This is a genomic window from Flavobacterium sp. KMS (assembly GCF_000813005.1).
In the GTDB taxonomy this organism is placed as follows: domain Bacteria; phylum Bacteroidota; class Bacteroidia; order Flavobacteriales; family Flavobacteriaceae; genus Flavobacterium.
Genome location: NZ_JSYP01000002.1, coordinates 57,672 through 173,014 on the forward strand (window position 1 = coordinate 57,672; position 115,343 = coordinate 173,014).

Sequence of the window (115,343 nt, forward strand, 5' to 3'; positions counted from 1 at the left end):
ATCTTCTTGAACCTTTGGAGTAGCAGTTGCGGTAAGACCAATAATTGGCACATCGCCCAACTGTTTAATAATATGTTTTAGATTTCTGTATTCAGGTCTAAAATCATGTCCCCACTCTGAAATGCAATGCGCTTCGTCGATAGCGACAAATGAAATGGTTACATTTTGAAGAAACTGAACATATTCATCTTTGGTTAACGATTCGGGAGCAACATATAATAATTTTGTCAAACCAGAAGTAATGTCTTTTTTTACTTGAGCAATTTCTGTTTTGGTAAGTGAAGAATTCAGAACGTGAGCAATTCCGTTTTCTGAGGAGAGACTCCGAATGGCGTCTACCTGGTTTTTCATCAAAGCAATCAAAGGAGATACAACTATCGCTGTTCCTTCCTGAATTAAAGCGGGTAATTGGTAACAGAGTGATTTCCCTCCACCGGTGGGCATTATTACAAAAGTATTTTTTTTATCGAGTATACTTTTTATAACCTCCTCTTGCAATCCCTTAAATTGGCTAAAGCCGAAATACTTCTTTAATTCTTTATGTATTTCAATTTCGTTTGAATTCATTCTTTATTTTATGGTATTTTGTATAAATTTGCATCAATAAAGATACAACTTTCTTTTACACATACAAATTTTAACTATCCTGTTTTGATAACAAAAGAAAATATATTAGCTATCGCTAAAAAAACGATACTCTCTGAAAGCGAAGCAGTTGCAAAATTAATTAATTTTTTAGATGAAAATTTCACTCAAGCTGTTCAACAGATATACGAATCGAAAGGTCGATTAGTAGTCACAGGAATAGGAAAAAGTGCAATTATTGCGCAAAAAATGGTTGCAACTTTCAACTCTACAGGAACACCTTCATTATTCCTTCATGCATCTGAAGCAATTCATGGAGATTTAGGAATGATTCAAAACGAAGATGTTATTATTTGCATTTCAAAAAGTGGCAACAGCCCCGAAATCAAAGTTTTAGTTCCGTTATTAAAACGTTTTGGCAATACATTAATTGCTATTACAGGAAACATGACTTCATTCTTAGCCAAAGGCAGTGATCATGTTTTAAATACAACTGTTGACATGGAAGCTTGCCCAATAAACCTGGCACCAACCAACAGCACTACGGCACAACTTGTAATGGGAGACGCTCTTGCGGTTTGTTTAATGGAAATGCGCGATTTTAAACCTGAAGATTTTGCTGTATATCATCCAGGAGGTGCATTAGGAAAAAAACTTTTACTTCGCGTGAAAGACATGATTGAACATTCGTTAAAACCAACTGTTAGCCCAGATTCTTCAATCAAAAAAGTTATATTTGAAATATCAGAAAAACGACTAGGTGTAACTGCTGTTGTAGAAAATGATAAAATTATCGGAATTATCACTGATGGAGATATCCGACGAATGCTAAACGACAGAGATACTTTTGCCGATTTAACCGCAATAGACATTATGACTAAAAATCCAAAAATGGTATCATCAGACACAATGGCTGTAGATGCTTTGAATATATTAGAAGACTTTTCGATTACCCAATTAATTGTTTCTGACAATGGAGAATATAAAGGGGTATTACATTTACATGACATTTTAAAAGAAGGAATCGTATAATGGCAAATAAAAAGAACCTAGGCGAAATGTCGTTTTTAGATCATCTTGAAGAACTAAGATGGTTATTAGTCAGAAGTACAACTGCCATAATCATAATGGCTTTTTTAACCTACTTTATAAGTGATTACCTGTTTGATGTAATCATTTTTGGCCCTACAAGACCAACTTTTTTTACGTATCAGTTTTTTTGTGAATTATCTCATAAATTAGGTTTTGCCGAAAATATCTGTATCACCGAAATGCCATTTATCATCCAGAATACTCAAATGGAAGGACAGGTAAATGTTTTTGTATGGATGTGTATCTTAGCAGGATTCATCTTGAGTTTTCCTTATATTTTATGGGAAATATGGAAATTTATTAGCCCTGCATTATATGTAAAAGAACGTAAAAATGCTAAAGTATTCATCTTTGTTTCCTCTTTACTTTTCTTCTTAGGAGTAACATTCGGGTACTTTGTAGTAATCCCAATGTCTGTAAACTTCGTAGCTACTTTTACAGTAAGTGATATTGTAAAAAATCAATTTACTCTAGAGTCTTATATGGGAATGGTAAAAACTAGTATTTTGGCTGGCGGACTATTCTTTGAACTACCAATCGTTATTTATTTCCTTACCAAATTAGGATTAGTAACTCCACGTTTTTTACGAAAATACTGGAAATATGCTGTAATTATAATCCTAATCGTAGCGGCAATTGTAACTCCTCCTGATGTTGTGAGTCAAACAATTGTAGCAATACCAATGTTACTGATTTATGAATTGAGTATCTTTATTTCGGTACTTGTATATAAAAAACAAAACAACCTAGAAAATGTCTGATATCATACAAGAGTTTAACGACTATCGTTCTAAAATGAACGAGAAATTACTAGCTGATAATAACAAAATTGTAAAGCGAATTTTTAATCTGGATACCAATGCTTATGCTGCGGGCGCTCTTGATGTTAAAACAAAAGAGCTTTTAGGCTTAGTTGCCTCAGCTGTTTTACGTTGTGATGATTGCGTAAAATACCATCTTGAAACTAGTTTTAAAGAAGGGGTTACCAAAGAAGAAATGATGGAAGCAATGGGAATTGCAACCTTAGTTGGCGGTACAATCGTAGTTCCTCATTTGCGCAGAGCATATGAATTTTGGGAAGCTTTAGAAGAAACTGAAACTAAATAATTGTTAAAGAGGTTTATTTGTTGAATCGTTTATTCGTTAATTTGTACCGAATAAACGATTCGAACGTTTAAACGATTAAACTTAAAAAATGAAATTAAGAGCCGATAATTTAATCAAAACTTACAAAGGCCGTAGTGTAGTAAAAGGTATTTCTGTTGAGGTAAACCAAGGAGAAATAGTTGGTCTTTTAGGTCCAAATGGAGCAGGTAAAACCACTTCATTTTACATGATTGTAGGATTGGTAAAACCAAATTCGGGCAATATTTATCTTGATGATTTAAATATTACCGATTTCCCTATGTACAAAAGAGCTCAACACGGAATTGGATATTTAGCTCAAGAAGCATCTGTTTTTAGAAAACTAAGCATCGAAGACAATATCTTAAGCGTATTACAACTAACCACTTTATCTAAAGCGGAGCAGGAAGCCAAAATGGAAAGTTTAATCGAAGAATTTAGCTTGGAGCATATTCGTACCAACCGAGGAGATTTACTTTCGGGAGGTGAGCGCCGTCGTACCGAAATTGCACGTGCTCTTGCTACCGACCCTAAGTTTATTTTACTAGATGAACCTTTTGCAGGAGTTGACCCTGTTGCAGTAGAAGACATCCAACGAATCGTAGCGCAATTAAAAAATAAAAATATCGGAATCTTAATTACCGACCACAACGTACAAGAAACTCTTGCTATTACTGATAAAACATATCTTATGTTTGAAGGAGGAATCCTAAAAGCTGGTGTACCTGAAGAATTGGTAGAAGACGAAATGGTGCGTCGTGTATATCTAGGTCAGAATTTTGAACTTCGTAAAAAGAAACTGGAATTCTAAAAAGAGTATTCAGTCGCAGCTTTAAGTATTCAGTCGCAGTACTCAGTTTTTTTTGGAACTGAGTACTGCGACTTTTTTTACTGCGACTGTAAACTGCGACTGTAAACTGCGACTATAAACTAAAACTTAATCGACTGTTATAAATTGTAATTGCTGTAAATCGCCGTTATAGATATTCACATCGACAGTATGCTTTATTCCTGGCATTGTTGCTTTCTCTGTAAATTGCCAAAACAACCAATCATCCTCAATCTTTTCTCGATAAAAATTATAATTGGCTATCCAAAAAAGATAATCACTAAATTCTTCTTTCAGGAAATCATCATAATATCTTTCTCCGCTGTATATAATTGGTCGTACTTTATAATGTTCTTCTACTTTATTCAACCATCTTTTTAATCCTTTTTTCAAACTATCTAAAGACTGGTTTTTAGGTAACTTTTCAATATCCAAAACAGGAGGCAAATCACCTTTATGTAATTTAACCGTTTTAATAAAAAGATTGGCTTGCTCTATCGAGTTTTCGTTCGGACGATAATAATGGTATGCTCCACGGATAATCTTTTGCTCTTTGGCCCCTAGCCAATTATTCAAAAATTGATTATCAACACGATCATTTCCAGCAGTAGCACGTATAAAAACAAATGAGATTGGGAATTTCTGCTCCAGACTATCTACTTTACTCCAACGAATTTTTCCTTGAAATTCGGATACATCCAAACCAATTGCCATTCCTTGGTGATTAGCCAAAACCTGGTAATTCCTAACATCCGAAAGACGTTTATCTTCGGCTTCTTTTTCTGAAACTTTATCTGTTTTAAAACTAAAGTAATACGCTAAACCATTTCGGTAATGATAAACGACTCCTAGAAAAAGAGCAATTAAAACCGAAAAAACAATGAAACGAAAAAACTTCCCTATAGAACTGGTTGATTTAGATTTCCGATTTGAGGTCTGTTTTCTTTTGGTAACTTTTCTTTTCATTCAATAAAAAAACTACTTTTTCAGAAACTTATTGTTTATAACTGACAATATTATATAAGTAATGATTACCAATGGAATCCCTAGATATTGAAAGAAAACCAATAGCAAAACCGACAATGATAAAAAACCAACTTGTAGTCCATTATCTTTTAAATTGAATTTTTTAAATTTTAATGAAAATAAAGGAATTTCGGCATTCAGGATATAAGCACTAAATAATGCTATCACTAACAAAATCCATTGGTTTGTTAAGATTTCAAGAATCATTAACGAATCTGAATATTTTAAAACCAAGGGTAAACTCAAAATAAACAATGCGTTTGCAGGCGTTGGTAATCCAATAAATGAATCCGTTTGGCGCGTATCTATATTAAAATTTGCCAAACGATAACAAGAACCCAGAGTTACAATGAATCCTAAAAATGGAGTAAACTCAGAACCTATTATGTTGTGTGCACTTGAACTACTAACAAATAAACTATACATTACATAACCTGGTACTACACCACTAGTTACCATATCTGCCAATGAATCTAACTGTAAACCTAATGGACTGGATACTTTAAATAATCGAGCAAAAAAACCATCGAAAAAATCAAAAAAGATTCCTAAACAAACAAAATAGAAAGCCATTTCATAATCTAATTTAGAAACAAAGACAACAGCTATGCATCCACAAAAAAGATTGATTAATGTAATAGCATTAGGTACATGTTTTTTAATATTCATTGCAAATAAAATTTAAGTATGATAAGCAACAAATTTACTATAATAACTGAATGGAATGTACGTTTTTATTAGAGTTTTTTACACAAAAGTTAGACTTTAGCATTATTTACAAAAAGGAATAAATAAGCTCAGTAAAAAATTATATTTTTGGTAAAAATTAAACAGACTTCGGTTTATAAAAATTAGCTCTTGAAGAAAATTTTATTGTTTTTACTATTTTGTGTTCACACAGCAAATTACTGCCAAACGGTTCGTAAATACTCTAACGAGTTTATGAACATTGGTGTCGATGCTGCAGCTCTTGCCATGTCGAGTGCAGTGGTTGCATCTACGACAGATGTAAACTCAGTTTACTGGAATCCAGCAGGGTTAACCAATCTTCAAGACCATCAAGTTGCTTTGATGCATGCTAATTATTTTGCCAATATCGCACAATATGATTATATTGGCTACGCAAGTCCGATAGATGACCGAAGTGCTTGGGGAATTTCATTAATTCGTTTTGGAGTAGATGACATTTTAGATACTACAGAATTAATAGACAATCAAGGAAATATTGATTACAATCGAATCAGTCTTTTCTCGACTGCTGATTATGGCTTTACGTTTTCGTATGCTAGAAAATTACCCGTTCCTGGATTTCAATATGGTGTTAATGCCAAGGTCATCCGACGTATTATTGGTAAATTTGCTAATTCTTGGGGCTTTGGATTTGATTTAGGATTACAATTTGAGAAAAATGACTGGCGTTTTGGTTTGATGGTGCGTGATATTACAACCACTTATAATGTTTGGAATATAGATGAGAAGGAATACAAAAAAATCTCTGATGCCATTCCGGGAGAAAATCAGGAGTTACCCGAAAGTACAGAAATTACGTTACCTAAAGCGCAATTAGGTATTGCCAAGAAATTTATAATCAGATATGATTATAGTGTTTTAGTAGCTACAAATATGAATATGCGTTTTGAAAGAACGAAAGATATAATCTCTAGTAATGTGGTAAGTATTGATCCTGCATTAGGATTAGAGTTTGGATATACCGATTTAGTTTTCTTGAGAGCTGGAGTAGGAAATTTTCAGAACGTAACACAATTAGATAATTCTGAGAAAGTAGGTTTTCAACCTAATATCGGTCTCGGTTTTAAATATAAAGGTATCCAGGTTGATTATGCTTTAACAGATTTAGGAAATCAAAGCGTTGCTTTATATTCTAATATTTTCTCGCTTAAAGTAGACTTAGGTCTCTTTAGAAAATAAATAATTGCATACCGAAGAAACATTGATAATTCATTTAAAAAAATATCTATGAAAACATATTCATCAAAAAAAATATTCTTACTACTATTGTTTTTTGTGTTTATCAACAACAGTTTTGGACAAAGCATTTTATTATCCAAAGATTCTAAAGTTAGCGTTTTAACTTGCGGAACCGGAAATGAACCTTATTCTCTTTTTGGCCACACAGCTATTAGAATAAAGGATTCTATTAACGCTCTTGATATAGTATATAATTATGGTACTTTCGATTTCAGAACTCCTAATTTTGTTGCTAAATTCACAAAAGGTGACTTACAATATTACGCTACAGCAAATTCCTATCTCGATTTTATTAATGAATACAACTATACAAAACGTAGTGTTTACGAACAAGAATTAAATATTTCTGATAATCTTAAACAAAAACTATTTGATAATTTAAACACAACGCTACTTTCTGAAGATAGATTTTACACCTATAAATTTATTGACAAAAATTGTACTTCTATGGTTGTTGATATCATCAATAAATCTTTAAACGGTACTGTAATTACAAAAAAAGGAGATACTGATAAAACATACAGAACTATACTATACCCTTATTTTGACGGACACTTTTATGAAAAACTAGGTATCAGTATTATTTTTGGAAAGAAAGTAGATGAACTTGGAACAAAAATATTCTTGCCTTTTGAATTAAAAAACAGTCTAGACAAAACAAGTTTTCAAAATCATCCTTTAGTAAAAGAGAATAAAACAATTCTATCTTTTGATAAAGAACCAACTCATTCTTGGTGGAACAACTGGTATACTTACATTATTATACTGGCATTTATCATCTTTATAAGTAAAAGAAGTATTGATAAAGCCTATCTTTTAATAATGGGTTTGTTAGGGGTGTTTTTTGTTTTTATAGGTTTTTATTCCTTACACAAGGAACTAGAATTCAACTATAACATTTTGTTGTTTAGCCCTTTTTTACTTATTCTTTTGATTTTTAATCTTATGAAAAACAAAAAATGGACTTATAGATTATCACTTATCCATATCATTTTACTAATTGTATATGGATTGTTTATGATTAATAAAGCTTCATTCCTGATTGTTTTACCTCTAATTATAACTAGTGGAGTTGTGCTTGTGCGTGTGGCAATTAAGAATAAAAAACCAATTCCTATTATTATATAATTATTGTCCTCTGTAAAATAAAACTGTAGTAATGGTTTTAAAAGTAATACTTAGATCCAGAAAAATACTTCTGTGTTTTATGTAATACAAGTCATATTGTAGTTTTATTAAACTTTCTTCTATCGATTCTCCGTAAGAATAATTTACTTGTGCCCAACCAGTAAGTCCTGGCTTAATAATGTGTCTTGTTTCATAAAATGGCATAACCTGAGCAATTTCTTTTACAAAAAAAGGACGTTCTGGTCTAGGACCAATAACTGCCATATCTCCTTTTATAACATTAATGAATTGCGGTAATTCATCTATTCTGGATTTACGCATCATCTTCCCAAAAGGTGTAACCCGTACATCATTTGCAGCCGCAAAAGCAACTCCTTTAGATTCAGAGTTTTTTACCATTGTACGGAATTTATATATTTTAAAAACCGCTCCATCTTTTCCTATTCTGTCCTGGGTATAGAAAAGACTGCCTCGATTACCGATACAATTTCCTATAACTATAAATGGTATTAAAATAATCCCAATTAATAATCCGAACAAAGAAAAAACGAATTCAAAAAAACGTACTACCAACAAATATAACTTGTTACTATTACTACGACTAAAAGGAAAAAAACGATAAAAATCCCTTGCTATATATTGCACCGGAATACGTTGTGTTTTGCTCTCGTATACTTGAGTATATTCTCTAATTATTTTACCAGACTCTAGTAAATGTAATAATTGCTGGTATAAATCGGCAGTAATACCGTCTGTCTTTTGCGAGGCTATAACAATCTCAGAAACATTATTATTTGTTACAAATTCTTCTAACTCATTCTTTTGAATTTCTTTTACATAATGATATTCAGAAGGGTTATTATTTAAAGAATCTGAATTTACAAATCCAATTATTTTATAATGAGGATCTACATTTTCTAATCCCAATACCAATTCTTCTACTTGATCTTGATCACAGATTAAAACTACATTTTGAAAAAAACGATGTGACGCGAGAAAATAAACATAAAATAAGCGCCAAAATAGAATGGCAAAAAGTACCGCAAAGTAAAAGATGACTATTGATATTCTCTGTTTAGGTAATTCTGGTGATAAAATTGGAGTTAACAAATACACTAAAACTGTTGTCGAAACTGCAATAACTGTACTTTTAATAATTTGAAATTGATTACTGGCTACTTGCAGGTTATACATTTCAAAAATAGATCCAAAAAGGTTAAAATATATCACCAATACTAATACTCCATAATAATTAGTACTTGTAATATTAAAATAACGATAATCAAATATCTGGCTTAATAAATATAATGTAGCTAAGATAAAAAAAGAATCAAAAAACCTAAGAATGACTTTACGTTCTGATATTTCAAAATGAATCTTATTTTTTTGTGGCATTTTGGTTATAGTGGTTAAGTTGCATAATTAAATTTGGGGAAATTTAAAATTATGGAAGCAAATGTATCATAAAATTAGTAATCAATCATTATTAATATCAATAGTATTTTCATTTGTATTATTACCTGATTTAACTTTAATTATGTTAATCAAAGTTAGTGCATATACAAAAGCGGGAGCAGCTGTTCGCATAGCAGCATGATTAATTGTTAAGAACCAAAAAACATAAAATGATAGAAAGTATAAATTCCCTTTATTGGTATAATACACAACAAAAGGCATTATAAAAAGTATCAAAAGCCCTGATATCCCGAACAGACCATGCTCGCTCAACATACGTGTTATTTCGTTATGTGAAGCTACCTCTACTCCAAAAACCTTTTTCCTATACTCTTTACCAGCCCCAGCCCCAATTCCTAATATTGGATTATCAAAAAAAACTTTAAGTTCGATATCTATAATAACTTCTCTTCCTCCTAATTTATCTTTTTTTATTCTTCCCGCTGCATCTTGATTAGCATAACGTTTACCAATTAATCCTGAAGTCTGTACAGAGCTATATGTCCAAATTCCTAAACCCATAACAATTGTAATGATAAACACCAAAGCCAGTTTTCCTTTTACTTTGGCACTAGAATAGCAATACAACACTAATAATAATAAAGCAATCATAACAACTCCTGTGATAACTCCTCCTCTCGAGAAAGTTACTATGGCTCTATAACTAATAACTAATAACAGTATTCCGTTTAGAATCAGTAGTTTTTTTGATTTGGAAAAAAGAATCAATTGTGTAAAAAACACAAACATCCCTAATCCCAAAACTGTGGAAACCTGATTAGGTCCAAATCCTCCGGAAGTTTCAAAATTAGATTGCGTACCTGTAACAACACTCTGTACACTAGGATTATATAAAAACAAATACGCGGTTGTTGTTAGTATTGGTAATCCCATTGCTAAAACTATATTTTGCAACTCAGGAAAAGAGATTTTTCGATTAAAAGTATATATAGCACAAATCCCCAAACATAAGGCTCCTGATAAATTAAAAACCAAAACTTTTTTTATATCTGTCGAAAAATCATCTGAAATCGAGGTTACTAAAACACCAGGAACCAGCAATAATATAAAAAGACCATATACTAATGCATTAGTAGAAAAACTACTATACAGCATTCCTATAAATATAAAAAAGATGACACTCAGTTTAATATATTCATTATTTAGATTCCCTCCTGTCATTCTTAAAAACACCTCAACACCAACCATATATGCAGCAACTAAGAGTACTTCATTATTTCTGTTTTTTGTTTTCAGAACAAAAAGCAATCCAACAATTGGAATAATAAGCGCATAAATTTTAGACAAAAAAGGCATCAAAAAAACAACCAATGCAATTACCAGATGCATTAAAATTAAGTAAGTATAAGACAAATATTTTGTTTTCATTTTTAGAATAATCTATTATCTAAGTCAATTATTGAACCATCCAAGATAAATACTGACTTATTATATAATCTCCACTATAGAATTTTTCAATTTTATTTTTCAATTTAAGACTCAATTCTTCTCTATATTTTTCATCTCTAATCAGCTTTTCTATTGCATCTACAAATTCATTTAGATTATTAGACTCAACTATTACCCCATCAGTTCCTGAAATAATCACTTTTGAAATTTCACCAACATCAGTTGCTACAACAGCCAAATTATATAATCCGTATTCTAGAATTGCCAAAGGCAAACCTTCTGATCTTGATGTCAAAATCCCTATGTCGCACTGTTTTAATGAAGAAGAAATAGTATTAGTAGATCCGTAAAAAAAAACTTGTTCTTTTAGGTTGAGATGTTCAATACTATGTTTTATTTCCTTTGAATAGTCATCCTCAAAATCTTTTCCAAATAAATGAAAAGTCCACTCTGGATAATTCTTCTTTATTATTCTTGCAACATCAATAAGCAGTTTATGATTCTTTTGCGGTCTTAAATTGGCTACACAAATGATTCTTTTTCCTTCTATACCTTTTAAAGCTAAATCTTCATCCTCCCTCGATGAACTCTCAATAAAATTTGATAAATATATTACATTCGAACATAATAAATATGATCGTGCCCATTCCTTTAAAGCTGAATTTACTGACACAATACCAGTAAAAAAAAAGGAACCAAACTTTAAGCTCCAATTTTTTCTTTGAGATAAATCTTGAGAAATACCATAATGATCATGCCAAATTATTTTAATTTTAGGCAACGTTAACTTTAACAACATAGCTATAAAGAAAGAAGAACTATGAGCATGAATAATAGTTACACTATTCTTTACAACATAATTCCTCAGTAAAAAAATAGCTTTAAAATCTATCACTAACCTTTTATTTAAAAAAAGATAAGAAACGGCAGGGGCAATCTGTCTCAAAAGAAGTCCTTCTTTACGAGTCGCAATCAAACCTGAAAATTCAATTTTTTCGGCAAGTTTGTTTGCATAATTTACTGCCATACGTTCTGCACCACCAGTTTCAAGCGAATCAATAATTTGTAAAATTCTCATGGTTGCAATAACTTTTTAATTTCAGTTTCAAAGACATCTGTAGTGAATTTTTGAGACCATTCTGATCCTTTTTCACTTTTATCTACAAAGCCCATTTTATCTTTCAAGATTATTTCCAACTGAAGTAAATCATCTAGTAAATTCATTTTAAGTAAAACTCCTCGATTACCATAATCTAACATAAAAGGAACACATGAAACCGATGTTGCTACAGGAATACATCCCCAAAACATCCCCTCAGCAATAGCTTTTGGCCACCCCTCACTTTTAGATGGTAAAATTACGAATCCACTATTCTGATATGCTGATTTAATTATTTGCTGATCTTGATTTCCATGCAAAAAGACATAATTTTTCAAATCATTTTCCAAAATATATTTTTCCAAAATAATTCGTTCAACACCTTCTCCATAAAGACTTAATGATACATCATAACCTTTTTTATATAAACCTTCAACTAATTGAATCGCATATAAAGGATTTTTTCCCGAAACTAAAGTACCTACAAAAACGAAATCCATTTGTTTCTTCGTCTCTAATGCTTTAAAATTCACCTTCTCCTTTTCAGCATATGTAGCAGTAAAAAAATGTTTTATATTTTTAGTACTTCCCTCCCATTCTCCATAAACTAAAACCTGCATATTCCTAGTTAGAAATGTATTACTTAAAATCCATTTTTGTAATTTATAACTTAATGGTTGCTTTGCTTGAAGATCCCAATTACCTGCATATTTTGCTGTTTTCTGTTTATTCGGAAAAAACATCTGAACCAGACAGCCTAATAAACCAATATTACCTGGACAACGCAAGTGAATATGATCAACTGTCTTCATTGCTTTAAACAAAACAATCACATTATAAATACTATAAAAAACAGACAGAAAAGCGTTTTTAAGAGTATTTAAATTTGAATCAATTAATTTAAAATTCTTAGTAAAATCAAATGGGATTTTTGATATTAAAAGCCCACGGTCATTTTCCCATACAGGACAACAAAAAAATAGTTCATCACTAAATTTTCTCAAAATAGTTAATTCGTTTACATAAGGTCCATAAGCATAACTGTACTTATCCTTATAAATCAATGGTGCATTTGAAACAATTAGTAATTTCATTAAATATATCCTTCTGAGCCTCTATCAGAGATTATTACTGCTGGCACTCCTGAGACAACTACATTATCAGGAAAAGAATCTTTTACCATTGAACAGGCTCCAATTAAAACACTATTTCCTATATTAATTTTACCTGCAATAATTGCATTAGCACCTATATATACCTCATCTCCTAAAACAGGTGTCCCTCTTTTTTCATCAATACCAGAAACGCCGATGGTGACTCCTTGTGATATGTTACAATTATTTCCAATTATACTATTTGAATTTACAATTATTCCTCCAAAATGTCCTACATAAAAGGAATGTCCAATTTTTGCTGAATATGGGATTGAAATTCCTGTGATTATTTCAATCCATTTTTGCCATAATAAAGCCAAAAGCAATAAGGGAAACCTGAAAATTTTCCATTTAATTCTGATATGAATATAATGTGCTACCCTATATTGAAAAGTCGCCCAAAAACCTTGCGTAAAAAATACGATACCAAAAAAATTACCTCCGTATTTTTGATATTTATTGTAATCTGATTTTATGAGTTGAAATAAATTCATTGGAATTATATTTTTTTCTTCATCAACATCGTAACATGCATACAACTAAATAAAACTGAGTCTGAAGTTGTTGAATTATCCCAGTCTTCTTTGTGCCATTTTTGCCCAATTGTTTTCTTTTTTTCATCTGAAATTGGTAACATATTGATCAATACAATCCATTTAGATTTCCCTAAAACCCCTCTTCTTTCGATTATATTAAAAGAGTTTTGAAATTTATAAAAAACTTTTCTTGTGAATGGCCATTCCCAAGCAGCATCAGATTGAAATGGTCTATATAATGTTCTCAATATTTTTATTGGCAAACTTGTTTCAAGCGGATCATAACTTATAATTTCTCCTCCTGAACTTAATTTTTCATTTAACCTATCAATTAAAATTGTGGTGTTTTCAAAATGATGTAAAACTCCATAAGCATAAATCAAATCAAAATTATCAGTCGCAAATTCATCGGAAAGAAAGTCAACTGTTTTGGCTCCGGCATTAGGAAATTGCTGAAGTTTTTCGTTTAGCTTCTCAATAGCAACATCACTTAAATCAATTCCTAAATACTCTTTTGCATTTTCGGCTAAATGCATCGACCAATAATTACCCGAAAAACAACCTAAATCTAAAACCTTTTTATCAGACAAGTGTCCAAACCATTGTTTGTGTAAAACATAAGCCTGATCCTGAACACCAACATTTTTTTTAATTTTATTTAAAATCCCATTTCTAAATTTTGACCATAGCCTAGTGGCAGAATTCTTTTTCTTGGTATTATAAAATTCTTTTTGTTTTATGTTAATCTCTAAAATTGTATGTTTTGATTTCATTTTTCTAATTTAGGTTTATTCAATAATAGACTCCACCAGCCAATCGTTCTTCCAATTGCTTCTGTCAAAGCTTCTTTTTTCTTATTAGAAGTAAAAACATTACTAAATCTAATTATCGCAAGTAAAACAGTGATTACATGCCATTTAAAACTTTCTTTAAATGTTGGACTTGGGTTTTTAACCCGCCAAACATACCATCCATTTCTCACAACCATTTTACCATATTGATATTGATTTGGTCTTCCGGACGGAGCATGAAAATGTGATAATTGAACATTTGTATTCATAACATTTTTCCCAAACCGTAAAGCTCTCAAACTAAAATCGGCATCTTCATATAAACCATAACCTTCAAAATATCTTGAAAATATAATTTTATCTAAAATAATTTTTCGAAACGCCATTGACATCCCAATTAGTAAATCAACTTCATATGTTTTTCCTGTAATCGGAAATCCTGAAGTTCTTCCATGAGAGAAATTCGGCATTTTTCCTGAATCTAAATTAGATGCAAGTCCAAGGTAATTACGAGCAATATTTCGTAAACCTTCTTTATAAAAATAGCCTTCAAACAAATAATATTTCTTTTTATTATAAGAAACATTCATTTCTTGAGGTTTCCATTTAGACTCATTAATTGCAACTCCACCAACCCCAATAACTTCAGGTCTTATCTGAAATGTTTTTATAATTTCTACAAAATACTTTGGTTCAAGAACTGTATCGTCATCAAGAAAACAAACAACATCAATAGTATTGTCTACTTTTGATATCCCAAAGTTTCTTTGTTTTGTTAATCCTCGATCTTCTTTAGAAACTAAAAAGTATTTTAAATTTTTAAATTGATTTTCCTCTAAAACATTTTTTGTAGCATTATCTAAAGAACCATCAACAATTAAAATCTCATCAGGATAAGGAATTTGTTCCTGAACCGATTGTAACAAATTCAACAGCGATTCAGCTCGCATATAAGTACAAATAATTAAAGAGAAATTCATGATTTATCTATTATTCTATTAGCCCAATATAAACTCTGTTTCCATTGTTCCTTAAAGTTGAAAAAATATTTTAATGGATTTTTGACATTTTGAATCTTATAGTATTTAAAAAACAAAATAGTTTTAAAGCCATTAATTTGCTCTAAATTGTAATTGTTCAGTTTTAAAAACATAATTGTAGGTGAGGGTTTTGGCTGTATAGATTCTCCATCCCAAGCAAAAGTTGGTTTTATCCTAAACCCACCCATTGGAGCTTTAAGATGTAGTATCGAGATTTCAGGAAAATACAACACATCTGCGCCTTTATTGCGCAGCTGCAAACCAAAATCAGTATCTTCTCCATAACCAAATTCTAAGCTTTTGCTAAAACTCACTTCCTCTAGCAATTCTGACTTTAAAAAACTATTACCTGAACCAAAGTTCCCAGATTGGCTAATTATCTTATTTACTAATTTCTCGTTAGGCTGTAAATATGATGCTGACAAAACTAAAATCCCATATTGTTCAATACTATTAAATACATTTTCTATTAAATTAATATCAAATCGATTATCATCATCATTCAGAAATACCCACTCACTTTCTACCTGATTAAGAGCAACATTTCGGGCATTGCAAGCTCCTGCCTGATGTGTAAAAGTATGCTTAATAACAAATGGCCAGTCTTCTGAGGTTAAATACTCTAACTCTGAAACACTTCCTTTTAAAGGATTTTGCTCTACAATTATTACATTTTTAGGTAAATGTGTTTGTTGGGATAAATCCTTTAGAACATCATACAAATATTCTTTTCTTCCAATAGTTGGGATAATAACATCAATAGTTCCTGTATTAATTACCTTTAATGAAGAAGTAACTTTGATAGGATCTAGATTAATGCTATTATTATTTCTGTTCTTAAAAGTTATGCTATATAGAAAAGCTAATAGAGGAAATTTAAATTCATAAATTATTAAATTCAGGAATAACAAAAATATCCATCTGGTTCTATAATGCTGTTTCACAAATCTGAAAAGAACCAGATTAGAAGACTTTGAGGTCAAATGAATTTCGTTTTCCAGCAATAATTTTGGCTCTGAATAGCATAATAATCCTAAGGGCATACATACCTTAGCTATTGAATTCAAATAATAATTAAAATTAGAATCTAGTTTTATTTTTTTGTTAATCTCCAAAAGCACCGTAGAATGAACCACTCCTACTAAACTACTCATTTGCCAAGTTGGATAGCTTACATCTTTATTAATTTTAATAAAAGGAGATTCATCAATGTAGCCAATTTTTCGACCTAAAAAATCAACTTCATTTGGACTATAAGACATCATCAATTTATTATGATGAAAAAAATTAGCTATAAATTCTAAATTAAGATACTGTGCATAATTCTGATTGCACCAAACTATTTTTGAAAGCGGAAATTGAAAAGCCAACTCCAATAAACCTAATGCAATAGTATTTTTTCTATTAAAAGGCAAAGCCTCATTTCTTTCCGAAACAACACTTGTAATTTTATTATTTAAATGATATACTACTATCAAGATTTAAAAATTAATGTTTTATAAAACTCAATATTATCTTTCGCTACTTTATCGATATCAAAAAACTTTTTGACTCTAGTTCTTGCATTTTTTCCCATTTCACTTCCTAGGCTGGTATCCTCCAAAAGTTGTACAATTCTAGATGCAAATAAATCATGATTCATTGGACTGACCAGAAAACCGCTTTCACCATCAATAATCATTTCATTCGCCCAACCAATATCTGATGCAACAATAAGCCTTTGCATAGCCATGGCTTCTAACCAAGATACAGGAAGTGCTTCTGCAAAAGAAGGAAATACGCAAACCATTGCCTCTTCAATTTTTATTTTTATTTCTGAATAAGGTACACTTCCTAAATAATCTACATTCTTTTTAGCATCTTCTGAAAATAGTTCTTGCATCATTTGCCAGGTAGAAGAATTTCCAGAAATAATATCTGGGACGTCTTTACCTATTAAAATCAATTTAGCATTAGGACTATTTTCTATTACTTTATTAAAAATCAATGGCAGTTCTAGAAGACCTTTTTTACGAATTAAACTCCCAAAATACAATATGGTTTTCTCTTTCCGAGAATTCTCATTATTGATTTGAAATAAATTAGTTTCGATAGGATTTGGAATAATTGTAAATTCTTTATTTAAACCAAAAATTTCATTTGTTTTATCTGCAGTAAACTGACTTACAGATAATAATTTATCCGCATTTTGTAATGCTCTTTTTTCATGAAACTTATTTATCCATTTTACAGGTCGATTATCTAAATGGCAAAAATATGCATCAGATCCATGTAATCGTATTACAATCGGACAATTATCAGGCATAATAAATGAAGTAATACCTGTCCAATCTGCTGCTTCTACTAAATCAATTTCTTTATTCTTATATAAATTATTAATTATTTTTTCTAACTTTTTTCTCGTCAAAAACCATGATAATCCTTTTAACTTCACATTTTTTATTTGCTGAATAAAAATTCCATTATCATCAAAAGTTGCATCTTCCTTCTGACCATATACAAGCACCCTAACAGAAACATCTTGTTCTAAAAGCCCTATTGCTAAATTTTTAATACTGGTACCAATACCTCCCGAATTACCTGTTTTAGGATGTGGGTATTCTGGAGTCAAAAAAGCAATATGCATCATTTTGAATTAAATTTCATGGCATTACCATTAACATATACATATCTTTCTTTATAAACTGAATAAGTTGAATCGGCTATGCTTTGATTCTTCTTAAAATCTGTGTATTTGATGCTAGCCAAATCCGCTAATGTATAAAACAAATCATTATTTGTTGTAAGATATTTTTTGTGTTTTTTTAAATTATCAAACTTTTCTGCATTCTCTTCAATATATTTTGATGAGCCCCATATAAAAAGAGGAATATGTGTCTCCTTTTCTGTAGGATTTTGAGAACCATATCCAAAAAGAGCTTGACTATCATCGAATAAGTTACAGCCATGATCTGCTGTAAACATGAATACGGAAGACTTATTCTCTTTTTGGACTAGATTTATAATCTTACCTAAAACAAAATCTTGCAGTCTTATCATATTATCATAATTATTGATAAATATAGGCGCGTTCTCAATTGTGACTGGATAGTTCTCTTTAGAATTATTCGGTTTGTATAAATTGAAATTTTCAGGTATTTTACCATGACCACCAATCATATTGATAACAATTAACCTTTTTTTAGATTCTTTTTTATTCAATACTTCATTAAAAACAGGAATAATGTCTAAATCAGTACTCTTTTTTCTATACAACTCAAACAACTTGTCAGCTTCGTCTTTATTATTTATATAATCAAAAATATTTTGATTAGAAATCCAAACCGTTTCATATCCTGCTTCTTTAAATAATGAAACAATAGTTTTTTCTGAATATGCAATTTCTGGTTTTTGAGGGGTTGCTTGTGTAATTAAAAGGGGGATTGAAGCTACCGTAGAATTCCCATTTGAGTAATGTCTATCAAATGAAATTAAATTACTTAGGTTATCTAAATTCGTGCTTGTAGATCGTTTATATCCATTTATACCCCAATTGCTATACCTGATTCTTTCTCCAATAACCAAAACAACTAATTCAGGTTTTCCTACTTCCTTTTTATTTATAACTCCAAAACTAAATGCTTTTTTTTCTTTATTATATTTACCAAATTTGTTCATTATTATTCCAAATTCATAAACTCGATAATACAAACTCAAAGGATGCTCCTTTAAAAAATGCTGTCTTAAAGTAATATTCATTAAATTTTTTCCTGAATAATAGGCCGATGAATTATATACTTTCAGATACGATAAAGCAAAAGAAATTAATAAACAGAAAATCGCTATAAAATTACAATATGGTATTCGTTTATATTTAAAACCTCTAAATTTTAATAAAATAAATACATAAACAACTACAAGTATAATAGGTAATAATATGTAAACATAGAAGCCATTTATAAATTCTTCCATTTCAGAAGATGAAGTATAAAACAAAGCTTTTATATTATCTACTGTCGTATAGTTTCCTAAAATAATCACATTAATCACCTCTATGCAAGATGATAACAGATAAAAAAAACCAAGAATAAAATAAGTCCAAAAATATGATTTAAGTAAATTTAATATTATTAAATATAAAAATAAATAAAAACAACATTTTGAAAATATTGTTAAACCAAAAGTTAATAAACCTTCTCCTCTATTAATTATAATATCAGGGACAATTAAGATTAGAATAGAAAATAGAATCAGGATTATCTTTAAATTAATTTGTTTAAGCATATTTATTTATTAAAAAAATCTTTCAAAATTCTAGTCGTAAATATTCTTGCACCACTATCATTCATATGCCCGCAAGATGAGAAATATTTATCTTCTTTTACAACATTTTCATAATTATGAATCTCAGGATATGCCTTTTTTACTTTCTCGAAATAATTCATCCCTACAACATTTTCACACATGGGGGTCATTACAGCAATAAAATTGATATCATTCGCCTTACAGATATTTTTAATTTCTTCGTAATACTTATTGTGTGACAAAGGATTTAAATTGACAATATTATTTTTCATATTTCCGTTTTTATGTTTTACCAACGGATAATATCCTAAATTGTCCAAAGCATTTGTTTTTTCACCTATTACAGTTTTATAAACTTCTCTAAATCCAATTTCAGAATCATACTTCACATATCTATAAAATGGGATATAAAATAATTTATTAAAATTTTCTTCAGTAGAAAAATGATTTTTTATAACTGTTGAATTATGAATATATGGTAAAAACTTTGTCGAAACTCCCTCAGACTCTTGATCATTAGAAAGGTTCAAATCGGCTTCAAGAATTACATTTTTGATTTCATATTTTCTCTCAATCATTAATTTTAAAAGCAATGATGCTTCAAATAAATGCCCTCCACTCATCCCATAATTAAACGTTTTAAATCCTTTATCTTCAAACATCTGCGAAACAAAATGATTATTAGCACGTGAAGATCCTAAAATCACTACATCATACTTTATATCTTTTGAATTTATAACCGTTTCGATTTTTCCGCGGTTTTTAGACTGCATGAAAATTCCTGTGTATACTCCATCTAGCACAACTGCTATCAAAATGTTAATAGCAATAATTATCCCTGAATAAATTAAAAAACGCTTCATTAAAATTGAAAATATATAAATTCTTTATAATCAGAAAATGTTCCAAATGCCATTATTGCAGTAATAGCTAAAGCTATCTTAAGCAAGTTTTTTTTACCAGAAAGTGGTTCAACTTTGGTACGATTGTTCCATTCGACTAGAACAAATATTCCAATCATAAGAAGTAATTCATAATTGTAACGTTCATTATCTAAATACTGGAAAGTAAAATTTTTATTTGTTACCATACGTTTTAAATATTCTACTGCATCGGTTATTGTTCTGGCTCTAAAAAATACCCAAGCTACACAAGTCAATAAAAAAGTATAAAGAATACTCATTATTACTTTTGCAGAACCAAAATTCCACTTTAGTACAATTGCATCCATGTTATTTCTGTTGCTATTTGATAAAAGTAGAGGCAGAAAGTAAACTGCATTTATAAATCCCCAAACAATATATGTCCAGTTGGCACCATGCCAAAATCCGCTAACTACAAAAATGATAAAGGTATTTCTGATTTTCATCCAAATACCTCCTTTGCTCCCACCTAAAGGAATGTAAAGGTAATCTCGGAACCAAGACGACAGCGAAATGTGCCAACGACGCCAGAACTCGGCTATGTCTCGTGAGAAATATGGATAATTAAAATTTCGTAATAAATCTAAACCAAATAACTTAGAAACTCCTAGTGCAATATCTGAATATCCTGAAAAGTCCCCATAAATTTGGAATGCAAAATATATTGCGCCCAAAATAAGAGAGAAAGAATTCATTGAAGTATAATTATCAAAAATAGCATTGGCATAGGTAGCACAAGTATCTGCAATTACAACTTTTTTAACTAATCCCCAAATAATTTGGTAAATACCTTCTTTCGCCATTTGAAAATTAAACTCGCGTTTTACTTTTACTTGTGGCAATAAATGTGTGGCTCTTTCTATTGGTCCTGCAACTAGAAGTGGAAAATAACTAACAAACAGAGAATAATCTACAAAGTTATATTCGGCTTTTATTCGTTTAAGATAGATATCAATTACATATGATAATCCATGAAAGGTATAAAATGAGATTCCGACAGGAAGTATGACTTTTAATAAAATAGGACTTGCCTGAATTCCAACAGAATTTAATAGTTCTGCAAAAGACGCTGCAAAAAAATTATAGTATTTAAAAACTCCTAAGAATCCTAAATTGACTGAAATACTAAGCCAGAACCAAAATTTCCGACTTCTTTCTGTCTTTCCTTTTTCAATTTGAATTCCAGTGTAATAATCCAAAAATGTAGAAAAAACTAATAAAAAAAGAAATCTCCAATCCCAACAAGAATAGAAATAATAGCTAGCAATAATTAATAAAGCATTTTGAGTGCTTTTTGTTTTATTAAAGACAAACCAATACAGAAAAAAAACGATTGGTAAAAAAATGGCAAAAGCCAAGGAATTAAAAAACATTTATGGGATTTATGAAATTTTAAATTTAATGAATATACTACATAAGTAGTTTAAAATGATTTTCTACCATTTTCGGCAAAGAAAAGAAATTGGAAATTAATTCCCTTGTATTAACTGATATCTTTTTGTTTCCTAAATAAATATCTTCTAGAATTGTAGCTAAAGCATTTATATTTTTTGCTTCAAAAATATATCCGTTTTCACCAGAAATAATTACTTCAGTATTTCCTCCTACATTTGTTGTAATTACAGGAACATTTGCTGCAAGACTTTCTAAAATAGATAAACTAAAACATTCCATATGTGTAGGCTGCAGCATATAATCGTATTGCGAAAAAATTTCATTTAAATTGGATTTACTTCCCTTAAAAACAAAACACTTTTCTAGACTATATTTTTCAATTTTATTAATTAGTACTTTTCTATATGGCCCATCTCCATAAATAGTTATTACAATTTGATCTTTTATTTTAATAGGAAGAAGATTTATTGCTTCAATTAAATCTTGAATTCCTTTAGACTCTCTAAGATGCGAAGCCACCAAGAAACTTGGCTTTATGATTTCTCTTTTATCTCTCGTTAAAATTGCATCTAAAATAACACCATTGTAAATGGTTACAGTTTTAGGTTTTAAATGAGAACCAAAATCTCTCAAAATTTCATTTACAGTATAATTTGATACTCCGACAAAAACATCAATATATCTCGAAAATAAAATTCCTTTTAGTGTTTTATTTATTTTCTTCTTGAATGCATATCCGCTTAATGGTCTCGGGTTATGATCTACCGCAATTATTTTAGCTTTTGATATTTTTTTTATTTTATAGAATAAAGGGGTACATAATTCTACAAAATGTGTAATAATATGTGTGTACTCTTCTCTATTTTGATTATAAAAAGACAGGAAATAATTTTCAACATTTTCTGTTTTACTACTGTAAATAGACAAATCCGAATAACTTCCGTGACTAGATTTGTTAGGAAAAAACCAATCAACTTCAATATTATCCTCTTTACACTTTTTATCAAACTCCCAGAAAAAATAATCCATACCTCCAACTCTTTCAGGAAGTAATTCATAATTGCAGAGAACTGCTATTTTTGTCTTAATCATTGAATGATAATAACGTTGTGGCAATGCGTTTACTAGTATTTTTTAATTCTCTTCCTATTTGTAGTCGAAGAAAGCTTACTCTTTGTTCTTGTTTATTATCTTTTCCTTCAAGAATAAAATTAACTGCATCTAAATATTCATTTTCATTTTTGACAATATTAGTTGAATCGGAATCAACTAATTTTGATAAATGTTTATATTTCAAAAATTTTTGATCATCGAACCAACCGTTTTTATCCGTTCCAAAAACAGGATTTATAACTGGTTTATCAAAAATAAAAGCATCTAAAGTGATTGTTGACAGGACATTTATACACAAATCACAATATTTTAATAACGCTTTTAAATCATTCAAATCCTCAACAGTTGGCACTCTTTGCGTCCAAGCTTCCTGATGTCCTTCTCTGCTAATATTCCAGTCAGGAAAGTTCCAAATAATAAAAGGGAACTTTTTAATTAAATTCTCAAATCTTATAGGTTCTTCAGCTGGGGATGTTCTAACTATTAGATTAACTTTTTTCACAAGTCTTTCTTCTGAAATAAATTTTGCTAGTAACTCTAAATAGATTGGGTCATTTTCACTACTTGTATCATTACAAGTAAAAAATATAATTGGATAATTATTATCAATTTTAAACTTTCCTAAAAAATCCTCTTTACCATATCCAAATTCATTACTTGAATAAGGCTCAAATTGTGGAGTTCCTACCACTTTTATTTGCTTTTCTTTTACAGATTGATAAAAAGTAAGTAATTCTTGTTTCATCAAATGACTCCAAACCAAATAAAAATCAAAAACACCTGCCATTCTACCTTTCGAAGCTAAATTATCCCAACTAAAAATAAAAGCTGAAGTCTTAATTTTTAATTTTTCTGCGGCATAAATAAGTGGGGCGATAAATGGTGGACGCTGATGTGTAAAAAATAACGTAGAAATGTTATCCTCTTTTAAAAGATTTAAATATTCTTTGGTTATTAAATCGTTTTTAAACGTTTGTTGTTGTAAACGATTATAGATCCAAATCAATTTCTCTGAATAAAATAATTTGGAACATTTATGAATAGTTCTTGTTGCAAATCCTCTCGGATTTTTTGCTTTCGATTTAGTGCTGCTTAAATTGTCTTCGATACCAAAATTGCCTTTTGCATGTAATTGCAAATGGGTAACTTCTTTAGCTTTTCTAAAAAACCACGTATAAAAAGACTCCTCAAAAACCCTTAATTCTATAATTTTACACTCTAAATTGAAATCACTATAAACTGTTTTTGGCAAACATGAATAAATAATTACTTCATCAAAATTAACTTTTGCTTCCTTAATAAAATCGGTTAATATAAAATTACGAAATCCAACACCATCTGTAATAACAACCCCTAAATTCTTCATAAAAAACTCTTATTTTAGACTTCCAATTCTTCCATGATCAGAATAGGATCTATGCACTACAAAATTATTATCTAAAGGCTTTTCTGAAAGAAATGTAATATCACAAAATCTATCTTTCTCTACAGGATTCAATCGCCATGGAATAGTACTTTTATAATCCAAAACCCAACCATTTTTTTCTAAATCTTTAGATTTTAAGTCATTCCACGAAGAAATATAATCCATCCATATATAACCTAATTGCCATGCTTGCTCTTCTAACAGTTGCAGATTTTGGATATCTACAATCCTTAATCCTCCTACATTTTCCTGACTTACCGCCCTAGAACCATCATTTAAAACAATTCCTTTTATGGATGGTTGACAAAAATAATGAGTGTCTTTTTTTATCAAAGATTCTATTTCAATATCTATAGGAACACAAACATTGGCAAAATCTTTATTCTCAATACTTGGATTAATTTTTACATAACGTACCAAATCATAATAACGAATCCAACGCATATTTTTGTAAAGCCCTAATCCCGCTTCATTTGCTGCTGTTGCGGCCAACGGATAATAATTACGGGCCAATTCATACAGTTTTCCTAGAATACCTTTTCCTCTGCATTCTTCATTAAGATATACATTAATAATCCAAGCAAGACCACCTCCAAAATTTGCTCCTACATGACCAACAACTTCACCTTTTTCGTTTAAACATATAAATGAACGACCATGTTTTGAATCTCCATATTGCCATTCCCAAAAAAATTTATCGTGTAGCGGATGATTTTCTCTATATATAATTTTGAAAAAAGATTCTAAAATTCCCCAATCGTTTATAGTTGCTTCTCTAGTAATCATAACTTTTCTTTATAATTTTTACCTCCTACCAAATCATTACAATCAAATCTATTTAATAACAAATGATTACTGGTTGCTGCATTTATTCCTCTATTTGTTGTAAAACCTAATTTGTATCCTACTTTTTTAGCTATCTCGGCAACTTCATCTGTACAAGTTTCAGGGGTTCCGTAAGGGTATGAAACTAAATCTAATTTTGAACCTATTAGTCCTTCAAAAAATGTTTTAGTATTTTCAAGTTCAAATTTAATTTTTTCAGTATTTAATAAACCTAATGGATAATGACTGTGTGTATGGCTTCCCAAATACCCCAATTTAGCAATTTCCTTTAAATTTTCTTCACTCATATAAAGTGATTCTAGAACACTACTTTCTTCAAAATGCAAATCAAACATTTTTTTTATAATCCCTTCTTGCTGTTTGAAATTTAGTTTGAAATTTAAAATATACTTTAAAACTGCACTATTTTCATCGTCATATCTATAAATTTCTTTTGCTTTCACTTTTTCTAGATCTGAAAAATCAACTTTTTCAATCTTTAAAATTTTATCTAAAAATTCAGTTGTAGAGATAATCGATCTTAATAAATGAATTTTATGAACTGTGCTTACTTTTTTATCTTCAAAATTTAATGAATTTGCAAAAAAAATAACTGGGATATTAAGTTCATCCAAAATAGGCAAGGCCAAGTCAAATTGCTCTTTTAGACCATCATCAAAAGTTATTAGTAAAATATTTTCTTTAGATTTTAATACCTCATCAATATTACTTACCAAATTGTTTGGGCTCATAAAATCTCCTTGTTTTTTTAGCAACATTAATTGTTGTTGAAACTCTTTAGGAGTAAGTCCAAATATACTGGGATAATTAGCCTTAAACTTATTTCGTATATAATGATAATTACTAACTGTAAGCATTATTTAAATATCTCTAAATTGTTTTTGATGATTGAGTTGCCAAATATCATCTTTTTTAAGACATTCTAGAAATAATTGATTACTATTTCCTTGTCCAAAATCATCTTCGATATTTTGTATTTTATGTGAATCAATAATCGAAAGCGCTTCTTTAATTTCATTTTCAGAATAATCTATATTAATTATATCCGCATGAACAGCTCTATTCTGCTGACGTGTTCCGATATTAATAATCGGAATTCCATAATATGGAGCTTCTCTAATCCCTGCACTACTATTACCTATGATAAATTGGCTGTTTTTTAATAATGCTAAAAAATACTCGAATCTTAGTGATGGAAAAATTCTGAATCTTTCGTTTCCTTTCAATCTTTCATATTCTTCGAGGATAAATTGGCTTCCTAAATCATTGTTCGGAAAAATCACGACATAATTATGATTGTCTTCCAGTAATGAAGTCACAAAGTTTTTTACATATTGCTCCATTTCCTTAATTTCGGTCGTGACCGGATGAAACATAACTATTGCATATTTTTCAAAATCAATTTTATAATATGCCTTTGCAGTTATTAATTCTGGTAACTGATCTGAAAACATAATATCAACATCTGGGGAGCCAATTGTAAATATTGATTCTTTTATTTCACCCATTTGTATCAATCTTTTCTGCGCTTGTTTGTTGGATACAAAATGTATATGACTTAATTTACTTACGCTATGGCGAATTAACTCGTCCACAGTACCAGAAACTTCTCCGCCTTCTATATGTGCAACTAAAATATTATTGAGAGATCCTACGATAGCACCTGCCAATGTTTCGACTCTATCTCCATGTACGACAATCATATCTGGATTTACATCCTTACAATAAGCAGATAACCCCTCAATGGTTTTAGCAAGAGTTAAATCCATTGTAGTTTCATGAGTATGATTTTTGAAAGTATGGATGTTTTTAAAATTACATCTTTCTATTTCAATTAACGTATAACCATAAACCTCTTGTAAATGCATTCCCGTCACAAAAACATATACTTCAAAGTTTTGCTGTTTTTCAAGGGCTTGAATTAGCGATTTTATTTTACTAAAATCTGCACGAGTTCCTGTAAGAAATAGAATTTTTTTTATTGAATTATTCAAAATCTGAAAAATCTAATTGTTCATCATTCTCTATGTTTCTCAAAGCGATTTTTCCTATCAAGTCATTAAAATGTTCTGCTAGAATTTTACCAGTTCCTGGGCGCTTTACCCAAATGTTATCTTTGGTTAATTTCTCTCCTTTTTTTATTGGGGCAATAGCGCAAACAGTTGCAAATGCAAAATCAATTGTTACTTGTTCTTCAAATGCTGGCTTTTTTGTTCCTCCTCGCATCAAAGCAATTTCCGCAGATGAAATAATTAATTTCTGACACACTTTTTCGTCCATACTACATACAATATCTGGCCCTGTGCGTTGCATATGGTCTGTAAAATGACGCTCTAAAATACTTGCACCAAGGGCAACTGCTCCTAAGCAGGCATTATTATTTAAGGTGTGATCGCTTAAGCCAAAAACTTTATCTGGAAAAGCTTCATGTAATTCTACCATTGCACCAAAACGCACCAAATGAATTGGAGTTGGATACAAATTTGTAGTATGCAAAAGCGCTACTGGAATATTGTGTTTATCAAAAATAGCAACAGCTTTTTGAACACTTTCTATAGTATTCATTCCTGTACTTAAAATTACAGGTTTACCAAAAGATGCAACATGCTCTAGCAATGGATAATTGTTACATTCTCCTGAACCAATTTTATAAGCTGGGATATCAAATTTCTTCAACCTATTAGCTGCGGCACGAGAAAATGGGGTCGAAATAAAAATCATCCCTTTACTTTCTACATACTTTTTAAGTTCTAATTCATCTTCTTCATTCAGCGAGCATCGCTCCATGATTTCATAAATAGAAACATCTGCATTACCAGGAATTACTTTTTTAGCAGCTCCACTCATTTCATCTTCGACAATGTGCGTTTGATGCTTTACTACCTCAACTCCTGCAAGTTTTGCTGCATCAACCATCTCTTTAGCTACTTGTAAAGAACCTTCGTGATTTATTCCGATTTCAGCAATGACTAAAGGAGGGAAATCTAACCCAATTTTACGTCCTGCAATTTCTATATATGGATTCATGAATAAGTTATGAATTATAATTTTATGTGTTTATTGTATAAATATTCAGCGTAATCAAAATCTTCTTGAGTATCAATATCGATATTAGCAAAAATATGATCTATTTCAAATGGAAATGCATTTTCAGAAATAATTATATTCTCTAGAATCAATCTTGCTCTTGTAATATAAAGCAATCCATTTTCAAAAAAAAGAGGCTCCATATCCTGGCTACGTTGTCCGATTTTATAATTAAAAGGTATGAATTTATTGTCTGCTATCTTTCCTAACTTATTATGATTTCGGGTAACAGTAAACAAACTATCGCAATTTTGTTTACCATAAATTTCAAATGTTTTTTTCAATAAATCTTCCGGACGAAGTGGATTAGTTGGTTGAAGTAAAATTACATTTTCAACATCGGCGGAATCAATATTCTCCAAAACATTTTTTAGTGCCGTAATAGTAGGCTCAAAATCTCCTGAAATAGCCTCTGGTCTATCTATTACTTTTGCTCCAAACTCTAAAGCAACTTGTTTGATTTCTTCATCGTTTGTAGAAACATAAATTTCATCGATGATTTCGCTATTTGCTTTAGCATACAAAATACTGTGTGCCAACAAAGGAATTCCACCTATCAATTTTATATTTTTTTGTGGTAATCGTTTGGATCCTCCACGTGCTGGAATTATAGCAATAGTTTTCATCTTAAAATTTTAAACTTGATAGATTTCTCATTTTCACGATCACATTTTTATCAATAGGATTTCGGTATTTTAAAATTTTAGGAATATGGATTGATACCACAAAAATAGTTTTAAAATATATTTTACAATACCCAAAATCACTTAAAGCATACTTTTTTAAATTATGCCAATATAATTTTAGGATACTCATTAAAGGGAAAGGATAATAGACCAAGAAGTAATAAGTTGCATTTTTTAATTGTTTTCCAAATCTAAAATAATTCTGCTTTACTAATTTTCTTTGTTCTCTGTTAACCCTATGGTTTACTTTAATTTCATTAGAATATAATATATCAAATCCTTTTGCTAAAACTTCAATAGATAAACAAGACTCTTCTCCATAAATATCAATCCATACGGGAAAACCATTAGTTTGATTATAAACAGACTTTCGAATAGCAAATCCACAACCAATAAACTCTGAAGAAAGAAATTCTTTTTTCTCACTTTCAGCTTCCTTTAATGCTTCAATATCGGACGGATAAATTCCTTTTATTTCTTCTAATGCAATAATCCCTACATTTGGATATTTTTTAAATAAAGTTTCAATTTTAAATAAAAAATCTTCGTTTAATGGATGCGCATCATCATCTAAACCAATCAAAATTTCAGAAACTGCTAATGGATAAATTCGATGTCTGGCTGCCGAAGCTCCAATCGATTTCGGAGAAACAAACCATCGCACCCAAGTCAGTTCTTTTTGTAAATCTGCTGAATCATCTGTGCATCCATCCAGAAAAACTAAAACCTCAACTTTAGATTTATCAATCAATAAATCCAAAATATTTAGCGTTTTGAATAAATCTTCTCTACGATTTTTTGAAACTATAAGAATTGAAGCTTCCATTCTTTTTTAAAATTTATCTGATTTTTTTAACAACAAAACAATCCTTTCCTCTATATATTTAGTAAAAAAAACACTGAAGATTATTAATATTAACATGTAGAATATTGGTGCTAAGAAAGGTGAAAAACTAAATTCTATACCATTGTTATGAATCAAAAAAACACCTATATTTTCATGAATCAGATAAAGAAAATAAGACGATACTCCAATACTATTTAATATTTTATTATTTAAAAATGAAATTCGTTTAGGAGAATAGATCATCAATAGAAACATGAAGATAAAGAAGAGGATAAGCATTAACTTTTTGAAATCCTGGCAATTGCTAATAACTAATAAAAATGTAAAAAACAAAAATGTACTTTTTTCCCAAATTGAATTTTTAATTTGTTTTAGATTATTTTCATAAAATATATAAAGTATGGATCCCAAACAAAAAAAAGGCAATGCATCTGCCAAATTAAAAATTGACCTAAAAGCCTTCAACTTTAGAATTACAGCATTATTGACATATATATGTGACAAGAAGAAATTTGAAGCTATTAATAATCCTGCCATTATAAAAAAATAAGAATAAAATTTTCGCTGATAAAAAAAATACAAGAACGATGCCAACACATAAAACTGAATTTCGACCCAAAGGCTCCAGTAAGACCCGCTAATATAATCCAAATCTATCTTATGTCTGATTAATGATGTAATTAAATCTGGTTGCAAAAAAGTTATACTGGCTAGAATATTTTTAAAATAATGACTTGTTGGAAATAAAAAAGTATTGTCAAATAAATTAAAAAAAATATATGTCAATAATGAAGCAAAGAGCATTGATGGGAACAATCTGATAAATCTATTTATCCAAAATTGTCTTAATGTTTTTGTTTTATTCAGCGTAAAAAAGATAACAAAACCACTTATCATAAAGAAAAAATGTACACCAAACTTACCTAGTCTAAAAAAGTCATATCTATCTTGATAAGGATATAAATTTGTCCAACGGGAGAAAAAATGAAAAAAAATCACCATAATAATGGCAATTGCTCTAAAACTATCTAAAAGTACGATTCTATTATTTTGTTCCATTTAATTAAGCTGGCTTTTAATCAATCTTATTGTCCCAATAAACTTCACTTTAGTTATTATGATAACCCAAGTTTTCAGATTATATTTACTAACTCTTGATCGTTTCCAAAAGTTAAGAATCTTACGAGCCAACATATAACTAAACATTCTTTTCTCTTGTTTTTTTAAATCTTTAGCATGATTATCAAATAACCTATTAAAGGAACTAATCAAAATTTCTAACTTAGTTTCAAAATTCTCATTAATATTTTCATTTGTACTGTAATAATATTCAAACACTTGCTCCGGGGATAAATCAATATCAAAAGTTTTCCAATAATTTGAAATAATAGCAGACCGCTCTTTCAAATGCAATATTTTATTCTTTAATAATCGATGATTACTATTATTAACAATTCTATATTTCATAAGAAAATTAGACAAATTATATATTTCACCTTTTTTAGAGGTTCTAATCCATAAATCCCAATCTTCACAAGTTTTTATATCTTCATCATATCTTAAATTATTAGAAATAAAAAAATCACTTCTTAAAATAACAGAGGAATGTCCAAAAGAAGCCCCAAATAATAGATATAGTTTCAAATAATCATCACCATAGGGATATTTCCATCCTGAAGAAAGATTTTCAGCCATGTCTTTGAGCCAATATCCTTGAGTTCCACATAACATTATAGATTTGTTTTCTTCAAGAAAATCTATCTGTTTTTGAAATCTTTCCGGAAAAGCCCAATCGTCAGCATCCATTCTTGCAATAAATTGATAACTTCGTAAAAGTTCTTCCAGACCTTTGTTTAACGTCTTTGATATGCCAAGATTTTGATTATTCTTTCTATAAAAAATACGTTTGTCGCTATAGCTTTCAACTATTTCTTTTGAATTGTCTATAGAACAATCATCATATATATACAAATCGAAATCTAAATAGGTTTGATTTAAAATAGAACTGATACTTTCGTCTAAATATTTGGCCGAATTGTATGTAGGTAATAAAACTGCTAACTTTTTCATCTACCTAATTCTTTTATGACTCTAGCAATAGTTTTATGATTTACATTAGGATCAAACTTTCTTGCAAATAAGAAATCCTCTTTATTAAAATCTAGATCCTCAATTTCAAGATATTTTGGACTAGCATCTACACCATTAAAATTAACTAAATGCGTTTTTATATTATCGACTGGAAATTGTTTTAGTACATCAAAATTTAAAATTAAGGTTGAAAAATACAATTCATCAGGTGCCAATACGTACTTAAATATAGAATTAAATTTATGATTATCATTACTCTTTTCTAGAACGAATGCAACCATATCCTCATTCAATATCATCCATTGACTTGCACCATAAATATTAAAATCAGGAAATTGTTGCATGAATCGATTTAGAGGAAGTAAAAATTTTAAACCTATCTTCTTTATAATTCTGTTTATCCAATAATTCAATTTTGAATATTTTTTATATTGAAAAAAATATAAATTTTCAAATCTGAATAAACCTCCTCCCCACCATTTGCTATAAGGCAATTTCCAGTAATTCAAAAACGAAGTTTCTGTCTTTGTTTTTAAAAAATCATGAATAAAATCATTCTTTTTTAGTGGTAAATCTTCACCTGACAGCATAATGAAATGATATTTTGCGCTCTTAAAATTTGTATTTATAAAGTTTTGAACTTCTTTCATCCCATTTAAGGATGCCTGAACTAAACTATATTTTCCCCAAGTACATGATACCCTGTTTTTTACAAAATGACAAGATGAATTATCAATTAAACTTTTATACTCATTCTGATTCACTTTTTTATCTAAATGAATAAAAAACAATGATTTATTATCTTCTAATAGTGAAATTAAATCTTTGATTTGAGATGGATTTTTATGCGCTAAAATAAAGTAAACTTTTATATACATTATAAATCACTTAATATGGTCTGTAATTTATTTGCAAAATCGAGTGCTGGATTTTCAGAAATTTGACTTGTAATTTCTTCCCTTGCTTTAATACCCATTTTTTCCCAATTCTTTCTTTGCTGCCAGGCACGTTCTAAAGCTTCATCTACATATTCCGGTCTGGGCGCTACTGCAATGAATCCTGTTTCATTATCTATTACAAGTTCTTTGCTCCCACTTACGTTCGTTACGATTACAAATCGCTTACAAAGCATTGCTTCAACTATTACAATTGGTAATCCTTCAAATCGAGAGGTTAAAATTAAGCCTTGATTAGTTCTCCAAATTTCTTCTGTTGCGGTATGAGAATGAATAATTGTTTTTTTTAATTGATACATTTCAATTAAATCTTTCAAATTTTCTACATCATTTCCCTCTCCATAAAAATTCACAACTAGATTCCTATTCTTCCACTTTTCATTTGAGAGAACTTGCAATAAAACATCTTGCCCTTTAGCATAAAAATCATATCGTCCAACAAAAGCCAAGTGAAAATTATCTGATTCGGGGAAATTTAAATCAATTTTAAAAGAAACATTAAAAGGGTTACGGACAATTTCTGTATTGTTTAAAATATTGCCTAGTTGATTTTGAGTTACCAAGAGATTATCCTGACTCACAAAATAGTTTTTGATACTATTTGCAAACCCCAATTGCATTTTTTTTCTTAATTCAACATTTGGCCACATCCCCTCATTTACTGCATGAGATATCGTCACGTAATTTATATTGTTTTGCAAAGCAAATAACATAGAATCAACTCCATTAAAATTAAATCCTTGATTAATGACAATTAAATCAGGTTTAAAATCGGTAATAAATGCTTGTCTTAAGTTGGGAGATTTGAATCTTTTACTATAAGATAAAAACCTATTTGCAATTCGCTTAAAAAATGATAAACTATCAATCGTGGAAGTATTAATTATTATCTTCCCTTCTTCCTGTAAATTTAAAATTTCATTAGGAACTTTTAATTTAGCATGTAAGCAAATTGCTACATTGTAATTAAAGTTTGCTAACTCTAAAATAGTTTTAAACCAAAGTAATTCACTACCTCCCCAAGAAATGTTTTCTGTAAGAAAAACTATTTTTTTAGAATAACTCATTTAGAAATGTAATTTTCGTTTTACTTTTTTGACGATTGTTTTTATCAAAAAAGCAAATGACGGCTCTTCTTTAAGTCTCTGATTATCAATAACAAATTCCCTAAAAAGACCTAAATGTTTTAATTCCTTTTTATTAAAAATGTAATCTAACAAAACCTTTCTTTTCTTCCAGGCATCTGCCAGCATAGAATTATCCCTCACTCTGTAATCAAAAAATATTTCATTTACATATTCAAATTTACAACCTGCATTTCCCATACGAAGCCACATGTCCCAATCTTCAAAACCCATTACTGGCATATTTTCGTCATAACCTCCTAATCTCTCCCAAGCAGACTTTCTAAATCCAGCACATGCATCTATATAATTATTGAGAAGCATTTCTGGAAAATAAAAAGGTTTAGATTTCCAAATAGTAGTTTTATTACCGAAATTTTGAGCATTGCCATGAATAACATGTATATTTTTATTATTATCTAAAACACTTATTGTTTGCCCAATAAATTCAGGTCTTAATTTATTATCAGCATCTAATGGAATAATGTATTCCCCTTTGGCTTGTTTAATTCCGTTATTTCTTGCCTTAGCCAAGCCTAAGTTAGATTGATTTATATATTGAATTGTTTTATCATTTAAAACAATACTTTCTAAAATAGTATTTGTTTTTGTATCAGTTGAACCATCATTAACCAAAATGATTTCATAATCATCCCGATTTGGGTATTCTTTTATACTATCAATAGCTTCCTCAAGATATTCACCAAGATTATAACAGGTTATGATTATTGAAACTAAAGGTTTCTTCATGATTTAGAAATTATTAAATTGAGTTTTAAAATAATTGTACCCAATACCTTTTAAGTTATAAAATTTAAAAAAATGATAAGTCAATACAATCATACCGCAAAAAATATTCTTTTTTGAAAGTATTCTTTTTTCAATTCCAAGTTTACAAAATTTAAAATACTGACCAATCGAACCACTTTTTAAAATCACATTATTTATTATTTGCTTATAATATAAAATTGAATTTATATCATTACAGTCTAAATGATTTTCAAAAAAGACATAATTATTTTTCAAATTGTTTATTATATCAATCCTAATTTCTTCCTTAAGCCTATAAAAACAGTCTGGCTGTTCAAAGTTTGTGAATTTTAATTTATATCCCTTTTTTAAACTCCGTAAATGTAATTCTGGATCCTCATACATGAAAAGATTTTCATTAAAACCTTGTAAGTCCAATAGAACATTTTTTTTCCATAAAGGACATGTTACTACAAATGGATGATTTCCTTTTGAAAATTGATTTCTACAGTATCCATTTTCATCCTCATAAGCACCAAACCCATAATCAAATACTGGCGCCTGATTATAACCGAAGGTTTGCATTTTAAAAATCCAAAAATCATACTCTTTATTTTGCAAAGCAAATTGAATTCTATTTTCTAAGCAAGTTGTTGCAAGTAAATCATCTGAATCAAGAAATATAACATAATCTCCACATGCCTGTAATAGTCCAAAATTTCGACAAGAGGATGGCCCTTTCTTTTTATTATCTGGTCGAGAAAAACATAAAAAACGAGAGTCTAAATCTAAATATTTCTGGATTATTTCGACAGAATCATCTGTACTACCATCATCTATAATAATACATTGCCAATTGAAATATGTTTGAGCTAATACGCTATCGAGAGCTTCATTTATCAAATGGGCTCTGTTATATGTTGGGATTATTATAGAAATTAGTGGCTTCATTTCATTCCCATCTTAATTTTTTCAACCACTTCTAACCATTTTAATCCATATTTGCTATCTGGTTCTAAATAGTTTCCCTCAGCCCACTCATTCCATGATTTCACTACAATAAACTGAGGATTAGATTTGTAACGATTTATTCTTTTTACCGCATTATCCAAGTGAGTATACCAAGATTGTGGGTTTGCATTTTTAAAAATTAATGATTTTTTCCCACTACGGGCAGAATTATCCCAATTTGGAAAAACACATTGAATATATTTTTTATGTGGAAAATCAATATTTAATTTTTTTATACCTTTTGAATAATCTAATATTAAAGGTTTAAGTCTTTTTCCTACTTCATTTGTATAACCTATTTTTAATAAAACTTTATTCTCTATTTTACCTAAAAGAGATTGTCTATTAAAAAATGTCTTTTGTTGATATCGTATTTCATTAAACACATCTAAACCTACTACACCCTGGATATTACTATTATCTATTACATTTTTCGAATTTATACTTCCTGTAGAAATAAAGTAAATACCATCAAAACCATTTTTATTTGCTAGTTTTTTAAATGTTTCAAAAAAAACATCCAAATTAGATATTTCATCTAATCTATAAATATGAAACATTGGCTTATTATCAACTTTAATATATCTAGTATCCTTAAAAAAGGGCAATAAATAATTGAAATAATCTATATAATCTGATTCCCCATTATATGTTTGTTCAATTAAAACATCTGGATTGTCTAAACCGTGCCAAATGCCTTTCCAAGTTTCGTTTGCCCAACAAAAACAGAAAGGTAAATCTATTTTTTTATTGTTCAACATAGTTTCAGCTGGTTTCTCTAATAACATTTTACTATTTCCAAACCAATATTGGTAATATATAAAACCATCAATCCCATGATCTTTTGCTAATTGAGCTTGTTTTTCTTGAATTTCAGATACTCTTAAATCATAGAAGCCCAGTTCTCCCGGCAAAATAGGTTGATTGTGACCTCTGAACAAAGGTTTAGCTTTAGTTACATTTGTCCATTCTGTAAAACCTTTCCCCCACCACTTATCATTCTCTGGAATAGGATGATATTGAGGAAGATAATAAGCTAAGAATTGTATTTTATTTTGAGACATATCTTAAACTAGATATTTTTCTTTTGATTAATAAAAAAATTGGCGGAATTAATAATTTTACAATTTTAATAAATCTTTTTTTTGTTGAAGAATTTATTTTTTGCTTACTTTCTACATCATCATTTAATTTTAATGAATCAAACAATGTCTTTAACATAATCGATTTCACTTTATCATTTTTACAATACGATAAAATCAATAATAAAGTTCTATTCCATTTTTTGAATTTTTGAGAATATGTTAATTTTGAATAAAATCCACTTTCAAATCTATAAATTGCCATTTTTTCATTTAAACATTTTATTTTTCCATATTCTGCAAGCATAATATATAAAAAATAATCGCCAATAGGTGATAACTGAAATTCAAATGAGAATTCTTCAATTATATTTCTAAAAACTACAGATGGAGTATGAATGCAATTTCCTGATTCAGCTAAATCTTCAATTGTTTCATAATTTTCTGGCACTTTAGTTATAAAATCATCTACAATTTGTCCATCAGTTTTCAAAATATTGATTTCATGAAAGCAAAGTACGTACTCAATATTTTTTTCAAGAAAATTAACTTGCTTCTGCAGTTTTAATGGATCTGTCCAATAATCATCACCCTCACATAAAGCTATATATTTTCCATCACATTGATTGTAAGCAAAGACGCCATTTGCCTGCATTCCAATATTTTTTTCATGCCTAAAATATTTAATTTTATGACCTTGGGGGTGAGTTTTTATAATATTTTCAATTATTTCAGGAGTTCTATCAGGAGAACAATCATCCGCGATGATTAATTCAAAATTGAAATCAGTTTTCTGCATTAGTACACCTTCTATGGCTTCTTTTATATAAAGTTCATGCATATACGTAATCATATTAACTGACACCGTAACATTTTTATTTCCCATTAAATAAAATAATTTTTAAATAACATTTTAACTGTTTTTAATTCTCCATTCAAATTTTGGCTTAATGTAACCTGGCTCTCTCCCCATGTAAACTCCTAATTCTCTACCACCATCTATCACAGTAAATGAAATAATATCTTTTTCTACAAAAACTGCTTCTCTATTATCTTTAACAAAAAAAAATGATAAAAAATATTGACCTGATTGAAAAAATGAGGAAGGAAATGTACATGTTAATTCATTATTTCCATATTTTAAAGCGTTTTTTTCTTTTCCATTAGAAAAAGAAAAAAGAGCTTCTCCCATTTCATTATACAAATGATATGTTAAATGATATCTATCCGCTTTATTATCTTTTAAAATTATTTTAGTATTTAATTCTATCTCATTACTCTCAGAAAGTGCTTCATTAAAATTTTTTCCTATAGTGTTTATTGAAATTTTTTCTAATCTAAATTCCTTAGTATCATAATCATCTCCAAACTTTTTTTGATTCAGAATTTCAGAATCTCCACCTAAATAATAACTAATAGCACGCTCAATATCACTAATCAACTTTACTTTACCATGCTCCAAAACAATTCCTCTTGTGCATAAACTCTTAACTGCTGCCATATTATGACTTACAAATAAAACTGTACGTCCCTCACCTTTAGAAATATCTTGCATTTTACCAATAGCTTTTTTCTGAAATTCAGCATCACCAACTGCAAGAACCTCATCAATAACCAAAATTTCGGGTTCTAAAAAGGCCGCTACTGCAAAAGCCAAACGCACTGTCATACCACTACTATACCTTTTAACTGGCGTGTCAATATATCGTTCACATCCTGAAAATTCAATAATTTCGTCAAGCTTTGAAGAGATTTCTTTTTTGGTCATTCCGAGAATTGCACCGTTTAAAAATATATTTTCTCGTCCTGTCATTTCACCATTAAATCCTGTACCTACTTCAAGCAGCGAAGCAATACGCCCACGAGATTTTATACTTCCTGTTGTTGGACCTGTTACTTTTGAAAGTATTTTTAAAAGTGTCGATTTTCCTGCTCCATTTTTTCCTATAATCCCAAGAACCTCTCCTCTCTCAACTTCAAAATTAACATCTTGTAAAGCCCAAACATAGTCCGAGTTACCTTTTATTGAACGATCATTTGTTTCACCTATTTTCAGATATGGGTCTTCTTTTCCTCGAATCTTATGCCACCAACGGTTAACATCATGACTTAAGGTTCCGGTACCTACTTGTCCTAAGCGGTATTGTTTAGAAATGTTTTCGGCTTTTAATATTATATCTTTTTTCAATGGTAAATCTAAAATGGTAAATGAAGTAAACAGTTATAAATATTCAATTCTAAACAGTATCTATAAAACTTTTTTCAGTTTTATTAAAAACTAAAAGTCCAATAAAAAATACTACGATAGTGACAGTCAAAGTGAAGGATAATCCTAATATTGAAACTTCTCCCACATTTAAAAGCATATAACGTGCTGTTTCTATTATATAAGCCAATGGATTGTATTCGACTAGCCAACCATAACTTGGTAATTTATCTTTAATTAAATTCATTGGGTACATTACTGCAGACAAATACATTAATAGCTGTATTCCGAAGCCTATTAAATGACTAAAATCACGATATTTTGTGACCATTGCCGAAATTAACATTCCAAATCCTAACCCTAATACCCCCATTATAATAATCAAAAATGGAAAAAATAAAACTAAGCTATTTAAGCTCAGATCAGCACCCTGAAAATAATAGAAAATATAGAAACCTATAAAAATAAAAAATTGAATTCCAAATTTTACAAGATTCGAAATAACAACAGATAAAGGAGTAATTATTCTGGGGAAATAGACTTTCCCAAATATACTAGCGTTAGCTCTAAAAGTATCCGAAGTTCCATTAAGGCAAGCTGTAAAATAATTCCAAACGGTTATTCCTGTCAAATTAAACAAAAATGGAGGAACAGTACCTGTATCAATTCCAGCTACATTATTAAATATTATTGTAAATGTTACAGAAGTAAATAATGGTTGGATTAAATACCAAAGCGGTCCTAAGATAGTCTGCTTATATACAGTAATAACATCTCGTTTAACAAAAAGTAACAATAAATCTCTGTATTGCCAAACTTCTTTCAGGTTTAAAGAGAAGAATCTATTTTTAGGTGTTATTTCAAACAACCAAGGAGTTGAAGCGTTTTCTGGTTTATTCATCGACATTTTAAAAATTCTACTTCTGAAATAAGTTACTATTACTTCATTTTACTGACTAAAAAAGTATGGTATTATTAAGAGCAAATGTAACAATTAAAATAAATTATCTTCATCATACACACATTTCTATTCTAAATAATAGAAACAAAAAAGGTGCTTTTATAAAAAAACACCTTATTATAAGAAATTAAAGCGTGAATATCTTCACGCTCATTACATCTATTTATCAAGAATCTCAAAACTAGAATTCATGCTCTTAAATTCTGGTACAATTTTTTTCATTTTTGCAACAATATCGTCATTGTCAAAAAATTTAGATATTCCTATCAACTCATCAATTTCTATATGTAAACTTTCATATTCATCTTGAATTTCTTCAGCAATCATAATTTTATTATGATAAGTAGGCAATGTTTTCGAAGTATCATTTAATAATTCTTCAAATAGCTTTTCACCTGGTCTAAGTCCAACTATCTGAATTTTAATTTCCTTTTCTGGAATAAATCCTGCTAATTTTATCATTTTTCTGGCCAAATCAATAATTCGAACAGGTTTTCCCATGTCAAAAATATAGATTTCACCTCCATTACCCATCGCACCGGCTTCAAGAACTAATTGACATGCTTCTGGGATGGTCATAAAATATCTAATAATATCAGGATGGGTTATAGTTAGTGGTCCTCCTTCTGCAATTTGTTTAGTAAATAAAGGAACGACTGATCCATTAGAGCCTAATACATTTCCAAAACGAGTTGTGATGAACTTTGTTGTATCATTCCCTTTTTCTTTTTGATTTTTTAAATGTAAAGACTGCACATATTTTTCAGCAATACGTTTACTAGCCCCCATAACATTACTAGGATTTACAGCTTTATCTGTAGATACCATTACAAATTTCTTTACTTTATATTTACAGGCTAAATCAGCTAGATTTTTAGTTCCCTCAATATTTGTTAAAATAGCTTGAGATGGATTTCCTTCCATCAAGGGTACATGCTTGTATGCAGCAGCATGGAAAACCACTTGTGGTCCATAAACTTTAAAAACTCTTTCCATTGCCTCTTTACTCTTCACATCTGCAATTACAGCATGAATTTTTGAATCAGAAACGATATTTTGAGTTTCTAAACAAAGACTATGTAGTGGTGTTTCTGCCTGGTCTAATAAAATTACATTTTTAGGATTAAATCCTATTACCTGTCTTACTATTTCACTACCAATTGACCCTGCAGCTCCAGTAATTAAAATAGTTTTATCTTTTAACTGTTTAGATATTGATTTACTATCCAGTACTATTGGCTTTCTTTCCAATAAATCTTCAATTTGGATATTTTTCACTTTTTGAGATATCTCTTTTTGATTTTCCCAATCTGAAATTAATGGAACAGTATATACTCTATAATTAAACTCTAAACATTGGTCAACAATTATTAATTGCTCATCTTTTGATAAACTTTTGTCGGCAATAATAACTCCTTCGGCCGCAACGGAACGCATTAATGCAGGCAATCTTTTCTTTTGGATCAATATTGGTAAATCCAACATCCTCTTCGAAGCATTTTGATTATTTTTATCTACAAAGCCTACAATTTTAAAACGAGAAGGTGTTTCAAACTTTAATGCATTAGCTACTGATATTGCATTAGCATCAGTTCCATAGATGATAGTTCTAATTAATTTAGTATTGTTTTTTTCAGCAAAATAAAGTTCAAATGTTTGCTTCACAACTACTCGATATAAAAACAATCCACAGAACGAAAGTACAATATTTATAAAAAGTGCAGTATTCAAAAATGCCTTATCGCCATGATATAATTCAAATACAAAATTGAAGAACAAGAAAACAACCAACACTGACATTTGCGAAAACAATAATTTGATTGCGTCAATATACGATGAGTGCCTAATTATGCCTGAATATGTCCTAAACAACCAAAAGAAAAAAATATTAACTCCCAAAAGTGACCCAACAAAATAAAACTCATGGTGCGTTATAATATATCCTAAACCAGTACCCTTAAATAATAAATAAGTAAAAGTAAAAGAGAAAATCAATACCATAACATCCATTAAAACTATAATCCACCTAGGTAAATAACTTAGGTTATGAATATTAAGTCTCATGTTAGCTATCGAAAAATACTTAGCAAATAAAATTGCAAAAGTGATTGGTTTATTATTCAAATTAATTGGTCTTAGAATTATAGAATCCGATAATAATTACAAAAATACGAAATAATGGATTCAAAAAATTAAATTTTAACGCCTGCCTTTTTTTGTTTCAAAAAATCTAGCAAATATGCCCCATAACCAGATTTAACTAATGGTAGAGCTAATTCTTCAAGTTGATTATCACTTATAAATCCTTGCCTCCAAGCAATTTCTTCTATACAACCTACTTTTAGTCCTTGACGTTCCTCTAACACCTGTACAAATTGACCCGCCTGCATCAAACTATTAAAAGTTCCAGTATCAAGCCAAGCCGTGCCTCTACTTAATATTCCTACTTTTAAAGCTTCTTTTGAAAGGTATACTTTATTTACATCTGTAATTTCATATTCTCCACGTGCACTTGGTACGATATTTTTGGCTATTTCAACAACTGAATTATCATAAAAATACAATCCAGGAACAGCATAATGAGATTTTGGATTCTTTGGTTTTTCTTCTATTGAAATCGCTTTTAAATCCTGATCAAACTCTACTACTCCATAACGTTCTGGATCCGAAACATGATAAGCAAAAACCACTCCTCCATCTGGTTTTGTATTCGAACGTAAGAGTTCTTGCATATTAGCTCCAAAAAATATATTGTCTCCTAAAATCAAAGCAACATCATCATCTCCTATGAACTCTTCTCCAATTACAAATGCTTGTGCCAACCCATTTGGAATAGCCTGTTCAGCATAGCTAAATTTACAACCTAAATTTTCACCATCTCCCAGTAGTTTTTTAAAGTTTGGCAAGTCATGTGGAGTAGAAATAATTAAAATCTCATTTATCCCAGCCATCATCAAAGTTGATAATGGATAATAAATCATTGGTTTATCATACACGGGCATCATTTGCTTGCTCATTGCAAGAGTTAATGGGTGCAATCTGGTACCTGAACCTCCTGCTAAAATAATTCCTTTCATAAATCTTAATTTTAGATTTTAGATTTTAGATTTTAGATTCCATATAACTGAAATAATAAAAACCTAATCTACAAATCATCTTATTTATATAAATATTTTTTCAAACTCTCTTTATAATGTGGTATATCCAGATTATAAGTATCCTTAATCTTTTTCTTACCTAACAATGAAAATTCTGGGCGTTTTGCTGGAGTTGGGTAAGATTCAGATGGTATTCCTGTAACATCACAATTATATCCACCAAGTTCTTTTATTGCCAACGCAAATTCATACCAACTTATTTCACCTTCATTTGAATAATTATATATTCCTGGAATCCATTCTGGAAATCCTAAAATATCAATCATTGCCTGAGCTAGATCGGCAGCATAAGTCGGCGAGCCAATTTGATCATTGACCACACTAATCGAATCCCTCTCCTTCATTAATCGTTGCATTGTTTTTACAAAATTATGACCAAATTTACTATAAACCCACGATGTTCTTATAATAATTGAATTTGGATTTGCTTGCAAGCAAGATAATTCTCCTAATCTTTTAGTTTCCCCATATACATTAATCGGATTCGTTAAAGCTTCTTCATTCAAAGCTACTGATGATGTCCCATCAAAAACATAATCTGTAGATACATGAATTAATTTCACTTCATTTTTTGCTGAATATTTTGCTATTACATCTACTGCTAAATGATTAACAATCTCTACCAATTCTTTTTCAGTTTCTGCTTTATCAACTGCTGTATAAGCTCCACAATTTAAAATAATAGTAGCCTGTAATTCTTCTAATTGTGTTTGCAGTAAATCTAAATCATCAAGAGTTATATGATTTCTGTCTGCGAAAATCCATTCATACTGAGGATAATTTGAAGATAAAACAAATAGTTCTGATCCTAATTGTCCATTTGCTCCTGTTACAAGAATCTTCTCCATTAAAATAAACTGTTACAATTTTCGATAAAAGGAAGAATCTGATCTTTTTCAGAAACTATCGCTTCCTCTAAATTCATTCCCCAATCAATATTTAAAGATGGATCATCAAATTTAATTTCATTCTTCATGTCTTATATTATAAATTTTATTATGTTATAAATTACTGATACAATTTTGCTCCTAACAAAAAAATCTAAAACAAAACCTTCCAGCAATAATAACAGCTTCCTATTTTTTAATGAAAGGAAGATATTAGATGATTACACATAAGCAGTAGATTTTTTTAATATTTTATTATTTTCATAAATAATTTAAATTCATTATTTATATATCAAACCTAATAAAGCAAAAGTTTTTTTCTTATAAAGAACTAATTATATCTGCTAAATTCAAAAAAATTATAAAACTCAAAAACTATAAAATGAAAAGAGCTTTATAAACATTTCGGTATCGTGTGTTTTTAGCATCGCAAAAACAAAAATAGGAAAAAGAAAAATAGTTAATGAATTAATTAATCGTAACTTTTTGTCATTGATAACAGAATTAAAAGGATAAAGTAATAATGCAAAAATAACATACAGCGAAAATCGAAAAGCAACAATTGGATTTATATAATAGCTTGCCATATATATAAAAACAGTTGTCATCAAAATGGGGTGAAGCATCTTTTTTTTATAAAATACAAAACCTGTAATAATCAAGAAAGAAATAAGCATAAAAAATATTTTATGCATTATACCTATATCAGAAATACCTTTTAAATAAAAACTTATTTTGTTTAATATTGATTCAAAAGCTCCTATATGTAATAAGAAAGGGCTCATAAAAAAATAAAAAAAGAATATAGATGAAAAAATGAATACTAATACACTAAAATAATATTTAGATTTATGAAGAAAAGTAACTAGCAATAAACAAGAACTTATATGCATAAATGGAGTAATTAAAATCCAATTAAAATTTTTTTTTCTAAAACTATAATAAAAATACAATGCAAATAGAATATAAGCAGGTCCATTCCTCAGAAGGACAAAAGTCAATATAAAATAATAACAAACAAACAAAATCATTTTTTTCCAAGCTTCTACATCTATTCTTCTTATCAACCAAACAAAAAAGAAACTTGAAATTAACCAATTAAACCAATATACACCTAAAAAAACATTTTCCTTCGAATCTAAAAAAAAATTAGAAACTGAATAAACTGAATATAAATAAGGTTCATTTAAAAGAAAAGAAAAAAAACTATTAGGTTTCTGAAAAATTTGAAAGTTATAATATAGTAAATAATCATTATTTAAACTGACATGTATTATTAATCTTAGGGCAATAGAACTTATAATAAAACATAAAATAAATAATATATTTTTCTTTGAATCTAAACATGTAAGACATCCAAAATAATAAGACAAGAATGTTAAAAATAAAGCACTAAAAACCAATATCATCGAATATAAAAGAGAATTAAAACTAAAGTAATATGAGCCAAAATCCGACTTGTAGTTAATATTTTTATTTCTTTATATCCTTGACCATCATCAATTGCCCCCATTATTTTAGGGTCAATAAGAAGTATTAATAATATTGATCCGAACATATTTATGACCTGTGTCAACGAACTTAACATTAAAGCTTTTTGGGGATATGAAAAATTAATGTAATACAAAAAAGTTATACTAATAGAGAATAAAAAACCAGCAATGTAATTAATCGAAAAAAAAAACCAATCTCCAGAAAATCTTACCATGTTTCTTTTGGATTGCTTTTCTATTTTTTCCAGTGTAAAAGGTTTTGATTTACCAAAAAAACGATTCAAAACGATAATTACCTTTAAAGCGAAAAAAGAAGTAAATCTATGCGAATACAGTGGAAACAAAAATAAAATAACTAAAAAATGAGCTACTATAGTAATACCCCAGACCTCATTTTTATCTTTAATAGATTCAGTAACATAAGCCATTATTGGAATAAAAATTAAAATAAATCCACGAGAACAATATTGAAAAATATTTATTAACGACAATAGATGCCGAACATTTTCACTATCCTTTAAGTAATATTTAAAATGATAGACAGAAACATCGATAAAGATTGAAAAAGCATAAGCTATAGCTGCAATAATAAACATATTTTTATCATTTTTAATATTTCATGTAATCTATTCTAATTATTGAAGCATTATAAATAATCTATATAATTTTTGAAATACTATTTTTACGAAAGAATTAGAATCTTAAAAATTACAATTAATAATCCTCTGATAAAAAAATGGTAAATTATTAATAATCATCTTTTAAATTAAAAACAGAAAACTTTAGCGGTAAAATTATTCAAAAAAATTAAGTAAAGCTTGTTTTATACGTTCTTTATCAAAATCATCAAGATTAGAACTAGAAGGTAAACAAAGTCCATTCTCAAAAAGTTTTTCACTAATATTAGTTCCATAATATGGATATTCTTTAAAAACAGGCTGCGTATGCAAAGGCTTCCAAAGTAATCGACATTCGATATTCTCTTTATCTAATTCTAATTTAATTTGCTCGTTTGTTATACCACCTGTCTCCTTAGGATTAACCAGAATAGTTGTTAACCAATAATTTGAAAAATAATCATCATTGAGCACTGTAAAAACATTCACCCCCTTTATTCCTTGAAATAAATCATAATAAAAATCATGTACTTCTCTCCTCAAACATACATAATCATCTAATACCTGAAGTTGACCCCTACCAATTCCGGCACTCACATTACTCATTCTATAATTATACCCAATTTCATTATGCTGATAATAATGCGCCTTTTCTTTAGCCTGGGTGGCAAGAAAAATAGCTTTATCTTTTAATTCTTTTGATTTTGTTACAATAACTCCGCCTCCAGAAGTTGTAATTATTTTACTGCCATTAAAAGAAATAACACTAATATCACCAAAAGTACCACACTTTTGCCCTCTATAACTACTTCCAAGAGCCTCTGCACTGTCTTCAAGAATTGGAATTTGGTATTGATCTGCAATAGCTCGTACCTCTTCTATTTTATAAGGAATTCCATAAATATGAACTGCAATTATTACTTTTGGCTTTTTTCCTTTTGAAATTCTATCTTTAATTGCTACTTCTAGAGCCTTAGGGCAAATATTCCAAGTTTCAGGCTCACTGTCAATAAAAACTGGAATTCCTCCCTGATAAATTATTGGATTTGCAGAAGCTGAAAAAGTCATTGTTTGGCAAAGTACCTCATCTCCTAATTTAACTCCTAAAAGAATTAATCCTAAATGAATTGCTGCTGTACCAGTATTTAATGCTGATACATGCTTTGACTCTCCTAAATACTTTTCGAGTTTTTCTTCGAAAAAAGTTAAATTAGATCCTATAGAAGATATCCAATTAGTTTCAAAAGCCTCATCAATATACTTCTTTTCATTCCCACTTATGTGGGGAGCAGAAAGCCAAATTTTATTATTATTCATATACAATAAAGACTTACTTCAAAAAAATTATTTAATCTTCATTTTATTAATATATCGAATCAATATTAGTCGAATTAATAAATACATTGTAGTCATTAAAACTAAAATACTTACCAACATAAAAGTAGAAAGTCTATTAGTAGAAGCTAAAAAAATCACTATCACATTTATTCCTAATTGTAAAAGAGCATAAACCAAAGAAACTAAAACATGAGGAACCTCTAATTCATTTGCTAAATATTGGTATAAATGAGTACGATGTGCTTCGAATATATTTTCTTTTTTAATTAATCTATTAACAATTGTTATACAAGCATCTATACCATATATTGAAAACATCAATATATATCCAATTTGTTGTGTTTCTAAAATTGTTTTTATCATAAAGTACCCCAAAAAAACAGCCATACTAATACTTCCAACATCACCAGCAAAAGTTTTGGCTTTTTTCCTAACATTAAATATCCCAAAAACTATGCAGGCCAAACCCATTGAAATTAATACTGGCAAGTTAGAAATATTATTAGATAAATATGAAAATGAAATAATGGTAACAAGTGCATACAGAACGGTTATACCATTGATTCCATCCATAAAGTTAAAGGCATTTATCCATCCAATCATTAAAACAAAAACAATCAACAATATCCACACAGAATTATGCAATAAATCCAAATCATAAAAAATCAAGAGAAGAGCTAGACAATGGCATAGAACTCTTGGTAATTGACTTAAAGGCTTAATATCATCAATAAAACTTATTACTGAAACTATTACTATTGCTGATGTAAGAGCCAAGGAAACATATCCTAAAAAAAAAGCTATAGTAACTGCGATTGAAAAAATTATCCCTCCACCTCTTAATGTAATTAAAGTATGTGAAGAACGATTATTAGGTTTATCGATAATATTACATTCACCCGCAATTTTAAAATAAAGTAATTCAATTGCTAATAATAATAAAAAAAAAATAATGTAAATCATCTTCGATTATTGAGTTTCTAAAAAAGTATTAATATTTATTATTTAAATTTTATGTTAAGGATACTTAGCAAATATTTCCCGCAACCTGATTCCTTTTTAGCCTCAGTTAAATCTTCAATTTCCGGGCAGATATAAAAAGTTTGTCTTCATGCAATTTCGATGATAGAATTATCATAAAGATAGAATCTTGGAATAGCATGATTAGATTTATAGGCCTCATATTTTTCTACAATAGAAATTGCTTTTATCTTCATAAAACTCAGCAATCCTATAACTTCCTTAATCTGATGCTACATAAAAACTATTGCTTTTATATATTTCCTTTTAATAATCCTGCCTATTTGTTCAAAAGAAAATGTTATTTCTTAAAATAAATACATTTTAATTGTGAGTATTTATTTAATGATTTCAATTCAGACTTCTGTTGTTTATTTAAGCCAGTACCATTTTTTCTAATTCTCCCTCAAAATGATTATTAAAATAACATAATGTTTTCTGTTTTTCCATATTTTCTCTGGTCTCTTAAATCTCCCAATCAATTGATTTAAAACTAGGTAAAATCAAATCTTTTTCTGATATAGTAACTTCATTAAGATTTATCTGCCAATCAATTGACAAAGTGGGATCATCGTACCGAATCCCTCTTTCGCTTTCCTTTTGATACACTTGATCGACTTTATACATCACCGAAGCAGTTTCACTTAAAACAGCAAATCCATGAGCAAATCCATGAGGAACCATTAATTGTTTTTTATTTTCAGCACTCAAAATTATACTAAAATGCTGTCCATAAGTTCTTGATTTTTTACGTAAATCTACAGCCACGTCTAGAATCTCTCCTTGCAACACACGCACTAATTTTGCCTGTGCAAAATCATTAATTTGTAAATGCAACCCACGTATCACTCCTCTTTTAGAGAACGATTGATTGTCTTGAATGAACTTATACATTATTCCATTCTCTTGAAATTTAGTTTCATTATAAGCTTCAAAAAAATAACCACGTTGGTCTGTAAACACAGTTGGATTAATGATTACCAAATCTTGTATTGGTGTTTTTTCTATTGTCATTCTTATTGTATTATTTAAAAGAGTTAAAAGTAATTAATAGCCCTTCTTTAGCAGAGATTGGTAGTTCTTTAGGTATCACTTTTTTTATTTTTACATTTGATACTTCATAATTTTCAGTCAACTTTTGTAAACGTTCACTGTTCAATGGCAATTTAATCCTATCTCCGATTTTAGCAAGTCTTCGAATAAAATTGACTGGAATTTTCCAAATAGCTACTTTTTTTTCTAAACTTTCTCCTAAAACACTAATAACTTCATTAGTTGACAAAGCTGTGTCGTCTGATACATTATAAACTCCACTTGGAATGTTTTCATTTTCAAGTAATTCTTTAATTACAAAACAAAGATTATTAATACTCAAAAAAGAACGTTTATTTTCAAAAGCTCCCAAAGGCCAAGGCAATCCTTTTGAAACCAATTGGTACAATAAATTTAAATTTCCCTTATTCCCAGGACCGTGAATCATACAGGGTCTAAGAATATATACATTTTTTCCAACGGGTAATTCTTTGTTTAAAATATATTCTTCTGCTTGTTGTTTTGCAATCCCATAATGAGTTTTAGGATTTGACTCTCTGTCTTCAGTCAATACACCTACTACCTCATCTGCGGAAGCTTTTACAGTACTCATGAAAATAAACACCAGAGCTTCTGAATTTAAAAAAGCATCAAACAATTGCTTTGTTAACTCAAAATTTGCATCATAATATTCTTGTGGATTTGAAACCTTTTGAAGATCATGAGCCTTTCCTGCCAGATGAACAAGAGCATCTCCTTTTATCTTAAATTGTTGATTAACTACATACCGAACACTCATTGAATGTACATTATGAAAAACACGTAAATACTTACTAAGATTCGTACCAACAAATCCCGAGGCTCCTGTTATTACTATTTCCATTTATTTGAATTGAGACAAAGCTTGCTTGTTAATTTTTTTTCTTTCAAAATCAAAAATCCAACCCCATTTATTAAAATAGGTAATAGCCGAATTAATAAATATCTTAAATAATTTAAGATTTTTATTAGCTCCAGATTCATATTCGTGTACTACCGAAACTTTAGGGAAATAAATAGTTTTATAATGTTGATGTATCCTCCTTGATAGGTCCCAGTCCTCAAAATACATAAAAAAGGCATCATCATACATCCCTACCTTTTTTATCGCATCCAAATTAAGTAATGTAAAACAGCCTGAAAGAACAGGAGCATCGTAAATCATATCCTTTGGTACCTCCCTCAATTCATATTTTTTGATGAATTTGTGATACGCTCTTGCAGGTTTTTTAATTTTTCTTTTTAATATACTAAAAGGACTAGGTAAGAGTTTAGGTAAATTCTGAACACTACCGTCTCTATTTAGAATCTGAGGCATCATCATTCCGATTGTGACATCATTTGCCATATACTCTACCATAGGTGTAACCACATCTCCCTCAAAATAGATATCGGGATTGACAATAAAATGATATTTTGCTCCCAATTTCATCACTTGCTCAAGAGCTAGATTATGAGAAGCCCCAAACCCAGGATTAGCAGGATTGTGGATGTATTCTACTCTTGAATCCGTAACCAATATTTTTAAATCATCAGTAGGAGAATTGTCAACCAAAAAGATTTTATTCATTTTACTCGTTTTCAGAATAGATACTATCGCATTCTTCAACATAGTTATATCGTTTCTGTACAAAACTATACAGGAAGTTATTTTTGTTTCCATTTTAACAATTTTCTTTAAACTATCTTCCACCACTCATTCTCAAAATTAAACTCCTTAACAACTCTCGCAATAGAACCAACAGCAATAGAATAGTCTCAAACATCTTTACTGAAAATTGACAAAAGCCCTATAACAAATGTAAACATCAATAGTTACCCCAGAGATAATGTGCCCTCCCTTTCCTATCCAAACATTAACTTTAATTATAACTTAACACATAGAAAGCTTCTGCTTTTTCGGGGAAGGGAAGATGTTTTTTTTAACTCTCTTTTTTGATAAATATCCTATACTCTAACATATAAAATTATAGTTTTATATATCTAATTAAGTCTAATAATTTAAGTAGATAGTATATGCTAAACATAAAGGTTCACACCATCATTCCCAATAAAATCATAAAATTTTTTATGTCGCTCTGACATAGTTTTCAAAGAAAAATATTTTTTAAACAATGTATGAGAACCATTAATATATTTTTCCTTATTATTAATTACCAAATTTATTGCACTATTAAAACTATTTTCATTTCCAAATTGAAATAAAGAAATGTTTTCAGAAGTAAAATAATCTTTATAAATTTCTAAATCAGAGCAAACTATTGGCATACCTAATGACATAGCTTCAATCATAGCAAGACCGAACCCTTCTGAATTAGAACTCATACAAAATATATCGCAATATGAATAATAGTTAAATGAATTTTCTCTAAACCCCAAGAAAATGGTTCTTTGGATAACTCCCATTCCAACGGCTTGTTCTTTGAGCTCATCCAAACAAGTACCATCCCCTATTATAACAACTGCAGCATTGTCATTTTTTGATAAATAATTAATTAATTGATAAAATCCTTTACGCTTTATTAAATTACCGCAACCTAGTAAAATAGTTTTATATTCTGATCTTAAATTTCTTAATAATAAATCTGATTTATCATCGATTTTTTGAACAATTGGATTAGGAATACCATAAGGTATAATAGTTGATAAACGCTTTTTGTTTTCTTTTAACTTTTTAAAATAGTATTTAGACATTTCATTAGAGGAAAAAATAAGATTATTTATGTTTTTTAAACAGTATAACCAAATAAAACTATAAATCCCACCTATTAGCTTACCTCGCAGCTGTACTAAGTCTTCATTTACAAAACAATGTAAACTTGAAACTTTTTTTGCTTTTATATTATTTTGATGAATAAAAATATAGGCATCTGGTTTTGCCATAGTAGAATGAATTACATCAAATGAAGAAAAATCAAAAGCTTTAAAAAAACCAATTTTTGTACATTTTACTGAAAACTCTAATTCTACAGGTTCATTAAAATAAAAAACTTCACACTCTATACCTATTTCTAAAAGTCCTTTTATCAGATTATATGTAAAAATAACTGGTCCTTTGTTAGACAAAGAAGGCAACAAAAATGCTATTTTCATGGTTTATTTTTAATTTTAGTTATATTTCTTTAAATAAGATTTTACAGCTAAATTTTCTAAATAAAATTGTATCTGATATGGAGAAATAAGAGAACACATTAAATATAAAACAAACATAAAGTATTTGTTTTCACCTCTATACTTCATTGCCTTATAAGTTAATCTAACTGATATATAATGTAGTTTTTCTGTAAATAAATATGATTTAACAAACGCATCTTTACTACTTATATTAAACGTATCTACTTTATATTTCAGTCGCTCTTTATACAATTTCCTAACATAACTAACCGTTTTCCTTTGAGACAACCCTTTAGTTGTTTGTGTATTACCCGATCTCAATCTCACTGAATAACCATAAAAAGGAAGGTTGTAAAAATTAAAACCTAATGTATCCAACCTCAGTAAAAAATCGTAATCTTCTGAACCCCCCAATTCTCTATAACCATTTAATATAGTATAGGTTTCTTTTTTACACATCCAAATATGCATTACTGGAGAAACATAATTTAATATTTTTTTTGTACAAATAATATTATTTGATGTTTTAACATAGTTCAAAACATTATTATCCTCATCTATACATATAACATCACAACCTACCAATGCAACACCTTTGTTGTTTAATAAGAATTCTAATTGTCGCTCAAATTTAGAAGAGTCACATAAGTCATCACCATCCATTCTTACAACATATTCTCCTGTACATATCGACAAACCAAAATTAAGTGTTTTTACAATTCCTAAATTTTTTTCATTATTAAATAATTTTAGCCTCGGTTCAACAGATTTAATTTCTTCTAAAATAGAATAAGTTCTATCTGTTGAGCCATCATCAACTACAATAATTTCAATATTTCTATAAGTTTGATTTATAACGCATTCCATTGCAGACTGAATATATTTTTCTACATTATATGTAGGAATTAAAACTGACACTAATACATTTTGTTCCATAATGTTTTTTTTTGATCCTAATTCATTTATATAGTCTAATTAAGATAATTTCAAATAGCTCCTATTGTTTTTTTACTGCATAAAATTTCTCACTGTCTATCCACAAAACACCCCAAATAAGATTTAGATATAGTAAATCAGCCAATCCTTTTCCCCCCAGAATTAAAACAAATAATGACATAATAATAATAAACATATAAGGTTTTTTAAAAAAAGTTTTACCAAGCATTTGAATCGCTATAAACTGAAGCCAATAAAAAGTAATCAAACCACTTATTCCAAAATAATATAACAATCTTATATATCCAATATCAATACCCATATAATAACCTCCAGATGGATCACCAGGGGTTGAATAAAACCTTCCATCACCAAATATATAAGTCCATTCTTTTTGTGGCCAAACATACATTTCCTGCATCATATCTGTGGATGCAGATTCGGCTGTACCATTTTCAAAATAATTAATAAATATTTCAAATCCAAAATTAGAGGCTACTTGTAAAATTTCTAATACTTTTGGTATAAATAAAGTTATTACCCACACAATTAAAACTAGCAATAAAACGAAATAAAAAATATAACCCAGAAAATACTTTTTGCTTTTTAATTTTGGAGCTGAAGTTGAAGTATTAGAAGCTGACAATAATAAAACAAATAAACTTAGAATAAAACCAATAAGGGTCGTACGAGCCATCATCATCCCAATAACGAAAATAATCAAAAAACTAAAAGCATAAAAGAGTAGTTCTTTTTTGTTTTTAGAAAAAGAAACTGCAAAAGAAATTAAAATCAATGCGTATGCATTTACTAAACCAGCTCCAAAGAATCTAGCCCCAAATCCAATAAGTCTTAATTCTACAGTTTGTTCTATCACACTCACATCCATTTCGTTAAAAACTTGAATATTTAAAAAGAAAGTGTTTACAGTTGGAAATATAAACATCAATAATGATAAAATTACCTGAAATAAAACTACTGCAATGATATAGTTAGCTATAATTTGGAAAGATAAAAAATGGTGGACTTTAATCAGAATCAAATACAATAAATATGAACCAAAAATAATAGTAGAGACTGTAATAGAATATTTGATATATTCAATTTCGCTACTACTATTAGCTGTAAGTGATATAAGCGATATAAAGCTTAACAACATTAATACAAAATATATTTTTATAATGTTGTTAGTTAAAAAAACATTATTATGCCGCTCTAATTCAAATATTTTTTTAATTATAAATCCTATTAAACCAAGTATAGCTGTAAATTCTCTTGTTCCAAAAGGCATTCCAATTAGCCTATTAGGATAGACTAAAAAGAAAAAAAGAAAAAATAAAGTTACCTTATTAAAAAAAAGAAAATAATAATTTTTACTAACATCATTCATTTTAAATCTCCATTGATTTAGGTGAAGAACCTTCATTATACTTATTCAAATTAATACAAAATCAATAACTTTATTCGCAGATACGCAAAGTAGAGTCTATCATGGACTATTCATTTATTTAATTTATACTCTAACAACTAAGCATTTTCCTTAAACTTGTTTAAAAAAACCTAAAAAAAGCATAAGAACCTGTTTATAGTATGGAAATAAAATATTTTTTTTTGTAAAACGATTTAAGACTTTCATCCAAAGCTACATTTATTACCAATTGAGAATAAATACTAAACGATTCAATATCCTTTAGAATGCAATTTCCCATCATCATATTTGTTTAAAAAAGAAACGTTTAATTTCCATTATGCTCGATGCAAAAGCTTGGGCTTTTTCTTTATCTTTTATTCGAAACCGACTCTTCAAGAGTTCTATACATAGACGAAACTTATTCTAACAAATGAATTTTGAAAAATTTACTAATATACAACATAAATGTAAATCTCCTATCAGCCACTTTTTATCAATTGGCTGAATTTCGTCTACATAACTAAGATAAAGTTCTCTCTAAAACAAATTGCCAACGTATATATTATAGTCACTTGTTAGCAAAGCAGCAAATTTCGATTTTTTTACCACTTTCGTTTTCCTATTATCACACAACTCGTCGATAGAGTTTTGTAAAAAAAACAACACGTATGTGACATCCCATAATCCTCATTAGCTTCAAAAAAAACAACTTGCTTTTGCAACTTTAAAAGGTCAGCCCTGTAGTCATCATCTTGGTTTATTCATAAAATGACTGATTCAAAAGGCTATATATAGTCTTACTGATAAATCCAGGATATCTAAATTAAAACAACCTTACAAATATTTGTTTAAAAGACCCTAAAAAAAATTTTGGATTTTTATTAATTTTATGAAATTGAAAAATGAGCGAAAAAAAATTGGTTAGATTACCTTTACATTGTGCAAACGCAATTATCTTTCTATATATAAATATAGTTTCTATTTCCCTCATACTTTTTTTTGAACTAATACTTTTACTCTTATATTTTTCAAGAAAAAATAATTTAATTTCTCTTGTACTTTTATCAAACTGAATCATTTTATCAATTTGTCTTGTATGTGAAGCTGACTCCTCTAGTACACGATATGTCGCAGTAACTTCATCTAGGTAATAAACGTTATGTAATCTCGATAAATAAAACCAAAATGGTAAATCTCCCATCAACCAATCCTTACTGACTGGATTTATCTCCCTTATGTATTCTTGCCATATTGCAGTACGAAATACAACTGTCAATGTTCCAATGGGATATTGGCTTTTAAGTAATCCTTCAAACACATCTTTAATTGGAAATTTAAGATTTTGAGATACTTGTTTTCGAGTATTTTGAAAATATCGATCATAATTTGTATGACACAATCCAAAATCAGGGTTAGTTTCCAAGAAATCAACTTGTTTTTGTAATTTAAAAGGATCTGTCCAATAATCATCTCCCTCACAAATTGCAATATATTTCCCTCTCGCTTTAGGAAGCATAAAATCATACCATATGTTTACTTCTTTATTGGTAAATTGATTTTCAGATTGATATATATTAAAAAATAAACTTGGATATTTTATCTCGTAGTCTTTAACTATTTCAACAGTACGGTCAGTAGATGCATCATCATGAACAATTATTTCAAATAAAAAATTTGTTTGCTGAATTACAAAACCATCCAAACATTCTTTAATATATTTTTCATGATTATAGGATGTACAAATTACAGTTAATAATGGGGTATTATTTTGCTCCATTTTATTTTGGAATAGCTAATATACTTTCTTTATACCTATAAAAAACCGTAGTAGCATCTTTAATAGATTTATCTACCATCATACCTGCTTGAATCATATTTTGACTCCCAATGGTGATATTTGGAATCACTGTAGATCTGATACCAAAAAAATTATCATCTCCAATTGAAACTCTTCCTGCTATCCCAGTTGTAGAGAAAAAATTACCATTACCTATGACACAATCGTGACTTATGAAACTATAAGATGTTACCATATTAAAATCTCCGATTTCTGTATTAGGACCAATAATGCAAAATGGATAAATAATATTACCTTTTCCTAATCTAATTGTATCTGGTATAATTACTGAACTATGTATAAATTGAAAGAATGTAACTTCTTTTATTTCCAATCTTGAAATAATTTCATTCCTAAATTTAATGTCCGAGATACCTATTAGAACTTCAACATCTTCCTCAAAATTGTAATTATCAATATCTCCAAGGACAGGTTTTTGAAGCTTATACTTTTTCCAATATTTTTCAATATTATAATCATAATCAATATAACCCAACAAATCGATTTGAAATTGAGATTCAACAAACTTGTTGTTATCTTCTATATATGAGGTCAACTCTGCAGCAACTGCCCCAGTACCTATAATTACAATTTTTTTCATATAACTTTACTAAAATCAATATTATCAAAATAAAACACTTCCCCATGACCTGGATAAACCACTACATTTCTATTACTAAATAATTCTTTCAACGCATAAATTGTCTCAGAAAGTTCTTTTTTACTACCACTTGGTAATTTTGTTACCGTTTTAGTATCTTTAATAAAAACATCTCCTACAAAAAGCATTTCATTTATCCAAAAAGAAATAGATCCTTGTGAATGTCCTGGAGTTTCTTTAAACTGGACTGAATACTTACCAAGATTTAAAACTTCATCAGAAACGATTAAAACATTATTGGTCATAGGAATTTCAAATCCTATTTGATTATAAAATATTGATAAATTTTTCTTTTTATTAATTATACTTTCTAGACATTTTTCTGCACAAACCACCTTACAATCAAACAGTTGCAATAGCTTATTGACTCCCCAAATGTGATCAAAATGTTCATGAGTTAATATTATATATTCCGGTACTAGATTTTTTTTTTCTAAAAAAAGTAATAATTCATTACAATCTTCTGTTCCTGGATCAATTATTATACAACTAGAGTTTAAATCATTGTAAACTACAAAACAATTGGAATCAATTGGTTGATTCTGGATTATTCCAACTAATATTTCCATTTTTACCCGGTAATATTAATTGTTCTTCCTCCATCGATTGTAATTTGTTGTCCTGTAATCCATCTTGCATTTTCTGAAAGCAAAAATGTAACTGCTTGACAAATATCATTGGGTGTACCTATTCCTAAAGGATAAACAGCCAACATTCTGTTTTTTAACTCTTCATTTCCTAGAATTTCTTTTGTCATTTCAGTTTCAACTGCACCTGGCAGAATAGAATTAACACGGACCTTAGGGGCTAACTCTATTGCTAATGATCTCATTAAACCATCAAGTGCTGATTTTGATGATCCATAAGCACTCATTGCTTTCGCTCCATGATTACTTATGTTACTTGATATAAAGACAACACTTGACAAGGAGCTGTTATTTAATTTCTTATTTATAAGTATTTTAGAGATAAGATTGGGAGCAAAAACATTTACATTAAAAGTTTGCCTTAAAATATTCAGATTTGACATTTTTAAAGGAGCCATTTTCATTACTCCTGCACTATGTACAAATTTTACAATTTCAATAGCATTATTGAGTAAAAATAGACTTAATGAATTTTCTACTTCTTCGATTTCTTCTAAATCACATAGCCATATTAGTGCGCTATTTTTTTTATTACAAAATCTTTCAACCTCCTTTAATTTCTCTAGATTTCGACCGTGCAACACTACATTATAATCATTAGATAACTGAATCGCTATCTCTTTTCCTATACCTGATGTAGTTCCTGTAACAAGAACAAATTGCTTTTTTTCCATATTATTACTGTGCTGTAAACCCTCCATCGACATTTATTATCGAACCTGTAATCCACTTAGCCATATCTGATACTAAGAAAGCAATAGAATCTGCCACATCTTCTGCATTACCAAGCCCAAGTGGATGAAGTTTATTGATTAATTCATCATATTCAGAATTAAAAGATCCACTAATTGAATCTAGCATATTTGTTTTCACAAACCCTGGCGCTATACAATTTACTCTAATTCCTTTAGGAGCCAACTCAATTGCAAGAGATTTTGTTATTCCATGCAAAGCTGATTTTGACATTGCATAACCAACATTTGCCGCAGACCCAACACACCCATATACAGATGATATAAAAACAAATGCACCGGATTCTCCACTAAAAACTGATTTATTAGAGCAAATTTTAGCTAATTCTAAGCCAGCAATTGAGTTAATCTTTAAGACATCTAATAACACTTTTTCATTAAGAGCTTTCAGAGGAGACAAATATGGCCTTCCAGCTAAATGAACAAAACCATTAACTTTTCCAACTTCTGATATTGCACTAACAATTTTTGTTTTTAACTCGTTTGAATCCAATAAGTCAACAAGTAAAACTTTTGTCTTATTCTCACACATTTCTGCGGTTTCTAATAGTCCCTTTTCATTTAAATCTATCAAAATTAGTGTCGCTCCTAATTTTGACAATAATAAACTAGTTGCTTTACCTATTCCCGAAGAAGCTCCCGTTATAATATACTTTTTACCCGCTAATGAAATTGGATTATACACTTTTAGAAATTTAGTTGCTTTTTAATAATTCGTACAAACCGCCAATGGTCTTAGCCTCAATAATTTGAGCCGACGTAATACTCTTTTGAAATTCTTCACCTGAATAAGCAATTATTGATAAACTGGTCAAAGAATCCCATGCATCAAAATCAACTATACTATCTGTTAATTCTACAGTATCTTCCTCAAACAATTCTGCCATTTTTTCTAAAAAATCTTCCATTTTTTTTGTTTTTTTTTTAATATTCTATTATTTCACAAAAAGATAAAGGTCCAACATCCATAAGCAATGAAGCCCATGTCAAGCCTACTCCAAATCCTGAAAAACAAATTTTCAACTTCTTTTCTTTAATCTCCTCTGATATGTTAAAACATGTAACTACTGGAATTGTTACACCACTAGAATTCCCAAAGTTTTCGACAACATTTGCAGGCATCTTCTCTCTGCTAATTCCAATCTTATCTGCAACTTTGTTTAACATAAATTTATTTGGCTGATGAAACATGTAATAATCAACCTCATTCTTATCAATCTTTGCTGCTTGCAATAGCGAATCAATCATTGGAGGAACTTCTGCTTGAACAAAATTAAACACATCATCTCCCTTCATTACAAGGTTTTCCTTGCTTCTAAAATTACCACTAATATCTTCATACATAACTCCTGTTTCATCAGAAATTGGCAACCTAGATCCACCCGCTGGAATTTGTAAAGAGAATGCTCCCGTTCCATCCATTTTTATTGTTCCGAAAATTTCTTTTTTTTCAGATGACTTTTCTATTATTGTAATTGAAGCAGCATCCCCAATTAATGGATTACTGTTTCTATCTCTTTTTGATACTTTAGTACTCAATACATCAGCATTTACTAAGACAACTTTAGAAATTGAAGATTGTTCCAGTAACATGAAAGCCTGATTTAATCCGATAATAAAACCAGCACATCCTTGATTTATATCCAAACAAATCATGTCTTGTTTTAGATTAAAATGTCCTTGAATAACATTACTAGTTGGAGGCATAATATAATCTGGTGATTGAGTCACAAAAATAAGTGCATCAATTTCCTCTTTTTGCAACTTACCTGTTGAAAAAAGATAATCAAGACCTCTAATAGCTAAATCAGACGAACAGATACCTTCTGGAGCCACTCTCCTCTTATTTAACCCAAGAGCGGCTTTTAATTTTAGAGATTTTGCAGTAGAAAAATTATAATTTTCCATTTCGTCTTCAAACTTTATTTCATTTGAAGGCATTATCACCAACATTCCCGTAATTTCTTTGTCTTTGAAGTACAAATTCATTATTTGATGTATTTAATCAATAAACTAGAAATAGTTTCAACATTTGCAAAATTTTCTGGTAATATATCTGTTCCATCAATTGATATTTCAAAAGACTCATCCAAACTTGTTACTAAGGTTACCAAATCAAACGAATCTAACATTCCAGCTTCAATAAAATTTTCAGTTGGCTCATTAAAATCAAATTCTGGTCTTATATCATTTAAAATTGATATTATTTTATCATTCATATTTTATCATTTTATTTGTGAGCACAAAATTATACATTTTTTCTTCAACAAATCCATAATGCTTATATCTCTTTATTGCATTTTCATTACTCTTTATTACCCAAAACAGATGTCTATTTGTATCCTTACCTCTATTTTCAAAAACATTAAAAAGTTTAGATCCTATTTTTTTTTCTCTAAAATCAGGATGCACAAACCAATATCTTAAGTATAAAGTACTTCCAATAATTTCGTAAATCAAAAAACCACCTATCTCATTCTCATCTTCAAAAATCAAAACATTTTTATTTTTTATCCATCTCTCTAATTCCTTCTCTTCTGGTAATTGTTCCGCTTTTTCATCAAAAAATGTTTGAAATAAATTATACAAAGAATTTAAATCTTTAATTGAAGCGTCTTTTATTCCTTCAATCGCAACCGATGAAAAATCCTTCTTTACATTTAACCTATTCATTCTAACAAGCGACGTATAATAATTAAAAGATTGGCTATAAAATATGTCTAACAATTCTGAAGTCTCTTCTCTTTGTACAATATCTAAAATCAATTTTTCATCTTCAAAGTCCTTCATCAATTTAGAAAGTGAATTTACTAACTCTTCATTAGAAGATGCAATAAAAAACAATACATAAAAATCAGATTTTTTATTAAGAAAATAAGTTACTTCAGCAAATTCTATTATATAAAAGTTTCCTTCAGATATCCAAACTTCATTCTTTTCACGGTTCGGGTAAAAATTAGTAATTATTTTCTTTTTAAAATTTTTAATCCTAACCACAGCCTGATTAATTTCACTAAAATCGCTTACTTTTCTCATTACATATTAATCTTATTTTTAAGAAAAAGACGATCTATTTTTCCATTAGTATTTCTTGGTAATTCTTCCATAAAAATATAAACAGTAGGAATCATATATTTTGGAAATACTTTTGTAAGTTCTTTCCTGAACTCTACAATAGAAATCTCATGATTTGCCTCATAAAAAAGAGTAATTTCTTTTTTATTTACATTATAAACGATACAACCGTTCTTAGCTATTTTTAAAGTATTAACAATAACATGTTCTATTTCACCCAATTCAATTCTATATCCTAAATGCTTAATAAGACTATCTTTTCTACCTTTAAAAATAATTTCATTTCTATTATTAACAGAAACGATATCTCCCGTTCTATAAATAATTTCGGGATAAGACTTATTAAGTGGATTTTGAACAAATGCTAATGAAGTTTTTTCAGGATTATTATAATACCCCATTGCAAGTGAAGTTCCTCTAACACACAATTCTCCCTCTTCCCCTTTTTCAACTAATTTATCTTCATCATTAAGGATCAAAACATCCGTATTTCTACAAGTAAAGCCAATTGGCAAAGGCTCATCATCTGGAATGTCTCTATCTATAATAAAATAAGTACAATCTAATGTAATTTCAATAGGCCCATATAGATTAGCAAATAAACATTCCTTTAAATTGTCTTTCCAATAATTAAATTGCTTTGTTGGAAATACCTCACCTGCAAACCAAACAGTTTTTAGAGAAGGCAAGTTTATTTTGTCTAACAATGTCATATTTGCAATATTGACCATAATTGTTGGAACCCAAAAAAGGAACGTTATTTTTTCTTTTTCTAAGATTTCTAAAATTTTAATGGGAAATGCTGCTAAACTATCGGGTATCAATACTATAGTAGAAGCTTTAGACATAAGCATACATAATTCGTAACTGTAAATATCAAAAACTAATGGAGACAAAGACCCTATTATTTCATTATTTGAAAACTTAAAAGTGTCAATCGACCATTCTGTAAAATCGACGAAACTTTTATGATTAAGTACTACACCTTTTGGTGTACCTGTAGATCCCGATGTATTGATTATGCAATATGGATCAGTATCAATTAATCCACAAAGTCTATTTAGCAATATTTCATCTTCACTTACATCATTACTAAAATCAATAGCATCAATATTTAATATTTGATGAGAAGTTCCTAAGCCCTCTATTTGTTTTAAATACGTAGAATTTGTGATAATTAATTGTGGTTCTATTAATGAAATAATATTATTTATCCTATCCATAGGAGTCTTAATATCTAAATTCATATAGATATTTCCACTAAATGTAATAGCAACATTAGAAATGACACTATCTATTGTTTTTGGAAGAAAAACTGCAATTGGTTTATTCACATGATTAACATGATTAATTATATGATGTGCCAAAATTTTAGATTTCACATCTAATTCGGCGAAAGTTATCTTCCTATCACCTTCAATCACTGCAGTTTTACTGCCATTATTTATTACCGTTTCAATAAAATATTCTATTATATTTTTAATCATTTTATTTTATTTTAATTATTCTGAACTCTTAAAATTAATCTACAAATTAAATCTACTTCTTCTACAGTTAAATCATAATATAAAGGCAAGCACAAAACACGTTTAGATATGGTATCAGTTACTGCAAAATATTTAGGTTCAAGATATGGCAAGGCACTAGCTAAAGAAGGGTAAAAATAACGCCTTGTAAAAATTTCATTTTCATCTAAAATTGATTTAATCTTGAGTAATAATTCTTCACTTTCAAGAACTACACAATAATATGCAAAATTTTGATCAGAATCTTTATGCCAGATTGGACGATAGGCTTTTAATCCCTGTAGTCTCTCATCATAACGAGATACCAATAGTTTTCTACTATCATGTATTTCTTTAATATAATTCAAATTTACTAAACCCATAGCTGCATGAAACTCAGAATTCTTGCCATTAATTCCTAATTCAGAGAATGTATCAAATCCAGAAATTCCAAAATTGCGAGTATGAGCAAGTCTCTTAAGTAAGTCTGAACATTTTGTAATAATTAAACCTCCCTCAATTGAATGATATAATTTAGTAGCATGCAATGAACAAGTAGTGATGTCTCCGTATTCAAAAATAGATTTACCTTTAACTTGAACCCCAAAAGCATGAGCCCCATCATAGATTACTTTTAAATTGTACTTTTTTGCAATATTTTCAATCGCTACAACATCACAAGGATTTCCATATACATGGGTTGCTAAGATTGCTTCTGTTTTATCAGTTATTGCACTCTCAATTTTTGAGGCATCAATATTTAACGTTCTCTCTTCTATATCTACAAAAACAGGTGTACATCCTTCCCAAACAATACATGATGTTGTTGCTACAAACGAAAAAGGGGTGGTAATTATTTCTCCACTTATTCCTAAAGCTTTAATAGCCATCTGTAAAGCAACAGTACCATTGGTCACAAACAACAAATGATTTACTTTAAGATACTCTTTAAGATTCATCTCTAACTCACTCGCAAGTGGTCCCATATTTGTTAGCCATTGTCTCTTCCAAATTCCATTAACAAATTGTTGATATTCTTCTTGTGGAGGTAAAAATGGTTTAGTAACTGGTATCATATTCTTTAAATTAAGTTTCTAATATCACTTATAGTTTGAAATTTAAATATAAATGCAAAAAAAATATAAACTATTGCTCCCACTATACTACTTATAATAAGTCGGGAAATATCATTATAATCAGTTAAACTATTATTAACAATAAAAATCACTAGTCCCATACAAATTGAAATAATAAAAATTGGCATTATATCTAATAATTGTTGCCTCATAGTATAATCAATTATAGAACCTGCATAATAGGTATTAATAAAAAGTGCTATTATTGACGCAATAACAGATCCTATTAACAAAGCTTTAAAACCGAATAAAACAGAAACAATTATTATAAATATTAGGATTATTTTTTTTATTATTTCTAATCTTAAAAACAAATCACTTCTGCCTTTAACCTGGAGTATCATCAAATTGTAAAGATGTAAAGGATACAAAATCCCAGAAAGGGAAATAATCTGAAAAATAGGGACAACAGGTAGCCATTTTTCAGTAAATAAAAAAGTAACAAGCTCATTTCCTAACAATGCCATTAATACAATTATAGGAGTTATAATAAAAAGAACCATCAGCATAATCTTTTTATAGACTACTCTTAAAGCAGGTATATCATCTTGCACTTTTGCAAAAAGAGGAAAAACGACTTTATTCAGTGCTGCAGAAATATTACCAACAGGTAACATCATCAAGGAATTAGCTCTAGTATAATACCCTACTGTTATAGGGTTATAAATCCTACCTATAATTATTTGATAAATATTTGTAAAAACAGTATCTAAAAGTGACGAGATCGTCATTTTATATCCAAAATGGAAATGCAATTTAAATCTATCAATATCAAAAATAAATTCTGGATACCAATCGGACGAAAACCACAAAAAGATTGATGTTAATAAATTTGTCAAAAGCATTGAATACACTAAAGACCAAACTCCAAAATCATTATATGCAAGAAAAACGCCTAACAAACTTCCAATTAGTAATGCGGGGGATGTGATAATAGCCTGCTTCTTAAATTTCATTTCTTTTGTCAAAATAGTATTTTGAACGGTTCCAAAAGCTAGAAAAACAAAAGAAAGCCCATATACTCTCGCTATATCCGTTAGTATAGGTTGTCTGTAAAATAATGCTATATAAGGAGCCGAAAGAAAAAATAAAAGATATATCAATAAACTAACTCCTAAATTAAAAAAAAAAACAGTCGAATAGTCCCTCGAATCTATTTTTGAAACCCTAATTAACGAACTTGTCATTCCTCCTTCAAATAATGCTGTTCCTATACCAATAAATACTGTTAACATTCCTATCAATCCAAATTCTGAAGGCAAAAGAATTCTTGCCAAAATAATTTGAACCAAAAATGTAATCAACTGAGTCGAAAATTGTTGCAAAAACGACCAAATAAAACCTCGTAAGGCCTGCTTTTTTAAAGACATATATTAAAATAAAAGTATGCTTATGCAATAAACTAAAAAATGAGATTACATTTATTTAATTTTAAAATTAAAGACTTCAATCTAAAAAAGAAGTTATCAAAAATGCATATAATAAATTTCATTTTTATAAGACAAAAATGCTACAAAAATTCACATTATTCTAAGTTCTTTTCTTAAAATAACGATGTTAGTAGACCCTAAAAAATACTATTATACATATCCCCAATAACCTAGTATACAAAGTAACTTAAAATGTATAAAATCTGACCCAACTTAAACATCTAGCTCTTTTAGTATTTTTCTAATTGTTAATACCAATAATACCAAAAAAATAGCTAAAAAACCGCCGATTACTAATCCTTTAATCTTACCGAAATGTGTTTTAGTTAAGGGTAAAATAGGTCTGTCAATTATCTGTATTAAAGGTGTTTCCTTGCGTAATGTTACTTTAGCCAACTCAGATTGTTTAACCAATTCAGTTAATATAGCTGTATTAGCCTGTACATCAACTTGTCTCCGAACTGAAGGAGCTCGACGTACATTAAGAGCTGGGTTTAAATTAAAAGTATTATCGTTCGCAACTGCTACTCCTGTTATTGCTCCGTTAAGTTCAGCCCTAATAGAATCAGTCTGTCTTTGTAAAACTAACATATTCGTTCTTGCTTTTTTACTTTTGGTATCAACATAAAAATCAGATACATTTTTAGCAAGTGCTTCGCAAAAATATTTTGCAAATAACTCATTGGTAGAAGACATATCTATATTAATAATAGCTACTTTTTTATCTTTTTGACCAACTGCTAATCCACCTATAGATAAACCTTGATAAATAGAACCTAAAATACTATCATGAACCCTTGTAAAGTACTTACGGTCTGTATTTATTAGAAACTGAATGTTTGCTAATTTAGGTTTATCTTTCCAACTTTTTCTTAGTTCGTTAATCTCAATATACATTTCTGTTAAAGAAATTATTTTTCCATTGTAATTAACAGGCGTCAATAAAGTTTGCTCGACCATCCTACGAGATTTAAATAACTCTGTTAAATTTGAACCTGTAAAAATACTTCCTCCTCCTCCTCCAAGGTCAAGTCCTAGTGAGCCTGCTAGTCCTAATGCACTACCTAGACCACCTCCCGATTTCTCATCCTCTAATGCAAAAGATAAAGTTGCTGTATAGATTGGTTTTTTTATAAAAGAATATGTCAATCCTAAAACAGCTCCTACTATTCCTGCCAATAGAATCACTTTCCATTGAGATAGCAAATAATCATACCACTCCTTTGCTTTTACTAATAATTCTTTTAACGAAATTTCATCGTTTTCAATAGGTCTATTATCCATTCTTAAAACTTATTTTTACTTAAAAGCAGTTAGTATCAATAATGCTAAACTCGAAACCACACTACCTATTCCAACCCACTCTCCAGCTGTCATTTTTTTAGTTACTGGCTTCTCAGGAACAACAATTTGAGAATCAGGCGTAACTTTTGGATAAGATCTAAAAAATAAAAAGGAACTAGCTACAGCTGCTTTACCATTTGGATATATGATATAAGCTTTCTTCTTCCAACCCATATTATCGACGCCTCCAACTGCATTTAAATAATATTTAAAACTTTTTCCACTTCTATATGGAATTTCTGAAGTCAACAACACATTCCCTGTTACTTTTACACCTTCATTATAAGTTGCTACTTCTATTTCGTCACCAGGAAACAAAGTAACATTTGAGTAATGATTTTTGTCCTTAACAATCCTTTCCCAATCTACAGGAATGGTAGCATACTTTAATTCTTCTTTTAATTTTTTAGCTAACTTCTTCTCCTTTAAAGTATCTTTTGAGAAATTCAAATCTATACTTTCAAGCATTTCGATTTGCTCTTCTTTGATAGGTCTTTTAATCTTCATTCCGTCAAGATTAGCAATTGATGTCAATCCTCCTGCACGCATCACAACATTATAAACTGTTTCTTTTTTATTCGCCAAAACGTACTTTCCAGGATAAGAAACTGCTCCACTTATTTTTACCATTTCTGGCTTTTCATAAACAGCCATTCTTCGTATGTTAATAACATCAAAAGGCATTAATAAAAAGTTCTTTATCTGTTCATTATTATCTGCTGTAATTTCAAGTTCAAATACATCAACTCGCTTTGGATCCGTATCATTTATCGCATCCGACTTTTTCATTCTTGCTACTTCAACTCTTTTTGATGCAGAACCTGTTAATCCACCAACTTGAACAACCAAATCATTCAAAGTTAAATTTTCATAATACTCGTATATTCCAGGGTTCTTAACTTCTCCATCAATTGTAATTTTATATTCTTCTCTAAAATCTAAAATAGAATATACTGTTACAATGTCTTCTCTTTTCAAAAGTATATCAGCATTCAAATCTCCAGACAAAGCATTTACTAAATCAACATTCACAATTTCTGTTGTTAAATCAGATTTTAAACGAATAATTCTTGCTCTCTTTGTATATGCATCTTCTTTCAAACCTTCCGCTCTGGTTATTAATTCAGATATACGCATACCTTCTGAAAAAGAATAGAAATCTGGTCTAAAAACGGCTCCTTCAATTTGAATACGATTTGCGAATCTATTTAAAATTTTTGCAACTTTAACAACATCTCCAGACTGTGGTTGATATACACTAAATTCACTTTCGTTCACATCATGTACCTTAAATTCTTTCCCTGTTTTTTGCAATATATTTACAGATGCTGTATAGGCAAACTCATTAAATCCTGAAGCAAATGATAATAAGTCACTAAACGTTTCTCCTTTTTTCATTTCAAAAATTCCTGGACGCTTTACTTCCCCTTCTAACGTAACTCTCTGGCTATAAGCAGGAATCCTAATCACGTCATTTTCTTTCAAACTTACATTATCAGATTGATCACCTTTTACTAGAAATTTATAAATATCTATATTTTTATAAATTTTGCTATTACGAATCAATTCAATGTTTCTATAACTTCCATTCTTCCCAGGTCCTCCTGCTAAATGCAAAGCATTATAAACGGTTGCTAAAGATGAAACAGAATAATTTCCAGGTTGTTTTCCTCCAACAATGGTAACTTTAATAGTACGTATTTGCCCCAAACTAACACTAACTTGAGATTGTCCAGAACGTACTGTACTATAAACTCTTGCTATTGCAGCTTTTATTTTTTGAGTAGCAGCTTCAATTGTCATTCCTGAAACAGCAATTTGGCCAACATATTGTATCGTAATTTTTCCTTCAACACTCACTGGAATATTGTCATCAAATTCCTGAACGCCATAAACACTAATTTGCAATTCATCTCCAGGTCCAAGAATATAATTCATTGGTGTAGCTAATTTTAAATCAGGCTCAAAATTTAAAGTTGGATTATCAAACAATTCAGAACCAAAAATTAAAGCGTTTACAGAATCCTTAATTTTGTTATTAACTACTTCTTGTTGCTTCCTTCCAAACTCAGTTTTTTTATTCTTGTCCTTATCTTTTAGATTCTTATCATCTGAATCCTTATCATTTGAACTCTTCTTTTTTGGCTCTTTTCTAGAGATTTCGTCCACTCTTGTTTTTAACTTCGAAAATTCAGATTTACTCATCCCTTTTGACAAAATTGCTTCCTCTGCATCATCTATAGTAAGGTCTTTAGCATTTAATTGATTCTTAATTTTATTAATATCACTATCAGATAAATAATCAACCTTAACAGTACTTAAATCCTTTGACTGTAGGATATCCTGAGCTGACATATTTAATGATACAAAAAAAGTAAATAATAATACTAGTACTGCGGTTATCTTTTTCATAGTTAATTTAGTCGAATTCATTTAGATAGCCCTAATTCAATATCCTGAATTAGGAATTACCATCTTTAAGAATATTGTTTTTTATAGTAATCTTTATAAGTCCCAGAAGTTACATTTTGTAACCACTCTTCATTATTCAGATACCAGTTTATGGTTCTTTCTAATCCTTCTTCAAAAGTAACAGAAGGCTTCCATCCTAATTCTGTATTAATTTTTGAGGCATCAATTGCATAACGTAAATCATGTCCAGGTCTATCTTTTACGTACGTAATTAATTCTTGAGAATTTCCTTTATTTCTTCCTAATTTCTCATCCATGATTTGACATAATAATTTTACCAAATCAATATTCTTCCATTCATTAAAGCCTCCAATATTATAGGTCTCATGATTTTTACCTTCATGAAAAACTAAATCAATAGCAATAGCATGATCCTCAACGAATAACCAATCCCGAGTATAATTCCCATCTCCGTATACTGGTAATGGTTTGTTATTGATAATATTATTGATAAAAAGTGGGATTAATTTTTCAGGAAAATGATAAGATCCATAATTATTTGAACAGTTCGTTAAAACATAAGGCAATCCATAAGTTTCTCCATAAGCTCTCACAAAATGATCTGAACTTGCTTTCGAAGCAGAATAAGGGGAATTAGGGTCATATGATGTTTTTTCTGTAAACAGTCCTTCAGCCCCAAGTGAACCATAAACCTCGTCAGTACTAATGTGATAAAATCTTTTTCCCTCGAAATTGTTTTTCCATTGGTTTTTGGCTGCATTCAATAAATTCATTGTGCCAATAACATTTGTTCTAACAAATGCTAACGGATCTTCTATTGAACGATCTACATGAGATTCAGCTGCTAAATGCAAAACACCTTCAAAATTATTTTCAGAAAAAAGTTCGTTTATAAAAGATTCATTAACAATATCTCCTTTAATAAAAGTATAATTTGGTTCATTCTCGATATCTTTAATGTTTTCTAGATTACCCGCATATGTCAATGCATCTAAATTAAATATTTGATACTCTGGATATTTTTTCACGAAACGTCTTACTACGTGTGACCCAATAAATCCAGCACCTCCTGTTATAAGTATTTTTTTCATTTTATTTTATTAATTCAACAATTCTGAATTTTCTTTTTCTAAATCACAATATAAATCCTTAACATCTTGTGAACTTTCTTTTTGCAAAATTAAGTTCGCAGAATCAGTATACACAAAAATAGTGTTTTTTAATCCTAAAAAAGCAGTGTACTTATCAGAGCCAATAACCATATTTCCGCATTTATCGACAAAATGTCCTTTGTTAATTAAGTAATCATAAACAGACTCAAATGAACCTAAATCTGACCATGTAAAAGAAGCTGGTACAACTTTTATTTTCTTACTTCTTTCCATAACTGCATAATCAATGCTTATTGAAGGAATGTCAAGTGAAAGTTCTAAATCTAAATTACCATTCTGATTAAGTTCCCAAGCTTTTTTAGATTTCTCATATATTTCTGGTTGATATGCTTTCAATTCATCTAATAAAACACCTGCTTTAAAACAAAACATTCCACTATTCCATAAAAAGTTCCCTTGTGCAATAAAACTTTTTGCAGTTACACTATTAGGCTTCTCCCTGAATGAAATAACATCATCACCTTTTGATTCTATATAACCATAACCAGTCTCTGGTTTTGTCGGAACGATTCCAAAAGTTACGATGTAACCCTCTTTAGCTTTACTAATAGCTTTTTTTATCGCTAATTCATATTCTTCCATTTCATCAATAATGTGATCAGATGGCGTTATAATTAGAATATCGTCCGATTGCGAAGCAAATGCCGCAAAAGCAATTGCTGCTGCTGTATTTCTTGGGGTCGATTCAACTATGTTTATATAAGTTTTATCTAATTTACCCATTACTTTTTCACTCAAATGACAGTTATCTACATTTCCAACTACCATTGCTTTATCAGCTAGATTTGCATTTCGCTCCACTGTCATTTCAAACAGTGATTTTCCCTCGAAAATTTCTAAATATTGTTTAGGCATACTTTTACGAGAGAGTGGCCATAATCTGCTACCAATTCCTCCAGTTAAAACAACATGTATAATTGAGTTCTTTGTATTCATAATCTATTTTTAACTAATAAAACAAGTAGATGTATCTTAATTTTATAGTCTATTATCTGCTACATTTCCTAGTACCCCTTTTACATCGTACAACAAGCTATTTGTTTTTTGTAATTCTGTAAAGTTCAAATTTAAAAAATCTGTATGCGCTACACCTAAGACAACAGCATCAAACTTTTCATTAGGAATTGTATTTGTTATATCTAATTTATATTCTTTATGTACTTCTTCTAAACTTGCTAATGGATCAAATATTGTAATTGTAATACCATATTCTTTCAAAGCCTGAATTAAATCAACAATTTTAGTATTGCGAACATCAGGACAATTCTCTTTAAATGTAATTCCTAGCATTAAAAGATTAGCTCCATTTACATAAATTCCTTTTTTAAGCATTAACTTCACTACTTGCGAAGCAATGTATTCTCCCATACTATCGTTTAAACGTCGTCCAGCTAAAATAATTTCTGGATGATATCCAAACTCTTGAGCTCTTTGTGCCAAATAATAAGGATCTACACCTATACAATGACCTCCAACTAGTCCTGGCTTAAATGGCAAAAAATTCCATTTTGTTCCTGCGGCTTTTAAAACAGCTTGAGTATCAATTTGCATCAAATTGAATATTTTAGCTAATTCATTTACAAATGCGATATTAATATCTCTTTGTGAATTTTCAATAACCTTTGCCGCTTCAGCAACTTTTATTGTTGGTGCCAAATGCGTTCCAGCTGTAATAACAGTTTTATACAAGTCATCGACTCTCTTCCCTATTTCTGGAGTTGAGCCGGATGTTACTTTTAATATTTTTTCGACAGTATGCTCTTTATCTCCAGGATTAATTCGTTCTGGAGAATAACCTGCATAAAAATCAACATTATATTTTAATCCAGATATTTTTTCCAAAACGGGAACACATTCCTCCTCTGTTACGCCTGGATAAACAGTAGATTCGTAAATAACAATATCTCCTTTTTTTAAAACAGAACCAACCGTTTCACTTGATTTATATAATGGAGTTAAATCTGGTCTATTATTTTTATCAACTGGAGTTGGTACTGTAACAATATAATAATTACAGTCTTTTATATCCTCTATTTTAGAAGTACAATACAATCCAACAGTATCCCCAACTTCACTAAGTAATACTTTCTGTAATGTCTCATCATCAACTTCTAATGTTGTGTCAGTACCAGATTGTAAAGAAGTAATTCTAGTCTGATTGATATCGAAACCAACAACCGGATATTTTGTAGAAAATAACCTAGCCAATGGCAAACCAACATAACCTAAGCCTATAACTGCTATTTTTATGTTTTTCTCCATTATTACTAGTCTTTTTTAGTTATTTTAATCATTTATTTACACAGCTTCGCTTATCCAAGTCACATTTTGACTTCGATAAGCGAACATACAATTTCGGCAAATATACCATAATAAGGCTATTAATTCAATATCAAAAACCATGGAAAAATCAAAAAATATATCATTCAACATAAAAAAAACACAACCAACTAAAAATCAACACTAAAAAAACAGCTAATAAAAGTATTAAACATAAAAAAATCACTAATTTTAGTGATTCTTTTTTATCATAAACTCTTACAAGTAACCTATGTTCATCTTGTTAATTTATTTATATTTTATCTTTAACACACAGCCTAATGATTCCAAAACCAAAATATAATGAGTATTCGATATTTCTTGAACAATTGCATCCTGATTACTAAAAACTCCAGAATCTAACTTTATTTTATCCCCTATTTTAAATGGAACTAATGAAACTTCACTAATGATTGGAGAACTCAAACTATTTTTAATAACATTTATTTCTTCATCTCTTACAATTGCTGGCTTTCCTAACCAAAACAAATAACGAATTACCCCAGGTGTTTGAAACACTAAATTTCTATCCAAATCTTTTAATTGAACAAAAACATAAGAATTAAACAAAGGGACTTCTATCTTTTTTTTCCTATCTGACCATTGTCGAATTTGAGTAATTAATGGACAATAACACGTTATCCCAATTTTATTTAATTGGTCCGCTACTTTTTTTTCCCATTTGGGCTTCGTATAAACTACGTACCAATTCATTATTATCTACTTATTATGAAATTCACTTATAAACATTAATGCAGTAATTCTCAATTAACCACAATCAAGATTTCAAGAACCAATTCCTAAATATACGAATCCTATTTTCTCTAATTCTTCTCTATTTAATATATTTCTCCCGTCAAAAACGAAAGCTGGTTTTTGCATAGAGTCATATATTTTTTCCCAATCATAACCTACAAACTCATCCCATTCTGTTAGCACGGCAATTGCATGAGCTCCTAAGCAAGCATCATAAGCATTATCAAAAGTCGCAACCATTTTAGCATTTTCATCTAAACTTCTAGTCTCTAAATAATTTAAATCATTCAGCATTTTTACTCTGGAAACTTTAGGATCATAAACCGCAATCTTAGCTTGTTCATTTATTAAATCATCTGCTACATAAATTGCAGCTGACTCACGAGTGTCGTTAGTGTCTTTCTTAAAGGCCCAACCTAAAAATGCTATTTTTTTCCCTGAAACAGTATTATATAATGTCTGAACTATTTTATTAGAAAATCTTCTTTTCTGGTGGTCATTCATAATAATTACCTGTTCCCAATAATCAGCTACTTCATGTAATCCATATGTCTTAGCAATATAAACTAAATTTAGGATATCTTTTTGAAAACATGACCCTCCGAATCCAACTGAAGCTTTAAGAAATTTAGAACCAATTCTGGTATCCATACCAATTGCTCTAGCTACCTCGTTTACATCTGCCCCAGTTTTCTCACACAATTCAGACATTGCATTAATTGATGATATTCTTTGAGCTAAAAATGCATTTGCAGTCAACTTTGACAATTCTGATGACCATACATTTGTAGTAAGTATTTTATCTGATGCTACCCAATTAGAATACACCTCTACCAAAGCATCTATGGCTATTTTACCATCTGGTGTAGTATCACCACCAATTAAGATTCTATCTGGATTTAATAAATCTGTTACCGCAGTTCCTTCAGCTAAAAATTCTGGATTTGATAGTATTTGAAACTGAACTCCATTTCCTGTATTATCCAAAATACTCTTGATTGCCTCTGCAGTTCGCACAGGTAATGTCGATTTTTCGACTACAATCTTATTATCTTTTGCAATTTTTGCAATTTGTCTTGCGCATAACTCGATATACTTTAAATCTGCTGCCATACCTTTTCCTTTTCCATAGGTTTTAGTAGGCGTATTTACAGATATGAAAATAATTTGAGCTTCGTCTATAGCTTTTTCAACATTAGTAGAAAAGAATAAGTTTCGTCCTCTAGCTTCGGCTACAATTTTATCAAGACCTGGTTCATAAATCGGAATGTTATTAGTATCCTCATCATTCCATGCATTGATTCTTTCTTCATTTAAATCAACTACTGTAACTTGTATATGCGGACATTTTTGCGCTATAACTGCCATTGTTGGCCCTCCAACATAACCCGCACCAATACAACAAATCTTTGTGATTTTCATCTAATTAAATTTATAAATGTTTTATTTTATATTTTTCATTCTATATTAAAGAATGTTATTATTTCAAATTATTCCAATACCAACTTACAGCTTCTTTCAAGCCTTCTTGCAATGAATATTCAGGATTATAATCCAGTAGTCTTTTCGCCTTTTCAATACTTGCCAAAGAATGCGGAATGTCCCCTGATCTATTAGGTCCATATGTTATTTCTACTGAAGCAATTTTAGGCTCATACTCAGACAAATATTTTTTCAAATAGCCTACTAGGTCATTTAATGTATTTCTATCACCATATGCCGTATTATAAACTGTATTTATAGCCTCTGGATTCTTTGTTGCAATTGCCAAAGCATTCATCTGAATCACATTATCAATATAAGTAAAATCTCTTGAGAAATTTCCATCTCCGTTAATCAAAGGACTTTCTAAAGCCATTAATTGCATGACAAATTTAGGAATCACAGCAGCATATGCTCCTTTCGGATCTTGCTTTCTCCCAAAAACATTAAAGTAACGCAATCCAATAGTTTCTAAGCCATACGTTCGACTGAAAATTTCAGCATACAATTCATTTACATATTTTGTAATTGCATAAGGCGATAATGGTTTCCCTATAACATCTTCTACCTTTGGCAATCCTTCAGAATCTCCATAAGTAGATGAACTTGCAGCATATACAAACCTTTTCACTTTAGCATCACGTGAAGCCACTAGCATATTTAAAAATCCAGAAACATTAACATCATTAGTTGTTATCGGATCATTTATCGACCTCGGAACTGAACCTAAAGCAGCTTCATGCAAAACATAGTCAACTCCTTGCACTGCTGCCAAACAATCAGCGATGTTACGAATATCTCCTTCTATCAATTTAAAATTAAGATTAGAAATAAAATCTTTTAAATTATGTCGATGTCCTGTCGAAAAATTATCTAAACAAACAACTCTATGTCCTTGCCCTAAAAAATACTCGCAAAGATTTGAACCAATAAACCCAGCTCCTCCTGTAATTAATATCGTGTTTTGTGATTCCATAATTAATACTTTAAAGTTACTCGATATTATTTTTTATTCAATTTATTGAAAATAGCTCGCAAAAAACTTGGCTTTTCAGACTCTTCATGATATCCGTTAGAATAATTACCATATCCATAAGTTGTTCCGTATTTGGCTTTATTCTCAAAACCATTCAAAACTATACTCGCATTTGTTAGCTCACCCCTTTTAACTCTGTTATTCAACAACGTAATCATATCCTTTTTGGTATAATTTTGCCTTACAATATATAAGGTTACATCACTATATTGTGCCAATTCCAAAGAATCGGAAACAAGACCAACTGGAGGTGTATCTAAGATTATATAATCATATTTTTTCTTCAACTCATCAATAAACTCTTTCATCGTTTCTCCCAAAATCAATTCTGAAGGATTTGGAGGAATTGGTCCTGAAAGGATAACATCTAAATATGGAATTTTAGTCGCATTCGTGATTTCAGCTAAGCTTTTTTTCTTAATCAAATAATTCACTACTCCAACTTCATTAGTCAAATTAAATTCTTCTGCCAATCTTGGCTTTCTTAAATCTAAACCAACAATAACTGTTCTTTTTTCGCTCAAGGCAAAAACTGTAGCAATATTAATAGAACAAAATGTTTTTCCTTCACCACTTACTGATGAAGTGATCATTAATGTTTTTGCCCCATCAACTTGTTGTTTTTTATATAAAAATTGCAAGGAAGAACGTATTGCTCTAAACGATTCCGATAATGCCGATTTAGGCCTGTCGAATACCGCTAAACTTGAAGATTCGCCACTTACACCGATTACTCCTATTAACGGAATCTGTGTTTGTTTACTAACATCTTCTATATTCTGGATTGAATTATTAATAAAGAAAAGTGCCAAAATCACTACTAGTGGAATTAACAACCCTAAGAATAATGCCAGAACATAATTAACAGATGTTTTAGGCCCTATCAATCCTCCTCCAACATCTTTGGCAGGATCTATAAAATGAATATCTGATAGATTAGCCGCTTTTACAATATCCGCTTCGCTTCTTTTTTGAAGAAATGTGCTATAAATATTATCGCTTAAATCATACTTTCTTTTAATCTTCAACAACTCTTGCTGCTCTTCTGGTAATTTTTTAATTGTACTTTCGGTCTGACCAATTTTACTATTTACCATTCCCAAATCATACTGTAATGAAGCTTTTGCTGAAGCAATATTTTCTAACAAAACATTTTTAACAGCCATCATTTGATTGTCAAAATCTTTAAAAATCTTATCACTTTTTACTGCATAAGCCATTTCTGATCTTTGCGTAGAAAGCGAAATTAATTTAGAAACATTTACAACAATATTTGGATCTTCAATTCCTGCAACAGATGGCGCCGGCAATTTAGAATAATCAACACTATTTTTTAAATATGCTTTTAATGAATTATAATAAGCTACTTTACGGGTAATTTCATCTCTTTCGATATCAAAATCCATAATTTTGTCCGAAAACTTAGCTCCTCCTTCTTCTATATTATAAACATTTTTGCCCTTTCTAAATGACTTTAACTCATCCCCTGTTTCCTTTAACTGAGTTTCCATTGCCACAAGTGTACTGTCAATAAAACTAATCGTATTTGTAGCAAACTGATTCTTACTGTCAAGTTGGATTTTCATTAACATTTTTACGGTAGAATTTAAATACTCTACCATTCTTGCTTTATTAGTACCTTGCATTCCTAAAGTAAGTATAGAACCACCTCTTTCGTCTGATTGTACATTAACTCCTCTATATCTCGCTACAGTTCCATCAAAATCATTAAATCTTATAAAATATTCTTTCCCTTTATAAAAACCTGGGTTATCATTAATTTGCAATTTCCAATTCAAAAAAGGCAACGAGACTTGCTCACCAACTTTATACTTCTTTACAAATTCTCCAATTTCTACTGCTGTATTACTACGTGAATTATTGGTGTAAGTAATTAATGAAACTGAATTACCCTCAAAAGGAATTCTGATTTCGTATTCATTGTCACTTAAAAACTTAACACTAATTAATGAACCAGCAAGTTGTCCTTTAGATTTATCGATAGCTATATAAAAAGGAACTGCTCCGTAAGCATCTACCAAATTATATTCTCCTTGTTCTAAATAGTCTATATAATATTGTAGTTTATCTACAACTAGCTCGTTATGGGATCTTGATTGCAACACTGTAGTTGTGCTACTCATTTGATCTGAAGTTCCTCCCCAATTAAAAACTAAACTTGTGTTTGAGGTAAAAAAAGGATTATTTTCTTCTTTTATGGAAATCAAAGTTTCCATTCCATAAATTTTTTCTTTACGAATATTTACTTGATAAGCAATTGCAAAAGCAATAATCAAACTCACTAAAAACCATTTCCAGTACCCTCCGATTTTTAATAAAAATCCTTTCAAATCAAAACTTGATTGATTATCAAAAATCGAAAAATCTTTTATATCTAACATTTTATTAGTAGGTTTTTAAAGTTTTAAAAGTAAAAATGTAGTTGTTGCCAAAGATATTATCGTAATTATTGTTCCTATAGACTCAATTCCTGTTTTACCTGTTCCCCAAGTTTTTTGTTTGAGTGGTTTTACATATATATAGTCATTTGGCTGTAAATAGTAGTAAGGAGATTTCATTACGTTAAGATCCGTAAGATCTATATCATGCATTTCTACTCCTGTAGGAGATTGACGAATAATGGTAACTGCTTTTCTATTTCCTGTAATTGTAATATCGCCAGAGTTAGCAATAGCTTCCATTACATTTACATGTTGCTGAAAAAGTGTTTTGGTACCTGGGGATCCCACTTCTCCATTTATTGTATATCTAAAACCAGCAAGTTTTACTGTAACAAAAATATTCGCTTCAGATTTAAAATGCTCGTCTAATAATTGCTTCTCGATTTTAATACGCACTTCTTCAAGTGTATATCCCATAACATTTATTTCTCCCAGAATTGGCATTCTGATATTTCCATGGTCATCTACCGTAAAACCATCAAAATACAGACCTGCCTCTGAACGCACAGAAGTTTGTCCGCTTGCTTTTTCTGTAGTATTAAAAATTGCTACTAATTTAGGATCAATAGCTTTTATATCAATGCTTAAAACATCATTTGTTTGTAACCGATATGGTTTTGATTCTACAGCGGCAATATTACTTTCTGTTCCAGTTGCTCCTTTATCTTGTAAATAAACTAAGTCATTTAATGGTATGCAAGATGTAAAAAGTGCTCCAATAAGCAGCAACAGATAAAAAGAGTTTTTGTTCATTTGTAGAATTTTAACAGCAAATATAGCTTTTCATTTACTATTTAGAAAATATCGATTTTGATTAAAGAATCATTAATGATTTTTGAAGGTTTTTTCGAACGGAACTCTTTGTAATATACTTCGTCCAAGGGTAACTTCGTCTGCATATTCTAGTTCATCTCCCACTGCAATTCCTCTTGCAATTGTAGAAATTATAATATCGACATCGGCAATTTGTTTGTAGATATAAAAATTGGTAGTATCTCCTTCCATAGTCGAGCTTAAAGCAAATATAATTTCGGCTACTCCGCCAAGTTTTACTTTTTCGACTAAACTCGTTATATTCAACTGACTTGGCCCAACTCCTTCTATAGGCGAAATTTTCCCTCCTAAAACATGATAAATCCCTTTATATTGTCCCGTATTTTCTATTGCCATTACATCGCGAATATCTTCGACTATACAAATAGTTTGATGATTCCTGGATGTATTGGCACAAATTTCGCAAACTGCAACATCGGAAATATTATGACAGCTTTCGCAAAATTTAATATCGGCACGCATTGTTGTAAGTGCTTCGGCCAAAAATCCGGTTTGCTCTTTGGGTTGTTTTAATAAATGTAAAACCAATCGCAAAGCCGTACGCTTACCAATACCTGGTAATTGCGACATTTCGTTGACTGCTTTTTCTATTAATTTTGAAGAAAATTCCATGAGGGCAAAAATAGTAAATTTGCGGGTTTACCCGACTTGTGTTTATAAAAATCAGAAGTTTTAAATGCTTTAAATATTCCTTTTTAAAACTAATCGTGACTATTGTTTATTTCGGGTCTAGCCCAGATAAAAGCGACATCCTTTTTCTGGCTTTTTCTGCCAGAAAAAGATATAGCGGATAGCTGGAAATAGCTCCTAAAAACAATAATTTTTTATTTTATAGAACTAATATTGATTTGTAGTAAGTAAAACCAATGTACATGCAACTTCGGCTTTGATATTATTAAGTTCTAACAATTGATATAATTCTGGATTTTCGGTTCCTGGATTAAAAATCACTCGTTTAGGCTTAGCTTCTACAATGTAATTGTAATAATCACGCTGGCGCGCAGGATTTAAATATAAAGTAATTGTATCTATATTTTTAAGCGGAATCGCTTTTGTATAAATTTTCACTCCAGCAACTTCTCCAGTATTTTGACCTATAGCCAATACTGTGTGTCCTTTCTCTACTAATTTATTTATGGCTAAAAAAGCGTATCTATCAGGTTTTGTAGTTGCTCCAAGCACTACTGTTTTTTTATTTTTCATTGTCTTTATTGTATTCTACAAAAGTAATCAAAAAGGTTAAGCTCTTGGATGATTTAAAAAGTTTAGTTATTTTTCAATAAAAACAAGAATCTACTGATTAATCTATAATCATATCTTTTAAAAAGACTATTTTTACAATACTAAACAAGACTTTATGGATCTATTTATTTACTTATTTGCCGCTCTTTTCTCGGTACTAAACCCAATTGGAACTGTTCCAATCTTTGTAGGATTAACACAACATGACTCCAAAAAAGAGCGTTCCAGAATTTCTTTATGGACTGCGATAAACGTTTTCCTAATTTTAATTGTTTCTTTTTTTGTAGGTCAATATATGCTAACATTCTTCGGAATTAGCATTGATGCTCTTCGTATTGCCGGAGGAATTATAATTGTAAGTTCTGGTTTCTCACTACTTTCAGGTAAATTCAATAAGAAAAGAGGTATAAATAAAAAGATAGAAACAGATGCTCAACAAAGAAATGACATTGCTCTTACCCCATTAGCAATCCCAATGCTTGCGGGCCCTGGCTCAATTTCTTTATTAATTGCTTTTTATCAGGAACATCATCAAACGATGGAAATTATAATAGGATCACTCGCAATCTTAGCTATTGCTATTGTAATTTTTATTATTCTTAGAAGCGCACATTACCTGGCTAAAATTCTTGGAGCTTCTGGGATTGTTGCTATTTCTAGAATTGTTGGTTTTATTGTAATTGCTATCGGAATACAATATATAGTAAGTGCTATTATCAATATAATAAAAGGAAATTTGATGTAAAATTAAATTGCTTAAAAATAAGAAAGGGGATAAATACTGAATTTATCCCCTTTTTTGTATAATCATATTTTAGCTTATGCTCTTGGCAAAAACACTTCTGCCATCATACATCTTGCACTTCCTCCACCACAAGCTTCGATAGTATCTAAACTTGAGCTTAAAATTTCTGCATGATTTTCTAGTTGCGAAATTTGTTTTGGCGTTAAGCTTTGATGCGCTGAAGCACTCATTACAATATATTTCTTATCATTTGCTCCACGAACTTCAAGCATATTTCCTGCGAAATTATTCACTTGAGCTTCTGTAATTAAGATAACTTCTTTTTTATCGGCTTTTAGATTTTCAAGAACCATTTTTCGTTCTTTTTTATCATCGATACAATCAGCACAGATCACTGCAAATGTTTCTCCTAAGCACATCATAACATTGGTATGATAAATTAGCTTTCGTTCTCCATTAACAGTTTGAAATGCTTCAAAAATTACTGGTGCACAATCGAAATCTTCGCAGAATTCTATAAACAGTTCTTCATCTGCTCTTGGTGACAAGGCGCAATATGCTTTTCCATTTGCTCTATCTAAAAGTAAACTTCCTGTTCCTTCTAGGAAGAAACCATCTTCTTCTGCCGATGTATAATCAACTATATTATTTATTTCGAATCCTTTTTCTTCTAGAGTATCTAAGATATCTTCACGACGTTCCTGACGACGATTCTCTGCAAACATAGGATACAATGCTACATCTCCATTTTCATGAAAAGAAACCCAGTTGTTTGGGAATATACTATCTGGCGTATCTGGATTTAGAGTATCTTCTACAACGGTTACATCTACTCCAACTGCTCTTAACTTCTCAACAAAAGCATCAAACTCTTGTTGCGCTTTGGCATTTACTGTAGCTGGCAAAAGTCCGTCTAACACTTTTTGATAATAATTATTTACTGCCGTTTGTTCATTCATACGGAATGCCACTGGGCGAATCATTACTATTGCGTTTGTAGTTTGTTTCATTTTTTTGATATTAAATTAATCTCGAATTAAAGGCAATGTCGAACATCTCAATAACCCTTCTTGTTTGGCTATTTCGGCATATGGAATTTCTTCTACAACAAACCCATTACTTCTTAACCAATTATTTAATCTAGTAAAGTTCTTCTCTGACACAACAACATTTGTATCTATCGAAAAAACATTCGAGTTCATATAATACATTTCTTCTCTCTCGATATGAAATAAGTTTTCTTTCCCGAAAAGATTCACTAAATATCTATAATCTGCCTCTTCACGAAATCCTCTTCTATAAATAATCCCTTTATCTTTCCCTACTGGTTGAAAACAGCAATCTAGGTGCAAAGCATTATCACGCGCTTCGATTTTAGATTTAACCAAATCAAACTCTTTAACTATTTTATTAGGAAACAAATTTCTGATAAACTCAACTCCTTGCATATTTGTTCTTGCAGTAATATAATCTTTATAGTCACTTCCTTTATAAGTCCCTATAAATATATGATTATTCCAGAGCATAACATCTCCCCCTTCTATATGCACTTCTTCTGGCGGGCGAACTACTTTATTAGGATCCATCTGATCTATTACATACTGAATCGCATCTAACTCACGTTCTCTATCAGGTAAAATATTCGATTTTACAAAAATATCATCTATTACGAAACCAATATCTCTAGTAAAAATCTGGTTGTAATTTTCAATCATTTCTGGACGAAAAACTGTCACATTGTATTTTTGAAGTACTGCATTAAAAGCATCCATTTCGGCAACCATATCAGACTCTACTGGATATGTTCCTGCCTTAATATGCTCCAATGATTTCGGGTCATACGCTTCCTCAATAGTTGGCGTAGGTCCGTTATGAACTGCAGATCCCAAAACTACTGCCCATAATCTTGATGTTTCGTTCTTTACATTTAATTGTAACATATTCTATTATTTGATTTCGACAAAGATAAAAAAAAGCTTCACAGTTAAGTGAAGCTTTAAATTGAATTTTATTTATTCGATTTGAATTCTCTTAAAGGATGACCTGTATATATTTGTCTAGGTCGACCGATTGGTTCTTTATTTTCACGCATTTCTTTCCATTGCGCGATCCAACCTGGTAATCTTCCGATAGCAAACATAACAGTAAACATATCTGTAGGAATTCCTAATGCTCTGTAAATGATTCCTGAGTAAAAATCTACGTTAGGATATAAGCTTCTTGATTTAAAGTATTCATCTTCAAGAGCAGCTGCTTCAAGTTTTTTAGCTATAGATAAAATTGGATCATCAACACCTAATGTATTTAAAACTTCATCTGCTGCTTTCTTAATAATTCTAGCTCTTGGATCAAAGTTTTTATAAACTCTATGACCAAATCCCATTAAACGGAAAGGATCATTTTTATCTTTAGCTTTCGCCATGAATTTATCTGTATCTCCACCATCTTTATTAATTTCTTCCAGCATCTCAAGAACAGCTTGATTTGCACCTCCATGAAGTGGTCCCCAAAGTGCAGAAACTCCTGCAGAGATTGAAGCAAATAAACCAGCGTGAGAAGAACCTACCATTCTTACTGTAGATGTAGAACAGTTTTGCTCATGATCTCCATGTAAGATGAATAATTTATCTAATGCGTTAACAACAATTGGATTTGCTGCATAAGGTCCAGTAGGCAATTTAAACATTAATTGCATAAAGTTCTCTACATACCCTATTGTATTATCATAGTAGTTTAATGGGTAACCCATTGTTTTTCTATAAGTCCATGTAGCAATAACAAGAAACTTAGCTATCGTTTTACAAATAGCCTCATACATTTCTTTTTCATTTTCTACATTCACAGCTTTTGGATTAAAAGCTGTTAAAGCACTTGTCAAAGCAGACAAAACACCCATAGGATGAGCCGTTTTTGGAAAACCGTCAATGATGTTTTTCATTTCTTCGTTTACCAAAGTATGCTTTTTAATATCAGCATCAAATTGTGCTAATTGTTGAGTTGTTGGTAACTCACCAAAAATCAAAAGATAAGATACTTCAGGAAAACTTGCTTGCTCAGCTAAATCTTCGATTGAGTATCCTCTGTAACGCAAAATTCCTAATTCTCCGTCTAAGAAAGTAATCTCACTTGTACAAGAACCTGAATTTTTATATCCTGGATCAAGTGTAATGAAACCAGTTAAATCACGTAATTTGTTAATATCGACAGCAGATTCATTTTCGCTTCCAGTTATAACAGGAAGTTCTATCTTCTTACCATCTACTTCTAGGGTAGCTATTTTTGACATAATATAATCGGAAATAAATCTTTTAAATAATAATTTATCAAATCTAAGGAATTTAAGACTAACTAAAAAAGGAATCTTGCTATGAATTTGTTAAAACTCAAAAAAAAAGCCATTCGTTTTTACGAATGGCTCAAAGTAATATATAATCTTACAATTATTTTATTTTGAAAGCTTTTAATCCAGGGAAATAAGCAGTAGTGCCTAATTCTTCTTCAATTCTTAACAACTGATTGTATTTAGCCATACGATCAGAACGAGAAGCTGAACCTGTTTTAATTTGACCACAGTTTAATGCAACTGCTAAATCAGCAATTGTGTTATCTTCTGTTTCTCCAGAACGGTGAGACATTACTGAAGTATAACCTGCATTTTTAGCCATATTAACAGCAGCAATAGTTTCTGTTAAAGTACCAATTTGGTTTACTTTAATAAGAATAGAATTTGCAATTCCTTTTTCGATTCCTGTAGATAAACGTTCAACATTAGTTACAAACAAATCATCACCTACTAATTGTACTTTATGTCCAATTTTTTCAGTAAGCAATTTCCATCCGTCCCAGTCATTTTCATCCATACCATCTTCGATAGATATAATTGGGTATTTAGCTACTAATTCAGCTAAATAATCAACTTGCTCTGCAGAAGTTCTTACTTTACCTGTTTCTCCTTCAAATTTAGAGTAATCGTATTTACCATTTACATAAAATTCAGCAGCAGCACAGTCTAGAGCAATCATAATTTCGTCACCGAAAGTATATCCTGCATTTTCAACCGCTTTTTTAATAGTATCCAAAGCATCTTCTGTTCCACCTGGTAAATTTGGAGCAAAACCTCCTTCGTCACCAACAGCAGTACTTAATCCTCTGTCATGTAATACTTTTTTCAAGCTATGGAAAATTTCAGTCCCCATTTGCATAGAGTGTGAAAATGAAGTTGCTTTTACAGGAAAAATCATAAATTCTTGAAAAGCAATCGGAGCATCAGAGTGCGAACCTCCGTTGATGATATTCATCATTGGAACTGGCAACGTATTTGCAGAAACTCCTCCTACATATCTATACAAAGGCAATCCTAATTCATTAGCAGCAGCTTTTGCCGCTGCAAGAGAAACACCTAAAATAGCATTTGCCCCTAATTTAGATTTATTTGGAGTTCCATCTAAATCAATCATTGTTTGATCAATTACATTTTGTTCAAAGACAGAAATACCAATTAACTCTTCAGCAATAATAGTATTTACATTTTTCACTGCATTCAAAACTCCTTTACCTAGAAAAGCTTTTCCACCATCACGTAACTCAACCGCTTCATGCTCTCCAGTAGAAGCTCCAGAAGGAACTGCCGCTCTTCCTAAAACTCCGTTTTCTGTAACTACATCAACTTCAATAGTAGGATTACCTCTAGAATCAAAAATTTGTCTTGCGTGAATTTTTATTATAATACTCATTATTTCTATTTTTTATTATTAAATTATAAATATTTTTCGAAATTATAAAAATATTTGACACTAATTAAGTTCCTTAGTAATAAAATACTTTTAGTTATTAACTCAATCGTTTTAGTTTAATTCCCTTTTATATTCTCAATAAATTGATCGAATAAATAAGATGAATCATGAGGGCCAGGACTAGCTTCTGGGTGATATTGTACAGAGAAACAGTTTTTGTTTTTCATACGCATACCAGCAACAGTCTCGTCATTAAGATGCAAATGAGTAATCTCTAAATCTGGATGATTATCAAGTTGTTCTTTATTAACAGCAAAACCATGATTTTGAGACGTAATCTCACCTTTCCCTGTAATGATATTTTTAACCGGGTGGTTTATTCCACGATGTCCATTAAACATCTTATAAGTAGAAACTCCATTTGCTAAAGCAATAACTTGGTGCCCTAAACAAATACCAAATAATGGTTTATCATTTGCTAGTATATCTTTTGCAACTTCTATTGCCCCAAATAAAGGATCTGGATCACCAGGACCATTTGACAAGAAGTACCCATCTGGGTTAAATGCAGATAAATCTTTAAAAGTAGAGTCGTATGGAAAAACCTTAATATAACAATCTCTTTTAGCAAGATTACGCAAGATATTCTTTTTAATTCCTAAATCTAAAGCAGAAATTTTATAAGTAGCATTTTCATCTCCATAAAAATAAGGCTCTTTTGTCGAAACTTTAGAGGCTAATTCCAAACCTTCCATATTCGGAACATTTGCCAAAGCTATTTTTAAATCTTCTATCGAAGTTCCATCTGTACATATAACAGCATTCATTGCTCCGTTATCTCTTATATAACTCACCAATGCTCTTGTATCAACATCAGAGATACAAATAAGGTTTTCTTTTATAAAATAAGACTCCAAACTCTCTGAAGCATCTTCGCGAGAATAATTGAAGCTAAAATTTTTACAAACCAATCCCGAAATTTTAATGCTGTCTGATTCTATTTCAGAATCATTTACACCATAATTTCCAATATGTGCATTGGTTGCAACCATAATCTGACCAAAATAAGAAGGATCGGTAAAAATCTCCTGATATCCTGTCATTCCAGTATTAAAGCAAACTTCACCAAAAGTAGTACCACTAATTCCGATTGATTTTCCGTGAAAAATTGTTCCGTCACTTAGTAAAAGAATGGCGCTTTGTCGTGTTGTGTATTTCATTTGTAATTAGATATTTTGCAAATTTAATTTTTTAAAAGAGCGAGTGCAAGGTTTTTTAAAAAATTCATCTCTAAAAATAAAACCTCAAGAAGCTAAAGTGTTAGATTCTTGCATTTTTAGATTAGAAAAAACAAAAAAAAAGGATAAACTAGTAACTAGTTTATCCTTAATTCTTATTGAATGATTATTTTCATAATTATTCAGAAGCTTCAGTTGTCGTTTCTGTATCAGCAGCAGGAGCTTCAGAAGTCTCTTCAGCTTTCTTTGCTTTTCCACCACGACGGCTTTTAGCTTTTTTAACTTCTTTTTTACCTCCATTGTAAAGTTCATTGAAATCTACAAGTTCGATCATCGCCATATCAGCGTTATCTCCCAAACGATTTCCAACTTTAATGATACGAGTGTATCCACCTGGACGGTCTCCTACTTTAGCAGCTACATCTCTGAACAAGTCAGTTACAGCATATTTGCTACGTAAGTATGCAAAAACAATACGACGGTTGTGAGTCGTATCTTCTTTTGATTTTGTGATTAAAGGCTCAACGAATTGTTTAAGCGCTTTAGCTTTAGCAACAGTAGTGTTAATACGTTTGTGCTCAATAAGAGAACAAGCCATATTAGCTAACATAGCTTTTCTATGTCCAGTCTGTCTGCTTAAGTGATTGAATTTTTTTCCGTGTCTCATTGCTATGTTAAATTTAACTCGCCAAAGCGAATTAGATTATTCTTTATCTAGTTTGTATTTAGCTAAATCCATTCCGAAAGTTAAATTCTTAACTGCAACAAGTTCATCAAGTTCAGTTAAAGATTTTTTACCAAAATTACGGAATTTCATTAGGTCATTTTTATTGAACGATACTAAATCACCAAGTGTATCAACTTCAGCCGCTTTCAAGCAATTTAATGCTCTCACAGATAAATCCATATCAACAAGCTTAGTTTTAAGCAATTGTCTCATATGTAATGACTCTTCATCATACGATTCTGTTTGTGCAATTTCGTCAGCCTCGAGTGTAATCCTTTCGTCAGAGAATAACATGAAGTGGTGAATTAAAACTTTAGCAGCTTCAGTAAGAGCATCTTTAGGATTAATAGATCCATCAGTTTTAATTTCAAAAACTAATTTCTCATAATCGGTCTTTTGCTCAACACGGAAGTTTTCAATTGCATATTTTACATTTTTTACCGGAGTAAAAATTGAGTCTGTAAAAATAGTTCCAATTGCAGCGTTCTGTTTTTTGTTCTCCTCAGCAGGAACATATCCTCTACCTTTTTCGATAGTTAAATCGAAATTCAGTTTAATTTTACTATCTAAATTACAGATAACAAGGTCTGGATTCAGTACTTGAAAACCTGAAATAAATTTTTGAAAATCACCTGCTGTTAATTGATCTTTACCAGAAACAGAAATAGTAACTGCTTCATTATCGATATCTTCAATTTGACGTTTGAAACGAACTTGTTTAAGATTAAGGATAATTTCGGTAACATCTTCAACAACACCTGAGATAGTAGAAAACTCATGATCTACACCTTCAATGCGAACAGATGTAATTGCATAACCTTCTAATGCTGAAAGCAAAACTCTTCTAAGTGCATTACCAACAGTCAATCCATAACCAGGTTCTAAAGGTCTAAATTCGAATTTACCTTCAAAATCGGTTGAATCGATCATGATAACTTTATCGGGCTTTTGAAAATTAAATATTGCCATAAATTTCGACTAAGTCAATTATTATTTGTTGTACAACTCTACGATTAATTGTTCTTTAATGTTTTCTGGAATTTGAAGTCTCGCAGGTACAGAAACAAAAGTTCCTTCTTTAAGATCATTGTTCCAAGTAATCCATTCATAAACATGACTTGAATTTGATAAAGAACGTTCGATAGCTTCTAAAGATTTAGACTTTTCACGAACAGCAACTTTATCACCAGGCTTAAGGTGGTAAGAAGGAATATTAACAACTTCACCATTTACAGTAACGTGTCTGTGAGATACAATCTGACGTGCACCTCTTCTAGAAGGAGCGATACCCATTCTAAAAACAACATTATCTAATCTTGCTTCACATAATTGTAATAAAACTTCACCAGTAACTCCTTTAGTAGCTGATGCTTTTTCGAATAAATTTCTGAATTGTTTCTCTAAAATTCCGTAAGAATATTTAGCTTTTTGCTTTTCCATTAACTGAACAGCATACTCAGATTTTTTTCCTCTTTTTTTAGCCATCCCGTGTTGTCCAGGTGGGTAATTTCTTTTTTCGAAAGACTTATCATCTCCGAAGATTGCTTCGCCAAATTTACGAGCGATTCTTGTACTAGGACCAGTATATCTTGCCATTTTAAATTGTTTAAGATTGAGATTATGAATTCAGGTCTTATCCTTCGATAATCTATATTCAATCTAGGTTATACTATATTTGTTTTTGAGTATTAAACTCTACGTCTTTTAGGAGGACGACATCCGTTGTGAGGCATTGGAGTAACATCGATAATCTCAGTAACTTCAATTCCACCGTTATGAATAGAACGGATAGCAGACTCACGTCCGTTTCCTGGTCCTTTTACATAAACCTTAACTTTTTTAAGTCCTGCCTCAAGAGCTACTTTACTACAATCTTCTGCTGCCATTTGAGCTGCGTACGGAGTGTTCTTTTTAGAACCTCTGAAACCCATCTTACCAGCTGAAGACCAAGAAATAACTTCACCTTTCTTATTAGTCAAAGAAATGATAATGTTGTTGAAAGTGGCAGAAATATGAGCTTCACCCGTTGATTCAACGATAACTTTACGTTTTTTTGCAGTTGCTTTAGCCATATTACTTATTATTTAGTTGCTTTTTTCTTGTTAGCAACAGTTTTTCTTTTACCTTTTCTTGTTCTAGAGTTGTTTTTAGTTCTTTGCCCTCTTAATGGAAGACCAGTTCTATGACGGATACCTCTGTAACAACCAATATCCATTAAACGTTTGATGTTCAAAGAAACTTCAGAACGTAATTCTCCTTCAATTTTGAAAGCTGATACTGCCTCACGAATTGCTCCGATCTCATCATCATTCCAATCTTGAACTTTTTTATCTTGGCTTACTTGAGCTTTCTCTAAAATCTCAATAGCTCTACTTCTTCCTAATCCAAAGATATAGGTAAGTGCTATAACACCTCTCTTATTTTTTGGGATATCTACCCCTGCTATTCTTGCCATAATTATCCTTGTCTTTGTTTAAATCTAGGATTCTTTTTGTTTATTACGTACAATCTCCCTTTTCTACGCACAATGATGCACTCGGGACTTCTCTTTTTTACTGATGCTCTAACTTTCATAGTGAATATCCTTTAATATCTATAAGTAATTCTTGCTTTTGACAAGTCGTAAGGGCTCATTTCTAGTTTCACTTTATCACCAGGTAATAATTTGATGTAATGCATACGCATTTTACCAGAAATATGAGCAATTACAATATGTCCATTTTCTAATTCTACACGGAACATCGCATTTGATAATGCTTCAATGATTGATCCGTCTTGTTCTATTGCTGATTGTTTTGCCATATAAAAATTAAGCTACTGCTTTTCTATTTTTACCAGTCTTCATTAAACCATCATAATGTTTGTTTAATAAATATGAGTTAATTTGTTGAATAGTATCTATCGCAACTCCAACCATAATTATTAACGAGGTACCTCCAAAAAACATTGCCCAAGATTGTTGTACATCCATAAAACTTACAACAATGGCTGGGAACACAGCAATCAAAGCAAGGAATAAAGATCCTGGGAAAGTTATTAAAGACATCACTTTATCAAGATAATCAGAAGTTTCAACTCCTGGTCTAACACCTGGAATAAAACCACCGCTTCTCTTTAAATCATCAGACATCTTGTTAGTAGGAACTGTAATTGCAGTATAAAAGAAAGTAAATACAACTATTAAAGTTGCAAATACAAAGTTATACCAGAATCCAAACATATTACTAAAAGCACCAACAATTGATTGTGATGTATCTGATTTTGATAATCCAGCTACAGCAGCAGGAATAAACATAATTGCTTGCGCAAAAATGATTGGCATAACCCCAGAAGCATTAAGCTTAAGTGGAATCCATTGTCTATTTCCACCCATCAAGTCTTGCTCATAATCTCCTGAAGTTGTACGACGAGCGTATTGAACTGGGATTTTACGTACTGCCATAATCAACAATACACAAGAAATAATAACTAATAACCAAATAATAATTTCGATAACTAATAACATTGGTCCTCCATTGTTATTGGTAACTCTGGTTGTAAATTCTTGAATAAAAGCTTGTGGAAAACGAGCTAATATACCAACCATAATCAACAATGAAATTCCATTTCCAATACCCTTATCTGTAATTTTTTCTCCTAACCACATGGCAAAAATTGTACCTGTAACTAAGATTATCACAGAAGAAAATAAAAACTCAAAAGAATTAAAACCTAGTAAGAATGCACTACTAGGTAATGTTCTATATAAATTATAGATGTAAGTTGGTCCTTGAACTAGTGTAATAACAATAGTTAACCAACGTGTTATCTGATTAATTTTTTTTCTACCGCTCTCTCCATCATTTTGAAGTTTTTGTAAATACGGAATCGCAATTCCCATTAACTGTACAACAATAGACGCAGAAATATAAGGCATAATACCTAAAGCAAAAACTGAAGCTTTAGAGAATGCACCTCCGGTGAACATGTCTAGAATAGATCCTAAACCATTTTTTGTTTGTCCCGCTAAACCAGTCAATTGCGTTGCATCAATTCCAGGAAGCGTAACGTGTGCTCCAAAACGATATACTAAAAGAAGTCCTAAAGTAATTAAGATTCTATTTTTTAGTTCTTCGATTTTCCAAACATTACTTATTGATTCAATAAATTTCTTCATACAATAGAAAAATTATATTGTTACAGCTTCTCCACCAGCAGCTTCAATAGCAGCTTTTGCAGTAGCAGTAAATTTGTGAGCAGTTACTTTTAATTTTGCTTTCAATTCTCCTCTACCTAAAATCTTAACGATCTCATTTTTGGTAGCTAGACGATTAGCTACATAAACTGTCATATCAACAGAATCTGTAATAATACCATTGTCTACTAATAATTGAAGCGTATCCAAATTTACACCTTCGTATTCTTTACGGTTGATGTTTGTGAAACCAAACTTAGGTACACGTCTTTGAAGTGGCATTTGCCCTCCTTCAAAACCAATCTTTTTAGAATAACCAGAACGAGATTTTGCTCCTTTGTGACCTCTTGCAGAAGTACCACCTTTTCCTGAACCTTCTCCTCTACCTAATCTTTTATTTTGATTGTGTGTTGACCCTTCAGCTGGTTGTAAGTTACTTAAATTCATAACAGTATTTGTTATTTAGCTTCTTCAACAGAAACTAAGTGTTTAACTTTGTTTATCATCCCAAGGATAGCAGGATTTGAATCATGCTCTACAACTTGTCCCATTTTACGTAGACCTAAAGCTTCCAAACCTCTCTTTTGAGAAAGAGGACAGTTGATTTTGCTTCTTACTTGTTTTACTAATAATTTAGCCATAATTTCCTTGAATTAACCTTTAAAAACTTTTTCTAAAGAAACACCTCTTTGTTTTGCAACAGTATAAGCGCTTCTCATTTGTAATAAAGCATCAAAAGTTGCTTTCACTACGTTATGAGGATTTGATGATCCTTGAGATTTAGATAATACATCGTGAATACCTACTGATTCAAGAACTGAACGAACAGCTCCACCAGCAATAACTCCTGTACCATGAGACGCAGGAATTAAGAATACACGTGCACCACCAAATTTACCTTTTTGTTCGTGAGGAACTGATTGTCCGTTCAAAGGAATTTTTACTAAATTTTTCTTAGCATCTTCTACTGCTTTCGCAATTGCTTCAGAAACGTCTTTAGATTTTCCTAATCCATGACCAACTACTCCATTTTCATCACCTACAACTACAATAGCAGAAAAACCGAAAGCTCTACCACCTTTTGTAACTTTAGTAACACGATTAACACTTACCAGACGATCTTTAAGTTCAAGACCACTTGGTTTTACCAATTCTACATTTTTGTATTTAGACATAATATATTAGAATTTAAGTCCAGCCGCTCTTGCGCCTTCTGCTAATGATTTAATACGACCGTGATACAAATATCCACCTCTATCAAAAGTGATGGTATCAATCCCAGCTTTTAACGCTTTCTCTGCAACTAGTTTTCCAACAGCAGCAGCGATTTCAACGTTAGTACCTTTTCCTATTTCTTTTTCTCTTGAAGAGGCAGCTAATAAAGTAACTCCATTTACATCATCAATAATTTGAGCGTAAATTTCTTTGTTACTTCTAAATACAGATAGTCTTGGGTTAGTAGCAGTACCACTAATCGATTTTCTAATTCTGAATCTAATTCTCTGTCTTCTATCAGATTTTGTTAATGACATAATCTTATTTTTTAAGCTGATTTACCTGCTTTTCTTCTTAATACTTCACCTACAAATTTAACACCTTTTCCTTTATATGGCTCTGGCTTACGGAAACCTCTGATTTTCGCAGCAACCTGACCTAAAAGTTGTTTATCAATTGATGTTAATTTTACGATAGGGTTCTTACCTTTTTCAGATATTGTTTCTAAAACTACTTCAGGAGCAACTTCTAAAACAATATTGTGAGAATATCCAAGAGCTAAATCTAACTTTTGTCCTTGGTTTGAAGCTCTATAACCAACTCCAACTAATTCTAAAGATTTAGTAAACCCTTCATTTACTCCAATAATCATATTATTGATTAATGATCTGTAAAGTCCGTGTTTTGCTCTGTGATCTTTGTGATCAGACGATCTATCTACTTGAACTTGATCGCCTTCAACCGTTACAGTTACATCCGAAAACTCCTGTGTAAGTTGACCATTTTTTCCTTTTACTGTAATAATACCGTCTTTAACTTCTACAGTTGTACCAGCAGGGATTACAATTGGATTTTTACCTATTCTTGACATCTTATATAGTCTTTATAATTAGTATACGTAACAAATTACTTCACCACCTACATTTAATTGCTTAGCTTGTTTTCCTGTCATCAAACCTTTTGACGTAGAAACAATAGCAATTCCTAATCCGTTAAGGATTCTAGGTAAATTAGAAGCACCTGCATATTTACGTAAACCTGGTTTACTAATTCTTTGGATATCTTTAATTACTGACTCTTTAGTATCTTTATCATACTTCAAAGCGATTTTGATTGAACCCTGAACAGCGTTGTCCTCAAATTTGTAACTCAAGATATAACCTTGATCGAATAAGATCTTAGTTATTTCTTTTTTTAGATTAGATGCTGGAATTTCAACAACTTTGTGGTTTGCAGCCACAGCGTTACGAACTCTAGTCAAATAATCTGCAATAGGATCTGTGTACATATGTATTTGATTGCGATTATGGTTTTCGGGAGGCACTCGCCTCCCGAACCTTTAATCAATTAAAATTATTTTTTGGTTTGCAAAAGTAATAACTTATTGCGAGATTACCAAGACGCCTTTTTAACTCCAGGAATTAATCCATTATTAGCCATCTCACGGAAAGTTACACGTGAAATACCAAATTGACGAATATAACCTCTTGGTCTACCTGTTAATTTACAACGATTGTGCAAACGAACTGGTGAAGCATTTTTAGGTAATTTTTGTAAACCTTCAAAATCTCCAGCTTCTTTCAAAGCTTTTCTTTTCTCAGCATACTTAGCTACCGTTTTCTCTCTTTTCACCTCACGGGCTTTCATTGATTCTTTAGCCATGTCTTAATTCTTTTTAAAAGGTAATCCTAATTCAGCCAATAATGACTTTGCTTCCTTGTCTGTTTGAGCAGTAGTAACAAATGTAATATCCATTCCTGAAATTTTGTTTACTTTATCAATATCAATTTCAGGGAAAATGATTTGCTCTAAAACTCCAAGATTGTAATTACCTCTTCCGTCGAAACCAGTAGCTTTGATACCACTAAAATCTCTAACGCGCGGTAAAGCAGAAGTAATAAGTCTATCTAAAAACTCATACATTCTCTCACCACGTAAAGTAACTTTTGCTCCAATAGGCATCCCTTTTCTCAATTTGAAAGACGCAACGTCTTTCTTTGAAATTGTAGATACTGCTTTTTGTCCAGTGATCTTTGTTAACTCATCAACTGCATAGTCAATAAGTTTTTTATCAGATACAGCTGCACCAACTCCACGGCTCAAAACGATTTTTTCAAGTTTAGGAACTTGCATTACGTTTGTATATCCGAATTCTTCTTTAAGAGCAGAGATTACTCTACTCTTATATTCTTCTTTTAGTCTAGGTGTATATGCCATTACTATAGTACTTGATTAGATTTTTTTGAAAATCTTACTTTCTTATCTCCTTCTACTCTAATACCAACTCTAGTTGCTTCCTTAGTTTTAGGATCAATAAGAGAAATGTTAGATATTTGTATAGAAGCTTCTTTCTTAACGATACCACCTTGAGGGTTTTTAGCACTTGGTTTTGTATGTTTCGAAACCATGTTTACACCTTCAACTATCGCTTTATTTTTTTCACGGTATACTCGTAATACTTTACCTTCTGATCCTTTATGGTCACCAGCAATTACTCTTACGATGTCTCCTGATTTTATTTTTAGCTTTATCATCTTAAAACGAATTAAAGCACTTCTGGTGCTAATGATACAATTTTCATGAATTGTTTTTCACGAAGTTCTCTTGCTACCGGACCAAAAACACGAGTTCCTCTCATTTCCCCTGCAGCGTTCAAAAGAACACATGCATTGTCATCGAAACGGATATAAGAACCATCAGCTCTTCTCACTTCTTTTTTGGTACGCACAACAACTGCAGTTGAAACAGCTCCTTTTTTCACGTTTCCGTTTGGAGTTGCATCTTTGATAGAAACTACAATCTTGTCACCAACAGAGGCATACCTTCTTTTGGTACCTCCTAAAACACGGATAGTTAAAACTTCTTTAGCTCCTGTGTTATCTGCTACTTTTAGTCTTGATTCTTGTTGTACCATAATTATTTAGCTCTTTCAATGATTTCAACTAATCTCCAACATTTTGATTTACTCAAAGGACGCGTTTCGCTAATTCTTACAGTATCTCCAATGTTACAGTCGTTTGTTTCGTCGTGTGCAACGTATTTCTTTGTTTTCAACACGAACTTACCGTATAATGGGTGTTTTACTTTTCTTACTTCAGCAACAACGATAGATTTCTCCATTTTGTTAGAAGTAACAACACCAATTCTTTCTTTTCTTAAATTTCTTTTTTCTTCCATCTTTCAGCAGAATACAATTATTGTAACTCTCTTTTAGTTAGCTCTGTAGCCAATCTTGCAACTGTTCTTCTTACACTTCTAATTTGAAGTGGGTTCTCAATTGGAGAAATAGCGTGGGCCATTTTTAGGTCAGCATATATCTTCTTAGTTTGACTAAGTTTTTCTTGCAACTCCGCTGCAGAAAGATCTTTTATTTCTGATTGTTTCATAATATAATATAAATTATGCTTCGAAATCTCTAGCAACGACGAATTTAGTTTTTACTGGAAGCTTTTGAGCTGCAAGACGTAACGCCTCTTTCGCAACTGATAAAGGAACTCCTCCAACTTCAAACATAATTCTTCCGGGTTTAACAACGGCAGCCCAATATTCAACGGCACCTTTACCTTTACCCATACGTACCTCAAGAGGCTTCTTAGTAATTGGTTTGTCTGGAAATATTTTGATCCATAATTGTCCTTCTCTCTTCATGAAACGAGTTGCAGCAATACGCGCAGCTTCGATTTGACGAGAAGTTAAGAACATTCCATCTTCATGTACAGATTTAATACCAAACATTCCATTAGAAAGTTCAAATCCTCTTTGAGAATTTCCTTTCATTTTACCTTTTTGTACCTTACGGTATTTTGTTCTTTTAGGCTGTAACATTTTTCTTTAGTTTAAAAATTTACTTTCTTTTACGAGCGTCTGGTTTTGAACCTTTATTAAAGTTAGATTTGCCACGAGGAGCATCTCCACCTTTACCACCACCAGCTTGTTTTTTATCCATTCCAGCAAGCGGAGAAAGATCTCTCTTTCCATAAACTTCACCTTTCATGATCCACACTTTGATCCCCATTCTACCGTAAGTAGTATGAGCTTCTGCAAGTGCATAATCAATATCAGCTCTGAAAGTTGATAGAGGAATTCTACCTTCTTTGAAACCTTCTGAACGTGCCATTTCAGCACCATTCAAACGACCAGAAATCAAAACTTTGATACCTTCAGCGTTCATACGCATAGAAGCAGCAATAGCCATTTTGATTGCACGTCTGTAAGAAATACGACTTTCTATTTGACGAGCGATGCTTGTCGCCACAAGATAAGCATCTAATTCAGGTCTTTTGATTTCAAAGATGTTAATTTGAACCTCTTTGTCAGTAATTTTCTTAAGTTCTTCTTTTAACTTGTCTACCTCTTGTCCACCTTTCCCAATAATAATACCAGGTCTTGCAGTAGTGATAGTAACGGTTACAAGTTTCAAAGTTCTCTCGATGATTACTTTTGATACACTAGCTTTTGATAAACGAGCGTGGATATACTTTCTGATTTTGTGATCTTCGGCAAGTTTATCACCGTAATCATTTCCACCATACCAGTTTGAGTCCCACCCTCTGATGATACCAAGTCTATTTCCAATTGGATTTGTCTTTTGTCCCATGCTGTTTAAGAATTGCTTTGTGTGTTATTGATAGCTCCAAGCACGATTGTTACGTGGTTAGAACGTTTTCTTATTCTGTGTGCACGACCTTGAGGTGCTGGACGAAGTCTTTTCAACATCATTCCACCATCTACTCTGATCTCTTTAACAAATAATCCAGCTTCTTCTAAATTACCTTCACTATTTTTTTGCTCCCAGTTATTGATTGCAGATAATAATAGTTTTTCTAATTTTCTTGAAGCTTCTTTAGAACTAAATCTTAAGATGTTAAGTGCTCTTTCTACCTTCTGACCTCTTACCAAGTCCGCTACTAAGCGCATTTTTCTAGGTGAAGTAGGGCAGTTATTCAATTTTGCGAAAGCAATAGACTTATTAGCCTCTTTTCTCGCATCTGCTGTTTCTCTTTTACGAACTCCCATTGCTTCTTATTTTTTACCTTTATTTTTTGCTCCAGCATGACCTCTAAAAGATCTAGTTGGTGAAAATTCTCCTAATTTGTGACCTACCATGTTTTCTGTTACGTAAACTGGTACAAATTGACGACCGTTATGAACTGCGATAGTTTGTCCAACGAAATCTGGAGTAATCATTGAAGCTCTAGACCAAGTCTTTACAACTGCATTTTTACCACTTTCTACGTTTTCCTGAACTTTCTTGTCTAACTTATAATGAACGAAAGGTCCTTTTTTTAATGAACGTGCCATATCTTATTATTTCTTTCTACGTTCTACGATATACTTGTTACTCGGGTTTTTCTTAGAACGAGTTCTATAACCTTTAGCTGGTATTCCATTTCTTGAACGTGGATGTCCACCAGAAGAACGTCCTTCTCCACCACCCATTGGGTGATCAACAGGGTTCATTGCAACAGGTCTTGTTCTAGGTCTTCTTCCTAACCATCTTGTTCTACCTGCTTTACCAGATACAACTAATTGGTGGTCTGAATTAGAAACTGCTCCAATTGTAGCTGCACAAGTTAACAAAATTAATCTTGTTTCACCTGATGGCATTTTAATTGTAGCATATTTTCCATCTCTTGCCATTAATTGAGCAAATGTTCCAGCAGAACGAGCGATTACAGCTCCTTGTCCTGGTCTCAATTCGATACAAGAAATAACAGTTCCTAAAGGAATTCTGCTTAAAGGCAATGTGTTACCAATTTCTGGTTGAGATTCCGGTCCAGAAACTAATTTCTGACCAACTTTCAATCCATTTTGAGCGATAACATAAGTTTTCTCTCCATCAGCATAAGCTAATAAAGCGATAAATGCAGTACGATTTGGATCATATTCGATTGATTTCACTGTAGCTGGAATTCCTTCTTTTGTACGTTTGAAATCAATAATACGATATCTCTGCTTGTGACCACCACCCGTATAACGCATGGTCATCTTTCCTTGACTATTTCTACCTCCAGAGTTTTTTATCGGCGCTATCAAAGAGCGTTCCGGCTTATCAGTTGTAATGGCGTCATAACCATTCACAACTCTAAATCGCTGACCTGGGGTAATAGGTTTTAATTTTCTTACTGACATTTTTCTATCTTAGATATTGTTGTAAAAATCAATTGTTTCTCCTTCTTGTACTTGAACAATTGCTTTTTTGATTGCATTTGTCTTTCCGCTGATCAAACCACTTTTTGTGTATTTTGTAGTTCTATCCGGTCTTACATTCATTGTGTTAACACTCAAAATAGTTACTCCATAAGCAGCTTCAACAGCTTTCTTAATCTGAACTTTATTTGCTTTTTTGTCAACAACAAAACCGAAGCGATTCAAAACTTCACTTTCCTTGGTTACTTTTTCAGTTACTATAGGTCTAATTATGATACTCATATTCCTATTATTTGCTTAAATTTTCTTCAATTACCTCTAAAGAGCTCTCTAAAAGCACTAAATTATTAGCGTTCAAAATAGCATAAGTGCTTAATTCATAACTACTTACAACACTAGAAGCCTTTAAATTGCGTGACGACAAATATACATTTTTATTCGACTCTCCCAACACAAATAAAGATTTTTTATTTTCTAACCCTAAAGCTTTCAAAACATTAATGAAATTTTTAGTGTTTGGCGTTTCAAAATTAAAGTCTTCTAAAACAACAATACTTGCTTCTTTTGCTTTAATTGAGAAAGCAGATTTTCTTGCCAATCTCTTTAAGTTTTTATTCAATTTAAATGAATAACTTCTTGGTCTTGGTCCGAAAACTGTTCCACCACCTTTAAACAAAGGGTTTTTAATACTACCCGCACGAGCAGTACCAGTTCCTTTTTGTTTTTTAATCTTACGTGTACTTCCCGCTACTTCAGCTCTTTCTTTAGCTTTGTGAGTACCTTGTCTTTGATTAGCTAAATATTGCTTAACATCAAGATATACAGCGTGATTATTTGGTTCAATTGCGAATACTGAATCAGAAAGTTGAACTTTTCTACCAGTATCTTTTCCGTTGAAATCTAATACTTTTACTTCCATTACTTCTGAATGATTACATAAGAGTTGTTATGACCAGGAACACATCCTTTAATAACTAGTAAGTTCTTTTCAGCAACTACTTTTAAAACTCTAAGGTTTTGAACTTTTACATTGTCTCCTCCCATTCTTCCAGCCATACGCATTCCTTTGAATACTCTAGATGGATAAGAAGAAGCTCCCACAGAACCTGGCGCTCTTAAACGGTTGTGTTGACCGTGAGTTGCTTGACCAACACCACCAAAACCGTGACGTTTTACAACCCCTTGAAAACCTTTACCTTTAGACACACCTTGTACATCTACAAATTCTCCTTCAGAAAAAATAGAAACATCAATAAGATCTCCTAATTTTTGCTCTGTTGCGAAATCTTGGAATTCAACGACTTTTTTCTTAGCTACAGTTCCAGCTTTCTTAAAGTGACCTAAAGCCGCTTTTGTGGAATGTTTCTCGTTTTTGTCATCGAAACCTAGTTGCAACGCTTCATACCCGTCAACACCTTTGGTTCTGACTTGGGTAACAACACATGGACCAGCTTCGATTACTGTACAAGGAATATTTTTCCCGTTTTCATCAAAAATACTTGTCATGCCGATTTTTCTACCAATTAACCCAGACATAAATATTAATTATTAATTATTAAATATAAATATAGAACGCAGCTTTTAAACCGAATCCTATTTTTTAAGAGGTGCAAAAGTATAACTTATTTACACACAAACCAAAAAAAATATTTTTCGCCTAAAAGCAGCGTCCTTTTTTACTCTTGAACTACTTAAACTTTGATCTCAACCTCTACTCCACTTGGCAATTCAAGTTTCATTAGAGCATCAATAGTTTTAGATGAAGATGAATAAATGTCAATTAATCTCTTATATGACATTACTTCGAATTGCTCTCTTGCTTTTTTGTTAACGTGCGGAGAACGTAGTACAGTGAAAAGTTTTTTATGTGTTGGCAACGGAATTGGACCTGTTACAACAGCACCGGTACTCTTAACTGTTTTTACAATCTTTTCAGCAGATTTATCTACCAACATGTGATCGTAAGATTTTAGTTTTATTCTGATTTTTTGACTCATTTTCTTAAAGATTAAGCGTTTCCTTTTGCTTTTTTGATAACTGCTTCTGAAATATTAGAAGGTGTTTCAGCGTAGTGTGAAAATTCCATTGTAGATGTTGCTCTACCAGATGAAAGTGTTCTCAATGTTGTTACATAACCAAACATCTCTGATAAAGGCACATCAGCCTTGATAGTTTTAGCACCATTTCTATCACCCATGTCATTAACCTGACCTCTACGACGGTTGATATCACCTACGATATCCCCCATGTTTTCTTCTGGTGTAATAACTTCCATTTTCATGATTGGCTCAAGAATGATTGCCCCAGCAGCTTTAGCCACTTCTCTATACCCCATTCTAGCTGCTAACTCAAAAGAAAGCGCATCTGAATCGACAGGGTGGAAAGATCCGTCAGTTAAAGTCACTTTTAAACTATCTACTTGGTATCCTGCTAAAGGACCAGTTTTCATAGCTTCACGGAAACCTTTTTCTACAGATGGAATATATTCCTTAGGAACGTTACCACCTTTTACAGCATTAATAAATTGCAATCCTACAGGAACTTTACCATCAACTTCGTCAGCTGGCTCAAGTGTAAATACGATATCACCGAATTTACCACGACCTCCTGATTGTTTTTTGTAAGTCTCTCTATGTGTTGCACTTCTTGTAAACGCTTCTTTATACTCAACTTGAGGCTCACCTTGGTTCACTTCAACTTTAAATTCACGTTTCATACGATCTACCAAGATATCTAAGTGAAGCTCACCCATACCAGATATAATAGTTTGCCCTGAAGCCTCATCTGTTCTAACCGTAAATGTCGGATCCTCTTCAGCTAATTTCGCCAAAGCCATACCCATTTTATCTACGTCAGCCTTAGTTTTAGGCTCAATAGCAATACCAATTACCGGCGCAGGGAATTTCATTGACTCAAGAATAATTGGGTGTTTTTCATCACACATAGTATCCCCAGTCTTAATATCTTTAAATCCAACTGCCGCCCCAATATCCCCAGCTTCGATATATTCGATAGGATTTTGCTTATTAGCATGCATTTGATAGATACGAGAAATTCTTTCTTTGTTCCCAGAACGCGTATTCAAAATATATGAACCCGCATCCAAACGACCTGAATAAGCACGGAAGAAAGCTAAACGTCCCACGAATGGATCTGTAGCAATTTTAAATGCCAAAGCAGCGAATGGCTCTTTTACATCTGGACGACGAAGAATTTTTGTTTGATCCTCCTCTAATAAATCAACATCATCAGGATGAATCCCTTCGATACCTTCTTTATCCATTGGAGATGGCAAGTACTTACATACAGCATCTAACATAAACTGAACTCCTTTATTTTTGAAAGAAGAACCAGCAAGCATAGGAATGATTGCCATATCTATAGTAGCTGCTCTTAAAGCTTTGTTGATTTCTTCCTCAGTAATTGAGTCTTCATCTTCCATAAACTTCTCCAACAAATTCTCATCGTAGTCAGCAACAGCCTCAATAAGTATCGATCTAAATTCTTTTACCTCTGCAAGCATATCCTCAGGGATAGGCACAATATCAAAAGTAGCTCCAAGAGTTTCATCATGCCATATAATAGCCTGATTTTTCACTAAATCAACTACACCTTTGAAATCATTCTCTTCACCAATTGGCAAAGTAATCGCAACTGCATTAGATTTTAACATATCTCTAACTTGCTGACATACATTCAAAAAGTTAGAACCTTGTCTATCCATTTTATTAACGAATCCCATACGAGGAACTCTATATTGATCAGCAAGTCTCCAGTTAGTTTCTGATTGAGGCTCAACACCATCAACAGCACTAAACAAGAAAACCAACCCATCAAGCACACGCAAAGAACGATTTACCTCTACAGTAAAATCAACGTGTCCCGGAGTATCAATAATATTAAAGTGGTAAGGCAATGTTTCAGGCAAAACCTTTCCTTGTTGAGTTGGAAAATTCCACTCACAAGTAGTAGCAGCAGAAGTAATTGTGATACCTCTTTCTGCTTCTTGCTCCATCCAGTCCATTGTAGAAGCACCATTATGCACCTCACCAATTTTATGTGTTTTACCAGTATAAAAAAGAATACGCTCTGTTGTTGTTGTTTTACCAGCATCAATATGAGCAGCAATCCCTATATTTCTTGTATATTTTAAATCTCTAGCCATTTCTTATGAATTAAAATCTAAAGTGAGAGAATGCTTTATTTGCTTCAGCCATTTTATGAGTATCCATTCTCTTTTTAACAGCAGCACCTTCTTCTTTAGCCGCAGCTAAACATTCTGAAGCTAACCTTTGAGCCATAGATTTTTCATTTCTTCTTCTAGAATAAAGTATTAACCACTTCATTGCCATAGAAATCTTACGATCTGGTCTGATTTGCATTGGAATTTGGAATGTAGCTCCACCAACTCTACGACTACGTACTTCTACGTGAGGCATAACATTAGTTAAAGCATCTTTCCAGATTTCTAATGATGATTTTTCTGAATCTTGCTTTTTAGATTCGATGATGTCAATTGCATCATAAAATACTTTAAAAGCTGTAGATTTCTTACCGTCCCACATTAAGTTATTCACAAAACGCGTTACCAATTGGTCATTAAACCTCGGATCTGGTAAAAGTGGTCTTTTCTTTGCCGCTCTTTTTCTCATGTCTTTTTTTTAAAAGTTTAAATTACTTTTTTGCTTCTTTTGGGCGTTTAGCACCGTACTTAGATCTTCTTTGCGTTCTTCCTGCAACCCCTGACGTGTCAAGCGCTCCACGAACGATATGATATCTAACACCTGGTAAATCTTTTACCCTTCCGCCTCTAACTAATACTATCGAGTGCTCTTGTAAATTGTGTCCTTCTCCAGGGATGTAAGCATTTACTTCATTACCATTTGTCAAACGTACACGCGCAACTTTACGCATTGCAGAGTTTGGTTTTTTTGGTGTAGTAGTGTAAACACGCGTACAAACCCCTCTTCTTTGAGGACAAGAATCTAAAGCAACCGATTTACTCTTCTTAGTTATCTGAGTTCTTCCTGTTCTTACTAATTGTTGAATTGTTGGCATAATTAATACTAAAAATTTATTATGTATATTAAATTCCCGCTTTTTACGGGGTTGCAAATGTATAAAATATTTTTCACTATACAAACGTTAATGCATTAATTTTCAATAACATTATTTAACCTTATGATTTTTATCCCAAAGATTAGATATTTGCATTACTTTTAATAAAACACTTTTAAAATTGAAAACACTCCTGTCTTTATTACTAATAACCTCTCTAAGTTTACAATGCTATGCACAGCATTTTGAATTAAAAATAAACGGAGCTAACAATTTTGAAAACAAAACTATCGACTCCATCCCCTATCTAAAAAAACACAAAACAACAAAGTCACTAACTGATGAAATAGAATTATTCTCAAAAAATCTAACATCAAAAGGTTTTATTGACAATCAAATAATCACAAATAACCGCATAAACGACAGCACCTTTATAATAAAATTTAACCTAAAAGAAAAAATAAACTCCATACACATATATGTAGACAAAGAAAAACCCATTCTTAACAACATATTTCCAAACACCATAAACAACATAATAACCATTCGGTACGAAGAGATTGAATCTCTTTTAAACAAAAAAATAAACCAACTTGAACATTTAGGGTACGCATTTACAAAACTAAAACTCACAAATATTCAACGAAAGAAAAATACCCTTTACGCAGACATTTCTATTAAGAATGAAAAGAAGAGAGAAATAAACTCGATTGTACTAAACTACACACAAAGCAACCAATCAAACATTTTTCCAAAAGGACACTTAAAACAGATTAAAAAAAAATATACTGGAAAAACATTCAACCAAGAAACTACTACAGAAATCTACAATGATTTTGAAAAATTCACTTTTGTAAAACAAAGCAAATTTCCTGAAATTTTATTCTCAAACGACTCAACCAAAATCTATATATATATCGAAAAAAGAAAATCCAACACTTTTGATGGCTACATAGGTTTTTCTAATGATGAAAACAAAAAAATAACTCTTAATGGATATCTTGACATAAACCTTGAAAACACCCTACATAGTGGAGAACAATTTTCTCTATACTGGAAAAGCGATGGAAACAAACAAACAACTTTCAAAAGCAAAATCGAAATACCTTACCTATTCAAAACACCAACAAGCTTAAAAGCTGAATTAGAGATTTTTAAACAAGACAGTATTTTTCAGAACACAAAAACCGCTATCGCTTTAGGATATTACATAAAATACAATTCCCACCTATATATAGGGTACCAATCAACCGAATCGAGCGACATTCAAAATACAAACAGCGCACTAATTCAAGACTACAAAAACCACTTTACAACGGCTACATTTGAATACAAAAAAACAACTCCTGAAAATTTCATCTTCCCAACCAAAACCAATATTAACATAACTGCAGGTCTCGGAAAAAGAACAAACACAAACAACACAACTGAAGATTCAGAAGAGAACAAACAACATTATGCCAATATTGACTTAATTAACATTTTTTATATAAATATTAAAAATAGTTTTTACATAAGAAGTAAAAATTACTACCTCTGGAGCAACACATATCTAACAAATGAACTATATCGATTTGGTGGAATTAACTCTATAAGAGGTTTTGCTGAAAACAGCCTACAAGCCAATAATACCAATTTACTAATAACCGAATATCGCTACCAACCAACACCAAACTTGTACCTACACACCATTGCAGACTACGGTCTTTACCAAGACAAAACTACACCCGAGAACAAAAAAAAATTAAATAACTTAATCGGCATCGGAATAGGCCTAGGTATTTTAACAAGAAACGGACTGCTACAAATAACTCTTGCAAACGGAAGCACTAGTGAAGATCGAATAAAATTTTACAATAGCATACTTAATATCCAATATAATGTTAAATTCTAAAAATACCCCTGCATTAATTACAAATAACAAAAATCAACCTATAATAATGCCTGAAAAATTACACATATCTCAATATTATAACATTTTTAATGAAATATATAATAATGTTAAATTTTAACTGAAACCAAAAAAAAAGTTTTATTTATTAGGAAAGTTAACAAATTATTAAGATTTTTGGCAGACTAATTCAAAATATTTTAAAATGAAACTAAAGTTCAATGGATTCTTAGTACTACTATTAGTACTAATGGCGCAACTAACTTTTGCGCAAGAGAGAGTTGTTTCAGGTATTGTTTCGGATAATACAGGCATGCCCTTACCAGGTGTGAGTGTATTAGTTAAAGGAACAAAAAGCGGAACACAAACTGATTTTGACGGTAAATACTCCATCAAAGCATCACCAAGTCAAATATTAGTATTTAGCTACATTGGGATGAAAACTCAAGAAATTGTAGCTAGTTCACCATCTGTGAGCGCAAAATTATCAAGTTCATCAGTAGAACTTGAGGGTGTAGTAGTTACTGCATTAGGGATTAAAAGAGAAAAAAAATCTCTTGGTTATTCTGCTCAATCAGTAACAGCCGAACAAGTAAGCACTGTACCTACTGGAAACTTCGTAAACAACTTATCAGGAAAAGTTGCTGGTCTTAGCGTAACACAAGGAACAAACTTTGGAGGATCTACAAACGTAGTTCTTAGAGGATTTAAATCTATCCTTGGAGACAACCAAGCTTTATTTGTAGTTGATGGAGTACCAATTTTGAACAGCAACGTCAACTCATTAGACCAAAAAAGTGGTAGAGGTGGTTACGATTATGGAAATGCTGCATCAGACATTAACCCAAATAACATCGCCGACATTAACGTACTAAAAGGAGCTGCAGCAACTGCCCTTTATGGATCTAGAGCTCAAAATGGAGCTATCATTATTACTACTAAAAAAGGGAAAGCTAGAAACGACTTATCTGTTGAATTCTCTTCTTCTTACACTATGTCTACTGTAGACAAAAAAACCTTCCCTAAATACCAAACTGAATACGGTCAAGGATATTATGGAGAAGATAGTTTTACATCATATTTAGGAGCAAACATGCCAGCATTTGGAGAAGATGCTTCTTATGGTCCTAAATACACTGGTGAAGATGTTTGGCAATATGACGCATTCATCCCTGGTTCAGCAAATTTCGGCAAAAAGACTCCTTGGACGGCTGCCAAAAACGGTCCTATTGAATTCTTCGAAACTGGAACATCAACTGTAAATAACATATCGTTAAGTGGTGGTTCAGATAAAGCGACTTACAGATTAACATACGCAAACACAAATAGTACTGACGTATTACCAAATTCATTGCTAAGCAAAAACAACTTTAACGGTACTGCTACGTATAAATTTAGTGATAAGTTAAGTTCAACATTCAATGCAACTTACGTATCTCAAAACACAAGAAACAGAAACTCAACTGGATACGGTGGTAACCAAATAGCTGGTTTTAGACAATGGTGGCCTACAAATGTTGACATCAAAGAGCAAAAAGCACTTTATGAAATGGGAGACCAGAATTATACTTGGAACATTAGAAGTAGAACTGACCTTAGACCTGCATTCTGGGACAACCCATATTTCCAAAGATACCAGAATTACAACAACGATAGCAGAAAGAGATTTGCTGCAAATGCAAGCATAAGCTATGACGTATCTAAAAGCATTAATTTAATGGGTAGAATGGGTACTGATGGTTTCAACATGAAAACTGAAGATAGAATCGCTGTAGGTTCATACCCAACTGCTCTTGGATTAAACACAGTGAATCAACCATCTGGTTACCTATTAAACATTTATGATTTTAGCGAACAAAATTATGATTTCTTAGCAACCTACAAAAAGGACTTAGCTGAAGACTTAAACTTAAACTTTATTTTAGGATCTAATTTTAACGTTCAAAATAACTTCTCTGAAGAGCAATCAACATCAGGAGGATTGTATATCCCAGGATTATACACTATTTCTAATTCAAGATCTGCTATAACATTACCTAGAACAATCAAAACAAGAAAAGAAATCCTTGGTTTATTTGCACAAGCAACATTAGGCTATAAAGGAACTTATTACTTAGAAGGTTCGGTAAGAAGAGACGAATCATCAGCTTTACCTGTAGATAATAACGCATATTGGTATTCTGCAATATCAGGAAGTGTTGTGTTCTCAAATTGGTTAAAAGATATTGAGTTCATCAATTTTGGTAAATTTAGAGCTGCTTATGCACAAGTAGGTTCTGACACACAAGCAAATACACTTATAAACACGTATACTGCAAGAAATCCATTTGGTACACCTTCTTATTCTTATAATACTACTGCAAAAAATGCAAACTTAAAACCACAACAATTAGATAATATCGAATTAGGTTTAAACATGCAATTTGCAGATAACAGACTAGGATTTGACGTTGCTTGGTTCCAAAACAAAGCTTATGACCAAATTTTACCTTTACCAGTATCAACAGCTACCGGTTCTCCATTCAACAATCTAAACGCAGGAACCTTAACAACAAAAGGATTCGAGGTATCTCTTAATGCCACTCCTATTAAAACAGCAAATTTTTCTTGGGATGTTAATATTAACTGGGCGAACCCAAACACCAAAGTTACAGAGTTAGCTCCAGGCATTGAAAACATTCAGATCAACTCTTTACAAGGTGGTATTAGTATCAACGCACCTCTTAATAAAGACTATGGATCAATTTGGGGAACTACTTATGTACTTGACCAATCAGGTAATAGAATTATAGCTGACAATGGAGCTTATTTAGTATCTACGACTACTGATAATGAACTAGGAACATACCAAGCTGATTGGACAGGTGGTATTAACAACAGATTTACTTTCAAAAACGTTTCTTTTAGCTTCTTAATAGATGTAAAAAAGGGCGGAAGTCTATTCTCACTTGACCAATATTACGGATACGGAACAGGTATTTATGAAAATTCCGTTGGAAATAATGACTTAGGAAACCCTATTAGAAACCCAAAAACTAATGGAGCAGATAGTGGTGGTGAAGTTCTAAAAGGTGTTATGGCAAATCCTGCTTATGTACCTGGAAATGGGCAACCACAATATGTAACAAATACAACAAGATTAGACAGATCACAATCTAGTCAAGTTTTAAGCACTGACCCTCCTACAGCTCAATTTGTTTACGATGCAGGTTTTGTAAAATTAAGAGAGGTAGTATTTACATACAATTTCCCAACAAGTTTATTAGGAAATTCTATAAAAGGAGCTTCATTTAGCTTAATAGGAAACAATCTATGGATAATAGATAAAAGCGTACCTTATTCTGATCCAGAAGCAGGATTATCTTCTGGTAATACTCAAGGATACCAATCAGGTCCTATGCCGTCAACAAGAAATATTTCTTTTAACGTCAAACTTAATTTTTAAAAAAAATGAAAATGAAAAAAATCATAGCAATACTAACTATAGGTCTGTCAATGACAGCTTGTGTTAGTGACGACATAAACACAGACCCTAATAGTGCCTACACTACCGTTCCTGGATCTCTTATTAATTACGCTCAAAAAGAATTAAGTGATTACATAAGCACTCCTAACGTAAATGAAAATAATTTCAGACTAACAATGCAGTATTGGCAAGAAGCAATATATGTAAACGAAAGTAATTACGACTTTACTAACAGAAATGTTTCTAATCAAATTTACACAGATAACTATGTAAATGTACTGAACAACTTAGGCAAAGCAAAAGAACTAATCAATGCTTACGTACCTACTATATCTGAAGCTCCAGCATGGCCAAAAAACAAAAAGAATCAACTAGCTATAATTGACATTATGCAGGTATACACATACCAGCTTTTAGTTGATACTTTTGGTAATATTCCTTATACTCAAGCTGCAAACCTTATTGCTTATCCATTACCAGCATATGATGACGCATCTACAATTTATAAAGATTTAATTACTAGAATCAATACCGACATAACAAATTTAGATGTTAGCGCAACAGGCTTTCCTACTTTTACAGAAGGTGATAAATATTATGGTGGAAGAATTGCAAAATGGATAATTTTCGCTAACTCAATAAAATTAAAACTTGGTATTGCCATAGCTGACGAAAACCCTGCATTAGCTCAAACTACAGCCCTTTCAGCAATAGCTGCTGGCGTAATGACATCTACTGCTGACAATTGTCAATTTCAATACCTAGCTGCATCTCCAAATTTCAACCCGATATACGAAAACGTGGTTGCAAGTGGTAGAGATGATTTCTTTGCTGCTAAACCATTAATTGACTATATGAATACATCGAATGACCCTAGAATAGGTAAATACTATCAAAAGACTGAAGATGGTACTTATGTAGGTCAAGTAGTTGGACAAGGTGGAGCTTTTGATGCATTTTCACATATTGGCACATTTGCTTCCACTCCAGCAACTCCTGGAATATTATTAAACTATACTGAAGTTGCTTTCTATATTGCTGAAGCAAATGCTAGATGGACTTCACCAGCAGCAGCAGCGCCTTATTATGACGCAGCAGTTACAACTTCAATCTTAGAGTGGGGCGGTACAGCAGCTGAAGCCACAGCTTATCTTGCATCAAAACCATACGATGCTGCTAATTGGAAACAATCTATTGGTGAACAAGCTTGGGTTGCTATGTTTAATCAGGCGTTAACTTCTTGGAATTTCTACAGAAGATTAGACTATCCTGTTTTAGCAGCACCTCCTACTGCTATTACTAATGCAGGCGGTAAGGTTCCAGTAAGAATGACATACCCAGTACTTGAACAACAAGTTAATAACACAAACTGGAAAGCAGCTTCTGATGCTATCGGTGGAGATTTATTAACAACAAAACTTTTCTGGGATAAATTCTAATTTTTCATCTTAGTTATCATAATTAAGCCACTCTGTTCGTTCAGAGTGGTTTTTTTTTATATGAACATAATAACTATATTTGCCGTATGGAAAAAGAACATCAAATATTCGGAATTAGAGCCATCATAGAGGCAATACAATCAGGAAAAGAAGTCGACAAGGTCTTCATACAAAAAGAAATATCAGGTGAACTGATGAAAGATTTAATGAAAGTGATGAAACGCGCCAACATAAATTTTTCATATGTTCCTGTTGAAAAGCTAAACAGATTAACCCCTAATAATCACCAAGGTGCAGTCGCAACAATATCACCAATTGGTTTTATTGAATTAGAACATTTGGTAGATTCAACTGTTGCTTCAGGAAGTACTCCCCTATTTTTAATTTTAGATCAAATATCTGACGCCCGTAATTTTGGTGCCATTATCAGAACAGCAGAGTGTACTGGCGTAAACGGGATCATCGTTCAGAAATCAGGCTCAGCCCCAGTTAACGGAGACACTGTTAAGACATCTGCCGGAGCGGTATTTAATGTACCTATTTGTAAAGTAGAACACATAAAAGATGCTATATTTTACCTACAAGGTTCAGGCATAAAAACTGTAGCTGCAACCGAGAAAACCGATCAAAACATTTATGACGTTTCATTAAATGAAGCTGTCGCTATAATAATGGGATCTGAGGATCGAGGTATCAATCCATCGGTATTAAAAATAGTTGATGAAAAAGCAAAACTTCCAATGTTTGGAACAATAGGATCTCTAAACGTTTCTGTTGCTTGTGGAGCTTTTTTATATGAGGCTGTCCGCCAAAGAAAATAAAACCAACACATAAGATTAGAGGGTAAATAAATGATTATAAATAATTTTTTATGCATTCCAATTCTATTCGTAACATTCCAACAAAAAAAGTCATATTTATACTTGTAATATTTCTAATTACAAGTATAAGTCATGGACAAACTTCTACATATAATCAATTCTGGAGCGAGATTCAATTCAACAGAACTATAAATGAAAAATGGTCCCTTGAACTAAATCTTGACAATACCTACAGCAGCACAGAATCTTCTTCTCAAATTTTCCACACAAACACCCAGAAAGCTTTTAGAACTTGGGGACACTACTACTTAAGTCCTCGGTGGAAACTATCTAGCTTTTTAGCCTATTATGACAACAAAGATGTTCCTGAAATAGGACAATTTAAATCTCCTGAATGGAGGTTTGCATTACAAGGCACTTACTATTTTCATAAGATAGGATATACACTCAGCACAAGAATGAGAATAGAACTCCGATATATAAGAGATGAAAACGGTAAATATCAAGACATATATAGATATCGTCAACAAATTAAATATCTAAAACCAATAAACAGTAAAGTACTACGTGAAGGCGTTGTTTATGCAATAGCTTCTGATGAAATTTTCTTCAAATCAGATGCAAAAATTACTGGGTTGAGTTTCTTTGACCGCAATAGACTAAACTTAGGAGCAGGATATTTATTTACAGATGACATACAAATAGAATTGACCTATGCCAATGAGTATCTTCCAAGGGATACAGATTCGCAAATAATAAATGCAGCTTCTGTAACACTAATTTTTAATAATATTTTCAATAATAATAATAATAATAATAATAATAATAATAATAAAAAGACACTTCAAAAAACAAATTAATAACACTAGCATTACAAACAAAACAATCTCGTAACATTAGCTTTTATAGAATACAAAAACTAAAGTAATCAAGCCTTAATTTTACGATTTTAAGACAAAAAACCTACATCTAAAAGTGTCCTCATCCCCCATTATCTATGTGTTTTTTGAATATTTAAAGAAAAAAACACATTTATTCTCTCAAAAATCAACCGCAAAAATTACTTTTATTTTTTTCTTTTATTATGGTCAAAAAAACCGAAAAACAAAAAAAAAGCTATCAAAAAATTTAAATATTTTTATAAATTTAACGATTTTACCTCTAATATAGAGATTCCAAATCACTGAAAAATTGATTTTTTAACAAGAAATGTTTTGTTTATTTACATATTTCGGATAAAAGCAGGCAAATTCATTAGGAAGATTAACAAATTATTAAGATTTTTGTCAAACTAATTCAAAATATTTAAAAATGAAACTAAAATTCAATGGATTCTTAGTACTGCTATTGGTACTAATGGCGCAATTAAATTTTGCGCAAGAAAAAGTTGTTTCAGGAATTGTTTCTGATGACACAGGAATGCCGATCCCAGGGGTTACTGTAACTGTTAAGGGAACAAAAAATGCAACACAAACAGATTTCGACGGGAAATACTCAATTAAAGCGTCGCCTAATCAAATTATTCTTTTCACTTACATTGGGATGAAAAGTAAAGAACAGCCAGCTACATCTTCTGTTGTTAACGCAAAGTTAGTGGGAGATGCAATGGAACTTGAAGGCGTGGTGGTTGTAGCTTTTGGAACACAAAAGAAAGAAGCTATAACAGGAGCTGTTGCAAAAATTGATGCAAAAGCATTAGAAAACACACAAGCATCTAACGCAATTCAATCTTTAACAGGTAAAGTTGCAGGTGTACAAATCCAAGCAAATTCAGGACAACCTGGAGATGCGCCTCAAGTACGTTTTAGAGGTATTGGATCTATCTCATCTTCTAATGCACCTTTGTATGTTGTAGATGGTTTTCCATATAACGGAGATATAAACGCTATAGCAACTCAAGATATCGAGTCTATCAGTTTCTTAAAAGATGCATCATCTAATGCATTATACGGAAGTAGAGGAGCAAATGGTGTAATCATTGTTACAACTAAAAAAGGTAAAAAAGGTCAACTAAAAGTTACTTACGAAGGAAAAATAGGAGTTAACTCTAGAGCTGTTCCGGAATACGACATGATTACTGATCCAGGGCAATACTACGAAGCTGCCTATGGAAGAATCAGAAATGGTCTAATTTTTCAAGGAAAAACTCCTGCGGTAGCATCAGCAACTGCATCAAAAAATTTAATCAGTGGGAACCCATCTTATTCACTAGGGTATAATAATTACAACGTAGCAAACGATCAAGTAATAGATCCAGCTACAGGACAACTAAATCCTAATGCACAATTATTATATCATGATAATTGGGAAAAAACATTATTTAACGACAATACAAGAATTGAGCACTTTTTAAGCTTAGCGGGTAGCTCAGAAAAACTTAATTCTTACTTATCTGTAGGTTACCTATCTGATAATGGATACACAATTAACTCAAACTTTAAACGTGTAACTTTAAGATCTAATGTTGACTA

General features: G+C 30.9%; 120 protein-coding genes (2 of these 120 cut by a window edge). 14 read left to right on the forward strand and 106 right to left on the reverse strand.

Annotated elements, in window-relative coordinates:
* On the reverse strand, positions 1-567 hold the beginning of the coding sequence (gene recQ / locus OA93_RS02900; RefSeq protein ID WP_039111663.1) for a DNA helicase RecQ. The gene continues 1,629 nt to the left of window position 1, outside the view; the window shows 567 of its 2,196 coding nt (coding positions 1-567); it begins with the start codon at positions 565-567; the stop codon falls past the left edge of the window.
* A gap of 84 nt (positions 568-651) precedes the next feature.
* Here recQ and OA93_RS02905 point away from each other — a divergent pair, with 84 nt between their 5' ends.
* The 4 genes from OA93_RS02905 to lptB all read left to right on the forward strand — a co-directional run bounded on the left by OA93_RS02905 (position 652) and on the right by lptB (position 3,613).
* Positions 652-1,617, forward strand: coding sequence for a KpsF/GutQ family sugar-phosphate isomerase (locus OA93_RS02905; protein ID WP_039111904.1), 966 nt, complete (start codon positions 652-654; stop codon positions 1,615-1,617).
* Complete coding sequence (tatC, locus tag OA93_RS02910) at positions 1,617-2,438, forward strand: twin-arginine translocase subunit TatC (RefSeq protein ID WP_039111664.1); 822 nt, start codon at positions 1,617-1,619, stop codon at positions 2,436-2,438. The genes OA93_RS02905 and tatC overlap by 1 nt, the downstream gene beginning before the upstream one ends.
* Positions 2,431-2,784 carry a carboxymuconolactone decarboxylase family protein gene (locus OA93_RS02915; RefSeq protein ID WP_039111665.1) on the forward strand — a complete coding sequence of 118 codons (354 nt, stop codon included), beginning with the start codon at positions 2,431-2,433 and terminating at the stop codon, positions 2,782-2,784. The genes tatC and OA93_RS02915 overlap by 8 nt, the downstream gene beginning before the upstream one ends.
* An 88-nt stretch (positions 2,785-2,872) precedes the next feature.
* Positions 2,873-3,613 carry an LPS export ABC transporter ATP-binding protein gene (gene lptB, locus OA93_RS02920; RefSeq protein ID WP_039111666.1) on the forward strand — a complete coding sequence of 247 codons (741 nt, stop codon included), beginning with the start codon at positions 2,873-2,875 and terminating at the stop codon, positions 3,611-3,613.
* Positions 3,614-3,739: 126 nt separating this feature from the next.
* Here the strand turns inward: lptB and OA93_RS02925 are convergent, their stop codons facing one another.
* Together OA93_RS02925 and OA93_RS02930 are read right to left on the reverse strand one after the other, a co-directional pair.
* On the reverse strand, positions 3,740-4,597 hold the full coding sequence (locus OA93_RS02925; protein ID WP_039111667.1) for a glycoside hydrolase family 25 protein: 858 nt from the start codon (positions 4,595-4,597) through the stop codon (positions 3,740-3,742).
* Between the two features lie 12 nt (positions 4,598-4,609).
* Positions 4,610-5,326 carry a CDP-alcohol phosphatidyltransferase family protein gene (locus OA93_RS02930; RefSeq protein ID WP_039111668.1) on the reverse strand — a complete coding sequence of 239 codons (717 nt, stop codon included), beginning with the start codon at positions 5,324-5,326 and terminating at the stop codon, positions 4,610-4,612.
* Between the two features lie 273 nt (positions 5,327-5,599).
* Here OA93_RS02930 and OA93_RS02935 point away from each other — a divergent pair, with 273 nt between their 5' ends.
* Positions 5,600-6,586 carry a PorV/PorQ family protein gene (locus OA93_RS02935; RefSeq protein WP_039111670.1) on the forward strand — a complete coding sequence of 329 codons (987 nt, stop codon included), beginning with the start codon at positions 5,600-5,602 and terminating at the stop codon, positions 6,584-6,586.
* A gap of 48 nt (positions 6,587-6,634) precedes the next feature.
* Entirely contained in the window at positions 6,635-7,774 is a 1,140-nt protein-coding gene (locus tag OA93_RS02940) for a DUF4105 domain-containing protein (protein ID WP_039111671.1), read from the forward strand.
* Here the strand turns inward: OA93_RS02940 and OA93_RS02945 are convergent, their stop codons facing one another.
* The 20 genes from OA93_RS02945 to OA93_RS03040 all read right to left on the reverse strand — a co-directional run bounded on the left by OA93_RS02945 (position 7,775) and on the right by OA93_RS03040 (position 29,845).
* Positions 7,775-9,169, reverse strand: a complete 1,395-nt coding sequence (locus tag OA93_RS02945; protein ID WP_039111672.1) for a sugar transferase — start codon at positions 9,167-9,169, stop codon at positions 7,775-7,777. It abuts the gene before it with no gap.
* Positions 9,170-9,250: 81 nt separating this feature from the next.
* The gene (locus tag OA93_RS02950) at positions 9,251-10,618 is read right to left on the reverse strand and encodes an O-antigen ligase family protein (RefSeq protein WP_039111673.1); all 1,368 of its coding nucleotides are present in this window, start codon (positions 10,616-10,618) and stop codon (positions 9,251-9,253) included.
* A 28-nt stretch (positions 10,619-10,646) separates the two neighbouring features.
* Positions 10,647-11,717, reverse strand: coding sequence for a glycosyltransferase (locus tag OA93_RS02955; protein ID WP_039111674.1), 1,071 nt, complete (start codon positions 11,715-11,717; stop codon positions 10,647-10,649).
* Positions 11,714-12,832: a glycosyltransferase gene (locus OA93_RS02960; RefSeq protein WP_039111675.1), complete on the reverse strand. Its 1,119-nt coding sequence runs from the start codon at positions 12,830-12,832 to the stop codon at positions 11,714-11,716. Before OA93_RS02960 ends, OA93_RS02955 begins: the two co-directional genes overlap by 4 nt.
* Entirely contained in the window at positions 12,832-13,386 is a 555-nt protein-coding gene (locus OA93_RS02965; protein ID WP_039111905.1) for a serine acetyltransferase, read from the reverse strand. Before OA93_RS02965 ends, OA93_RS02960 begins: the two co-directional genes overlap by 1 nt.
* A 5-nt stretch (positions 13,387-13,391) precedes the next feature.
* On the reverse strand, positions 13,392-14,201 hold the full coding sequence (locus OA93_RS02970) for a class I SAM-dependent methyltransferase (RefSeq protein ID WP_039111676.1): 810 nt from the start codon (positions 14,199-14,201) through the stop codon (positions 13,392-13,394).
* The gene (locus OA93_RS02975; RefSeq protein ID WP_039111677.1) at positions 14,198-15,199 is read right to left on the reverse strand and encodes a glycosyltransferase family 2 protein; all 1,002 of its coding nucleotides are present in this window, start codon (positions 15,197-15,199) and stop codon (positions 14,198-14,200) included. The genes OA93_RS02970 and OA93_RS02975 overlap by 4 nt, the downstream gene beginning before the upstream one ends.
* Complete coding sequence (locus OA93_RS02980; RefSeq protein ID WP_039111678.1) at positions 15,196-16,737, reverse strand: glycosyltransferase family A protein; 1,542 nt, start codon at positions 16,735-16,737, stop codon at positions 15,196-15,198. Before OA93_RS02980 ends, OA93_RS02975 begins: the two co-directional genes overlap by 4 nt.
* Positions 16,734-17,888 carry a glycosyltransferase family 4 protein gene (locus OA93_RS02985; RefSeq protein WP_240474651.1) on the reverse strand — a complete coding sequence of 385 codons (1,155 nt, stop codon included), beginning with the start codon at positions 17,886-17,888 and terminating at the stop codon, positions 16,734-16,736. The genes OA93_RS02980 and OA93_RS02985 overlap by 4 nt, the downstream gene beginning before the upstream one ends.
* Positions 17,885-19,279, reverse strand: coding sequence for a phosphoethanolamine transferase (locus OA93_RS02990; RefSeq protein WP_165572085.1), 1,395 nt, complete (start codon positions 19,277-19,279; stop codon positions 17,885-17,887). Before OA93_RS02990 ends, OA93_RS02985 begins: the two co-directional genes overlap by 4 nt.
* 245 nt (positions 19,280-19,524) lie before the next feature.
* Positions 19,525-20,406, reverse strand: a complete 882-nt coding sequence (locus OA93_RS02995; RefSeq protein ID WP_039111680.1) for a hypothetical protein — start codon at positions 20,404-20,406, stop codon at positions 19,525-19,527.
* Complete coding sequence (locus tag OA93_RS03000) at positions 20,406-21,839, reverse strand: MBOAT family O-acyltransferase (protein ID WP_039111681.1); 1,434 nt, start codon at positions 21,837-21,839, stop codon at positions 20,406-20,408. Before OA93_RS03000 ends, OA93_RS02995 begins: the two co-directional genes overlap by 1 nt.
* A gap of 37 nt (positions 21,840-21,876) precedes the next feature.
* Entirely contained in the window at positions 21,877-22,953 is a 1,077-nt protein-coding gene (locus OA93_RS03005; protein ID WP_240474653.1) for a glycosyltransferase family 4 protein, read from the reverse strand.
* Positions 22,946-24,340 carry a hypothetical protein gene (locus OA93_RS03010; protein ID WP_039111683.1) on the reverse strand — a complete coding sequence of 465 codons (1,395 nt, stop codon included), beginning with the start codon at positions 24,338-24,340 and terminating at the stop codon, positions 22,946-22,948. The genes OA93_RS03005 and OA93_RS03010 overlap by 8 nt, the downstream gene beginning before the upstream one ends.
* A gap of 9 nt (positions 24,341-24,349) precedes the next feature.
* Positions 24,350-25,186 (reverse strand): GNAT family N-acetyltransferase, encoded by an 837-nt coding sequence (locus tag OA93_RS03015; protein WP_039111684.1) that lies wholly within the window; start codon positions 25,184-25,186, stop codon positions 24,350-24,352.
* On the reverse strand, positions 25,183-25,962 hold the full coding sequence (locus OA93_RS03020) for a polysaccharide deacetylase family protein (RefSeq protein ID WP_165572086.1): 780 nt from the start codon (positions 25,960-25,962) through the stop codon (positions 25,183-25,185). Before OA93_RS03020 ends, OA93_RS03015 begins: the two co-directional genes overlap by 4 nt.
* A gap of 144 nt (positions 25,963-26,106) precedes the next feature.
* The gene (gene neuC, locus OA93_RS03025) at positions 26,107-27,240 is read right to left on the reverse strand and encodes a UDP-N-acetylglucosamine 2-epimerase (protein WP_276203393.1); all 1,134 of its coding nucleotides are present in this window, start codon (positions 27,238-27,240) and stop codon (positions 26,107-26,109) included.
* Positions 27,233-28,273, reverse strand: a complete 1,041-nt coding sequence (locus tag OA93_RS03030; protein ID WP_039111686.1) for an N-acetylneuraminate synthase family protein — start codon at positions 28,271-28,273, stop codon at positions 27,233-27,235. The genes neuC and OA93_RS03030 overlap by 8 nt, the downstream gene beginning before the upstream one ends.
* A gap of 14 nt (positions 28,274-28,287) precedes the next feature.
* Complete coding sequence (locus OA93_RS03035) at positions 28,288-28,959, reverse strand: acylneuraminate cytidylyltransferase family protein (RefSeq protein ID WP_039111687.1); 672 nt, start codon at positions 28,957-28,959, stop codon at positions 28,288-28,290.
* Between the two features lies 1 nt (position 28,960).
* Positions 28,961-29,845, reverse strand: a complete 885-nt coding sequence (locus OA93_RS03040; protein ID WP_039111688.1) for a glycosyltransferase — start codon at positions 29,843-29,845, stop codon at positions 28,961-28,963.
* Between the two features lie 421 nt (positions 29,846-30,266).
* Between OA93_RS03040 and OA93_RS25320 the strand changes: the two genes are divergently transcribed.
* Positions 30,267-30,416: a hypothetical protein gene (locus OA93_RS25320; protein ID WP_240474655.1), complete on the forward strand. Its 150-nt coding sequence runs from the start codon at positions 30,267-30,269 to the stop codon at positions 30,414-30,416.
* Positions 30,417-30,925: 509 nt separating this feature from the next.
* Here OA93_RS25320 and OA93_RS24010 read toward each other — a convergent pair.
* From OA93_RS24010 to OA93_RS03280, 46 genes are all read right to left on the reverse strand, one after another.
* The gene (locus OA93_RS24010; RefSeq protein ID WP_052259358.1) at positions 30,926-31,936 is read right to left on the reverse strand and encodes a glycosyltransferase family 2 protein; all 1,011 of its coding nucleotides are present in this window, start codon (positions 31,934-31,936) and stop codon (positions 30,926-30,928) included.
* Positions 31,933-32,835 (reverse strand): beta-1,6-N-acetylglucosaminyltransferase, encoded by a 903-nt coding sequence (locus OA93_RS03055; protein WP_039111691.1) that lies wholly within the window; start codon positions 32,833-32,835, stop codon positions 31,933-31,935. Before OA93_RS03055 ends, OA93_RS24010 begins: the two co-directional genes overlap by 4 nt.
* A complete protein-coding gene (locus OA93_RS03060) occupies positions 32,835-33,980 on the reverse strand; it encodes a glycosyltransferase (RefSeq protein WP_052259359.1) in 1,146 nt (381 codons plus the stop codon). The genes OA93_RS03055 and OA93_RS03060 overlap by 1 nt, the downstream gene beginning before the upstream one ends.
* On the reverse strand, positions 33,981-34,787 hold the full coding sequence (locus tag OA93_RS03065; RefSeq protein WP_052259360.1) for a glycosyltransferase family A protein: 807 nt from the start codon (positions 34,785-34,787) through the stop codon (positions 33,981-33,983).
* Positions 34,788-34,790: 3 nt separating this feature from the next.
* Positions 34,791-35,738, reverse strand: a complete 948-nt coding sequence (locus tag OA93_RS24015; protein WP_052259361.1) for a glycosyltransferase family 2 protein — start codon at positions 35,736-35,738, stop codon at positions 34,791-34,793.
* Entirely contained in the window at positions 35,735-36,862 is a 1,128-nt protein-coding gene (locus OA93_RS03075) for a glycoside hydrolase family 99-like domain-containing protein (protein ID WP_039111692.1), read from the reverse strand. The genes OA93_RS24015 and OA93_RS03075 overlap by 4 nt, the downstream gene beginning before the upstream one ends.
* Positions 36,849-37,766: a glycosyltransferase gene (locus OA93_RS03080; protein ID WP_052259362.1), complete on the reverse strand. Its 918-nt coding sequence runs from the start codon at positions 37,764-37,766 to the stop codon at positions 36,849-36,851. Before OA93_RS03080 ends, OA93_RS03075 begins: the two co-directional genes overlap by 14 nt.
* A 27-nt stretch (positions 37,767-37,793) precedes the next feature.
* On the reverse strand, positions 37,794-39,068 hold the full coding sequence (locus tag OA93_RS03085; RefSeq protein ID WP_039111694.1) for an ABC transporter ATP-binding protein: 1,275 nt from the start codon (positions 39,066-39,068) through the stop codon (positions 37,794-37,796).
* A 49-nt stretch (positions 39,069-39,117) separates the two neighbouring features.
* Positions 39,118-39,987 carry an ABC transporter permease gene (locus OA93_RS03090; protein WP_039111914.1) on the reverse strand — a complete coding sequence of 290 codons (870 nt, stop codon included), beginning with the start codon at positions 39,985-39,987 and terminating at the stop codon, positions 39,118-39,120.
* A gap of 219 nt (positions 39,988-40,206) precedes the next feature.
* Positions 40,207-42,111, reverse strand: a complete 1,905-nt coding sequence (locus OA93_RS03095) for a nucleoside-diphosphate sugar epimerase/dehydratase (RefSeq protein ID WP_117615797.1) — start codon at positions 42,109-42,111, stop codon at positions 40,207-40,209.
* A 128-nt stretch (positions 42,112-42,239) separates the two neighbouring features.
* Complete coding sequence (gene rfbA / locus OA93_RS03100) at positions 42,240-43,124, reverse strand: glucose-1-phosphate thymidylyltransferase RfbA (RefSeq protein WP_039111696.1); 885 nt, start codon at positions 43,122-43,124, stop codon at positions 42,240-42,242.
* Between the two features lie 80 nt (positions 43,125-43,204).
* Complete coding sequence (rfbD, locus tag OA93_RS03105; RefSeq protein ID WP_039111697.1) at positions 43,205-44,053, reverse strand: dTDP-4-dehydrorhamnose reductase; 849 nt, start codon at positions 44,051-44,053, stop codon at positions 43,205-43,207.
* Positions 44,053-44,181, reverse strand: coding sequence for a dTDP-4-dehydrorhamnose 3,5-epimerase family protein (locus tag OA93_RS24755; protein WP_117615798.1), 129 nt, complete (start codon positions 44,179-44,181; stop codon positions 44,053-44,055). Before OA93_RS24755 ends, rfbD begins: the two co-directional genes overlap by 1 nt.
* Positions 44,182-45,497: 1,316 nt before the next feature.
* Positions 45,498-46,181 (reverse strand): DUF2837 family protein, encoded by a 684-nt coding sequence (locus tag OA93_RS03120; RefSeq protein WP_039111699.1) that lies wholly within the window; start codon positions 46,179-46,181, stop codon positions 45,498-45,500.
* Positions 46,182-46,379: 198 nt separating this feature from the next.
* Positions 46,380-47,519, reverse strand: coding sequence for an aminotransferase class I/II-fold pyridoxal phosphate-dependent enzyme (locus tag OA93_RS03125; RefSeq protein ID WP_039111700.1), 1,140 nt, complete (start codon positions 47,517-47,519; stop codon positions 46,380-46,382).
* 27 nt (positions 47,520-47,546) lie between these two features.
* Positions 47,547-48,503: a UDP-GlcNAc--UDP-phosphate GlcNAc-1-phosphate transferase gene (locus OA93_RS03130; protein ID WP_039111701.1), complete on the reverse strand. Its 957-nt coding sequence runs from the start codon at positions 48,501-48,503 to the stop codon at positions 47,547-47,549.
* Between the two features lie 522 nt (positions 48,504-49,025).
* Positions 49,026-49,574, reverse strand: a complete 549-nt coding sequence (gene rfbC / locus OA93_RS03135) for a dTDP-4-dehydrorhamnose 3,5-epimerase (protein WP_039111702.1) — start codon at positions 49,572-49,574, stop codon at positions 49,026-49,028.
* 10 nt (positions 49,575-49,584) lie between these two features.
* Entirely contained in the window at positions 49,585-50,475 is an 891-nt protein-coding gene (locus OA93_RS03140; protein WP_039111703.1) for an NAD-dependent epimerase/dehydratase family protein, read from the reverse strand.
* On the reverse strand, positions 50,476-51,294 hold the full coding sequence (locus tag OA93_RS03145; protein WP_039111915.1) for a glycosyltransferase family 2 protein: 819 nt from the start codon (positions 51,292-51,294) through the stop codon (positions 50,476-50,478). It lies immediately after the preceding gene.
* Between the two features lie 356 nt (positions 51,295-51,650).
* Positions 51,651-52,724 (reverse strand): glycosyltransferase, encoded by a 1,074-nt coding sequence (locus OA93_RS03150; RefSeq protein WP_039111704.1) that lies wholly within the window; start codon positions 52,722-52,724, stop codon positions 51,651-51,653.
* Positions 52,725-52,739: 15 nt separating this feature from the next.
* Positions 52,740-53,681 (reverse strand): glycosyltransferase family 2 protein, encoded by a 942-nt coding sequence (locus OA93_RS03155; RefSeq protein ID WP_039111705.1) that lies wholly within the window; start codon positions 53,679-53,681, stop codon positions 52,740-52,742.
* 61 nt (positions 53,682-53,742) lie between these two features.
* Entirely contained in the window at positions 53,743-54,972 is a 1,230-nt protein-coding gene (locus OA93_RS03160) for a hypothetical protein (RefSeq protein ID WP_131474448.1), read from the reverse strand.
* Between the two features lie 943 nt (positions 54,973-55,915).
* Positions 55,916-56,869 carry a glycosyltransferase gene (locus OA93_RS03165; protein WP_052259363.1) on the reverse strand — a complete coding sequence of 318 codons (954 nt, stop codon included), beginning with the start codon at positions 56,867-56,869 and terminating at the stop codon, positions 55,916-55,918.
* Position 56,870: 1 nt separating this feature from the next.
* Positions 56,871-57,530, reverse strand: coding sequence for an acetyltransferase (locus OA93_RS03170; protein WP_039111707.1), 660 nt, complete (start codon positions 57,528-57,530; stop codon positions 56,871-56,873).
* A complete protein-coding gene (locus tag OA93_RS03175; RefSeq protein ID WP_039111708.1) occupies positions 57,527-58,159 on the reverse strand; it encodes an MBL fold metallo-hydrolase in 633 nt (210 codons plus the stop codon). Before OA93_RS03175 ends, OA93_RS03170 begins: the two co-directional genes overlap by 4 nt.
* A 2-nt stretch (positions 58,160-58,161) precedes the next feature.
* A complete protein-coding gene (locus OA93_RS03180; RefSeq protein ID WP_039111709.1) occupies positions 58,162-58,911 on the reverse strand; it encodes an SDR family oxidoreductase in 750 nt (249 codons plus the stop codon).
* A 4-nt stretch (positions 58,912-58,915) separates the two neighbouring features.
* Positions 58,916-59,674: an SDR family oxidoreductase gene (locus OA93_RS03185; protein ID WP_052259364.1), complete on the reverse strand. Its 759-nt coding sequence runs from the start codon at positions 59,672-59,674 to the stop codon at positions 58,916-58,918.
* Between the two features lie 10 nt (positions 59,675-59,684).
* Positions 59,685-59,897, reverse strand: coding sequence for a phosphopantetheine-binding protein (locus OA93_RS03190; RefSeq protein ID WP_039111710.1), 213 nt, complete (start codon positions 59,895-59,897; stop codon positions 59,685-59,687).
* A gap of 16 nt (positions 59,898-59,913) precedes the next feature.
* Positions 59,914-60,978: a ketoacyl-ACP synthase III gene (locus OA93_RS03195; RefSeq protein WP_039111711.1), complete on the reverse strand. Its 1,065-nt coding sequence runs from the start codon at positions 60,976-60,978 to the stop codon at positions 59,914-59,916.
* Positions 60,978-61,208, reverse strand: a complete 231-nt coding sequence (locus OA93_RS03200; protein WP_039111712.1) for a phosphopantetheine-binding protein — start codon at positions 61,206-61,208, stop codon at positions 60,978-60,980. The genes OA93_RS03195 and OA93_RS03200 overlap by 1 nt, the downstream gene beginning before the upstream one ends.
* Positions 61,201-62,025 carry a GNAT family N-acetyltransferase gene (locus tag OA93_RS03205; protein WP_039111713.1) on the reverse strand — a complete coding sequence of 275 codons (825 nt, stop codon included), beginning with the start codon at positions 62,023-62,025 and terminating at the stop codon, positions 61,201-61,203. Before OA93_RS03205 ends, OA93_RS03200 begins: the two co-directional genes overlap by 8 nt.
* Positions 62,025-63,551: an amino acid adenylation domain-containing protein gene (locus OA93_RS03210; protein WP_039111714.1), complete on the reverse strand. Its 1,527-nt coding sequence runs from the start codon at positions 63,549-63,551 to the stop codon at positions 62,025-62,027. Before OA93_RS03210 ends, OA93_RS03205 begins: the two co-directional genes overlap by 1 nt.
* A gap of 11 nt (positions 63,552-63,562) precedes the next feature.
* Positions 63,563-64,645 (reverse strand): DegT/DnrJ/EryC1/StrS family aminotransferase, encoded by a 1,083-nt coding sequence (locus tag OA93_RS03215; protein WP_039111715.1) that lies wholly within the window; start codon positions 64,643-64,645, stop codon positions 63,563-63,565.
* A gap of 5 nt (positions 64,646-64,650) precedes the next feature.
* Complete coding sequence (locus OA93_RS03220; protein ID WP_039111716.1) at positions 64,651-66,075, reverse strand: lipopolysaccharide biosynthesis protein; 1,425 nt, start codon at positions 66,073-66,075, stop codon at positions 64,651-64,653.
* 273 nt (positions 66,076-66,348) lie between these two features.
* A complete protein-coding gene (locus OA93_RS03225) occupies positions 66,349-67,419 on the reverse strand; it encodes a Wzz/FepE/Etk N-terminal domain-containing protein (protein WP_039111717.1) in 1,071 nt (356 codons plus the stop codon).
* 15 nt (positions 67,420-67,434) lie between these two features.
* Positions 67,435-69,891 carry an SLBB domain-containing protein gene (locus OA93_RS03230; RefSeq protein ID WP_039111918.1) on the reverse strand — a complete coding sequence of 819 codons (2,457 nt, stop codon included), beginning with the start codon at positions 69,889-69,891 and terminating at the stop codon, positions 67,435-67,437.
* Between the two features lie 65 nt (positions 69,892-69,956).
* Positions 69,957-71,003 (reverse strand): dTDP-glucose 4,6-dehydratase, encoded by a 1,047-nt coding sequence (gene rfbB, locus OA93_RS03235; protein WP_039111718.1) that lies wholly within the window; start codon positions 71,001-71,003, stop codon positions 69,957-69,959.
* A gap of 9 nt (positions 71,004-71,012) precedes the next feature.
* Positions 71,013-72,020, reverse strand: a complete 1,008-nt coding sequence (locus OA93_RS03240) for a mannose-1-phosphate guanylyltransferase (RefSeq protein WP_039111719.1) — start codon at positions 72,018-72,020, stop codon at positions 71,013-71,015.
* Positions 72,021-72,062: 42 nt separating this feature from the next.
* Positions 72,063-73,346 carry a nucleotide sugar dehydrogenase gene (locus OA93_RS03245; RefSeq protein ID WP_039111720.1) on the reverse strand — a complete coding sequence of 428 codons (1,284 nt, stop codon included), beginning with the start codon at positions 73,344-73,346 and terminating at the stop codon, positions 72,063-72,065.
* 306 nt (positions 73,347-73,652) lie between these two features.
* Positions 73,653-74,117, reverse strand: coding sequence for a UpxY family transcription antiterminator (locus OA93_RS03250; protein WP_039111721.1), 465 nt, complete (start codon positions 74,115-74,117; stop codon positions 73,653-73,655).
* A 72-nt stretch (positions 74,118-74,189) separates the two neighbouring features.
* The gene (locus tag OA93_RS03255; RefSeq protein ID WP_039111722.1) at positions 74,190-75,581 is read right to left on the reverse strand and encodes a UDP-glucose 6-dehydrogenase; all 1,392 of its coding nucleotides are present in this window, start codon (positions 75,579-75,581) and stop codon (positions 74,190-74,192) included.
* A 58-nt stretch (positions 75,582-75,639) separates the two neighbouring features.
* Complete coding sequence (locus OA93_RS03260) at positions 75,640-76,617, reverse strand: SDR family oxidoreductase (RefSeq protein ID WP_039111723.1); 978 nt, start codon at positions 76,615-76,617, stop codon at positions 75,640-75,642.
* A gap of 26 nt (positions 76,618-76,643) precedes the next feature.
* Positions 76,644-79,079 (reverse strand): polysaccharide biosynthesis tyrosine autokinase, encoded by a 2,436-nt coding sequence (locus tag OA93_RS03265; RefSeq protein WP_039111724.1) that lies wholly within the window; start codon positions 79,077-79,079, stop codon positions 76,644-76,646.
* Positions 79,080-79,094: 15 nt separating this feature from the next.
* A complete protein-coding gene (locus tag OA93_RS03270; RefSeq protein ID WP_039111725.1) occupies positions 79,095-79,892 on the reverse strand; it encodes a polysaccharide biosynthesis/export family protein in 798 nt (265 codons plus the stop codon).
* 72 nt (positions 79,893-79,964) lie between these two features.
* Positions 79,965-80,585 (reverse strand): recombination mediator RecR, encoded by a 621-nt coding sequence (gene recR, locus OA93_RS03275; RefSeq protein ID WP_039111726.1) that lies wholly within the window; start codon positions 80,583-80,585, stop codon positions 79,965-79,967.
* 225 nt (positions 80,586-80,810) lie between these two features.
* Complete coding sequence (locus OA93_RS03280; protein ID WP_039111727.1) at positions 80,811-81,176, reverse strand: CoA-binding protein; 366 nt, start codon at positions 81,174-81,176, stop codon at positions 80,811-80,813.
* Between the two features lie 154 nt (positions 81,177-81,330).
* On the opposite strand from OA93_RS03280, the gene OA93_RS03285 reads away from it, so the two are divergent.
* Positions 81,331-81,960, forward strand: a complete 630-nt coding sequence (locus OA93_RS03285) for a MarC family NAAT transporter (protein ID WP_039111728.1) — start codon at positions 81,331-81,333, stop codon at positions 81,958-81,960.
* 74 nt (positions 81,961-82,034) lie between these two features.
* Here OA93_RS03285 and OA93_RS03290 read toward each other — a convergent pair whose 3' ends face one another.
* The 37 genes from OA93_RS03290 to rpsL all read right to left on the reverse strand — a co-directional run bounded on the left by OA93_RS03290 (position 82,035) and on the right by rpsL (position 105,255).
* Positions 82,035-82,970, reverse strand: coding sequence for an arginine deiminase-related protein (locus OA93_RS03290; protein WP_039111729.1), 936 nt, complete (start codon positions 82,968-82,970; stop codon positions 82,035-82,037).
* A gap of 15 nt (positions 82,971-82,985) precedes the next feature.
* Positions 82,986-83,900, reverse strand: a complete 915-nt coding sequence (locus tag OA93_RS03295; RefSeq protein WP_039111730.1) for an arginine deiminase family protein — start codon at positions 83,898-83,900, stop codon at positions 82,986-82,988.
* Positions 83,901-83,968: 68 nt separating this feature from the next.
* Entirely contained in the window at positions 83,969-85,246 is a 1,278-nt protein-coding gene (locus OA93_RS03300) for a citrate synthase (RefSeq protein ID WP_039111731.1), read from the reverse strand.
* Positions 85,247-85,400: 154 nt separating this feature from the next.
* Positions 85,401-86,693: a phosphopyruvate hydratase gene (gene eno / locus OA93_RS03305; protein WP_039111732.1), complete on the reverse strand. Its 1,293-nt coding sequence runs from the start codon at positions 86,691-86,693 to the stop codon at positions 85,401-85,403.
* Between the two features lie 116 nt (positions 86,694-86,809).
* Positions 86,810-87,913, reverse strand: a complete 1,104-nt coding sequence (carA, locus tag OA93_RS03310) for a glutamine-hydrolyzing carbamoyl-phosphate synthase small subunit (RefSeq protein ID WP_039111733.1) — start codon at positions 87,911-87,913, stop codon at positions 86,810-86,812.
* A 196-nt stretch (positions 87,914-88,109) separates the two neighbouring features.
* Positions 88,110-88,598, reverse strand: a complete 489-nt coding sequence (gene rplQ / locus OA93_RS03315) for a 50S ribosomal protein L17 (protein ID WP_035619618.1) — start codon at positions 88,596-88,598, stop codon at positions 88,110-88,112.
* 36 nt (positions 88,599-88,634) lie between these two features.
* On the reverse strand, positions 88,635-89,627 hold the full coding sequence (locus OA93_RS03320; protein WP_026109818.1) for a DNA-directed RNA polymerase subunit alpha: 993 nt from the start codon (positions 89,625-89,627) through the stop codon (positions 88,635-88,637).
* Between the two features lie 21 nt (positions 89,628-89,648).
* Positions 89,649-90,254 carry a 30S ribosomal protein S4 gene (rpsD, locus tag OA93_RS03325; RefSeq protein ID WP_035619621.1) on the reverse strand — a complete coding sequence of 202 codons (606 nt, stop codon included), beginning with the start codon at positions 90,252-90,254 and terminating at the stop codon, positions 89,649-89,651.
* A 92-nt stretch (positions 90,255-90,346) separates the two neighbouring features.
* On the reverse strand, positions 90,347-90,730 hold the full coding sequence (rpsK, locus tag OA93_RS03330) for a 30S ribosomal protein S11 (RefSeq protein ID WP_007803677.1): 384 nt from the start codon (positions 90,728-90,730) through the stop codon (positions 90,347-90,349).
* An 8-nt stretch (positions 90,731-90,738) separates the two neighbouring features.
* A complete protein-coding gene (gene rpsM, locus OA93_RS03335; RefSeq protein WP_039111734.1) occupies positions 90,739-91,113 on the reverse strand; it encodes a 30S ribosomal protein S13 in 375 nt (124 codons plus the stop codon).
* 2 nt (positions 91,114-91,115) lie between these two features.
* Complete coding sequence (ykgO, locus tag OA93_RS24425) at positions 91,116-91,232, reverse strand: type B 50S ribosomal protein L36 (protein ID WP_072945378.1); 117 nt, start codon at positions 91,230-91,232, stop codon at positions 91,116-91,118.
* A 12-nt stretch (positions 91,233-91,244) separates the two neighbouring features.
* Entirely contained in the window at positions 91,245-91,460 is a 216-nt protein-coding gene (infA, locus tag OA93_RS03340) for a translation initiation factor IF-1 (protein ID WP_007136545.1), read from the reverse strand.
* Positions 91,461-91,467: 7 nt separating this feature from the next.
* A complete protein-coding gene (gene secY / locus OA93_RS03345) occupies positions 91,468-92,814 on the reverse strand; it encodes a preprotein translocase subunit SecY (protein ID WP_035619626.1) in 1,347 nt (448 codons plus the stop codon).
* Positions 92,815-92,826: 12 nt separating this feature from the next.
* A complete protein-coding gene (gene rplO, locus OA93_RS03350) occupies positions 92,827-93,279 on the reverse strand; it encodes a 50S ribosomal protein L15 (protein WP_039111735.1) in 453 nt (150 codons plus the stop codon).
* Positions 93,280-93,290: 11 nt separating this feature from the next.
* Positions 93,291-93,473 carry a 50S ribosomal protein L30 gene (rpmD, locus tag OA93_RS03355; protein WP_017495010.1) on the reverse strand — a complete coding sequence of 61 codons (183 nt, stop codon included), beginning with the start codon at positions 93,471-93,473 and terminating at the stop codon, positions 93,291-93,293.
* 12 nt (positions 93,474-93,485) lie between these two features.
* Positions 93,486-94,010: a 30S ribosomal protein S5 gene (gene rpsE, locus OA93_RS03360; protein ID WP_085950271.1), complete on the reverse strand. Its 525-nt coding sequence runs from the start codon at positions 94,008-94,010 to the stop codon at positions 93,486-93,488.
* Between the two features lie 3 nt (positions 94,011-94,013).
* Positions 94,014-94,364 carry a 50S ribosomal protein L18 gene (gene rplR, locus OA93_RS03365; RefSeq protein ID WP_039111736.1) on the reverse strand — a complete coding sequence of 117 codons (351 nt, stop codon included), beginning with the start codon at positions 94,362-94,364 and terminating at the stop codon, positions 94,014-94,016.
* An 11-nt stretch (positions 94,365-94,375) separates the two neighbouring features.
* Positions 94,376-94,918, reverse strand: coding sequence for a 50S ribosomal protein L6 (gene rplF / locus OA93_RS03370; protein WP_039111737.1), 543 nt, complete (start codon positions 94,916-94,918; stop codon positions 94,376-94,378).
* A gap of 18 nt (positions 94,919-94,936) precedes the next feature.
* Entirely contained in the window at positions 94,937-95,335 is a 399-nt protein-coding gene (gene rpsH / locus OA93_RS03375; protein WP_035619634.1) for a 30S ribosomal protein S8, read from the reverse strand.
* Between the two features lie 104 nt (positions 95,336-95,439).
* Positions 95,440-95,709: a 30S ribosomal protein S14 gene (gene rpsN, locus OA93_RS03380; protein ID WP_007803655.1), complete on the reverse strand. Its 270-nt coding sequence runs from the start codon at positions 95,707-95,709 to the stop codon at positions 95,440-95,442.
* Between the two features lie 3 nt (positions 95,710-95,712).
* Positions 95,713-96,264 (reverse strand): 50S ribosomal protein L5, encoded by a 552-nt coding sequence (rplE, locus tag OA93_RS03385; protein ID WP_035619635.1) that lies wholly within the window; start codon positions 96,262-96,264, stop codon positions 95,713-95,715.
* 2 nt (positions 96,265-96,266) lie between these two features.
* On the reverse strand, positions 96,267-96,581 hold the full coding sequence (gene rplX, locus OA93_RS03390) for a 50S ribosomal protein L24 (protein ID WP_035619636.1): 315 nt from the start codon (positions 96,579-96,581) through the stop codon (positions 96,267-96,269).
* A gap of 11 nt (positions 96,582-96,592) precedes the next feature.
* A complete protein-coding gene (rplN, locus tag OA93_RS03395; RefSeq protein WP_007803649.1) occupies positions 96,593-96,961 on the reverse strand; it encodes a 50S ribosomal protein L14 in 369 nt (122 codons plus the stop codon).
* Between the two features lie 2 nt (positions 96,962-96,963).
* Positions 96,964-97,224 (reverse strand): 30S ribosomal protein S17, encoded by a 261-nt coding sequence (gene rpsQ / locus OA93_RS03400; RefSeq protein WP_035619637.1) that lies wholly within the window; start codon positions 97,222-97,224, stop codon positions 96,964-96,966.
* Between the two features lie 17 nt (positions 97,225-97,241).
* Positions 97,242-97,433: a 50S ribosomal protein L29 gene (gene rpmC, locus OA93_RS03405; protein ID WP_007803639.1), complete on the reverse strand. Its 192-nt coding sequence runs from the start codon at positions 97,431-97,433 to the stop codon at positions 97,242-97,244.
* Between the two features lie 13 nt (positions 97,434-97,446).
* Positions 97,447-97,872 carry a 50S ribosomal protein L16 gene (rplP, locus tag OA93_RS03410; protein ID WP_039111738.1) on the reverse strand — a complete coding sequence of 142 codons (426 nt, stop codon included), beginning with the start codon at positions 97,870-97,872 and terminating at the stop codon, positions 97,447-97,449.
* Between the two features lie 19 nt (positions 97,873-97,891).
* A complete protein-coding gene (rpsC, locus tag OA93_RS03415) occupies positions 97,892-98,644 on the reverse strand; it encodes a 30S ribosomal protein S3 (RefSeq protein WP_035619639.1) in 753 nt (250 codons plus the stop codon).
* 5 nt (positions 98,645-98,649) lie between these two features.
* Entirely contained in the window at positions 98,650-99,063 is a 414-nt protein-coding gene (gene rplV / locus OA93_RS03420) for a 50S ribosomal protein L22 (RefSeq protein WP_007803631.1), read from the reverse strand.
* 6 nt (positions 99,064-99,069) lie between these two features.
* Positions 99,070-99,348 carry a 30S ribosomal protein S19 gene (rpsS, locus tag OA93_RS03425; protein ID WP_008464288.1) on the reverse strand — a complete coding sequence of 93 codons (279 nt, stop codon included), beginning with the start codon at positions 99,346-99,348 and terminating at the stop codon, positions 99,070-99,072.
* A 6-nt stretch (positions 99,349-99,354) separates the two neighbouring features.
* A complete protein-coding gene (rplB, locus tag OA93_RS03430) occupies positions 99,355-100,179 on the reverse strand; it encodes a 50S ribosomal protein L2 (protein WP_035619640.1) in 825 nt (274 codons plus the stop codon).
* A 9-nt stretch (positions 100,180-100,188) separates the two neighbouring features.
* The gene (gene rplW, locus OA93_RS03435) at positions 100,189-100,479 is read right to left on the reverse strand and encodes a 50S ribosomal protein L23 (protein WP_039111739.1); all 291 of its coding nucleotides are present in this window, start codon (positions 100,477-100,479) and stop codon (positions 100,189-100,191) included.
* 7 nt (positions 100,480-100,486) lie between these two features.
* Positions 100,487-101,116, reverse strand: coding sequence for a 50S ribosomal protein L4 (gene rplD, locus OA93_RS03440; protein WP_039111740.1), 630 nt, complete (start codon positions 101,114-101,116; stop codon positions 100,487-100,489).
* Positions 101,116-101,733 (reverse strand): 50S ribosomal protein L3, encoded by a 618-nt coding sequence (gene rplC / locus OA93_RS03445; RefSeq protein ID WP_035619642.1) that lies wholly within the window; start codon positions 101,731-101,733, stop codon positions 101,116-101,118. The genes rplD and rplC overlap by 1 nt, the downstream gene beginning before the upstream one ends.
* A 155-nt stretch (positions 101,734-101,888) precedes the next feature.
* On the reverse strand, positions 101,889-102,194 hold the full coding sequence (gene rpsJ, locus OA93_RS03450; RefSeq protein WP_011963470.1) for a 30S ribosomal protein S10: 306 nt from the start codon (positions 102,192-102,194) through the stop codon (positions 101,889-101,891).
* 11 nt (positions 102,195-102,205) lie between these two features.
* A complete protein-coding gene (gene fusA / locus OA93_RS03455; RefSeq protein WP_039111741.1) occupies positions 102,206-104,362 on the reverse strand; it encodes an elongation factor G in 2,157 nt (718 codons plus the stop codon).
* 10 nt (positions 104,363-104,372) lie between these two features.
* Entirely contained in the window at positions 104,373-104,849 is a 477-nt protein-coding gene (rpsG, locus tag OA93_RS03460) for a 30S ribosomal protein S7 (RefSeq protein ID WP_007803600.1), read from the reverse strand.
* A 22-nt stretch (positions 104,850-104,871) separates the two neighbouring features.
* The gene (gene rpsL, locus OA93_RS03465; RefSeq protein WP_007136570.1) at positions 104,872-105,255 is read right to left on the reverse strand and encodes a 30S ribosomal protein S12; all 384 of its coding nucleotides are present in this window, start codon (positions 105,253-105,255) and stop codon (positions 104,872-104,874) included.
* 181 nt (positions 105,256-105,436) lie between these two features.
* Between rpsL and OA93_RS03470 the strand changes: the two genes are divergently transcribed.
* From OA93_RS03470 to OA93_RS03495, 6 genes are all read left to right on the forward strand, one after another.
* A complete protein-coding gene (locus tag OA93_RS03470) occupies positions 105,437-107,149 on the forward strand; it encodes a ShlB/FhaC/HecB family hemolysin secretion/activation protein (RefSeq protein WP_039111742.1) in 1,713 nt (570 codons plus the stop codon).
* A 202-nt stretch (positions 107,150-107,351) separates the two neighbouring features.
* Positions 107,352-110,591 (forward strand): SusC/RagA family TonB-linked outer membrane protein, encoded by a 3,240-nt coding sequence (locus OA93_RS03475; RefSeq protein WP_039111743.1) that lies wholly within the window; start codon positions 107,352-107,354, stop codon positions 110,589-110,591.
* 11 nt (positions 110,592-110,602) lie between these two features.
* A complete protein-coding gene (locus OA93_RS03480) occupies positions 110,603-112,051 on the forward strand; it encodes a SusD/RagB family nutrient-binding outer membrane lipoprotein (RefSeq protein ID WP_039111919.1) in 1,449 nt (482 codons plus the stop codon).
* A gap of 86 nt (positions 112,052-112,137) precedes the next feature.
* The gene (gene rlmB, locus OA93_RS03485) at positions 112,138-112,872 is read left to right on the forward strand and encodes a 23S rRNA (guanosine(2251)-2'-O)-methyltransferase RlmB (RefSeq protein ID WP_039111744.1); all 735 of its coding nucleotides are present in this window, start codon (positions 112,138-112,140) and stop codon (positions 112,870-112,872) included.
* Positions 112,873-112,922: 50 nt separating this feature from the next.
* Positions 112,923-113,732, forward strand: coding sequence for a DUF2490 domain-containing protein (locus OA93_RS03490; protein ID WP_052259365.1), 810 nt, complete (start codon positions 112,923-112,925; stop codon positions 113,730-113,732).
* 451 nt (positions 113,733-114,183) lie between these two features.
* Positions 114,184-115,343: the 5' end (the start) of a SusC/RagA family TonB-linked outer membrane protein gene (locus OA93_RS03495; RefSeq protein ID WP_052259366.1), read on the forward strand. It continues 2,032 nt past the right edge of the window; the window shows 1,160 of its 3,192 coding nt (coding positions 1-1,160); its start codon is at positions 114,184-114,186; the stop codon falls past the right edge of the window.

Excerpts from the sequence above, each read along its gene's own strand:
- OA93_RS03145 (WP_039111915.1), bottom strand. The coding sequence starts at position 51,294 with ATGGAAACAAAAATAACTTCCTGTATAGTTTTGTACAGAAACGATATA.
- OA93_RS24010 (WP_052259358.1), bottom strand. The coding sequence starts at position 31,936 with ATGAAAAAGTTAGCAGTTTTATTACCTACATACAATTCGGCCAAATAT.
- OA93_RS03300 (WP_039111731.1), bottom strand. The coding sequence starts at position 85,246 with ATGTCAAAAATAGCTACCCTAGAAGTAGATGGTAAGAAGATAGAACTT.
- rplW (WP_039111739.1), bottom strand. The coding sequence starts at position 100,479 with ATGAGTATCATAATTAGACCTATAGTAACTGAAAAAGTAACCAAGGAA.
- OA93_RS03060 (WP_052259359.1), bottom strand. The coding sequence starts at position 33,980 with ATGAGTTATTCTAAAAAAATAGTTTTTCTTACAGAAAACATTTCTTGG.
- OA93_RS03170 (WP_039111707.1), bottom strand. The coding sequence starts at position 57,530 with ATGAAAAAAATTGTAATTATAGGTACTGGGGCAGTTGCTGCAGAGTTG.
- rpsS (WP_008464288.1), bottom strand. The coding sequence starts at position 99,348 with ATGGCACGTTCATTAAAAAAAGGACCTTTCGTTCATTATAAGTTAGAC.
- rplC (WP_035619642.1), bottom strand. The coding sequence starts at position 101,733 with ATGTCTGGGTTAATTGGTAGAAAAATCGGCATGACAAGTATTTTTGAT.
- OA93_RS03490 (WP_052259365.1), top strand. The coding sequence starts at position 112,923 with ATGCATTCCAATTCTATTCGTAACATTCCAACAAAAAAAGTCATATTT.
- rfbD (WP_039111697.1), bottom strand. The coding sequence starts at position 44,053 with ATGGAGAAGATTCTTGTAACAGGAGCAAATGGACAATTAGGATCAGAA.
- OA93_RS03180 (WP_039111709.1), bottom strand. The coding sequence starts at position 58,911 with ATGGAAAAAAAGCAATTTGTTCTTGTTACAGGAACTACATCAGGTATA.
- OA93_RS03475 (WP_039111743.1), top strand. The coding sequence starts at position 107,352 with ATGAAACTAAAGTTCAATGGATTCTTAGTACTACTATTAGTACTAATG.
- OA93_RS03030 (WP_039111686.1), bottom strand. The coding sequence starts at position 28,273 with ATGAATCCATATATAGAAATTGCAGGACGTAAAATTGGGTTAGATTTC.
- OA93_RS03290 (WP_039111729.1), bottom strand. The coding sequence starts at position 82,970 with ATGAAACAAACTACAAACGCAATAGTAATGATTCGCCCAGTGGCATTC.
- OA93_RS02985 (WP_240474651.1), bottom strand. The coding sequence starts at position 17,888 with ATGATGCATATTGCTTTTTTGACTCCAGAATACCCACATCCTAAAACA.
- rfbB (WP_039111718.1), bottom strand. The coding sequence starts at position 71,003 with ATGAAAAAAATACTTATAACAGGAGGTGCTGGATTTATTGGGTCACAC.
- fusA (WP_039111741.1), bottom strand. The coding sequence starts at position 104,362 with ATGGCTAGAGATTTAAAATATACAAGAAATATAGGGATTGCTGCTCAT.
- OA93_RS03075 (WP_039111692.1), bottom strand. The coding sequence starts at position 36,862 with ATGTCTCAAAATAAAATACAATTCTTAGCTTATTATCTTCCTCAATAT.
- rpmC (WP_007803639.1), bottom strand. The coding sequence starts at position 97,433 with ATGAAACAATCAGAAATAAAAGATCTTTCTGCAGCGGAGTTGCAAGAA.
- rfbC (WP_039111702.1), bottom strand. The coding sequence starts at position 49,574 with ATGACAATAGAAAAAACACCAATACAAGATTTGGTAATCATTAATCCA.
- OA93_RS03015 (WP_039111684.1), bottom strand. The coding sequence starts at position 25,186 with ATGATTACTAGAGAAGCAACTATAAACGATTGGGGAATTTTAGAATCT.
- OA93_RS03480 (WP_039111919.1), top strand. The coding sequence starts at position 110,603 with ATGAAAAAAATCATAGCAATACTAACTATAGGTCTGTCAATGACAGCT.
- OA93_RS03320 (WP_026109818.1), bottom strand. The coding sequence starts at position 89,627 with ATGGCAATATTTAATTTTCAAAAGCCCGATAAAGTTATCATGATCGAT.
- rplP (WP_039111738.1), bottom strand. The coding sequence starts at position 97,872 with ATGTTACAGCCTAAAAGAACAAAATACCGTAAGGTACAAAAAGGTAAA.
- OA93_RS03130 (WP_039111701.1), bottom strand. The coding sequence starts at position 48,503 with ATGATTTACATTATTTTTTTTTTATTATTATTAGCAATTGAATTACTT.
- rpsK (WP_007803677.1), bottom strand. The coding sequence starts at position 90,730 with ATGGCTAAAGCAACTGCAAAAAAACGTAAAGTTATCGTTGAATCAACG.
- OA93_RS03165 (WP_052259363.1), bottom strand. The coding sequence starts at position 56,869 with ATGGAGCAAAATAATACCCCATTATTAACTGTAATTTGTACATCCTAT.
- ykgO (WP_072945378.1), bottom strand. The coding sequence starts at position 91,232 with ATGAAAGTTAGAGCATCAGTAAAAAAGAGAAGTCCCGAGTGCATCATT.
- OA93_RS03215 (WP_039111715.1), bottom strand. The coding sequence starts at position 64,645 with ATGATACCAGTTACTAAACCATTTTTACCTCCACAAGAAGAATATCAA.
- OA93_RS24755 (WP_117615798.1), bottom strand. The coding sequence starts at position 44,181 with ATGAAGAATGAAATTAAATTTGATGATCCATCTTTAAATATTGATTGG.
- rpsC (WP_035619639.1), bottom strand. The coding sequence starts at position 98,644 with ATGGGACAAAAGACAAATCCAATTGGAAATAGACTTGGTATCATCAGA.
- OA93_RS03240 (WP_039111719.1), bottom strand. The coding sequence starts at position 72,020 with ATGAATACAAAGAACTCAATTATACATGTTGTTTTAACTGGAGGAATT.
- OA93_RS03040 (WP_039111688.1), bottom strand. The coding sequence starts at position 29,845 with ATGGAAGCTTCAATTCTTATAGTTTCAAAAAATCGTAGAGAAGATTTA.
- OA93_RS03220 (WP_039111716.1), bottom strand. The coding sequence starts at position 66,075 with ATGTCTTTAAAAAAGCAGGCCTTACGAGGTTTTATTTGGTCGTTTTTG.
- OA93_RS03155 (WP_039111705.1), bottom strand. The coding sequence starts at position 53,681 with ATGGAACAAAATGTATTAGTGTCAGTTTTAATTCCTACATATAATGTA.
- OA93_RS03035 (WP_039111687.1), bottom strand. The coding sequence starts at position 28,959 with ATGAAAACTATTGCTATAATTCCAGCACGTGGAGGATCCAAACGATTA.
- OA93_RS03160 (WP_131474448.1), bottom strand. The coding sequence starts at position 54,972 with ATGCCTTTTGGAACAAGAGAATTTACAGCTATACTTGGTTTAATAGGA.
- OA93_RS03140 (WP_039111703.1), bottom strand. The coding sequence starts at position 50,475 with ATGGAAATAGTAATAACAGGAGCCTCGGGATTTGTTGGTACGAATCTT.
- OA93_RS02915 (WP_039111665.1), top strand. The coding sequence starts at position 2,431 with ATGTCTGATATCATACAAGAGTTTAACGACTATCGTTCTAAAATGAAC.
- OA93_RS02925 (WP_039111667.1), bottom strand. The coding sequence starts at position 4,597 with ATGAAAAGAAAAGTTACCAAAAGAAAACAGACCTCAAATCGGAAATCT.
- recR (WP_039111726.1), bottom strand. The coding sequence starts at position 80,585 with ATGGAATTTTCTTCAAAATTAATAGAAAAAGCAGTCAACGAAATGTCG.
- OA93_RS02995 (WP_039111680.1), bottom strand. The coding sequence starts at position 20,406 with ATGAAGCGTTTTTTAATTTATTCAGGGATAATTATTGCTATTAACATT.
- rpsH (WP_035619634.1), bottom strand. The coding sequence starts at position 95,335 with ATGTACACAGATCCTATTGCAGATTATTTGACTAGAGTTCGTAACGCT.
- rpmD (WP_017495010.1), bottom strand. The coding sequence starts at position 93,473 with ATGGCTAAATTATTAGTAAAACAAGTAAGAAGCAAAATCAACTGTCCT.
- OA93_RS03000 (WP_039111681.1), bottom strand. The coding sequence starts at position 21,839 with ATGTTTTTTAATTCCTTGGCTTTTGCCATTTTTTTACCAATCGTTTTT.
- OA93_RS03255 (WP_039111722.1), bottom strand. The coding sequence starts at position 75,581 with ATGAAAATCACAAAGATTTGTTGTATTGGTGCGGGTTATGTTGGAGGG.
- OA93_RS03210 (WP_039111714.1), bottom strand. The coding sequence starts at position 63,551 with ATGATTAAAAATATAATAGAATATTTTATTGAAACGGTAATAAATAAT.
- OA93_RS03265 (WP_039111724.1), bottom strand. The coding sequence starts at position 79,079 with ATGTTAGATATAAAAGATTTTTCGATTTTTGATAATCAATCAAGTTTT.
- OA93_RS02975 (WP_039111677.1), bottom strand. The coding sequence starts at position 15,199 with ATGAATTTCTCTTTAATTATTTGTACTTATATGCGAGCTGAATCGCTG.
- tatC (WP_039111664.1), top strand. The coding sequence starts at position 1,617 with ATGGCAAATAAAAAGAACCTAGGCGAAATGTCGTTTTTAGATCATCTT.
- rpsJ (WP_011963470.1), bottom strand. The coding sequence starts at position 102,194 with ATGAGTCAAAAAATCAGAATAAAACTAAAATCTTACGATCACATGTTG.
- OA93_RS02955 (WP_039111674.1), bottom strand. The coding sequence starts at position 11,717 with ATGAGAATTTTACAAATTATTGATTCGCTTGAAACTGGTGGTGCAGAA.
- rpsL (WP_007136570.1), bottom strand. The coding sequence starts at position 105,255 with ATGCCAACAATTCAACAATTAGTAAGAACAGGAAGAACTCAGATAACT.
- OA93_RS24015 (WP_052259361.1), bottom strand. The coding sequence starts at position 35,738 with ATGAAGCCACTAATTTCTATAATAATCCCAACATATAACAGAGCCCAT.
- rpsD (WP_035619621.1), bottom strand. The coding sequence starts at position 90,254 with ATGGCAAGATATACTGGTCCTAGTACAAGAATCGCTCGTAAATTTGGC.
- OA93_RS03195 (WP_039111711.1), bottom strand. The coding sequence starts at position 60,978 with ATGAATTTGTACTTCAAAGACAAAGAAATTACGGGAATGTTGGTGATA.
- rplF (WP_039111737.1), bottom strand. The coding sequence starts at position 94,918 with ATGTCAAGAATAGGTAAAAATCCAATTGTAATCCCTGCTGGTACAACT.
- rplO (WP_039111735.1), bottom strand. The coding sequence starts at position 93,279 with ATGAATTTAAGTAACTTACAACCAGCTGAAGGGTCAACACACAATCAA.
- OA93_RS02965 (WP_039111905.1), bottom strand. The coding sequence starts at position 13,386 with ATGAATTTATTTCAACTCATAAAATCAGATTACAATAAATATCAAAAA.
- OA93_RS03245 (WP_039111720.1), bottom strand. The coding sequence starts at position 73,346 with ATGGAGAAAAACATAAAAATAGCAGTTATAGGCTTAGGTTATGTTGGT.
- OA93_RS03175 (WP_039111708.1), bottom strand. The coding sequence starts at position 58,159 with ATGGAAATATTAGTTGGAATAATCCAGAATCAACCAATTGATTCCAAT.
- OA93_RS03065 (WP_052259360.1), bottom strand. The coding sequence starts at position 34,787 with ATGAAGAAACCTTTAGTTTCAATAATCATAACCTGTTATAATCTTGGT.
- rpsN (WP_007803655.1), bottom strand. The coding sequence starts at position 95,709 with ATGGCTAAAGAATCAATGAAAGCCCGTGAGGTGAAAAGAGAGAAAACG.
- OA93_RS03095 (WP_117615797.1), bottom strand. The coding sequence starts at position 42,111 with ATGAGACTTAATATTCATAACCTAAGTTATTTACCTAGGTGGATTATA.
- OA93_RS02940 (WP_039111671.1), top strand. The coding sequence starts at position 6,635 with ATGAAAACATATTCATCAAAAAAAATATTCTTACTACTATTGTTTTTT.
- rfbA (WP_039111696.1), bottom strand. The coding sequence starts at position 43,124 with ATGAAAGGAATTATTTTAGCAGGAGGTTCAGGTACCAGATTGCACCCA.
- OA93_RS03200 (WP_039111712.1), bottom strand. The coding sequence starts at position 61,208 with ATGAATGATAAAATAATATCAATTTTAAATGATATAAGACCAGAATTT.
- OA93_RS03120 (WP_039111699.1), bottom strand. The coding sequence starts at position 46,181 with ATGTTTATTATTGCAGCTATAGCTTATGCTTTTTCAATCTTTATCGAT.
- OA93_RS03280 (WP_039111727.1), bottom strand. The coding sequence starts at position 81,176 with ATGAAAAATAAAAAAACAGTAGTGCTTGGAGCAACTACAAAACCTGAT.
- OA93_RS25320 (WP_240474655.1), top strand. The coding sequence starts at position 30,267 with ATGGATCCCAAACAAAAAAAAGGCAATGCATCTGCCAAATTAAAAATT.
- rplQ (WP_035619618.1), bottom strand. The coding sequence starts at position 88,598 with ATGAGACACGGAAAAAAATTCAATCACTTAAGCAGACAGACTGGACAT.
- rplD (WP_039111740.1), bottom strand. The coding sequence starts at position 101,116 with ATGGAAGTAAAAGTATTAGATTTCAACGGAAAAGATACTGGTAGAAAA.
- infA (WP_007136545.1), bottom strand. The coding sequence starts at position 91,460 with ATGGCAAAACAATCAGCAATAGAACAAGACGGATCAATCATTGAAGCA.
- OA93_RS02930 (WP_039111668.1), bottom strand. The coding sequence starts at position 5,326 with ATGAATATTAAAAAACATGTACCTAATGCTATTACATTAATCAATCTT.
- OA93_RS02945 (WP_039111672.1), bottom strand. The coding sequence starts at position 9,169 with ATGCCACAAAAAAATAAGATTCATTTTGAAATATCAGAACGTAAAGTC.
- OA93_RS03295 (WP_039111730.1), bottom strand. The coding sequence starts at position 83,900 with ATGTTACAATTAAATGTAAAGAACGAAACATCAAGATTATGGGCAGTA.
- OA93_RS02935 (WP_039111670.1), top strand. The coding sequence starts at position 5,600 with ATGAACATTGGTGTCGATGCTGCAGCTCTTGCCATGTCGAGTGCAGTG.
- rplX (WP_035619636.1), bottom strand. The coding sequence starts at position 96,581 with ATGATAAAGCTAAAAATAAAATCAGGAGACATCGTAAGAGTAATTGCT.
- OA93_RS03055 (WP_039111691.1), bottom strand. The coding sequence starts at position 32,835 with ATGTATATAAAAGTTTACTTTATTTTAGCGCATAAAAATCCATCTCAA.
- secY (WP_035619626.1), bottom strand. The coding sequence starts at position 92,814 with ATGAAGAAATTTATTGAATCAATAAGTAATGTTTGGAAAATCGAAGAA.
- OA93_RS02950 (WP_039111673.1), bottom strand. The coding sequence starts at position 10,618 with ATGAAAACAAAATATTTGTCTTATACTTACTTAATTTTAATGCATCTG.
- OA93_RS03090 (WP_039111914.1), bottom strand. The coding sequence starts at position 39,987 with ATGAATAAACCAGAAAACGCTTCAACTCCTTGGTTGTTTGAAATAACA.
- rplE (WP_035619635.1), bottom strand. The coding sequence starts at position 96,264 with ATGGCATATACACCTAGACTAAAAGAAGAATATAAGAGTAGAGTAATC.
- rpsG (WP_007803600.1), bottom strand. The coding sequence starts at position 104,849 with ATGAGAAAAAGAGCGGCAAAGAAAAGACCACTTTTACCAGATCCGAGG.
- OA93_RS03080 (WP_052259362.1), bottom strand. The coding sequence starts at position 37,766 with ATGGGAAATAAAAATGTTACGGTGTCAGTTAATATGATTACGTATATG.
- OA93_RS03125 (WP_039111700.1), bottom strand. The coding sequence starts at position 47,519 with ATGAATAATAATAAAATTTGGCTTTCTGCTCCCCACATAAGTGGGAAT.
- OA93_RS03270 (WP_039111725.1), bottom strand. The coding sequence starts at position 79,892 with ATGAACAAAAACTCTTTTTATCTGTTGCTGCTTATTGGAGCACTTTTT.
- OA93_RS03190 (WP_039111710.1), bottom strand. The coding sequence starts at position 59,897 with ATGGAAGATTTTTTAGAAAAAATGGCAGAATTGTTTGAGGAAGATACT.
- OA93_RS03250 (WP_039111721.1), bottom strand. The coding sequence starts at position 74,117 with ATGAATTGGTACGTAGTTTATACGAAGCCCAAATGGGAAAAAAAAGTA.
- OA93_RS03285 (WP_039111728.1), top strand. The coding sequence starts at position 81,331 with ATGGATCTATTTATTTACTTATTTGCCGCTCTTTTCTCGGTACTAAAC.
- rpsQ (WP_035619637.1), bottom strand. The coding sequence starts at position 97,224 with ATGGAAGAAAAAAGAAATTTAAGAAAAGAAAGAATTGGTGTTGTTACT.
- rplB (WP_035619640.1), bottom strand. The coding sequence starts at position 100,179 with ATGTCAGTAAGAAAATTAAAACCTATTACCCCAGGTCAGCGATTTAGA.
- rpsM (WP_039111734.1), bottom strand. The coding sequence starts at position 91,113 with ATGGCAAGAATAGCAGGGGTAGATATCCCAAAAAATAAGAGAGGTGTT.
- OA93_RS03010 (WP_039111683.1), bottom strand. The coding sequence starts at position 24,340 with ATGAAGAATTTAGGGGTTGTTATTACAGATGGTGTTGGATTTCGTAAT.
- OA93_RS02960 (WP_039111675.1), bottom strand. The coding sequence starts at position 12,832 with ATGAAATTACTAATTGTTTCAAATGCACCATTGATTTATAAGGATAAG.
- lptB (WP_039111666.1), top strand. The coding sequence starts at position 2,873 with ATGAAATTAAGAGCCGATAATTTAATCAAAACTTACAAAGGCCGTAGT.
- eno (WP_039111732.1), bottom strand. The coding sequence starts at position 86,693 with ATGAGTATTATAATAAAAATTCACGCAAGACAAATTTTTGATTCTAGA.
- OA93_RS03005 (WP_240474653.1), bottom strand. The coding sequence starts at position 22,953 with ATGATTAAGACAAAAATAGCAGTTCTCTGCAATTATGAATTACTTCCT.
- OA93_RS03225 (WP_039111717.1), bottom strand. The coding sequence starts at position 67,419 with ATGGATAATAGACCTATTGAAAACGATGAAATTTCGTTAAAAGAATTA.
- OA93_RS03230 (WP_039111918.1), bottom strand. The coding sequence starts at position 69,891 with ATGAAAAAGATAACCGCAGTACTAGTATTATTATTTACTTTTTTTGTA.
- OA93_RS02970 (WP_039111676.1), bottom strand. The coding sequence starts at position 14,201 with ATGAAATCAAAACATACAATTTTAGAGATTAACATAAAACAAAAAGAA.
- rplV (WP_007803631.1), bottom strand. The coding sequence starts at position 99,063 with ATGGGAGTTCGTAAAAGAGAAACAGCAGATGCGAGAAAAGAGGCTAAT.
- rplR (WP_039111736.1), bottom strand. The coding sequence starts at position 94,364 with ATGTCATTAACAAAATCTGATAGAAGACAGAGAATTAGATTCAGAATT.
- rlmB (WP_039111744.1), top strand. The coding sequence starts at position 112,138 with ATGGAAAAAGAACATCAAATATTCGGAATTAGAGCCATCATAGAGGCA.
- OA93_RS03260 (WP_039111723.1), bottom strand. The coding sequence starts at position 76,617 with ATGGAATCACAAAACACGATATTAATTACAGGAGGAGCTGGGTTTATT.
- carA (WP_039111733.1), bottom strand. The coding sequence starts at position 87,913 with ATGAAATACACAACACGACAAAGCGCCATTCTTTTACTAAGTGACGGA.
- OA93_RS03150 (WP_039111704.1), bottom strand. The coding sequence starts at position 52,724 with ATGAAAATAGCATTTTTGTTGCCTTCTTTGTCTAACAAAGGACCAGTT.
- OA93_RS03205 (WP_039111713.1), bottom strand. The coding sequence starts at position 62,025 with ATGAGAAAAGTAAGCGATTTTAGTGAAATTAATCAGGCTGTGGTTAGG.
- rplN (WP_007803649.1), bottom strand. The coding sequence starts at position 96,961 with ATGGTACAACAAGAATCAAGACTAAAAGTAGCAGATAACACAGGAGCT.